The following is a 115,343-nucleotide window of genomic DNA, read 5'->3' as shown; positions in this document are numbered from 1 at the left end:
CTAATTACCGCACCAAATTTTGGAGATAAACCTAAGAAAATTGCAAAGACACCTGCGATCACAAAAACAATGGTTGAGTACACACGAGTGACTGCCATCACACCAATGTTTTCACCATAAGTAGTCATCCCTGGAGCGCCGACACTACCAGATAATGTTGTCGCCAAACCATCTGCAACAAATGCTTTACCTAATTGTGGAGTCAGGTTTTCACCAGTCATCGCGCCAACAGCTTTAATATGTCCTAGATTTTCTGCTACTAAGATAAGCGCAACTGGCGCAATAATTAGCATAGCATTCGTGTCAAAAGTAGGATGCGAAAAGCTTGGAATCCCAAACCATGCGGCTTGTGAGATCTGGCTAAAATCGATTGGTTTACCTAAACCTAGCCCATTGGTGGTGATGGCATAAATCACATAAGCCAAGATCAAACCAATCAACAGAAGCAAGCGTTGCAACAGGCCACGAGTAAAGACTGCAATACTACCCATACAAAGTACGGTAATTAAGGCCATCCACATTTCAAATGGTTGGCCTGCAACACCTTTAATCGTAACAGGTGCAAGGTTCAGACCAATAATCATCACAATGGCACCAGTCACCACAGGCGGCATGAGTTTTTCAATCCAGCGTGTACCAGTAAGCATCACGATAAAACCGATGATGGCATAAAAAACACCACATGCTACGATTCCACCTAAAGCCATAGATAGATTTGGATTGGCACCTGAACCTGTAATATGCCCAGTTGCAGCTGCAACCACCCCAATAAAGGCAAAACTTGATCCTAAGTAACTTGGAACACGACCACCTGTAATTAAAAAGAACAGGATGGTACAGATACCAGACATTAAAATGGCAAGGTTAGGATTAAAGCCCATGAGTAATGGTGCTAAAACAGTTGCTCCAAACATGGCAAATGCATGTTGAATACCCAAAACAGCACTTTGAACTGGTGGGAGATATTCATTGGTAGAGACTGGCCGATGGTCAATATCACCTTGGTAAGGCTGCCATTTTGGAAACCAATTGGACATAAAATAAGCTCATTATTCTTTAATTGCTGCCATGATACTCTTTCTTGGGAGTGCATTTAATCTCTACAGAGAAGTATATGAGTGAAAAGTAATTATTTTTTAACGATTGGTATAATTTTAAAAAACTAAATGTGCGTATTTAGTTATTTTTTTCTCATAAAAATTAATTTTATGATTTTTAAAAAATATTCAAAAAAATAGAAAATCGGAGAAAATTTAAGAAAAATAAAGAACTTTGCAAGTAAAAAGCAGCACATCGAGATGCACTGCTTTATGAAACAATTGGTAAAATCAGCTTAACCTGTATTACGTAAACCAGCAGCGATACCTGCAATACTCACCATAAGTGCATGGTCAACAGGGGTGTGTTCTGCCTGACGCTCAGCAAGATAATCACGACGACGCTTCATGAGTTCAGCCTGTAAAAGATGCAAAGGAAGTAAGTATGGTTTACGAACCTGCATAGATTGATCAAGAACATCATTATTACTCAGAAGCTTTGATTCATCTTTTAAGGTTAATAAAGTTTGTACAGCATCTTTTAGGCGTTGGCGTAATTGGTTGCCGAGCACTTTTAAATCTTCATCTTCAGTCAGATGAGACTCGTAATAGAGTGCAATATTGGCATCGGCTTTAGACAATACCATTTCCAGCATATCAATCAGCGTCTGGAAATAAGGCCATTGCTGAAGCATTTCATCAAGAGTTGCTTTTTGCTGATCGGCAATCACTTCATTAATGGCAGCACCTGTACCTAGCCATGCAGGCAACATCAAACGAATTTGTGTCCAAGCAAATACCCATGGAATCGCACGTAAAGACTCGATGCCGCCACTAACTTTACGTTTTGCAGGACGCGAGCCTAATGGCAACATTTGTAATTCAAGTTCAGGAGTGACGGTACGTAAATATTTCACAAAGTGAGGGTTTTCACGCACTGTTTGGCGATAAACCTTAACAGAATGATCTGTCATACGGTTCATGAGTTCACGCCATTCGGCTTTAGGCTCTGGTGGTGGTAATAATGTCGCTTCAAGCGTTGCCGCGGTATAGATTTCAAGGTTTTGCATGGCAATACCTTCTAGACCGAATTTGAAACGGATCATTTCACCTTGTTCTGTGACACGAATTGCACCAGAGATTGAACCCGGCGGCTGTGAGAATAGAGCTTGTTGGGTTGGTGCGCCACCACGGCTAATTGAACCGCCACGACCATGGAATAGTGTCAACTGTACGCCGTGTGTTTGAGCAATTGCAGTCAGCTCTTCTTGAGCACGATATTGCGCCCAGTTGGCAGACATGAAGCCAGCATCTTTTGCAGAGTCGGAGTAGCCGATCATGACTTCGTGTTTACCCTGAATGTGCTGTTTATACCAATGCATATTGAACAGCGTATTCATGGTAGTTGCAGCGCCATCTAAGTCTTTTAAAGTCTCAAATAGAGGAACTACACGTAAAGGATGCTGAATACCTGCTTCTTTTTGCAATAACAGTACAGCTAAAACATCACTTGGATATTCAGCCATCGAAATAATATATGCCCCTAAAGACTCAGGTGGTTGGTCTGCCAAAGTACGCATGGTTGCAAATACTTCTTGAACATCTGGATGACCAATCAAACTGCCTTCAGGTTCATTAATATATTTCGGTAAAAGCGGGCGTTTACTTTGTAATTCTTGAATGAGGAAGTTTTGGCGCGCTTGTTCAGTCCATGACTCAAAATTACCTAAACCTAAATATTCGGTAATTGCTGAAATCGCTTGGCGATGACGGCCTGATTCTTGGCGAATGTCGAGTTTAAGTAATTCAATACCAAAACAGTTCACACGGTAGATAAAGTCGAGCAGTTGACCATTCGCAATTTCAGGTAGGTTACTGTCGATTAAAGAGCGATAGCACAGCAATAATGGTTGTAAAAGCTCATCTTTACTTTTAATAACATTGCTGTCGTCTGCTTCTAAGCCTTGTAAACGCTGAGCTAACCAGTGTCGAGTCGCTTTTAAACGCTCTCGTGTAGCACGTAAATATTCACGATAAGGTTCTGCATGTTGGCTACCAATTGCCTGAATCATTTCTTCGGAACAAGTCTGGATTGAAAGTTCCCAACGTAAGTTTTCGATATCTCTTAAATAGAGGTCGGCAGCCTGCCAGCGTGATAACCACAGTACTTCTTGGGTAATTTGATGGGTAACATTTGGGTTGCCATCACGATCTCCACCCATCCAAGATGCGAAACGTACTGGTGCAATATTAAGTGGTAAATTGAGTTGGCAGTTTTCTTGAACTAATTCATTTAACTCGCGAATGAATTTAGGTACAGCATTCCAAAGTGTTTGCTCAATTGTGGCAAATCCCCATTTTGCTTCATCGACTGGAGTCGGACGGTGTTGTCTGATTTCATCTGTTTGCCAAGCCGAACTAATTTGTTGCTTTAAATTCGCAAGTGCATTTTGGCGTTCGCGTGGGGTAAGTTTTTGCTGATCAAGCTGTGAGAGGCAAGCGTTAATATCATCATATTTTTGAATGAGGGTACGACGACTCACTTCAGTTGGGTGCGCCGTAAGTACTAACTCAATTTTAAGATCGCAAATTTGCTGGAATAGTTTTTCTGTTGAAATACTTTTATCTTTAAATTTTTGAAATAAGTGAACCAGCGGATTCGGAGAGTTTGCATCCGAATCAAACTCTGCCTGTCTGCGGCTACGGACCACATGATATTGCTCGGCAATATTGGCAAAATTGAGGAAGTGAGAAAAAGCGCGGGTGAGAGGAAGTAACTCTTCATCGGGCAGTTCTAAAAATAATTGTTCTAGTTGCTTTTCGGCTTCAGCTTGACCATCACGTGCACCTTTGGCAAGAGCACGGATTTGCTCGATCTGATTAAACAGTTCTTGTCCTGCATGTTGTTTTAGGGTTTCACCTAACAAATTACCAAGTAAGCGGACATCCTCACGCAGTGGCGCATCGATTTGCTGAACCATGCTATTTTCTCCTGTTCTTATTCTTATCGAATATAGCGCGATTAACAAACATTCCAAGCTTTGAGCGTAAGAAAATGTGAATTTTTGCTTAAAAAATAACATTTAATTCGCTTGTAGTGTCTTAAAAGCTGGCATGCACTTAGCGCAACTTTTGACAATCGGACTTTGGTTTAATTCCGATATTTGAGCAAGAATAAATTAATTGCGTCGCGAATAATTTGCTCTAGCTCCTGTGCATTTGGGGCAGCAGTAATGCCCAGTAAAACCTTGTGATGGCGTACACCAAGCAATAAGGTCAAAAGCAGTTCTGTTTGATAGATCGGATCATCGGCTTGAATGAAACCTAATTGAGCAGCTTTTTGAAAAAACTCAGCTAATTGATTCTCCATTCGTGTATGTGAAGCTTCAAAAAACTGTAGGGCGAGTGGGTTCTGTTCGGCTGCAAGCTCCAACAATACATGATCAAGCTTTAATGCTTCAGGTGAATAAATAATTTGTAAGGCACGTGAACATACAATAAAGAGTGTTTGATAGAAGTCTGCCGATGTATCTAAGTCAAATTGTTTAGTGCACAGTGTCTCTTCACAAGTTTCCGTAATCGCGCAGATAAACAGGTTCACTTTATCTTGAAAGTGGTTATAAACCGTGAGTTTAGTAACGCCTGCTTCCTGTGCAATCTGGTTCATGCTAGTACCGTGATAACCGGATTTTAAAAAAATAGCTTTCGCAGCTTGTAGGATACGAGCACGCTTTTCCAGATCTTTGGGGCGACCACTTTGATTAACTGTTTGCACAAAACCCTCTAATAAAAGTTCAGAAAAATAAATATTTATAAGTTTTTTTTAATTAATGTACTCATAGGTATATTAATTAAAAAACAAACAAACTATGATGCAAGCATATTGTGCCTTAAAAAATCAGTTTGAATAAGAGCGATAAGATATGAATCTGTTAAAACCTCTCATCATGAGTATGGTGATTGTTTGTACGGTCACATTAATGGGATGCAGTAAAGAAGCACCCAAAACAGAAGAAATACCCTATGTGATGGTGGCGCAGCCATTAACCACACTCAATGAACAAAAAAGCTATGCAGGGGATGTGCAGGCTAGACAACAAACGGCTTTGGCATTTCGGGTTGGTGGACAAGTTACGGCGCGCTATGTGGATGTAGGCGACCGAGTTAAAGTTGGACAAGTATTAGCAAAACTCGATGTGGCAGATGCTCAGTTACAATTAAATGCTGCTAAAGCCCAACTGGATAATGCACAGGCTTCGGCAAAAACAGCAGCAGATGAACTTAAACGTTTTCAACAATTACTCCCGATTAATGCAGTGAGCCGTTCGCAATTCGATACGGTAAAAAATCAATATGACGCGGCACAAGCGGCGCTACAGCAAGCTCGTTCTAACTATGAGGTTTCTGCTAACCAAACTGGTTATAACCAACTCGTTTCTAACAAAAACGGGGTGATTACTGCGCGAAATATAGAAATTGGACAAGTGGTTGCAGCAGGACAAGCTGCTTATCAACTGGCAATTGATGGAGAGCGTGAAGTTGTTATTGGTGTTCCTGAACAAGCGGTTAGCGAGATTAAAGTTGGTCAAGGCGCTTGGATCACCTTGTGGTCTAAACCGAATGAAAGATTTGCTGGATATGTACGCGAAGTTTCTCCTGCGGCTGATCAGTCTCGTACCTTTACAGTGAAAGTTGCACTCAAAGAAGGGCAGTCTGTTATCCAACTTGGACAAAGTGCACGCGTATTTTTTACCTCAACTCAAACCAACGTGATGAGTGTGCCACTTTCGAGCGTTTCAGCAACAGATAATCAGCCTTATGTCTGGGTTGTTAATGCGAATCAAACTTTACGTAAAGTACCCGTAACGGTTGGTGCATATGGCAGAGACAGTGTACCCGTGCTATCTGGTTTAACACCAAATGATTGGGTGGTGATTGGTGGTGTGCATTTGCTACGCGATAAGCAGAAGATTCACCCGATTGACCGTGAAAACCGTGCGGTGAAAATTCAGGGAGCAATCCAGCCATGAAATTCAATCTCTCGGAATGGGCATTAAATAATAAAGGTATCGTCCTTTATTTTATGCTGTTACTTGGCATTATCGGCGCGATCTCTTATTCAAAACTCTCACAAAGTGAAGACCCACCATTTACTTTTAAAGTCATGGTCGTACAAACCTATTGGCCGGGAGCAACAGCGAAAGAAGTTTCAACGCTGGTGACTGACCGTATCGAAAAGGAACTCATGACAACAGGGCAGTATGACAAGATTATGGCTTACTCCCGCCCAGGTGAGTCGATGGTTACGTTTGTTGCCAAGGACTCTCTGACATCGGCACAGATCCCTGACGTTTGGTATAACGTCCGTAAGAAGGTGAATGATATTCGCCATGAACTGCCAAACGGTGTACAAGGCCCATTTTTTAACGATGAATTTGGGGACACTTTCGGTAATATTTATGTACTGACAGGCAAAGACTTTGACTATGCACTTTTGAAAGAATATGCAGATCGTTTGCAATTACAGCTTCAACGAGTCAAGGATGTCAGTAAGGTCGAATTGATTGGTCTACAAGACCAAAAAATATGGGTTGAGATTTCTAACACTAAAGCGGTGCAGCTCGGAATTCCAGTTACAGCGATTCAAGAAGCCTTACAAAAGCAAAATAGTATGGCAAGTGCTGGCTTTTTTGAAACGGGTACAGACCGTATTCAAATTAGAGTAAGTGGTCATCTACAAAACATTGATGAAATTAAAAAAACACCTTTATTGGTCGGTGATAAAACCATCCAGCTTGGTGACGTTGCTGATGTTTATCGTGGTTTTAGTCAGCCTGCTCAACCACGTATGCGTTTCATGGGTGAAAATGGTATTGGCATTGCCGTTTCGATGCGTAAAGGCGGTGACATTATTGCCCTTGGTAAAAATCTAGAAACAGAATTTGCCCAACTGCAAAAGACCTTGCCACTCGGCATGAAATTGCAAAAAGTTTCTGACCAACCTGTAGCAGTACAACGCAGTATTCATGAGTTTGTGAAGGTACTCGCTGAAGCAGTCATTATTGTCTTGTTAGTGAGTTTTTTCTCTTTAGGCTTCCGTACGGGTTTGGTGGTCGCTTTTTCTATTCCATTAGTTTTAGCAATGACCTTTGCCGGTATGAGTTTATTCGATGTCGGACTGCATAAGATTTCACTTGGTGCTTTGATCTTGGCGTTAGGTCTGTTAGTCGATGACGCCATTATCGCCGTCGAGATGATGGCCATTAAGATGGAGCAGGGCTATAGCCGGATTAAAGCCGCCGGATTTGCGTGGAAAACTACCGCATTTCCGATGCTCACGGGAACATTGATTACCGCGGCAGGTTTTTTACCGATTGCTACGGCTCAGTCTAGTACAGGTGAATACACACGCTCTATCTTTCAGGTTGTGACCATTGCTTTATTGGTGTCTTGGATCGCGGCAGTTTTATTCGTACCTTATTTAGGTGAAAAGCTATTACCAGACTTTACCAAGTTAGGACATCAGGCCCCTTGGTATGTCCGTTTGTGGGCAAGATTAACGAAAAAACCGCAACCGCAAACTGTGGCAATTTCACAGGACCATCATTACGATCCTTATCAATCTAGTTTCTATTTACGTTTTAGAAAGATGGTCGAGTTTTGTGTGACCTATCGTAAAACCGTGATTGCAACGACGGTGGGGATTTTTGTGCTCTCTGTGCTGATGTTTAAGATGGTACCTCAGCAGTTTTTCCCGCCTTCAAACCGTGCCGAGATTTTAGTCGATTTAAAGCTTGAAGAAGGTGCTTCTTTAACAGCAACAGAACAAGCTGTGAAAAAGGTTGAAAAATTCTTGTCGAAACAAAAAGGTATTGATAACTATGTGGCCTATGTAGGGACAGGTTCACCACGTTTTTATTTACCTTTAGACCAGCAATTACCGCAAGCCAGCTTTGCTCAGTTTGTTGTACTCGCATCATCACTTGATGATCGTGATGACATTCGTCGTTCGTTAGAAACACAAATTAAGCAGTTACTCCCACAAGTCCGTACTCGTGTGTCATTACTTGAAAATGGCCCACCTGTTGGTTATCCATTGCAATATCGTGTGTCAGGTGAAGATTTAAATCTGGTACGTAAAGAAGCGCAGCAAGTCGCTAAAGTAATGAGTGAAAACCCGAATACCACCAATGTGCATTTAGATTGGGGCGAGCCAAGTAAGATCATTTCCATTCAAATTGATCAAGACCGTGCTCGACAAATGGGTGTCTCTAGTCTGGATTTAGCGAACTTCATTAATGCATCAATTACTGGTAGTGCGATTGAGCAATATCGTGAAAAACGTGAACTCATTGAAATTCGCTTACGCGGGGACCAAGCAGAGCGCGTTGAAGTGGCTTCACTGGCAAGCTTAGCTGTGCCAACGAACAATGGAACCACTGTACCTTTAGCTCAAATCGCGAAAATTGAGTATAAGTTTGAAGATGGTTTGATCTGGCATCGTAACCGCTTACCGACGATTACTGTTCGCGCAGATATTCGTACCAATTTACAGCCTGCTACCGTTGTGGGTGAGTTAGCTGAATCAATGGATAAGTTACGTGCTGAATTGCCAAGTGGCTATCTCATTGAAGTGGGTGGAACCGTAGAAGAGTCTGCACGTGGGCAAGATTCTGTGAATGCGGGTATGCCACTCTTCTTGGCAGTGGTCATGACATTACTGATGATTCAGCTCAAAAGCTTGTCTCGCTCGACCATCGTGTTGTTAACAGCTCCACTGGGTTTAATTGGTGTTGTTTTATTCTTACTGTTATTTAACAAACCATTTGGCTTTGTGGCCATGTTAGGCACAATTGCGCTCTCTGGCATGATCATGCGTAACTCGCTTATTTTGATTGATCAAATTGAGCAGGACCGACAAGCGGGACATCCAACTTGGGAAGCAATTATTGAAGCGACAGTGCGTCGATTCCGTCCAATTATTTTGACTGCTTTAGCCGCTGTTCTGGCCATGATTCCACTTTCGCGAAGTATTTTCTTTGGTCCGATGGCTGTTGCGATCATGGGCGGATTGATTGTTGCCACCTTACTGACATTATTTTTCCTACCTGCACTCTACGCAGCGTGGTTTAAGGTGAAAAAAACCGCATAAAATACATAAATTTTTTGTGAATAAAGGTGCGAAATATTGAAAACTCCAATATAGTAGCACCTGTCTTTACACAAAAAATACAGGATTATTTTGCTGCATAAAAAATAGGCAAAATGCAGTGAATTGAGGTGAAATACAGATGGGGCAAGACCATATCGAACAGCATCGCCGTTATATAGTAATTTCTTATGCGTTCATGTTTCTTGCATTGTTTACGGTTATTTTTGCGGCCTTTGCTTATTTGGTCGCTCGTAAAGTGGCAGTTGTAGATAATGCAGAAGTTTGGATTCATGCGCATGCGCTATGGATTATGCGCAATGCGATTCTATTTCTATTTATGGCAATTTTTGCTGTTGTCTGGTTTATTCCGCTCTTCTTCTTTGCATGGGATAGTAATCTTTGGGTCACAGCCTCTACGGTTGCTGGCGTAGTTTTTAGCGCTATTGCGTGGTTATTTCTATTAAATGCATGGTTAAAAGGCTTGTCTAAATATTTAAAAAATAAGGCAGTTTTTTAATATATCTATTTTTTAAACATTTCCCCCTTGTAAATTCGGCTAAAGCCCCCCATTTAGTCGGCAATAGAGTATTGATAAAATTCCGTGAGGAGCACCGCCAAAAATGGCTAAACGTGATTATTATGAGGTTTTAGGCGTTTCAAAAACCGCAAGTGATGATGAGATCAAAAAAGCCTACCGTAAATTGGCGATGAAATATCATCCTGATAGAAACCCTGACAATGCCGAAGCTGAAGAGAAATTTAAAGAAGCTGCTGAAGCTTATGAAGTTTTATCGGACAGCGAAAAGCGTAGCATGTACGATCGCATGGGACATAATGCGTTCGAAGGTGGCTTTGGCGGGGGCGGTGGTGGCTTCGGCGGATTTAGTGCAGAAGATATTTTTAGCCAGTTCGGTGATATCTTCGGTGGCGCATTCGGTGGTGGTGGACGTCAACAGCGTCAACGTCGCGGATCAGATTTACGCTATGTAATGGAACTTACCCTTGAAGAAGCTGTAAAAGGGGTGAAAAAAACTATTACTTTTACTGCTCCTGCACCATGTGATGTGTGTGATGGTAAAGGTTCAAAAAATCCAAAAGATGTTGAAACCTGTAAAACTTGTCATGGTTCAGGACAAGTTCGTATGCAGCAAGGTTTCTTCTCTGTACAACAAACATGTGGTACGTGTCGTGGTCAAGGTAAAATTATTAAAAACCCTTGTCAGGCATGTCATGGTTCAGGTGTTGCCGATCGCCAGCAAACGTTGGAAGTTACAATTCCAGCGGGTGTAGATAATGGTGACCGCGTTCGTTTGAGTGGTAAAGGCGAAGCAATTCGTGATGGCCAATCAGGTGACTTATACGTTGAAGTCGTTGTTCGTGAACACGAAATTTTCCAACGTGATGGTGCCGATCTTTATATGGACGTACCAGTAAGCATTGCTGATGCTGCACTTGGTAAAGAAATTGAAATTCCAACTTTGGAAGGTCGCGTTAGCCTGAAAATTCCTGAGGGAACTCAAACAGGTAAATTATTCCGTTTACGTGGCAAAGGCGTTCTTCCAGTACGTAGCAGCATGGTGGGTGATTTACTCTGCCGTATTGTGGTAGAAACACCAGTCAACTTAAATTCTCGCCAACGTGAATTACTTAAAGAGTTGCAAGCTTCTTTTGATGGCGAAGACAGTGCTTCCTCACCAAAGAAAAAATCATTCTTTGATCGTTTGTTCGATTAATGCTTGATTAGACAAGAAATTAAAAAGAAGGCGGATATTTATAAAATATCCGCCTTTTTATTGCGCTGATGTATCTTATTATTTTTATTCTGCTTAAAAGAAAATTACGTCTGCTTACTTTGTAGGGAGAGCAACATCAATATCATTAACACTTACAGTCGGTTCGCTAGAAGCAAGAGTAGGAGCATTTTCGATCACTGGTGCGGCTACTGCTTCTGCCTGTACAGCTACTTTTGGTGCCTCTGCTGCTGTTTCGCCAATAATTGGGTCAATATCTTCAACTTTAACCTCAGCATTGGCATCGCTTGTTTGAGCTGTAGGCGTTGCTGTTTGAGTATTTACGTTTGTTGTAATACGCGCTTTAGATAAGCTTTCTAATGTGTCTCCTGGCTGGATTGCAGGCTCTGCAAATGCCACTGAACTCATAATCCCCATCATTACTGTAAAGCCAATAATTCTCGAATGCATGCTGAACTCCTTATAGTCATCTTTTTCTCATTCGTGGCTCCGTAGTCTGCCGATCAATTCTTTAACTTTTGTGAAAACAGATTAAATTTCGTCCCAACTCAAAAAATAATTTTTACTTTTTAAGATGAGCAAAGAGTTTTGATATAGTAGGTAAATTACGTAAAACCGAAGATTGGGAAGATTATGTCAGCAGCACCACGCATTGGTATTTTAGGTGCAGGCGGTCGTATGGGCCGTACGCTTATTCAAGCAGTTCAACAGGCAGGCTATCAATTAGCTGCTGCGGTAGAGCGTCCGGAAAGTAGTTTGGTGGGCACGGATGCAGGTGAGCTTGCTGGTATTGGTTCAGTGGGTGTGAAGGTTTCAGGAAACTTGGCAGAAGTTCTTAAAGACTGCGATGTAATCATTGATTTTACTGCACCAGTTGCAACTGCTCAGCATTTAAAGCTTTGTCGTGAAGCTGGGGTTGCCATGGTTATTGGTACAACAGGTATGTCAGATGAGCAAAAAGCTGAGTTAGACGAAGTTGCTACGCATACCCCAGTGGTTTACGCTGCGAACTATTCAGTGGGCGTAAATGTATCAATCAAGTTACTTGAGCTTGCAGCAAAAGTATTTGGCGATACAGTAGATATTGAAGTGATTGAAGCTCACCACCGTCATAAAGTAGATGCGCCGTCAGGTACAGCATTAATGATGGGCGAAGCAATTGCAGATACTTTAGGTCGTAACTTAAAAGAAGTTGCTGTGTATGGCCGTGAAGGGCATACAGGCCCACGTGACCGTCAAATGATTGGCTTTGAAACCATTCGTGGTGGTGACATCGTTGGCGAACACACTGTCATGTTTATTGGTGAAGGTGAGCGTGTTGAAGTGACTCATAAAGCGACTAACCGTATGAACTTTGCTGCTGGTGCAGTACGAGCTGCTGCATGGGTTGTGGGCCGTGAAGCGCGTAAATATGACATGAAAGATGTTTTAGGATTGAACGACGTACAGGTATAAAACCCTGTACGTATTCCATGTGTAGCGAGAAAAACAAGATAGAGCAGAACATGAATAAAAAACAAATTGCCTTGACCACTCTTCTTTGCTTAAGCAGCCTCTGGACGGGGGCTGCTTCTACAGAAAAAGCTAAACTCAGCTTAGACCGCAATAATATTAAAGTCTGGACCTATCAAAAAACTGATAATCCAGTCTTTCAATATAAGGCTGAAACGACATTTGATGTGCCACTTGAACGCGCTGTCGCTGTGATTTTAGATGTAAATCGTGCTGACCAGTGGGTGCCTTATATGGGCAAAGTTGAAATGTTGTCTCAAGATGAGAAAAAAGGTGAGTTCACACTTTACATGGTGTTGGATTTTCCGTTTCCTTTGAAAGATCGCGATGTGGTTGTAAAAGGAAAAATGAGCAAGGCTGCAAATGGCGTTGTAACAATTAAAAATACTGCAATTAGTGGAAATTATCCGATACAACCTGATGTAGTGCGCTTAACACGCTATGAAGGGGATTGGACATTCCAGAAACTTGCAAATAATAAGGTGAAAGTAACGACCAGTGGTTATGCTGATCCTGCTGGTGCAATTCCGTTGAGCTTTGTAAATATGTTTGTTCAACAGCAACCTTACCAGATGCTGCTCAAAATGAAGCGGGAAGTAACCAGTCCGATTTATGAACACCCTAAATTACCAGATATTTTAAAATAAATAGCTTAAAAAAAAAGCGCCTGAGATCAGGCGCTTTTTTATTAATCTGAACACTGCTGTAAAGCTTGTGCAGGGCTGCTTTCGCGTTTGATTTGAAATAAAACCAATAACAAACCTAACCCAGCCAACAATGCGCCAGCAAAAGATACTGCGCTATAACCCCAACCTAGATCGAGTACTAACGCGCCTGCTGCTGCACCTACTGCATTACCTAAGTTAAACGCACCAATATTCACTGAAGAGGCAAGTCCTGGTGCTTCATGAGCGACTGACATTACACGCATTTGCAAAGGTGGTACTAAAGCAAAGGTTGCTGCACCCCAGGTCACTAATGCAATGGCTGCTCCAATCTGGCTTTGCGCAAGAATTGGGAAAGTCACCATCATCACAATCAACAGAACCAAGAAACCAATCAGAGTTTTGTTGATAGACAAATCTGCAAAACGTCCACCCAAATGGTTACCAATTGAGAAACCTACACCAATCAGCACCAACATGAACGTAATGAAAGTCGGTGAAGCATGGGTAAACTCAGTCAAACTTGGCGCAATATAGGTGTAGAGTGTAAACATTGCACCTGCACCGAGTACGGTGGTGAGTAGCGCAAGGACCACAGGAGTACGCGTTAATACCTTTAATTCAGCTTTCACATTTGGTTTTTGGGCAACCATACCTTGTGGGAGCGCTTTCCATAAAGCGAGCATGGTAATCACACCAAGCAAAGAAATCGCAAGAAAAGACATACGCCAGCCAATGTTTTGCCCAACCCATGTTGCTAACGGTACACCACCAATATTGGCAATGGTTAAACCCATAAACATGGTTGCTACAGCACTGGCCTGTTTATGTGCGGGTACAATGCTTGCCGCTACAACAGAGCCAATCCCGAAGAAGGCACCGTGGTTCAGGCTTGTAATGAGACGAGCACCTAATAAGCTCATATAGCTTGGTGAAAACGCTGCGATTAGGTTACCGACCGTAAAGATCGCCATCAGCAAAATAAGCGCATTACGTCGTGCAAAACCACCAAACCACAAGGTCATGAAAGGCGCACCTAGCATGACGCCAAGTGCATAGCCCGTAATTAACATTCCGGCCGTTGGAATTGAAATTCCTAAATCATTAGCGATATTCGGCAACAGTCCCATTGGTGAGAATTCCGTGGTGCCAATGGCAAAGGCACCAATTGCCAATGCCAATAACGAGAACGCCGTATTTGATTGAGTGTTCATGAGTTTAGTCCCAAACAGGTGCCCATGGCTCTGGGCTAACTTCACGACTGTTGCGGTCGAGCTCAGCAATCATTTGCATTTCAGCTGAAGTTAACTCGATATCCTGTGCTTTTAAGTTGCTAATCAGGTTTTCACGTTTAGTCGAAGATGGAATGACTGCAAAACCACGTTGCAATGCCCACGCTAGTGCAATTTGCGCTGTCGTTGCTTTATGTACTGCTGCAATTTCAGCGAGAACAGGGTCTTGAAGCACTTTACCGTACGCAAGAGTCATGTATGAAGTGACATCAATGTTCTTCTCTTGTAAGAAATTTACAAGTTTATGGTTTTGAAGATAAGGGCTTAACTCAATCTGATTCGTTGCAATATGCTCTACACCAATTGTGTCAATTGCTTGTTGGGTAAGTGCAATATTGAAGTTTGAAATACCAATTTGTTTAGTTAAGCCCTGTTGTTTTGCTTCAAGTAAAAGCTGCATAACTTCCGGAATCGAAACGCCTAAATCTGGCGCTGGCCAATGGATCAATGTGAGGTCAACATGGTCAGTACGAAGCTTTTCTAAGCTTTCTTTTAAGCTTGGAATAAACTTATCTTGAGCAAAATTATCTACCCAGATTTTTGTGGTTAAAAATAAGTCCTGACGTGATACACCGCTTTCGGCAATGGCTTGACCAATCGCTGCTTCATTATCATAAATTTGAGCAGTATCAATGACACGGTAACCTATGTCTAAAGCAGTTTTAACAGAATCAATAACTGCTTGTTCTTTAAGACGGAAAGTACCTAGACCAAAACGTGGAATATTCATGTGTTCACCTAAATTTGAATAATCATTTAATATGAAATGCATTTTGCTTTTTTTATTGTTGCGAAAAAATAGATGAATAAGCAAAATATCTTTGATCATTAGTCAATAATGGAATAAGACATGAAATCAACAATTGAAGAGCTGGTCGCGTTTATCGCAATCGTTGATACGGGCTCTTTTGTTGCGGCGGCAGAACATTTAAAACAAACGCCTTCAGGAGTCAGTCGATCTTTAACACGCCTAGAAGCTAAGTTAGATGTGACTTTGTTAGAGCGAACTACACGTAAATTGAAACTCACTCAAGAAGGGCAACAGTTTCTGGTAAAGGCCCGTAAAATCTTAAATGAGCTAAATGCGGCTGAAGAAGAACTACAAAAATCTGATCAGGGGACTGCGGGACTTATTCGCATTGATTCAGCAACGCCGTTTGTCTTACACGTAATTGCGCCATTAATGCATAAGTTTCGTGAGTGCTATCCAAATATTGAAATTGAGCTCAATAGTAATGATCAGGTGATTGACCTGCTACAACATAAAACCGATGTGGCATTTCGATTCGGAGAACTTAATGATTCAAGTCTTCATGCCAAATTAGTATGTAAAAGTCGCTTATTTATCGTTGCAAGCCCTGAGTATTTAGCAATTAAGGGTACACCGACACAACCTGAACAGCTTGAACAACATGATTTGATTGGTTTTACCAGACCTGCATATATCAATAGTTGGCCGATTAAAGTTGGTGATGAATATTTTTTTGCACAATCAAAAATTAAAGCATCAAGTGGCGAGACGGTACGTCAGTTGACGATTAGAGGACATGGTATTGCACGACTATCTGAATTTGAAATTTGGAAAGACATTGAAGAAGGGCGATTGATAGCCTTATTTGAAGACCAAATTGAACATCAATACCAAAGCATCCATGCTGTGTATTATCAACAAGAGCATCTACCAAAACGAATTCGTTTATTTATTGAGTTTTTGGCAGAACAGTTAAAAGACGGTTTTAAAAACGCTCTCTAAAAGTAGTGTAACTGTCAGTTGGAAAATGAACTTCTAAAAGTGGGGTCGTTTGTCCTTGTGATGAATGTTGAGACAGAAAATAACTTTTTTGATGTTCTCGGCAGCTAAAATACAAAGTCGAATAAACCGAGTTCACCATGACAACTTCATTTGAGCTATTACGCTTATATTGATAATGAGAAATCGTACTGGTCTTTTCATCAGTGCGTTGCTCCATTTTATAGTCTTGTTGATTTGTCATTTTTAAATAACCTTCTATGAGACTTTGGCAAACAGTATGTCTGTACTGCTCATCTTTTGGTTGTTGTTGGCAACCAGCTAAAACAATAATAAATAACAATATAGCTTTTAATTTCATGACTTTGCTACTTTCTGAGTTGATTTCTATAGCCTAAAGGTGTTCTATAAACCAGTACAGATACAGAAATTTTTAAAAAAGCAGCACAGAATGACTTTCCAATATCAGGTTCTTGCCAATCAATTAGCACATCGTATTTATCAAGATGAGCTTAAACCTCACCAGAAACTTATTTCTTTACGAGATTTTGCTCGTCAGCACAGCATTAGTTTAAGTACAGCAAAAAGTTGTTATGAGTTACTTGAGGCGAGGGGGCTTATTTATGTAAAGCCGAAGTCAGGTTATTTTGTGGTAGCTCGTGCACAATCTGGCCCCATTCCTGAAAGTCCAGATTTCTTGTCTTTACCTCGACAAGTTTCAAATCTGGAATTGCATAATCAAATTCAGGAAGCTGCCTTACAAAGCCATCTTGTACCATTAGGCTCTATTCAGTTAACGCCTCATTTTATTCCTGTGGAAGGTTTACGTCGTTCTATTCAACGGGCTTTAAAAAATTGTCAGCCTCAAGACTTTCTTTATTGTAATAAACAAGGGCATGAGCAATTAAGAAAAGCGCTATCTGATCATTGGCGTGAAGATGGGATTTTTATCGCAGTAGAAGATATTTTTATTACCAATGGCTGCATGCCTGCTTTGTCTTTGGTGATTCAACATCTAACAGAAGTAGGCGATAGTATTTTAATTCCGACGCCTACTTTTAATGGACAACTACAGCTTATAGCCAGTTTAAAACGACAGATTATTGAAATTCCAGCGCATCATCGTGGTATCGATCTTGAGCGCTTAGAATCATTTATGAAGCAAGGTTTGGCTAAAGTTTGCTTAATGACAGCCAATTATCAGAACCCATTGGGATACTGTTTAAGTAATTCAGAAAAACAAAAGATTGCCGAATTAGCAGCAAAGTATCAGTGCTTTATTATTGAAGATGATATTTATGGAGAGTGTGGTTACAGCGGTGAGCGACCATTACCTATTCGCTATTGGGACCGTGAAGGCTATGTAATTTGGTGTGGGTCGGTTTCTAAGTCTTTGTCGAGTGCGTATCGCGTAGGATGGTTCTGTTTAAGCGCGAAGCTACAGCATTTAAGGCTTGAGCTGGTAGCCAGTAATATTGGGGTTAATACACCGCTACAACTAGGCCTAGCTGATTTTATTTATAGTCGTGGTTATCGAGAGCATTTAGAGCAGTTAAGACCGAATTTGATGCGGCAAGTCCAGGAGTATCGTAGTTGTATTTTAAATGCCTTTGAAGGTATACCAATTGCATTGAGCCAACCAGAAGGGGGTTATGCCTTATGGATGCAGTTACCTAAAACTGTAGATAGTTTGGCGCTCTATTACACTGCAAAATCTCACGGAATTACCGTAGTTCCCGGGCATGTTTTTGGTGAGGATGAACGCTATCGGCATTTTATTCGTTTAAATGCAGGTCATGAGCTAACAGCAGATGTCCGCCAAGCCATTAAAGATTTGGCGGACTGGTCACGGCAACAGATTAAAACAGTGAGTTAGTCTTACTCTGCAAAGTCTGCCTTAAGCACAATGCGGTAGCGTGCCTGACCCGAGTGTAGACGTTCAATTGCTTCATTGAGCTGTGACATTGGAAATAGCTCAATTTGAGGCGCAATTTTTTTACGTGCAGCAAACTTTAAAAGCTGACGTAGTGCAGCAGGTGAACCCGTAGGTGAACCAGTCACTGACTTAGCACCACCAATAAGAGAGCCAACAGAAACAGGAACAGGCTCAAGCGTAAGGCCTAAGAAATGTAAGGTTCCGTTTGGTGCCAGTGTTGCAATAAAAGCAGGCCAATTTAGAGTTACATTCACGGTACTCAGCAATAAATCGAATTTCCCTTTTTGAGCTTTTACTGCCTCTGTATCGCGACTATTCACTACATGGTCAGCTCCCATTGCTTTGAGTTCTTCCGTTTTATCTGGGTTAGAACTAAAAGCAGTGATTTCACAGCCCCAAGCTTTAAGTAGCTTAATGGCTATATGACCTAAACCACCAATACCAATTACACCGACATGATGCGTTGCCTGTATTTTGTGTTTGAGTAGTGGATCAAAAACGGTAATTCCGCCACAAAGTAAAGGACCTGCACTTTCAGCATCTAAATCTTCGGGGAGGGGAATGGCCCATTGCCAACCTGCACGGACTTTATCAGCAAAGCCACCAGCATGCCCCACGATTGTTGCAACATTTCCACCTGTACACAGTACTTGCTGACCACCAATACATTCATCACAGGCTTGGCAACTTTCAGCTGTCCAACCAATGCCGACACGTTGCCCAATTTGTAGACCTTTTGCTTCTGAACCCAAAGCAACAATTCGTCCAATAATTTCATGACCTGCAACCACAGGGTACACGGTCGAACGCCATTCATTGTTTAAAACAGAAATATCAGAATGACATAAACCACAATATTCAACTTTTACCTCAACCTGATGCGGTTGTAATTCACCTGCGTCAAATTGATAGGGAACCAGTTTTTCACCTGCCTGCATTGCAGCATAAGCTTGAATCGTATTATTGCTCATCGGAAACTCCTTAAGCGGCTTTGAACCGTTCTGGTGGGTTATGAAGCTTTAAATTGACAATCGTTTTCATGATCATCGACCATGCCTACTGCCTGCATAAAAGCATAGCAGGTGGTTGGGCCAACAAATTTGAAACCATTCTTTTTAAGAGTTTTGGAAAGTTTTACGCTCAGTTCGGTTTGAGCAGGGGCCTTACGATAATCTACAACATCATTGTTTTGTGGAGCTGCATCTACAAACTGCCAAAGCCATTTAGGAACATCACCGACTTGTACTTTGAGCGCTTGCCAAGCAATAGCATTATCACGAATAGCTTTGAGTTTGCCTAAGTGGCGAATTAAGCCTGCATCGGATAATTTTAATTCTAAAAAATCATCTGTGAATGAAGCAATTTCTACAATCGGATGATTAAAAAAGTGCTGACGGTAGCTTTCTCTTTTTTTCAGTACAGTAATCCAAGATAAACCAGCTTGCTGACCTTCAAGGCAAAGCATTTCAAATAAACGTGCTTCGTCATGTTCCGGTTTGCCCCATTCTTCATCATGGTAGGCAATATAGAGTGGATCGTCGGAACACCATCCGCAACGTTGAGTTTTCATGATAATGCTCCTTATATTTATCTTAGAATTTTAAAGTTTAAACAGCACCCATTCATTTGGGCGAGTATCCCAATAATACAGTTCAGCTTGATTTAAGTCTTCAAACTTTAGCCAAAAGTCTTTACCAACTTTATCTGAAAAACCGGTACTGATTAGCAGGGCATCATCGCTGATTTCCATGATCCAGCCTTGATAGCTATTGCCATTTAAAACGATCTTTTGCTGGTTACCAGACTCGGCAAACTCTACTAAGCGATTGATCAGCGCTTCCGACATAAAATGTTCCTAGCGTAAATATGAATAAGGATTAACAGCACCACGCCCTTTACCATCTAGATAAAGACCATAATGAAGATGAGGTGAAGTATAACGTGCATTGCCCGTATTGCCGACATACCCAATGAGGTCGCCTTTTTTGACATAGTCACCCACATTTAAGCCACGTTTGTGACCATCAAGATGAGCATAATAATGCCATGTTCCTGCTGGGCCTAAAATCCAGATGACTTTGCCACCTAAGTTGTTATTACGAAGATCTGCAACGAGTCCTTCGGTTGCACTGTACACTTTGGTTCCACGTGGAGCCAAAATATCAATTCCTTCGTGACTACGGCCCTGACTCCGAGCAGCTCCCCATGTGTCTTTTAATTCATCCCGGTCAACACCTTTTACAGGTACAGGTAGTCGACTTGGAAGCTGCATACTTTTGAGTTTGATGACTTCAGCAGGTGGAAGTGGGGCAGGTTTTTTAGGTGCATTGGCACAGGCCGCCAATAGAATAATCAGAAAACCAAGTGAGAAATGAGAAACAAAACGTCGCACAAAATACTCCCTGTCACAGCCATATCAAAATTATTTTACTCACTATGTCATGAACGGCTTGTCGAGATCAATTTTTTCATAGCAGTTGGGACACCTTTAGCAACAGCCTGTTCCGGACTCAACCATTGGCCTTCAAGTTCAATACCCAGATGTTCTTTTTGATCAGGTTCCACGTGGAACACATGAGCATTAAGTAACCATGTGAAGTGAGTGAAGCTATGACTGATCTGAAAAGTTTGTGCTTGAGGCTGTAGTTTAAATTGTTGGCTTAAGCTCAGTCGTTCATGTTCATTTTCTAAAATAGGTAAACAGAATAAACCGCCCCATAGACCATGAGCTTGACGTTGTTGCCAGAACCATTCACCTTCGCACTGAATAATAAGAACATCTGCTGTTTTAACAGGTGGTGTTTTTTTCGGTTTTTTAAAAGGTAATTCTTGCTCTAACCCTTGCTGATAAGCCTGACAATGAGCTTGCATTGGACAATATAAACATAGCGGTTTTTTAGGAGTACAGATGGTTGCGCCGAGATCCATAATCGCTTGAGTGTAGTCATGATTGCGATGTGTAGGGCAAAGCTCTTCAGCGAGTTTCCACATTTCACGTTCGTGTTGTGGTTTGCTTAAGTCATCTTCAATGGCAAAGAAGCGAGCTAAAACGCGTTTCACGTTGCCATCCATGATGACGCCATACTGACGTAAACCTAAAGACATGAGCGCGCCTGCGGTAGAGCGACCAATGCCAGGTAACGCAATCCATTCTTCTAGCGTTTCAGGAAATTTACCTTGCTGCGTGACAAGACCAGCCGCTTTATGCAAATTGCGTGCACGAGCGTAGTAACCGAGGCCAGCCCAAAAAGGTGCTACTTCATCCCAAGTTGCATGACCTAAAGCTTCTACAGTTGGGAAGCGCTCCATAAAGCGGTCAAAATATTGCAGAACTGTTTTCACCTGAGTCTGTTGTAGCATAATTTCAGAAACCCAAACTTTGTACGGATCATCGGCAACTTGCCAAGGCAAATCGTGACGACCATGTTGATCGAACCAGTTTAAGAGGGCATCAGAAAAAGAAAATTCAGGCATGAACAGCTATAGAAGAGAAGTAAGGGCTAAATTATAGCTGAAATTTAGATGAAATTTTGTTTAAAGCAAACGAAGAAAATGGACATATAAAAACAGGGACTACATCAAAAATGTAGTCCCTGTTCTATGGGTAAAAAGAATTAATCCTTTTGTACACCCCAAAGTTGATCTAGTTTCAACGGCTGGTTTTTATAGTAAGGAATGACATGAATGTGGAAATGATCTGAAGTTTTTCCAAAAACTTCACCATCATTAAAGCCAATATGAAAGCCATCTGGTTGATGACGAAGCTGTGTCTCATGACGGGCAATTTCAAGAAGTGTAAGCAAGCCTTGATGTTCTTTAGACGTAATGTCAAAAAAAGAACTAACATGGCGCAGTGGTGTTACTACACAGTGGCCTTTAGATAACGGATTAGAATCAGGCAAAATTACGGCAAATTCATTCTTATCAATGATGTCATATTCATCAAATTCGCAATACGGACATTTCTTGTCAGTCATTGTTGTATCCTCTCATGTTATTCCATTAAACCCCGAGTGCGGGAAATAAGACTAGGCTTTGCTCTAGCTCAACGGGAGTATAGTTATTGAAGTATGGTTTAAAAAATACAGTAAAAATATTGCAAAGTCATAAACATTTAAGGGAGCAAATGCAAAAAAATCATTTGCTCCAAATTTGCTTCTTTTATTTTAGAGTACGATCTAATAAAGCGTACATTTTAGCAAGGCCTTGTTTTTCCGCTTCGCTATTGTAGCCAAGGTCCACACCGTTCGCTTTAGCTCTTTCATCGGCAAGCGGGTTACTAAAGCCATGTTTAGCACCTTCTAAAACCACTACTTCATGTTTAACCTCAGCAGCTTGCATCTCTTTTTCAAAATTAGCAACATCTTCTAAGGTGACCATACTGTCTAATTCACCATGTAGAACTAAAACTTCACCTTGAATGTCACCTTTTTGAGCAGGAGCTTTAGGCGTTAATGTGCCATGGAAAGTTGCAGTTGCTTTTAGTGGAGCACCTGAACGCGCAAAATCTAATACGACTTTACCACCATAGCAGTAACCGACAGCGGCAATTTTTTCACTGTTTACTTCCGGCTGAGCAGCTAAAGTTTGAAGCCCAGCATTGGCACGATCAGTCACCGTGTCTAACTCTTCAAATGTCTGCATCATCCATTCATAGGCTTGAGCTGCGGTGGTTGTAACTTTTTTATCACCATACATATCAATTGCAAGCGCAGCATAGCCGTGTTCAGCAAGTTCACGTGCGCGTTGCTCTGTATATTCGTTACGTCCCCACCACTCAGGAGCAACAATCACACCCGCAACAGGTGTTTCGCTATCTGGAGCCGCAAAGTAACCAATTAAATGGCTACCATCTGGTGCAGTATATTGAATTTCACGGGTTTTAATTGCAGTACTCATGACATTAATCCTGAAATTTAAATCGATTTAAATACGCTTGATTAAAGCATAAAAATTAAGAACTAAAATAAATAACTATGTAAAAATCTACATCAAAAGAAAAAGATACAAAGTTATAAGCAATAAAAAAAGAAGGAAACCAGTTCCTTCTTTTTATGTGATCATGATTAAATTAAGTTCGGCCTCGAGAAATGAACCCAATTACAGCTAGAATTACAGCTACAACTAATAAAATCACGGCAAAGTCTTTAGATAGCCCTGCAACACCACCAAACCCTAATAGACTGGCAATGAGTGCAATTACTGCAAAAATTATCGCCCAACGGAACATAATGCTGTCCTCCTTATTTTTCATTGTCATTTAACTATATAGCGTGTTTTTTACTCGGAATGTGTCGTTTATGTGGTTGAAATGTATATTAAACAATCATTTTGTGATGTCATAAATACAGCTTCTTTTTTAGTACAGACCACTTCAATGCTATACTGATACATCGTTTTATCTCATCAGCTGTTAAAAGATTATGTCTACCGAGACCTCACTTCGACCACTCTTTTGGAAAAACTATCCGTTAGAGCAACTGACTCAGGCTGAGTGGGAAGCTTTATGTGATGGCTGTGGTTTATGCTGTCTGGTAAAACTAGAAGATGAAGATACACATGAGGTGGCTTATACCAAGGTGGCCTGTAAGTTACTTGATTGTGGTACAGGGCGTTGCACGGACTATCCGAATCGTCAGCAGCAAGTACCTGACTGCCTGCAATTAACAGTAGAGTCTTTAAAAACAATCCACTGGTTGCCATCAAGCTGTGCCTATAAGCGCTTGAATGAAGGAAAGAATTTACCTTCTTGGCATTATTTAAATACGGGTTCGAGACAAAGCGTGGTTAAAGCGAAAAAGTCAGTTGCAGGACGTTGTATTTCTGAAGTTGATGTCCATGAAGATGATCTTGAAGATTATATTGTGCGTTGGGTGCGCTAATTTAGTCTTAAAAGAGGATGTTTGATTACAGCGTATAATAAAGTAACACTTTTATCATAATTTTTTTGCTCATCTCCGTAATATAACAATAAAAACAAAAGGAGATAAAAATGATGAGACGATTAGCAGCCCCCTTATTATGTAGTAGCTTTTTTTTGTTAATGGCCTGTGGGTCTAATAATACCAATTCAAAAAATCCTGAACAAAATACGACTGCAAAAGCAGATCGGTCTGTTGCTATCAAACAAACTTATCAGGTTGAAGCAGTCTCACATTTTAATGAGCCTTGGGCTGTGACCAGTCTGCCTGATCAGCGTTTATTAGTGACTGAACGGCAAGGTAAATTAAAAATTTTTAACCCAAAAAATAAACAAATGTTGGATGTACAAGGTGTTCCCGCGGTGAACTATGGGGGGCAAGGTGGTTTAGGAGATGTCATTTTACACCCTGACTTTGCCAAGAATCATTGGGTTTATCTTAGCTATGCTACAAAAGGACAAGGCGGATCTGGCGCAGTGATTTCACGTGCGAAATTAGATTTATCTAATCCTAACCAGCCAAAACTCACCGATATAAAGCAGATTTGGCAGCAAGTACCTAAAGTCTCGGGACAAGGCCATTATGGACATCGCATGCTTTTTGGTACAGATGGTAAGCTGTGGGTCAGTTCAGGTGAGCGACAAAAGTTTGATCCTGCCCAAAACATGAAAAGTAACTTAGGTAAAATCTTGCATTTAAATGAGGATGGCACCGCGGCTGTAGGTAACCCTTTTTATAAGCAAGGCGGGGTTACTGCTGAAATATGGTCACTGGGACACCGTAACCCGTTAGGTATGGCTTTTGACCGCCAAGGACAGCTGTGGGTGGTTGAGATGGGGCCTAAAGGTGGTGATGAGCTTAATATTATTACCAAAGGTGAAAATTATGGTTATCCAATCGTTTCAAATGGAGACCATTATTCGGGCCAACCTATTCCAGATCATCACACTCGGCCAGAGTTTAAAGCACCCGAAATTGACTGGACTCCTGTTATCTCTCCATCGAGTATGATCATTTATCGTGGTCAGCAATTTCCTGCATGGCAAAATAAAGCCTTAATTGGCGGGTTATCTTCCGAAGCGATTATTGTGGTGGATTTAGAGCATAAGCCCGTGAAAGAAGTGCAAAGATTGGATATGAAAAAACGTATTCGTGGGTTGCATGAAGCACAAGATGGTTCGATTTGGGTGATTGAAGATGGCTCAAATGCGCGTTTACTCAAGCTGAGTAAGAAACCCTCTTAATGCTAAGCAAGAGCCTGTAAATAAAGAACGTGTCTCATAGATTCAAATTGTAGATTTCTGTGAGACACAATAGACTATAGTGAAAAGACGATAAAGCCATTTGAGATGTCAGACACCCATATTCCACTTCCCGAACGCCTGCGCCCAAGAGACTTGTCTGAAATTATTGGGCAAGATCATTTATTAGGTGAACATGCGCCCTTACGTCAAATGATTGATCAGGGACATTTGCCTTCTATTATTTTTTGGGGACCACCAGGCGTTGGTAAAACAACGATTGCTTTACTTTTGGCGCAGGCAATAGACCGTCCATTTGTGAGCTTGTCTGCGCTGAATACGGGCGTAAAAGAATTACGTGAAGTGATTGCAGAAAGTGGTGATTTACTGACACCTGTTGTTTTTATTGATGAAATTCATCGTTTTAATAAATCACAGCAAGATGCTTTATTAGGTGCAGTTGAAAAAGGCAAAATTACTTTAATTGGTGCGACCACTGAAAACCCGTCTTTTGAAGTGAATAGCGCGCTTTTATCACGCTGTCAGGTCTATACTTTAAATAGTTTAGACAGTGAGGCAATTCAGACACTACTCAACAATGCACTTCAAAGCGATAGATTCTTAAAAGAACGTTACATTCATATAGAAGAATATGATGCGCTGATTCAGTTCGCAGCAGGTGATGCTCGCAAAGCGCTTAATTTACTGGACTTGATTGCAAGCACCTTTGAACCAGAAATTGAAAACACGATTACCAATGCGGTAGTGGTGAAAGTCGCTCAGCAAAATATTGCGCGTTATGACAAATCTGGCGAGCAGCATTACGACCTCGTTTCTGCCTTTATTAAATCAATTCGCGGCAGTGATCCAGATGCAACGCTATATTGGATGGCTCGTATGCTTAAAGGCGGAGAAGATCCAGTTTTTATTGCAAGACGTATGCTGATTGCGGCCTCAGAAGATATCGGAAATTCCAACCCCAATGCGCTATTGCTTGCAGGTGAGTGTTTCCGCTCTGTACAAGCGGTAGGTATGCCTGAGGCCCGAATTATTCTAGGTCAAACAGCAGTTTACCTAGCAACAAGTGCAAAAAGTAATAGTACTTATTTAGCGATTAACAAGGCTCTTGAACTTGCTGAAAAAACGGCAAATTTACCTGTGCCTTTACATTTGAGAAATGCGCCAACCAAGCTGATGAAACAGCAAGGCTATGGTATTAATTATCTCTATCCTCATGACTACCCAGAGCACTTTGTGCTGCAAGACTATCTGCCGCCTGAGTTGAAGGGAACCAAACTCTATGAGTCTGCAAGAAATAAGCGTGAGGTTGAAGGTGAGCGTTTGCAGCAACGCAGATGGCAGCAGGAACAATAGTTCCTGCTTTATGCTATTCCAGCTCTTTAGTGACCTGACCATAAATCAGTAGCGTGAACACACCTGTACCGCCAATAATATTGCCGATAGTGGTTGGGATGAGGAAAGTAAACAGATACTTGCCAATAGAAGCTTCTCCTTGCCAGACCAGATAGGACATTTCTGTAGAACCAACCACTACATGGGTAAAGTCACCCAGTCCTATCAAATACGTCATAAAAAAGATGAGCAGAAACTTATTACTGACTGAAGGCAACATCCAGACCAATGCAGCAATTAACAGCCCTGACATAATGCCTTTGAGCAGATTCTGGGTTGCAGAAAAGGAGCCCACATGATGTGCAAGTTCATCTAGTGCTTTATCAATATCTGGCGTAAACAGGTGAGTAGTTAGGAAAAATAAACTCGCCAAAGCTGTTCCAATGATGTTGCAGAGAATCACAATGCCCCATAAGCGGCCCACTGCTCGTAATTTATCGAAAGTAAAGGGATTAAATAAAGGCACAACTGTGGTGATAGTATTCTCAGTAAAGAGTTGCATGTGACTCAAAATAGCGATCAAGAACCCAATGGTATAACCCACATTAGTGATTAAATCGGTCCAGACTGCATCAGCTGGGAGATAAGCAGCAATAATCGCTTTAAATACAAATGAAAAACTGATGACTAAACCTGCGGCAATCCCTGAAAAGATCAGTGCAGTTGTTGGACGATCAAGCTCTTCGGCACCATCACGGCGGATAATTTCATAAACCAGACGGGGTGACAGTTTCTCATGTTCTTCGACTGCCATTTTTTCACGCCAGCTTAAAGTTTTCTCGACTTTTTTTTCCTCTATTTCATGGTCCATCAGGTTTACTCCTCACTGAATAAATATCTTATATTTATTGTTTTATTTATTGTTAAGTCAGTGTTCAGGATAAATCTAGTCTATTCATAACAGCTTTATGTGTCTTTTTATAAATCGAATGCACAATGGTCAGATCATCAATCACAAAATCAAAGAAAAGTATAAGCTCTTAAAGTACGGATGAGTGCCATATAGTCACCTTGAGAAGCTTTAGCAATAACAGATTCAACCTCTGCCTGACTCCAGCCTTGTTTTAAGGCAGAAGTGCTAAAGTTGTTTAATAAGACCAGAGGATTTTCACCAAAATGGATTGGATGATTCATTAATCTCTTTTCAAGCTTAGATAATTCCATAGGTTCACCCGAGTTTTTAAATTTAATTATTGTGAAGTGCTTTGTGTTTTTTTAGATTTTAGTGTTTTAAATTAAGCTTATGCAAGTGTTAATTTATTGAAATAGACAAATCTGTCTACATTGTTTGGGGCGCATGACGCTGAATATAAAAAAACCGGGCTTTAGCCCGGTTTTTTTATGAAGTTTTACTGATTAGATGTCAGATAAATCTACGCCTAAACGAGCAGCAACTTCTTCATAAGCTTCAACAACACCGCCTAAACCTTGACGGAAACGGTCTTTGTCGAGTTTCTTCTTAGAGTCTTTATCCCATAAACGGCAGCCGTCTGGAGAGAACTCATCACCAAGCACGATGCGGTCATGGAAAACACCGAATTCAAGCTTGAAGTCCACCAAAATCATGTTGCCTTCAGCAAATAATGCTTTTAATACATCGTTTACTTTATAAGTTAAAACTTTCATTTGTTCTAACTGTTCAGCAGTCGCCCAACCTAAAGCAATCGCTTGAGATTCGTTAACCATTGGGTCGCCTAGACCGTCATCTTTATAGAACAATTCAAATGTAGGAGGAGTTAACTCTTTACCTTCTTCTACACCTAAGCGACGGCATAGAGAACCAGCTGCGTAGTTACGAATTACACATTCAACTGGAATCATTTGAAGTTTTTTAACAAGCACTTCAGTTGGAGAAAGCAATTTTTCAAAATGCGTTTCAATACCTGCAGCAGCAAGTTTTTCCATGATGAAGGCGTTAAAACGGTTGTTCACCTTGCCTTTACGATCTAGTTGTTCGATTTTTTCGCCGTTGAACGCAGAGGCATCATCACGAAAGACTAAAATCAGATGGTCGGCATTGTCTGTTTCATATACAGATTTTGCTTTACCAGTATAGAGCAAGGTTTGTTTTAACATGAGGGAACCTTTTTAAAAAAAATGCCTAGTAAACGACTAGGCTGGCCAATTTTGGTAAATCTGGTTTAGCACTTCAGCAGCCACATCTGGGCTTGCAAAAGTGTTATCTACATTAAATAGAGCAAGAGTATGACTAGAACCTACACCAGTAAGTTTAAGCACATAAGTATTGTCATTTACTTTAATCGTCGCTTGATTACTGCCTTGAGCGATGATGTTGAAATTTAAAGTACTTAAAGTTGCTTTGGTGTATTGCCAGATCTCGGCTGTATTTCCATCAACTTTTAACAACGGGTTTTTATTACCGTCAGTCACAAGCTGAGGACGTCCAAGCGCAGTCGTCGTTTGAGCAGAGGCATCTGCTGTAGCATTACCTTGCGTTTGTTCAGGGCGTGGCAGTGCATAGCGGTTGCCACGCTTGTTTTCAAACTTCGGTGCGTTATCGATAGCGCGCTGTTCTACAGTTGGTGCAGGATACAAAGGTGTCGCTGGTCGTACAGTTGCATCGGCAGGATATTCAAGCGGGGCAAGTTGCTTGGCATTTTTATAATCTAAAGAATGATTATTAATTGCGAAGCGACCACAACCAGCTAAACTTAAGGCTGAAACTGCAAGGACTAAACCAAGACGTAATTGCATCATAAATTGCTCTTATTAAATAATTCCCGCATCTTTTAGGGCATTGCGGAGAGGTTCGCGATATTGCTCAGCGAGAGGAGTGAGTGGTAAACGAATACCAGTATCAATCAGTCCCATCTCATGTAGTGCCCATTTCACAGGAATTGGGTTTGATTCGCAAAATAGAATATTGTGTAAATTTGCAATCTTATTGTTAAGCGTCTTCGCTTGTTGTTCATCTTTGGCAATCGCAACAGCACATACTTCACTCATTGCTTTAGGGGCAACATTTGCAGTAACCGAGATGTTGCCGTCAGCGCCAAGAAGCATAAGTTCCCATGCTGTCTCATCATCACCTGAGTACACAGCCATCTTGCCGTTTAACGCCTCAATTAAAGCTTTACCACGAGGTACGTCACCTGTTGCATCTTTAATGCCAACAATATTCGAGATCTCTGCTAAACGTACAGCTGTGTCATTTGAAAGATCTACGCCAGTACGACCAGGTACGTTATAGAGAATAAGCGGTAATTCAACAGCTTCAGCAATCGCTTTATAGTGTTGGTAAAGGCCTTCTTGGGTTGGCTTGTTATAATATGGTGTTACAAGTAAAGCTGCATCTGCGCCAAGCTCTTTTGCAGCTTTAGTTAATTCGATTGCTTCACGGGTTGAGTTTGCACCAGTACCGGCAATAATTGGAATACGTTTATTGGCTACACGAATAATTTCTTTAATAACCTGTGTGTGCTCTTCCATGCTCAATGTTGAGGCTTCGCCGGTTGTACCGACGGCTACAATACTGTTTGTACCTTGTTCTATGTGCCACTCAACCAGCTTCTCAAGACCCTTCCAATCTACACCGCCGTCTTTCAACATGGGTGTGACGATTGCGACGATTGAGCCTTGAATGGTCTGTGCTTGCTGAGTCATTTTTAAAAATATCCTATTTATCCATCCGAATCTGAGGTAAGAAAAACAAAATGTGGGATGGTTGCAGTATTTTGATTGTCCAGTTCTAACAATAACAGATTGTTGAATGACAATTATGCAAATTATGACTGATCAGACGCATAAGAACAATACGCCTAACGGATAATCGCGATGTAAACTTGAGGAAAAGATAGGATGTTTTCATTATTGCGCGCTAAGAATACCCAGTAAACATAAAAATACGGCTTGATTCGACTGAGCCTTACTTAATATGGGCTTTTTTTGTGGCAAGATAGAATGCAATTTCCCAGTTGGGATTGAAGATGACATGAAAATGAATAAACAACCACAAAATGCGGTTTTAATCGTAGTTGATGTACAAAATGGTTTTACACCGGGTGGAAATTTAGCAGTTGCCGACGCCGATACAATTATTCCAACCATTAACCAACTTGCTGGTTGTTTTGAAAATGTCGTCCTGACTCAGGACTGGCACCCGGATAATCATATCTCTTTTGCAGCCAATCATTTTGGCAAGCAGCCATTTGAAACAATTGAACTCGACTATGGACTACAGGTGCTTTGGCCTAAGCATTGTGTACAAGGTACTCAAGATGCCGAGTTTCATCCTGATTTAAATATTCCGACAGCTCAACTGATTATTCGAAAAGGCTTTCATGCTCATATTGATAGCTACTCGGCTTTTATAGAAGCTGATCACTCTACAACGACGGGTTTAACGGGTTATCTAAAAGAGCGCGGTATTGATACGGTTTATGTGGTCGGAATTGCTACGGACTTTTGTGTAGCATGGACTGCTTTAGATGCAGTTAAGCAAGGTTTTAAAACTTTAGTGGTTGAAGATGCTTGTAAAGGGATTGATCTGAATGGTTCGTTAGAACAAGCGTGGCAAAACATGCAGCAGCAAGGTGTTGTCCGTATTCAGTCGACTGATCTGTTGAGTGAGCGCTAAGTATATTGCTCTGGTTTTTAACTTTCATATTTTAATTTTTAGGGATAGAAAGTATGGCTGCATTCCTACGCTTTACCCAATTTATTCAAAAGACTTTTGCCCTATGGGTGATTGTTTTTGCAGCGCTAGCGCTATGGCAGCCTGAATTTTTTGTCTGGCTCAAAGCGTACATTCCATGGATTTTGGGCATTATTATGCTTGGTATGGGAATGACCATGACCGTCGATGACTTTAAAGGGGTATTACAAAGCCCTAAAGCGGTATTGATTGGGGTGGTTGCGCAGTTTGTGGTGATGCCGGGCTTAGCATATGTTCTATGTAAATTATTTAATTTACCGCCTGAAATTGCGGTTGGGGTCATTTTGGTGGGTTGTTGCCCAGGGGGAACGGCTTCAAATGTGATTACCTATATGGCCAAAGGCAATGTGGCGTTATCGGTAGCCTGCACATCGGTATCAACACTTTTAGCACCTGTATTAACCCCAGCGATTTTTTATCTGCTTGCCAGCCAATGGCTAAAGATTGATGCAGCTTCAATGTTTATTTCGATTTCGCAGGTGGTGCTACTGCCTATTGTGCTTGGTTTGATTTTAAGAACATGGCTTAAACGTCAGGTCGAATCTTATATTCAAGTGATGCCTTTAGTTTCGGTCATTGCAATTGTAGCGATTGTGGCCGCGATTATTGGTGGAAGCAAAGCAGCAATTTTACAGTCGGGCTTGCTCATTTTAGCCGTAGTGATCTTACATAACGGGCTTGGCTATTTATTAGGTTTTACCGCGGCACGTTTCTTTAAACTACCTTATGCGGACAGTAAGGCCATTGCTATTGAGGTGGGGATGCAAAACTCAGGCTTAGGTGTTGCACTTGCAGCAGTCCATTTTGCTGCTTCTCCAATTACAGCAGTACCAAGCGCGATTTTCAGTCTTTGGCATAATATTTCTGGGCCTGCACTTGCGACTTATTGGGCAAGTAAACACAAACAAGAATAACTGTATAAACAACATTCATTAGGAAAGAAGGCCAAACGAATAGTTTGGCCTTTTTATTTAAAGCATATTTTAGGGGAGCTAAAGCTAGAACTGGTATGTCTTTTGCTTTGAATTGATGCACTAAAAATAACGTGAATATGAGTATAAATCGTAAAGAAAAATAAGGCATTTTCTAGATGAACCAGATTTTTAAATTATTTATTCCCATGCTCTCAAGCAATTTAATTCTAGTTTTAAGTGGATTGATTGATATTGCTTATGTAGGGCATTTTAGTAACGATCATGTAGCAGCATTATCGGTGACCTTATCTTTATATACAGTGGTTTATGTCATTGGTATGGGAATTCTGCAAGGTGTGATGCTCAAGCTTTCAGAAGCTTATGGTTGCCATGACATACCACGCATTCGTCAAATTTTTATCAAGGCATTTGGCTGATGTTATGTTCGGCATTGCTGAGTATTGGCTTGCTTTACTTGTTCCGTGATTTACCAAAATTGTTTGGAGCATCTGAACATGTCATTTCAATTACTAAAAACTGTATTTGGGCTTTGGTATTTATTTTACCTGCCCATTTACTGATGCGCTTATTTACAGCTTTGTCTCAGGTCACTGAAAATGCGCATAAGGTTTTACTATCAGATAGCATTTTCTTCATTCTTAAAATTATTTTGTCCTATCTTTTAATTTATGGTGTTGCTTTATTTTCAATTCCGCCACTCGGTGCGATAGGGGCTTTGTTAGCCACTCTCATTGTGCGGTGGTTTATGTTGGCTGTTTATTACCTGTTTTTCTTAGAGAAAAGCTACATCTTTATTGAACATCCAGAACGTTCGGTTGAAGACAGCCGACAAAGTCTGCGTATGATTTTAAAAATAGGCATACCCACTGCGATCATGGCGTTGATGGATGTTGTTGCATTTTGTTCGGTTGCTATTCTGATTTTACCTTTCGGGAGTGTGGTGTCTGCAGCCCATCAAATTGTCGCGAGTACTGGCGGCTTCATGTTTATTTTTCCTTCCTCAATTGCCTCGGCTTATAGCATTTTAGTGTCACGATCTATGGGCAGCAGGAACATGGAAGAAGCAAACAAAATTGCCAGACAAAGTATATGGGTGATTATGGCAGTAACCGGCAGCCTATCTCTGGGTTTATGGTTGGAGCGGGACTTAATTGTTACGTTCTATTCAGATGATTTGGCCGTGCAGATTTTAGCTGCATCACTGCTGTTGATTGTGTGTATGTCTCACTTTCTAGATGGCTTAATGACGTTATTGACCTCTTTGCTGCGTTGTTGGGATGTGTCGATTTTACCGATGCTAATTTTCTTGGTCGTGGTGTTATGTTTCGGATTAGGCGGTGGTTGGTGGATGGCCTATAACGGACTGTATTGGCAGGATATCTCAATTTCTGCGATGGGAATTTATGGTTTCTGGTGGATGGCTGCCATAAGTTATTTAGTGGCTTGTTTATTGAGTGCCATCTGTTTCAATTTTAGAAAACAATTAAGAGGTTTTTGATTAGGCAGATCAACACACTCTTAAAGAGGATGTTCTACTAACCAATTTTCAATCTCATTTTCAGAAATTACTTCAAAGCCGTGGCGCTGCAAAAGCGCCGTGGTGATTCCAACTCCCGTAATTTTCTCACCTTGAAAAGTACCGTTATAAATTTTTTGGCTACCACAAGATGGGCTATTCTCTTTTAAAACCACACAAGTCGCTTTTATTTGCTGCGCAACTTCTAGGGTGCGGTAAGCACCTTTTAAATATAACTCTGTCACATCTAAACCAGATGAATCAGTAATTCTTGCTTTGCCATCAAGCACATCTTGACCTGTTCCGCCCACAATTTCTGCGGGTAAACGGGGAGTGGTAAAACCGCCTAATAGCTCTGGGCATAATGCTTGGGCTTTTTTATTGGTTAATAGCTGCATTAGTCGGGTATTTGGACAGGATTTACCATCATATCGAACAGGTTCACCAATTAAACATGCACTGACTAAAAGCATAGTTTTCCAAACTCAAAGCAAGAGAGATTTTTGAAGATAAAGAATCATAAACAGAATATCGAATATGACAATTGATTTTAAAAACAGGCAAATTAAAAGATTACTAAAATTATGCAATTCATAATTAAGTTATGTATTGCATAATTTAATTGTTTTTAGTAGCATCTAATTCAAGGTAAATGGCCATTGGAGATCCAACAAGGATGTTGGTCTCCATAAATCTATAAATGATTTTTAGGAAAAGACGATTTTTAAAGGTTTATTGAAAAATCTCAATCGTACTTTTAGATAACAAAGGACAGTGTGTATGGAAAACAAACACCACATGGAACGGAAATTAATCATTAAAAGCTCTACGCTCATCATATCTTCGTTTTAATGACTCGTTTTTTTCTCATAGGATGCGTTGGGTTAAGCCAATTTGGCGGTTCAAATACTCACCCAATAGCAACGTATTCTATAGAGAAAGGAGCTGAGTTCATCAGCAATAGAGATAAACGGAACAGGTAATCACCAGAGGGAAACTAGATGGATATTTTAGAGAACCCATTAGAATTATGCGGTTTTGCATTTATTGAGTTTGTTTCAAAAGAAAATGAATTAGATCCAGTTTTTGAAACAATCGGCTTTTCAAAAGTAGCCAAGCATAAATCGAAAGAAGCGTACTTATGGCGTCAAGGAAATATCAATATTATCCTGAATTATCAGCCAGAATCTTATGCTTCATTTTTCTTTAATGAACATGGTCCATCTGCTTGTGCGATGGGTTTTAAAACACGTGATGCAGCAAAAGCTTTCCAAAAAGCAGTAGAGCTTGGTGCTGAACCAATGTATTCAAAAGTTGGGCCAATGGAGCTCAACATCCCGGCAATTAAAGGTATTGGTGGTATGCCAATCTTTTTAGTTGACCGTGATATTTATGAAAATGACTTTGTTTTCTTTGATGATGCCGAGAAACGTCCAGTAGGGGCAGGCTTAAACGAGATTGACCACTTAACTCATAATGTCTACAAAGGCCGTATGGAGTATTGGGCAAACTTCTATGAAAAAATCTTTAACTTCCAAGAAATTCGCTACTTTGATATTAAAGGTGAATATACAGGTTTAACGTCTAAAGCATTAACAGCACCAGACGGTAAGATCCGTATTCCGTTAAACGAAGATTCAGACAAAGGAAACGGCCAAATTGCAGAGTTCCTATCTGATTTTAATGGCGAAGGTATTCAGCATATCGCGTTTATTTGTGATGACTTAATCTCGACTTGGGATAAGTTAAAAGGCCTTGGTCTGAAATTTATGACACCGCCGCCAAATACGTATTATGAGATGCTAGAAGATCGTTTACCTGAGCATGGTGAACCGACTGATGAATTAAAACAGCGCGGTATTTTGCTTGATGGTAATACTAAAGACGGTCAGAAAAAGCTTTTATTGCAAATTTTCTCTGAAAATATGATTGGTCCAGTTTTCTTTGAATTTATTCAACGTAAAGATGATGATGGCTTTGGTGAAGGTAACTTCAAGGCGTTATTTGAGTCGATTGAACGTGACCAGATTCGCCGTGGTGTTTTAGAAACTAAATAAATAAGCTGAGCTTTATTCCTGATCTTAAAAAACCAAGAGTTTGATCTCTTGGTTTTTTTATGGCTATTGATTAGCGGCTTTTAATATATTGATTGATGAGGTTCACTTCATTTTTTAAGATTTCAATCATTTTACTGTGAGGGTCGACTGGTAAAAACATTTCGCTATCCAGTGCGACAATACAAAACTCAATGCTTTGGTTTGAGTTAAACACAGGTAAACCCACCGCATTAATTCCTGTCAGTAAATCACCTTTCGCTGCCGACATTTGTTGCTGGCGAATGGTGTCTTTAAGCTCTGTAAATGCTTGCCAGTTTTGCGGTGCGATGTGCAGACCAAGTTCTTGATGCTTTTGCCATTCCACTTCCATTAAGGGACGAACAAAATGTTCTGGAAGATAAGAGGCAAATAGACGTCCCGCAGCAGAATTGACTAAAGGCATAATCGAGCCGACTTTAGTCACAATTGAAATAGGGTGGTTTGATTCAATCGATTGAACCACGACAGGGCCCTTTGGTGACCATTTACTAATTTGTATACCGCAACCAATTTTGTTTTGTAGGTCATAAATTAAATGCTGTACCAGCTGTAGTGTGTCGCTATGCTGGACACAGTTGAGACCTAAGCGCCATGCCTGATCACCTAGGGCATATTGCCCATCATCAAGTTGTTTTGCATATTCCATGCGAATAAGGCTGACCAGATAGCGGTGAACCTTGGCAGGATGCATTTCGAGCTTGCTCGATAGATCTTTGAGAATAATAGGTTGATTGTGTTCCAAAAGGGCGTTTAGTACAGATAAACCGACTTCAAGTGATTGAACCCCCCCAGATACTTTTTCTTCAATCATTTAAATACCCTTAATAAATTTACTTCAGCTGTTAAACAGTGACGATCAAAACATAAATTGAAATTGGCGCGTTTTACATCATGCCTGAGCCTAGTGAAAAATAGAAATCACCTTTTTCTATTAGCGAAATTGACATGTTTAATAACCAACAATTTTTTAAAATCACTATGCTCTTATTTATAGCGCAATTTTCTAGAAATTTAGCGGTTTTAAATAATATAAATCGGCATTGATATAGAACTGCTGTTAAAACAATTCTAATCAATGCCGATTTTTAGTGCGCTCTTTAAAAATTAGGTTCCTAACTCTTCTTCATGCAAGAAATGAGTATGGTGCGGAGCACGTTTGGTTTTGCTCCATTCCTCTAGCATTTCAGTTTTCATTTCTTCTGTAATTTTTGCAATTTTTTCTTCAGCATGAGCATCGTTATAAGTCAGTTCTAAACGATGGCCATTTGGATCGAAGAAGTAAATTGAGTGGAAAATACCATGGTTGGTTACGCCTAAAACTTTCACACCATTTTCTTCTAGATGTTGCTTGGCAGCCATCAACGCATTTAAGTCTTCAACTTCAAAAGCAATATGCTGTACCCATTGCGGAGTATTTTCATCTCGACCCATTTCTGGTTGAGTTGGCAATTCAAAAAATGCCAAAACGTTGCCTTGACCAGCATCTAAGAATAAATGCATATATGGGTCAAAGGCTTTAGTTGACGGCACATGGTCTTCAGCAAAAGCTAAAATAAAGTCCATATTGAGCATTTTTTTATACCACTCAACAGTTTCTTTCGCATCCTTACAACGATATGCAACGTGATGTATTTTTTTAATGGCAAATGTCATATTAAAACTCCTTTTTACTATTCCCAATCTGGTTGTTGTTCTGGCGCCGCGTTATAAAAGGCTGGGATAGACAAACAATGGTGATAAATCGATTCAATTTTTGGAAACGCAGATAAATCAATCTTGAAGCGTTTCGCGTTGTAGACTTGTGGAATCAGGCAGCAATCAGCAATTGTTGCTTGTTGTCCAAAGCAAAATTGTCCATTTGAATCTTGAAGTTGCTGCTCGAGATTTTGAAAGCCTTCAATAATCCAGTGCTGATACCAATAATTTTTCTGCTCATCTGAAACATTTAAGTCATTTTTTAAATATTTCAGTACGCGTAAGTTGTTTAACGGGTGAATATCACAAGCGATTGCTTGGGCAAAAGCGCGAACTTTTGCTCTCTCTTGCACATCACTTGGAAGTAGTTTGGTTTCTGGATATTGCTCATCTAGATATTCCAAAATACTTAACGATTGAGACAAGGTTAAATCGCCGTCAATTAAAGTCGGAACTAGAGCACTACGGTTTAACTTTAAATAGTCTTCGCTTTGCTGTTCGTTTTTTACCAGATGAACTGGAACAGTCTCATAAGCTAAATCTTTAATGTTTAGACCAATCCGTACTCTGTAGGCTGCAGAGCTACGAAAGTAACTATACAGCTTCATAGTCAGGCTCCGAAGTTTCTGCAAAATCGAAATTTAATGCAGGAAGGACTGTATTTCGAACTTCACCGAAGCCAATGCGAATACCATTTTTCTCACAGTGACCTTTCATAATGAGTGTATCGCCGTCTTGCAAGAAACCACGAGTTTCACCATTGGCAAGTGTTAAAGGCTTGGTGGTGTTCCATGTAAGCTCAAGCAAGCTACCATACGAATCTGGTGTAGAACCTGAAATGGTACCTGAACCCATTAAATCACCAACCTGAACGTTACAGCCGCCAATGGTGTGGTGAGTGAGCTGCTGAGCCATAGACCAGTACATATATTTGAAATTAGTTTGGCAAATCACGTCAGCTTGTGCCGATTTCGGGCTTTGAATTTCAACACTCAAATTAATGTCATAACTATTCGCGATATTTTCTTGTAAATACGTTAAAGGTTTAGGCTCTTGTTTTGGGCCTTCCACTTTAAATGGCTCAAGTGCTTCAAGTGTGACTACCCAAGGTGAGATGGCACTAGCAAATGATTTTGAATTGAAAGGGCCTAAAGGCACATATTCCCATTGCTGGATATCGCGTGCTGACCAGTCATTGAGTAATACCATTCCAAAAATATGGTCCCACGCATTTTCAATTGAAATTGGCTGGCCAAGTTGAGTCGGCTTACCAATAACAAATGCTGTTTCAAGTTCAAAGTCGAGTTTACGCGTAGCTGAGAAAACTGGACGCTCTTCATTTGGAAGTTTAATTTGTCCAGATGGACGCACGACTTGAGTGCCACTGACTACTACAGAGCTGGCACGGCCGTTATAACCCACAGGCAATTCAGTCCAGTTTGGCAGTAAAGCATTTTTAGGGTCGCGGAACATACAGCCTACATTGGTGGCATGTTCTTTAGAAGAATAAAAGTCGGTATAACCAGAGACTTGAAGTGGTAAATGCAAAGTAATACTGTCTTGCTTAACCAAAACTTCTTGGCGCAATGCTTCATTTTCTTGAAGCGTTAAATTTTCAACCGAGAGAAGAGACTGTAGTGTCTTACGAGCTTTTGACCAGTTGGCTTTACCAGACTCAATAAATTTATTCAGTGTAGGCTGGTTAAAATATGTGTCTTGTTCTGAAAGTTTTAAAAGACCGTGCTTTTCAAGAGCAGCGAGATCAATCACCCAATCACCAATAGCTACACCAACTTGACGCTCACTTTCGTTAGCTCTGCTAAAAACACCGTAAGGCAAATTATGAATAGTGAAATCTGATTGAGGTGAAACTTCAATAAAAGAGTTTAGTTTTTGTTCCATTTTCGCTTCCTTGTCTTTATCTCGGGTCTTATACAAATAAAAGTTCGGTCTAGGACTGAGCTACTCAATAAGTTTTAACCTTTGCTTAGATCATCTTTTGTCTTATGAGTTTGATATAGACCGAGCACAACCAATTGCTTCATGTCTCTATAATACTGAATTCATCAAATTACGCAATACATAATTTAATTACACATTTCATAATAATTGTCATTTCTTGTATTTTCTGTTTTCATTCGCGGTCATGAGAAAAGTCACGCAATTATTTTTTCATGAATCTCTATGAAAGTTTGATCAATTTATGATATACGTAATTTATTGGAAAAAAATTACGTGACACGGATGAGAATAATCATATGTCAGCACAAGAGCAAGGAAACCTGAAACATGGTTTGAGTAATCGGCACATCCAGCTTATTGCATTGGGTGGGGCGATTGGCACAGGGCTTTTTCTTGGTATATCACAATCGATTAAATTAGCAGGTCCATCGGTCATCCTCGGTTATGCCATTGCAGGATTTATTGCTTTTTTAATGATGCGTCAGCTTGGTGAAATGGTGGTAGAAGAGCCAGTTAGTGGATCTTTTAGTCATTTTGCCTACAAATATTGGGGACCATTTGCAGGGTTCATGTCAGGATGGAACTATTGGGTACTCAATGTACTCGTCTGTATGGCAGAACTAAGCGCAATTGGTCTTTACATTCAATATTGGTGGCCGCAAATCCCGACGTGGGCATCTGCTTTAGCCTTCTTTGTCTTAATTAATGGCATTAATCTGCTACACGTTAAGTTTTTTGGCGAAATGGAATTTTGGTTTTCTATTGTCAAAATCTTAGCGATTCTTGCAATGATTGGCTTTGGTTCATATCTACTTGCAACAGGCACAGCAGGTCCACAGGCAAGCATTTCAAACCTCTGGGCAATTGGCGGTTTCTTCCCGTTTGGTGTTGAAGGCTTAGTGATGGCAATGGCGGTCATTATTTTTGCTTTTGGTGGTATTGAGCTTTTCGGTATTACTGCAGCTGAAGCACGTGACCCTGATAAAACTTTACCTAAAGCTGTGAATCAAATTATTTATCGTATTTTGATTTTCTATATTGCGACGCTTTTTGTTTTATTCTCGCTGTTCCCATGGAACCAAATGGCACAAGGCGGAAGTCCGTTTGTAATGGTCTTTGCTTCTTTAGATAGCCAAGGCATTGCAACGTTATTAAACTTTGTGATTTTGACTGCTGCTGTTTCAGTTTATAACGGGACAAGTTATTGCAGTAGCCGTATGTTGTTAGGCCTTGCGCAACAAGGAAATGCACCAAAAGTATTTGCACGTATTAATAAACGCGGTATTCCAACCAATGCAGTGATCCTTTCTGCGGCAGTCACTATTTTATGTGTACTGTTAAATTATATTTTCCCTGAAAAAGCATTTGGTTTACTCATGATGCTGGTGGTTGCAGCGATTGTAATTAACTGGGTTGTAATTTCATGGACGCATTTAAAATTCCGCAAATATATGCAGCGCCAAGGGCAAACAACGAAGTTCCCAAGCTTTATGTATCCGTTTAGCAACTATCTATGCATACTGTTTATGCTGGGTATTTTGGTCGTGATGTCTTTAACACCAGATATGCGTGTTGCGGTCATGATGATTCCTGGCTGGATCTTGTGTTTGATGGTGGCTTACCAATTTAAACGCCGAAAATTAAAAGCTGAGCAGTCTGTACCTGCCTTAAAAGCAGATATTTAATAAATTATTGAGTTGTATCTAAAAAGGACGTCTGACAGGCGTCCTTTTTTTATTTTTAAAATTTAGCAACAGAAATTAAAGGATTTTATTGCTGTTATAATATAACATTTCATTAATTTAATGATGAGCAATTTTCCCATTTTTGGTGAAGATAGAGCATATTTATGAAGCGTTATTTCGGTTTAATTTTATTATCTCTCACAGCATGTAGCACTCAAACACCCAAGCCAACAACTCCTTTGCACACCCGGACCTCTTTACCTCAACCTACAAAAACAGTAGTCAAAATAAAGCCTCAACCCGAGGCGTATGTTGCGTGGTTAGCTTCAGCAGACCATCGACAGGCTGTACAAGCTTACAAGCAATTTCTTAAGCAAAAAGGGCTTGCCAATTTAGTTCCAGACCATGAATTATTAAGCTCAGCTCGCGATTGGCAAAAATGTGGAGTTGAGCCTTACGCGGTGCCACCACGGGAGATTTGGTCCAATATTGTTCCGACGCTTAGCATTTTAAAAGCGTTAGTTGATGATGGCGTAATTAATGATTTTGAAGTGACTTCGGTCTACCGAGCGTTGTCTCTAAACCGCTGTGCAGGTGGTGCTGATGCTTCTCGACATGTCTTTAATGCAGCGCTTGATTTTCGAATTGGCCCAGAACAGCCTACCGATTTAGACCAATTCAATATTCAGCAAACTAAAACCAAACTTTGTCAGTTTTGGGCCACAAAAGGCCAAGCGCTTAATATGGGACTAGGTGTTTATGCTTCAGGACAAATTCATATTGATAGCCAAGGATTCCGTGCATGGGGGCCTGACCATCACTATAAAACCTCAATTTGTCAGGGACTATAAAAGCAATTTTTTCAACGACTAAGTAAATTGATTTAAACAAAAGCGGAATAAAAACTTGATCAATAGTTATGTTATAACATAACATTATTGTGGTTTAGAAATAGATTACGCCTGTGATCTGGCCATATCTAAATGGCCAGCCATGATCAGTTTAAATATTATTCGAAGAGATCAAGCCATGCGCACTGCAATCGCCAACTCATTTGCCAAGCTTCCCGTCACTGTTTTATCAGGCTTTTTAGGTGCAGGAAAAACCACATTACTCAACCATATTTTAAATAATCGTGAAGGCCGCCGTATTGCCGTGATTGTCAATGATATGTCTGAGGTGAATATTGATGCTGCATTAGTACGCGAAGGTGGGGCAGAGCTTTCAAGAACGGATGAAAAGCTGGTGGAAATGAGTAATGGCTGTATCTGTTGTACGTTACGCGAAGATTTATTAGTTGAGGTGAGACGTTTAGCCGACGAAGGACGCTTTGACCAATTGGTGATTGAGTCAACTGGCATTTCAGAACCGTTACCTGTAGCAGAAACGTTTACCTTTGAAGATGAAGATGGAAACTCACTCAATGAATTCGCTCGACTCGACACCATGGTCACGGTAGTCGATGCTTTTAATTTTCTTAAAGATTACAGTTCAGTTGACTCACTGCAACAACGTGGTGAGTCGTTAGGTGAGCAAGATGAAAGAACTGTAGTCGATCTTCTCATTGATCAAATCGAGTTTTGTGATGTGATTGTGCTGAATAAAATTGATCTGATTGATCGGGCTCAGCAAGACCAACTTATCGCAATTTTAAAAACATTAAACCCGCGTGCCCGAATTGAAATTGCTCAATTTGGAAAGATCACTTTAGATAAAATTTTAAATACGCAATTATTCGATTTTGATGAAGCCTCACAAGCACCGGGCTGGTTAAAAGAGTTACGTGGCGAGCATACGCCAGAGACTGAAGAGTATGGAATCAGCAGCTTTGTTTACCGCGCTCGCCGACCTTTCCATCCAGAGCGTTTTTATGATTTGGTTCAGGCTGAATGGCCGGGAGTCGTGCGTTCTAAAGGCTTTTTCTGGTTGGCTGCCGAACCGACATTGGCTTATTCATGGTCACAAGCAGGTGCAATGGCTCGACACGGCTTGGCAGGTTATTGGTGGGCCGCCGTTGCAGAAGAAGACTGGCCGAGTGACCTAGCCAGCATTGAAGAAATTAAGAAAAATTGGGATGCACGCACAGGAGATGCACGTCAGGAACTGGTTTTAATTGGTATGCAAATGGATGAGCAAGTCTTAATACAACGCTTAGATAGCTGCTTATTAAGCGATGAAGAAATGGCTTTAGGTCCGCAAGTTTGGCAGAACTGGTCGAACCCTTTTAAGCAAGATGATGAAACCATGTTGATTGCTTAATAAAACAAAGCCCCTATTTAAAAGGGGCTTTATTTTATGATTTATCTTTAATGAAAATCTTTCGAATATAGCTGTTAAGCGGTGTCGAATAATATTTTTCAATCGCAGCGCTAATGATGAAAGTCAGAACCAAATAGCCAATTAAAAGCATAATTTTGATGCTAGCGTCGGTTTGAGCAGGAATAAACGCAACTTTCATAAGGCCCAATACAACCAGATGAAACAAATAAGTTTCGTAACTTCTTTGCCCCAACCAGACCATCACTTTGGTAAATAGGTTATGCGCTTGCGTTTCGGAAGGATGCTGAAAACACAAAATAAGTAAGCCTGTGGCAAGAGCGAATAAACTGATACCCCATGTACTGACTTCTTTAATTGGTGCATATAAATATAGAGCGGTCATACTCAAAATAATCAACCATGAAAGAGGTTTTTTATAGGGCCAATTTGGCTGATATTTATGAGAAAAAATTGCAGTTAAACAGCCTGCCGCTATACCATCAAAACTTGAAAAATAGTGATATAAATAAGCGCCGCTTTCTTCTCCAAAATGGAGAGACCTAAAATAAGGCCCATATAAAATCACGCCAATTAGTACAGCAATAAAGACCTTATTACTACGTGTAAGTAGACACAATAATGGAAAAACAAAGTAAAAAACTTCTTCTACAGATAGCGACCACAACACGCCCAAAGCGTAGTTTACCCAACCAAATTTAATAATCAGGATATTCATCCAGAAGGTTAAGGCTGCAAATATGGTTAAAGGATAAGAGACCTCAATGCCATTCGGTGCTTGGTTCATAAAGGGTTTTAAGTCAAACGAACCAAGTACACTTACACCTAAAATGAGTAATATCAGACACGGTAAAATACGTGCTGCCCGTCGGATATAAAAATGCTTGAGGTTAATTGCAGAGAATTTTTTGTCTCGTTTTAAAGTGTGATGGGTAATTAAAAAACCCGAAATCACAAAAAACATGGTAACGCCATAATTTCCATTTCTTGCGATGACTGTGCTAAATGCTTCACCTAAGAAGTCAAAACCTAACCATGTATCTTTGAGTTTATAGGGAATATTAAAATGATGTAAAAGAACCAAAAGGATAGAGATTCCTCGAAGAATATCTATTTTATAATTACGCATTCGATGTGCTTCCAGTTTTATTAATATACTGTGTGGCAGAAGAATACTATCGATCAGTTATTTTAAATAAAAGTTTTAAGCAGCGTTTCGTAAATTAGAAAAGACGATATTTTTTACATCCTTGAATTGAGCATAGACTTAGCTGACACAACTATTAAATAAATATTGATAAAATCCTAATATATTTGAATTTCTCTAAATAAAACTTTAAATTAGCTCTTACCGAACTATGTTTATTTTTTAAACTTTTTAAAATCTATTTAATTCATAAATTAACATGTTGTATGTGGTTGTATATACATAGCATGTCAACTAAAATACTTTTTTGCCTGCCGCCTTTTTGAGTATTTGTTATGCCCAGAACATCAAAACAAGAACATGCTGAGCTTTCGATTGAAGCTGATAGTCCAGTTCCTCTATACCAACGTGTAAAACAGCTGATTTCACAAAAGATTTATGAAGGCTCGTGGGCTGTAAATAAAAAAATTCCTTCGGAAAGTGAACTAGTTAATCAACTTGGCTGTAGCCGTATGACGGTAAACCGTGCGCTACGTGAGTTAACAACAGAAGGCTTACTCGTTCGAATTCAGGGCGTTGGTTCTTTCGTAGCTGAAGGGCAAGGCCGAACTGCACTTTTTCAAATTAATAATATTGCCGATGAGATTATTGCACGAAACCATAAGCACCACGCTGAAGTTCTAGTCCTAGAACAAGTTTATGCAAATGCAGAGCAAAGCGTGTTAATGCAGACTCGCGAAGGGCAAAGATTATTTCACTCGATTATTGTGCATTATGAAAATGATGTACCTGTTCAGGTCGAAGATCGTTTAGTTGATGCAGCACTGATTCCAGATTATTTAGAACAAGATTTTAAAACCATTACCCCGAATGCTTATCTCATGGCAAAAGCACCTGTGTCAGAAGGTGAGCACATTGTCGAGGCCGTTTTAGCATCTCCTCAAGAGTGTAAGTGGTTGAAGATTACTAAAGCTGAACCGTGTTTACTCATCCGTCGCCGTACATGGTCAAATAAACAACTTATTTCAAGTGCACGTTTGATCTATCCGGGTAGCCGCTACTATCTCGAAGGGAAATTTAACCCATGATTGAATTGATCAGGGCCGATCAATATACAAAAATGCTTTGGAAAAATGGTGCAGGTTTTACTTTAGAAATTGCCAGAAGCCAAGGTGAAGGAGACTTTGAGTGGCGTATTTCGATGGCAGATGTGACCACTTCTGGACCATTTTCGCTATTTCCCAATAAGCAGCGCATTATTAGCGTACTCGATGGACAGGGTATGGTATTGCATGTCGATGATCTTCCTGCCAAAACGCTGAACCAAGGTGATATTTTTGCTTTCCATGGCGAGAGCCAGGTCCAAAGTGAACTGGTCGACGGTGCAATTCGAGATTTAAATTTAATTTATGATCCTGCAAAGTTTCATGCTCGTTTTCAGTGGTTGAATGATGCAGCGGAGCAGGCATTTATCAGTTCGGCAGACCTGATTTTCATTTTTAATCAGGGTAGTGAAACGGAAGTGAACGTTGATGATCATTCCGTTCAGCTTGCTGCTCAAGAAACACTAAAAATTGAGAAAAACGCTGGCGTGACATCGATTAGTTTTCCCAAAAAACAACTCAAAAGCTGCTATGTAATGGAGCTAATTCAACGATAAAACAATATAATTTACTACTTAAAAAGCACGTGTCGATTTAAAAGATATGTGCTTTTTTTATGCCTGATATAAAAATAAATTAATTTAATTCATAAGCTTATTCAATTTTATTAAAAAAATATCAGTCACCCTCTTCACGCCGAAAAATATTTGTGTAGTATATAGATGTATATACAAGTTAATACATTACTATACAAATGCAGAAACAAGTGATGTTCTGCTGATGTAAGCTCAAAGGAAGGAGTCCGCCTGTGACAACAATGACAACAAAATTTCGTGATGTAGAAATTCGTGCGCCACGCGGCACTGAATTGACGGCTAAAAGTTGGTTAACTGAAGCTCCATTACGTATGTTGATGAATAACCTTGATCCGGACGTTGCAGAAAACCCGAAAGAGTTGGTTGTATACGGTGGTATTGGCCGTGCAGCACGAAACTGGGAATGTTTCGACAAAATTGTAGATACTTTAAAAAATCTTGAAACTGATGAAACGTTATTAGTTCAATCAGGTAAGCCAGTAGGTGTATTTAAAACTCATAAAGATGCACCACGCGTTTTAATTGCAAACTCAAACCTTGTACCGCACTGGGCAAACTGGGAACACTTCAACGAGTTAGACGCAAAAGCACTTGCAATGTACGGTCAAATGACAGCAGGTTCATGGATCTACATTGGTAGCCAAGGTATTGTACAAGGTACTTATGAAACTTTCGTTGAAGCAGGCCGTCAACACTACAACGGTGATTTAAAAGGCCGTTGGGTGCTTACCGCAGGTTTAGGTGGTATGGGTGGCGCTCAGCCTTTAGCTGCAACACTTGCAGGTGCGTGTTCTTTAAACATCGAATGCCAACAAGCAAGTATCGATTTCCGTTTACGTACGCGTTATGTAGATGAACAAGCGGCTGATTTAGATGACGCTTTAGCACGTATTGACCGCTATACAAAAGAAGGTAAAGCAATTTCAATTGCGCTTCATGGTAACGCTGCTGAAATTTTACCTGAGCTTGTACGCCGTGGTGTACGTCCAGATATGGTGACTGACCAAACAAGTGCACATGATCCACTTAATGGCTACTTACCAGTAGGCTGGACTTGGGATGAATACCGTGCACGTGCGAAAACTGAACCCGAAGCTGTTGTAAAAGCTGCAAAACAGTCGATGGCGAAGCACGTACAAGCGATGCTTGATTTCCAAAAAATGGGTGTTCCAACATTTGACTATGGTAATAACATCCGTCAAATGGCGAAAGAAGAAGGTGTAGCAAACGCTTTTGATTTCCCAGGCTTCGTACCTGCATACATCCGTCCATTGTTCTGCCGTGGTATTGGTCCATTCCGTTGGGCAGCACTTTCTGGTGACCCAGAAGACATTTATAAAACAGATGCCAAAGTTAAAGAGTTAATTCCTGATGATGAACATTTACATCACTGGTTAGACATGGCACGTGAACGTATTAGCTTCCAAGGCTTACCAGCGCGTATTTGCTGGGTAGGTTTAGGCTTACGTGCAAAACTTGGTTTGGCATTTAACGAAATGGTTCGTAGCGGTGAATTGTCTGCACCAGTTGTGATTGGGCGTGACCATTTAGACTCAGGTTCAGTTGCGAGTCCAAACCGTGAAACTGAAGCAATGCAAGACGGATCAGATGCAGTATCAGACTGGCCTTTATTAAACGCTTTGCTTAATACAGCAGGCGGCGCAACTTGGGTGTCTTTACATCACGGTGGTGGTGTAGGTATGGGCTTCTCTCAACACTCAGGCGTTGTGATTGTGTGTGATGGTACAGATGAAGCTGCTGCACGTATTGCTCGAGTACTGACCAATGACCCTGCAACAGGTGTTATGCGTCATGCCGATGCCGGTTATGAAATTGCGATTAACTGTGCGAAAGAGCAAGGCCTACACTTGCCAATGATCACGCAATAAAAATACACGGAAGAACTGGCGGTGCTTTTTGCAATTGTGAAAAGCACCGTCTCAGCAGAATATAGTGCAAAAAATTAGGAAGCCAACATGGAATTATTAATCCAACCGGGAAAATTAACCTTAGCCGATTTACGTCAAGCGTACCTCAACCCGATCAAAGTTAAATTAGATGAAAGTGCTTCATCTGCAATCAATGCAAGCGTGGCTTGCGTTGAGAAAATTGTAAATGAAGGACGTACAGCTTACGGCATTAATACAGGCTTTGGCTTACTTGCTTCAACTAAAATTGCTCCTGAAGATTTAGAAAAGTTACAACGTTCATTGGTTCTTTCACATGCGGCAGGTGTAGGTGAAGCACTTGATGATGCAATGGTTCGTTTAATTATTCTATTGAAAGCAAATAGCTTGGCGCGTGGTTTCTCTGGTATTCGTCGTAAAGTGATTGATGCTTTGTTGGCTTTAATTAATGCCGAAGTTTATCCACACATTCCACTGAAAGGTTCAGTAGGGGCTTCAGGTGACTTGGCACCACTTGCACACATGTCTTTAGTGTTACTTGGTGAAGGTAAAGCGCGTTATAAAGGTGAATGGTTACCAGCAGTTGAAGCTTTAAAAGTTGCAGGCTTAGAACCGATTTCTTTAGCAGCTAAAGAAGGTTTAGCTCTTTTAAATGGTACACAGGTTTCAACTGCTTATGCTTTACGCGGCTTATTTGAAGCGGAAGATTTATTTGCAGCTGCAACTGTTTGTGGTGGCTTAAGCGTTGAAGCAATGCTGGGTTCACGTGCACCATTCGATGCTCGTATTCACGAAGTACGTGGTCAACGTGGCCAAATTGATGTGGCTGCGGCTTATCGTGACCTATTAACAGACTCAAGTGAAATTGCACATTCACACGAAGACTGTAGCAAAGTTCAAGACCCATACTCTTTACGTTGCCAACCACAGGTGATGGGTGCATGTTTAACTCAAATCCGTCAGGCTGCTGAAGTATTAGAAATTGAAGCAAATGCTGTATCTGATAACCCGCTTGTGTTTGCTGAACAAGGTGACGTGATTTCTGGTGGTAACTTCCATGCAGAACCTGTAGCAATGGCGGCCGATAATCTAGCTTTGGCAATTGCAGAAATTGGTTCACTGTCTGAACGTCGTATTTCAATGATGATGGACCGTCATATGTCACAGCTTCCACCATTCTTGGTGGCAAATGGCGGTGTTAACTCAGGCTTTATGATTGCTCAAGTTACCGCTGCTGCTCTTGCAAGTGACAACAAAGCGCTTGCACATCCGGCAAGTGTGGATAGCTTACCGACTTCTGCCAACCAAGAAGACCATGTATCAATGGCTCCGAATGCGGGCAAACGTCTTTGGTATATGGCTGACAACGTCCGTGGCATTCTAGCTGTTGAATGGTTAGGCGCTTGTCAGGGTCTAGACTTCCGTGAAGGCCTAAAAAGCTCGCCTAAACTTGAACAAGCTCGTAAAATCTTGCGCGCTCAAGTGCCTTACTACAGTGAAGACCGTTTCTTTGCTCCTGATATTGAGCAAGCAAGTGAATTACTCTCAAGCGGCTGCTTAAACGAGTTAATTATTCCAAAACTACTCCCTAGTTTATCTGAAGTGTGATTGAAAAAACGGTCACATGGAGTGGCCGAATCTAACTAAATATCCTCAAGGATTGGAGATTATAATGTCACAAAACTCCACACTACAGCGGGGTTTAAACACCCGCCACATTCGTTTCTTGGCATTGGGCTCAGCAATTGGAACTGGGCTTTTCTATGGTTCGGCAACTGCAATTAAAATGGCAGGGCCTTCAGTATTACTGGCGTATATCGTTGCAGGGATTGCAATTTATATCGTTATGCGCGCATTGGGTGAAATGGCTGTCCAAAACCCTGTCTCTGGTTCATTTAGCCACTATGCATCACAGTACATTGGTCCATTGGCTGGCTTTACGACAGGCTGGACTTATGTTTTTGAGATGATCATTGTGGCGTTGGCTGATGTCACTGCTTTTGGTATTTACATGGGGTTCTGGTATCCCGATGTACCACGGTGGATCTGGATTTTATCCCTGATTATGTTCTTGGGTGCAATTAACCTCATTCACGTTAAAGTCTTTGGCGAACTCGAGTTTTGGCTTTCTATTGTCAAGGTGAGCGCTATTGTTGCCATGATTTTAGGTGGAATCGGTTTAATGTTCTACGGCTTCCATGCTGACCATAGCAGTGTGGTACCGGGTATTCAAAACTTATGGATTTATGATGGCTTTATGCCGCATGGGATTGCCGGCTTAGTTGCATGCTTATCTGTGGTTGTATTTGCTTTCGGTGGTATCGAAATTATTGGTATTACAGCAGGTGAATCACAAGATCCGAAAACCACCTTACCTAAAGCAATTAATGCAGTTCCAGTACGTATTTTACTTTTCTATGTGTTGACCATTTTTGTACTGATGTCGATTTTCCCATGGAATCAAATTGGTAGCCAAGGTAGTCCATTTGTACAGATTTTTGAAAACTTAGGCATTCAATCAGCAGCTACAATTCTAAATATTGTGGTCATTACTGCTGCTGTTTCAGCGATTAATAGTGATGTATTTGGTGCTGGTCGTATGCTTTATGGCATGGCAAACCGTGGTCAAGCGCCTCGAGTTTTCCAGAAATTATCACGTAATGGTGTGCCATGGATGACTGTAGTGGTTATGGCTGGCGTGCTATTAATTGGTGTAGTGCTGAACTACCTGATTCCTGAAAATGTATTCATGATCATTGCCTCAATTGCAACTTTCGCAACCGTTTGGGTGTGGCTCATGATCTTGCTTTCGCAAGTCGCGATGCGCCGTAAGTTGTCTACTGCTGAAATTAAGGCATTGGATTTCCCCGTTATTGGTTGGCCGTATGCTCCTGCGTTTGCAATTGGTTTTATGGTATTCATTTTAGTCATGATGGGTTATTTCCCAGATTCACGCCCTGCAATTTATGTGGGAATCACATGGCTTGTTCTGTTAATGATCGCTTATCGTATTTGGGTCAAACCTCAGCAAAATTCGGGAAAGCAAAATAATTCAATTCCGCAAAATATCGAGATAGAAAGCTAACAAGTCAACTGCCCAATAGCTTTACTGTTGGGCAGTTTTGAGGAAAGGCGAATGAAAAAACTTTGGCAAAATTGCCACATTGCGACCATGCAAAATGGGCAATATTCCTATATTGAAGATGCAGCAATCGTCACAGAAGGGCATCTGATTCACTGGATTGGAAAACAACAACAACTTCCTGCCGACACTTATTCCGAAACAGTTAACTTAAATGGCGCTTGGGTAACCCCAGGGTTGATCGACTGTCATACGCATAGTGTTTTTGGTGGCAACCGTAGTGTTGAGTTTGAAAAACGCTTGCAAGGCGTAAGTTACGCTGAAATTGCAGCAAGCGGTGGCGGCATTGCCAGTACAGTTCGTGCAACACGTGAAGCAAGCGAAGAACAATTACTAAGCTCAGCACTTAAACGTATTCGCTGTATGCAACAAGACGGTGTAACCACTATCGAGATTAAGTCTGGTTACGGACTCAATTACGAAAATGAACGCAAGATGCTGCGTGTGATCCGTCAAATTGGTGAAGCTTTACCAATGACGGTAAAAAGCACTTGCTTGGCTGCACATGCGTTACCGCCAGAGTACAAAGACCAAAGCGATGCTTATATCGAGCATATCTGTACAGAGATGTTGCCTAAACTACATGCTGAAGGTTTAGTCGATGCAGTAGATGCATTCTGCGAGCATTTGGCATTTTCACCAGCTCAGGTTGAACGTGTTTTTAAAACGGCACAATCATTAGGTTTGCCCGTTAAGCTTCATGCTGAGCAGCTCTCATCGCTAGGTGGCTCAAGTTTGGCAGCACGTTATCATGCTTTGTCGGCTGACCATTTAGAGTACATGACCGAAGATGATGTTAAAGCCATGGCAGAGTCGGGCACGGTTGCAGTGTTATTACCGGGTGCCTTTTATTTATTACGTGAAACACAATACCCACCGATTGAAAGTCTTATTAAACATGGTGTGCGTATTGCGCTATCGAGTGATTTAAACCCGGGTACATCTCCAGCACTTTCTTTACGTTTAATGCTCAACATGGGCAGCACACTTTTCCGCTTAACGCCTGAGCAAGCATTGGCGGGTGTCACCATTCATGCTGCACAAGCGCTCGGTTTAGAGCAAACACACGGCAGTTTAGAGCAAGGTAAAGTCGCTGACTTTGTGGCTTGGGATATTGAGCATCCATCTGAAATTGTTTACTGGCTGGGCGGAGATTTGCCTAAGCGAGTCGTTCAGCATGGACAAGAAGTTATTTTTTAGACGGTGGCACATGAATCACACATTTAAATGGCAAGGCCGACATGATGGCGAGGGTGAAGCACACCAACGTATTCACCATATTATGAATAAAACCCAACATGCTGAATTTGCGTTGATTGGTTTTAGCTCGGATGAAGGCGTGAAACGTAACAAAGGCCGAGTTGGCGCTGCCGAAGCACCAGATGCAATCCGTACTCAACTGGCTAACTTACCGATTCATCACTCAGTTAGTATTGTCGATTTGGGTACAGTGACCTGCGAATATGACAATTTAGAGCAAGCCCAAACTGAGTTGGCGGAGCAAGTCGCAACTAGCCTACAAAATGGTTTAAAACCGATTGTACTTGGTGGTGGACATGAGGTTGCATTTGGCAGCTTTAGCGGTCTATTCCAATATGTACAAACCCACGCACCAGATAAAAAAATAGGCATTATTAATTTTGATGCCCATTTTGATTTGCGTGAAGCAGAGCATGCAACTTCTGGAACACCTTTTTTACAAGCAGCGCGCCTTTCAGAACAGCATCAAAAACAATTTAATTATTTATGTATTGGGGTGGCTAACCATGCCAATACTAAAGTTTTGTTTGATACAGCTGATGTGCTGAATTGTTCATATTTACGCGATCATGAGGTTAATATTTTTAACCTAAACAACGTGCTCGCGGCGGTTGATGCTTTTATTGAAAAAGTAGACTGTTTGTACGTTACGATTGATTTAGATGTCTTCGCGGCTGCGGTTGCACCCGGAGTCAGTGCGCCAGCTGTGAAAGGAATTGATTTAGCCACTTTTGAAGCAATTTTTAAGCATATTCAAGGGACTGGGAAAATCAAACTTTTAGATATTGCCGAGTGCAATCCAAAATTTGATTTAGACAATAGAACTGCAAAGTTGGCTGCCTATATTGTTTATCAATATTTGTTTTCTTGAGAAACAATTTTTAATGTAGAAATTCAAAAGTGCACTGAGATCGTTCATGTGCACTTTTTTTTAAGTTCTTGGTCTATTAAAGTCAGATGTGGAATATAGATAGCAACTATAAATAATATAATTAAAAAGAAAATTAATTTATAAAATCATTTAGTTAAAAAAATACTCGATTTTTACACCATTTTATATGCTGCTTGGCACGTAATTTGTTTTGTCTTTATTTTAACCTTTGTTAAATATTTCTGGATAATTAAATGAAAAACAGAACCTTACAATTGGCTTGTATCAGTGTTTTATTTTGGATGTCTCATTCTTCTAATGCTACACCCCCCGAAATAAATACAAATACCATCGAAAAATCACAATCTAAACAAAAGAGTGATATCTCTGTTCGGGTGAAAGCTTTAAACCAACTTTTACAGGAACAGTGGGAATATACTTTGAAAAATAGTCCTGAAACTGCAACCGTTTTAGGAGATTTACGCTACAACGATCGATGGACTGAGCTTTCAAAAAATCAGATCGAGAAAGATAAAAAAAGTACGCAAAATTTTTTAAAACGTTTTGAAGCAATTGATAGCACAGGGTTTTCAGCAACTGATCAATTAAATAAAGATTTAATGATTTATCAGTTGAAAGAAACACTTAAAAATTATGATTTGAAATTGTATGAGATGCCTTTTAATCAAATGTGGGGGCTACATTTACAATTTCCGGGATTTATTAGTTCGATTCCCTTTGATAATGCTAAGCAATATCAAGACTATATTTCTCGTTTAAAACAAATTCCTCTTATTCTTGATCAAGGTATTCAGTTAGCGAAACAAGGACAAAAAGATGGTTTGATGCCACCCAAATATTTAATTGAAAAGGTGGCAAAGCAGATTAATAGCATTGCAACTCCCGCAGGGAAAGACAGTGTGTTTGCTTCTCCATTAAAGCAATTTCCAAAAAATATTTCGAAAGCAGAACAAGAGCGTTTAAGCCGTGAAGTGCTACAAGCCATAGATCAGAATGTTCGGCCTGCTTATCAAAAACTTGGAACATTTATTCAGAAAGATTACTTACCCCATGGCCGACAACATGAGGGTATATGGAGCTTGCCAAGCGGTGACGAGCTCTATCGCTTTTATGTAGAAAACAATACGACAACCTCTGAAAGCCCTGAAAATATTCATCAGCTTGGGTTAAAAGAAGTTGCTCGTATAGAAGCGGAAATGCTGAAAATTGCTAAAGCACAAGGTTTCAATGACTTAAAAAGTTTCCAACAATCATTAAAAACAAATCCCGCTGTTTTCCCAAAATCTCGTGAAGAAATTTTAGAGATTTATCGGGGATATATTGCCCAAATGCAACCAGAGTTGCCGAAGCTATTTGGTTTATTACCCAAAAATAAAGTCGAAGTTTTGCCTGTAGAGCAATATCGAGAAAAAGAAGCGGCAGGTGCGGAGTATCACCAAGGCACGCCTGATGGTTCACGTCCCGGACAGGTGTATGTAAATACTGGTGACTTCTCTGAACGTTCCAAAATATCAATGGAAGCGACTGCTTACCATGAAGCAATTCCCGGCCACCATATGCAGATTGATATTGCCCAAAACTTGCCAAATTTACCGATGTTCCGAAAGCAACCCAACCACACCGCCTACATTGAAGGATGGGCACTTTACGCAGAGCAACTGGGTAAAGATGTTGGTTTCTATAAAGACCCGCTTTCAGACTATGGAAGACTATCGAGTGAGTTGTTCCGTGCTTGCCGTTTAGTGGTCGATACTGGAGTACATTATAAAAAATGGAACCGCCAGCAAATGATTGATTTTATGCGAGAACATTCTGCTTTAGATGAACCTGATATTCAGGCAGAGACTGATCGATATATTGCTATTCCTGCTCAAGCATTGGCATATAAGATGGGACAACTGAAAATTTTAGAGCTACGAGAGCTCGCCAAACAGGAGCTTGGAGACCGTTTTGATATCAAAGCGTTCCATGATATGGTTTTAAATGCAGGAACATTGCCTTTAAATATTCTGGATGCACGTATTAAAAATTGGATTAAGGAACAAAAAGCGGCAGCTTAAAACAAAAATCGAAATTTAGGTCAGGTCCTCGTTGGGCCTGATTTAAAAACTGCTAGAAAACAGAATATAATTATAAAAAATATATTTTATTTCAGAACTTTAAAATGGAAAAATCTTTAAAAGAATACCAAGCTATTATTTTTGATATGGACGGTACTTTAGTCGACTCCTTTAGCTTTTTTTTAGGTGCTTTAAATCAGCTTGCCAAGAAGTATAAATTTAAATCTGTAGAGCTACATGAAGTAGAGCAGTACAAACATCTTTCACCAAAAGAAATTATGAAAGAGATGAATGTTTCCAGATGGAAACTACCTTGGATTGCCAAAGATTTCATTCGTTTAATGAAAGAAAGAGATCAAGACGTTTACATGTTTGAGGGCATGCGGGACCACTTAATTGAACTGCATAAGCGGGGATATACGCTCGCAATTATCACTTCAAACTCTAAAGAAAACTGTCAAAATATTCTTGGTACAGAACTATGTGAGCTTTTTAGCCATATTGATGGCGGCTCGTCTATATTTGGCAAAGCTAAACGAATTAAGCGTGTTCTCAGCATTTTGGATGTAGGTAAAAACCAAGCAATTTATGTCGGCGACCAAACGACTGATGGCGAAGCTGCACATAAAGCAGGTATTGATTTTGCTGCGGTAGGTTGGGGTTATACATCGGCTGAAAAATTAAAAACCATTCAGCCCAAAGTCGTGCTCAACGACTTGGCAACCATGAAAGAATTTTTCTAAATATATGAAATGCAGGACAAACCATGAATAACAATAACAACCCGATTGGAATGATTGATTCTGGTTTAGGTGGGTTGTCTCTCTTTAAGCATATTCGGCAGGCCCTTCCGAATGAAGACATTATCTATTTCGCTGACTCGAAATATGTCCCGTATGGAGACAAAGAAAGCGACTGGATTGTTTCACGAACCACGCATTTAATTTCAAACCTAGTTGCTCAGGGTAAATGCAAAGCGATCGTGATTGCTTGTAACACCATGACGGCTGTAGCGATTGAAACGATTAGAGCACAAATTAATGTGCCACTTATTGCGATAGAACCAGCCGTAAAACCTGCTGTAGCAATCACACAAAGTAAGCATATTGCTGTGTTGGCAACTGCAACGACGATTAAGGGAAAAAATCTCAAGAATTTAATCGAAACTTACGCACAAAATATCAAAGTGTCTTTAGTACCTTGTATTGGTTTGGCCGAAAAAATCGAAACGGGCAAAGCGCATACCGCGGAAGTTAAGGATTATTTAAAAAATATTTTGGCGCCGTTAGTCGAGCAAAAAGTCGATACGATTATTTTAGGATGTACGCACTATCCGTTTGTCTCAGATACGATTCAGGAAATTGTAGGACATGATATTCAAATTATTGAGCCTTCGGAAGCTGTAACTGCGCAATTAATGCGTCAACTCAATCAATATGATTTAAGTTCTGAAAGTCCAAATGAGGGAAATCATATTATTTGGACTAGTTCAGACCCGTTGGAAGTTGCGGACGTGACTTTTTCTTTGTTAGGTAAACATTTACCTGTAGAAACTACTGATTTTTAAAGCCAAGAAAAACGCCTAGCCCCATAAAAATGAGTCCACCCATCACTGACATAGATTTTTGGGGCTTCTTCGATTTAGTTAATTTTTGACTGATGTAATTGGCTAAAAACACACAAACCACATCAGCAGAAACAAAGATCAGATTCACAATCAGCCCTAAAATGATGAACTGAGACCAAACTGGAAAATCCAATGAGGTATTAATAAATTGAGGTAAAAAAGCGATATAAAAAATAGCGGTTTTAGGGTTTAAAACTTCGACCAGAATGCTCTGCCTCAAAGGTAACTGACCATTTTCAACATTTTGCTGAAGAGTCGGGGACGAGGTCGATCTAATTAATTTAATGCCTAACCAAACTAAATACAAAGCACCTAAAATTTTAATAATATCATAGAGTTTTGGAATGATTTGAAAGATGGTCGTTAAGCCTAAAGACGCCGCTATGATATGAAAACAACCTCCTACGAAAATTCCAAATGCAGCCATCAAACCAGATTTTCTACCACGAGAAAGCGTCTGTGCAGCGGTATACAGCATTGCTGGACCCGGAATATAAGCAAAAATAATTGTAGTAATTAAAAATGTAATGAAAAGCTCTAAAGAAATCATGTTTACCTATCTTATTGTTACTATTTTTGAGTGAATTTTAAACAATTTAAAGTATATGAAATTTATAAGTATTTCAATTTTATAATCAGATTTATGGCTATAAAAACTCAAAATAACTTGATCTAACTTTTAGAGTCACTGTCAAAAAATCTCAATTACAAAACTCTAAGCTCAGAGTACCTAGATTAAGATATTTTTTATACTTAACTTTTCTCATCGTATATATTTATACAAACTGTTAAATTAAAATTAACGATTAATCTATTTTATTAACTAAATATATATAACCAAATTTTATATTTTAAATTTAATTAAAAGCTGTAAATATAATAAAGAAAATAATATTATTTAAATATGAATAAAATTATTATATTTAAACTTTTTTATTAAAATAAATTGACGTTCTTTATTATACCGATTATTATCTCGTTGCTGGCCTACATTGCCAGACGGTTTTGACAGACCGTAAGTCCCCATAGCGGATTATAGTTCTACTATAAGTCGTTAGACCCTTGCGTCCCCTTTCTTTGCGGTAGGACGGAAGGGGGACGCCCCGTGCGTGCTGGTCTCTATGGGCACCAGTCTGTCAACCCTCTTTCGTTCTGCCACCCTAATCAATTGACGGTGATTTGGTGGTAGGACTCCATTTTTAAGGAGTTGGCCATGCCACAATTTAAACTCATTTTCTCTCTCATTTAACTATTTTATTTATTTAAAATTTGGATTTTCTATGTCCTGATTTTTTTAAATATATAAATTATTTTTATTTTATAATCTTAATTATTTTGTTTTCCTATTCTTGTGGGAGGATTAATTATTATTTAAAAAATTATTTTAATATTTAAACGAATAATATTTTTATTTTATTTAAAGATGTAAATAATCATGAGAATAATATGAAACTTCATAAATTTATATTGTTTTTAAACCTTGTGGTCGGTGCTTACAGTATTACAAATGATGAAGCGAATGCTCAGCAGGAATTTAAAAGAATTTGTTTGTCAGATGAACACATGCAAGCCAGTTGTAATTGTGTTTGCCAACAGCTTGAACAGGTGTAATCACCTCAAACCGTACAACGTTTAAAACACACCAGTTTGCAAAGTCCTGTTCTCCCACAGGACTTTGCCCCTAACTTGTTCAGCAGCATTCAACGCTGCGATAAAAATAAAATGGGCTAAGTTCGCTTAGCTCCTTTATCTCTGTGTCGCAATGATCTCTCAAACTTTAAATCAGCGCAAAAGTAAAAGTCCGTTGTGACATAGGGTCCTAGGAGAGTTCTCTACTATCAAACTAGATTCTCTTTCACGTAAAATCATCTGTGTAGGGATATGAACGCAATAAAAAAAGCCCGATAGGCAATTAATTAATGTATAACATGCTTAATAAGTGATCAAAATTTATTTGCCTAATGGGAATTAGATATTACTACTTAAAATTAGAATTAATTAAATTATATTAAAGACTTATTTATTGTTTGAAAATTTATTGAAAGCAAGTATGATTCCTTTTATGTGATAGATATGCACAATTAATATTTTTTTATAGTTATGCTAAAGAAATTATCAATTTTTATTTAACATGCTTATTTTATAAAATCCTTGACCCTTTCAATATTTAATTTATGAATGACTTACTGAAAAATATTCTTGAAATTCTAGAGGTGAAAGGGCCTTTAAGGGCTAAAAAAATTGCCTTAATTTTAGATCCTACCCGAAAAAAGATAACGCATACTCAAGTTAGTGCTGTGTTACATCAAGAATTAAAGTTAAATTTAGTTGGCCTAAGTCAAAATAAAGATTTTTTTTGGGAATACGAAAAAAAGGCTACCACTCTAATTACTTTTGCTAGTAAATCGAACTGGTTGAATGCTTCAGATATTGAAAATGCCTTAAGGGAACATCCAAAATTACTCAGCGTAATAAGTCATATTACATTTGATTTTTCAAATAAATCTCTATTGTTAGATTGCATACTTAAAATCTTGAGTCTTACGAATCAATTAATTAAAGTTGGCTCAAATGTAACTTTAAAATTTGACAAAAATTCAGATAGTATAAGTTATTTAAGCCGTTGTGGATTTTTTGATAAAATTCATAAAGATGTAACGGTTTTGCCTTGTCGACCCGAAGTTTCATTAGCAAAAATATATAATGGAAATTCAGATAATTTGTGTGAAATTATATCTATTACGGAAGAAGAAGATGACTCTTATTTACTTAGATTAGCTGAGTTGATAGAAGCGAAATTGTCTGAAGAAGACAAAAAAATTCTATTAAGCAAACTTAGAACCTTTATAGGTGAATTAGTTGGAAATATTAGGGATCATGGATTATCGGGAATAGATGGCTTTATTGCTCTTCAAATTTATAATTCTGGAAAGATCATTATTGCAATATCTGATAGTGGTGCAGGATTAATCAATACATTGAGAAATGAAGCTTTAGTTCATTATCAAGATAATCCAGATTTAATAGTTTTGAAAGAACAAACTTTAGAAAATGACATTGAGCTTTTATCATATGTTTTTAATAAAGGAAAAGTTTCAAGAACTGGCCTAAACAGGAGAGGTTTAGGTTTATCAAGAACAAATGAAGTACTTAGAAAGATATCAGGTACAGGCGTTTCTAATATATCTTTAACAATTAGGCAACAAACAAGTGAATTTAATTTTCCATTTGGTATTGAAGGTATAGAAACATTAGGCTGTAGAACAAAAGAAGATCTTATGCAATTAGAAGGAACTCATTATGTTCTTACTATTAAACTTGACAAATAGAAGTAAACTGATTAAAAGAACGACATGAACCAGAATATCAATGTTATGAAAATTTTTGATTTTTGCAAATCTAATGTGCCCCACGGCAATAAATTAGGTAAAGAAACATTTAACGAACTGAGATCCTATGTTGACAAATATAGGGATCAAACTTTCTTTGAAATTTCATTTCAAGATATTGAGTTTGCAGATTCCTCTTTTGCTAGAGAAAGTATTGTTCTTCTAGCTCAAGTTTATCGTGGTAAAAAAGGTTTTATTCTTAAAGACCTTTATGATGAAGATGTAATTGATAACATTGATTATGCAGCTGTCGCTCTAGATCAACCCTTAGCCATAAGGCTTGAAGATGGAATTAGGCTGTTGGGTCCTACTTTAACAAAATCTAATTTGGAAATTTACGAATTATTAAAAATTAAGAAAAAATTAACAACTTCGCAATTAGCATCTCTAATGGATCTATCTGTACAAAATGCGAGTAGCAAGTTAAAAAAGTTAGTTGATGATGGATATATTTTGCGTTTTGAAGAAACCGCTGAAACTGGTGGAATCGAATTCATTTATCAAATTATTGGATAAAGTAAAAAAATTCTGCTTAAAAGTATTTACTTAAGCAGAATTTAAGTGTACCTTAATTTCAGGAAGTTTTTTTACAATCTGGTTAATAAAAATAAATTAATCAGATTAAGCAGAAGTGAGGTTACATATGCAACAGTTTTCTTATTCTCTCAGCGATTTAAGTTTTAAAAATGGAACAATAGATGACAGTTCACCTATTGGTTCTCAACTTTTAAGATCCATTGGCTACTCTCAAAAAGATGATGTTCTCTTATATCAAGTGCTCAAGCAACAAGGTATGGAAGAAATTAGCCTTGAAGAAAATATTGATTTTGAAAAAGGTGATAAATTTTTCATTGTTGAGGGAGATCGAAGTCTTAAATTTAAAGTTAATGGTTTTAACTATGAGTGGCCAGAAAGCCAAATTACGTTAAAGCATCTACATTTACTTACAGGTATTACAGATAAGCCATTCTTCTTATCTAGACAGACGGAAGAAGACTTATTAATCACGGATAGTATTGTTGTAAATTTGAATGCATCTGGTATTGAAGATATTTATACCAAAGTGGTTAAACAGTATTTTGAATTAAATGTTAATGGAACAATAATCAAAGTTGATAAAGCCCAAATTGTTGTCTCAGAGGCATTAGCTTTAGCTGGTATTCAAGATGGGCATAATTATCAAATGTTTTTGAAAATTCAAGGTGAGCCAAAAGTAGAGGTGCAATCTAACTCTATCCTTGATTTGTCCAAGCCCGGTATTGAAAAATTACGCCTGATTCCACGAGAAGTTAATAATGGTGATGTTTCTCTAGGACAGTTTGAAGTATTGCCGAAAGATGATGAGTATTTGAGACAGGTTTTTGGAGATTTCAGAACCATTATTGATCAAGGACGTAGATGGTTAGTTGTTGAAAATTATGAACTCCCTGATGGTTATAACCATAAACAAGTTACATTGGCGCTTGAGATACCTAGTTTATATCCTCAAGCGGAGATCGATATGTTTTATACATATCCACGTATCCATTTAGCTAATGGAGTGACACCGGCTTGTACAGATGTAGACCAAATTATTGAAGGTAAAAGTTACCAAAGATGGTCAAGACATCGTAGTCATGTATCGCAGTGGAATCCTGTAATTGATAGTGTTGTTACACATTTTTCATTGATTGAGGAGTCTTTATTGCGTGAGGTGCAACAATGATCTCGAAATCACATTTTAGAATCCTTGATAAAGATTTAGATGCTCTAAAACAGCATCTATTTCCTGGAGATGGACTAGAGGCTAGTGCAATAGTGCTTGCAGTATGCAATTTCATAAATGATCAAGTTATTTTCATGGTTCAAGATATCATTCTTGTACCTTATGATGAATGTAAGCGAGAAATTGATTATTTAACTTGGCCTGGAAAGTATATTGAAGATGCGATAGAAAAAGGGGAAATAAACAACTTTAGTATATTTCTCATGCATTCACATCCTTCAGGGGTGAATTGGTTTTCAAAAGCAGATGATGCTAGTGATCTAAAAGTGTTTCCATGTATTTTTGCTGCTTATCATCAATTACATGGTTCAATTATCATGACACCTGAGGGTGAGTTGGTTGGTCGTTATTATCAATCAAACCTATCTAAACAATATATTGATAAGTTTCTGATAGTTGGTAATGATATTGAATTGATATGCTCCTCTTCATCAAAAAAAGCATTGCCTTTTTCTTCCGAAATGACGCACATTCTAAAAAAATTTAAAATTGGTATTATTGGTGTCTCTGGGACTGGCTCTATTATAGCGGAGAGTTTAGCTAGATTAGGAGTTGGACATCTTGTTCTGATCGATGATGATGTTATCGAGCATAAGAATTTAAATAGAATTCTGAATTCAACGATACAAGATGCGGAGAATGGGAGAGCAAAGGTTGAAGTTATAGCGAATGCAATTCGAAGCTATCGATCAGATATAGAATTAACTTCATTAAATTGTAAGATCGGTACATATGAGGCTATTTTAGAGGCTGCAACTTGTGACGTATTGTTCTGTTGTGTTGATACTGTTTCTGCAAGGATGTATGTTGATTTAATTAATGAGTTCTTTCTTTTACCTGTTTTTGATATTGGAGTAACAATTCCAACAGGTTTAAAAGATGGACGAACCTTTATTACAGAAGTTTGTGCACGTTTAGATTATATTCAGCCACATAAAAGCTCATTAAAGGATCGAAAAGTTTATACTTCTGCTTCTTTAAATACAGAATATCTAAAAGATAGCTCTCCTGAGACTTATGAGCAGCAACTTCAAGCTGGCTATATAAAGGGAGTACATGAAGAAGCTCCATCGGTGATTTCACTTAACATGCTGGCATCCGCTTTTTGTATAAATGAGTTTATTGCCCGAACTTTTCCATTTCGCCAAGAGAGTAATGATAATTATGCAAGGGCAATTGTTTGCTTAGGGGCAAATGAAACTGAATATTTTAAAGAAGATGATTTTGAACCAATCTCTAAGGTAAATACTGGTCATGGAGTGACTAATCCTTTGCTAGGTATACCTAATCTTGGAGAGGGGAAATGAAAAGATTTTTCTTAAAATACTTTAATTTATTATTGGATAAAATTCTTTATAGATCATTTGTTTTAATAGAGGGGGATTCTCTGCCTAAACTAATGCCAATAAGAGCAATTGTAGTAGCTGCTGAAGATGATGAGTTCTGGTGTGTAGGATTAAAATGCCCTTGTGGCTGTGGTTATACAATTGAGTTGCCTGTAATTAAAGAGGCAAAGCCTAGATGGGATATCAAGATCAATTCGCAGAATAAAATTAGTCTATATCCCTCAGTATTTCTAAAAAAAGGCTGTAAATCCCATTTTTGGATTAAAGATGGAAAAATTATTTGGTGTTAATTAATTCGATGATAAATATCCAAGAGGTTAGGTGATTTCAATTATCAAAGTTAATCTACGGGCCCAGTGGTTTAATACAGATTTTTGAGATTACTTGGTGTTTACTATCCATCCTAGGGCAGTTTAATTTGCTATTTTTATAGCAAATATTTTTAAAAATTCCTTTCGGCCATCTTAAACACTGAGTGACTACAGGTTCTTGGAATTTAGCTCGATTAGTAGTATTCCACTGATTTCTATCTTTAAGCGATAACATACGAGTTGAAAACGGTTTTTTATTGTCAGATATGTCCACCTCTAAGATTACAATATTTTGATTCTTAAGCTGGAAACTAACTTCAGCTACACATCGAGGATTGCCATAAGTTTTCCATTTTGTATTTGTTTTATATGAATCCTTTGAACCATGCAATAAAAAAGCCCGATATGCAGTTATACATATCGGGCTTAATCAATCAGTTATTAAAGCAGGTGATGCCTTAATAATGATCTTTTTTGAATTACTCTACAGTTACTGACTTCGCCAAGTTACGTGGCTGGTCAACGTCTGTTCCACGTAAAACAGCAACGTGATAAGACAATAACTGAACTGGTACGCTATAAACAATTGGAGCTAGCCATTCGTTTACTGCTGGAATATGCACAACGTGTTGACGGTCTTTTTCATTGATTCCGCTATTTTCATCAGCGAAAACGAATAATTCACCACCACGTGCCTGAACTTCTTCCATATTTGATTTGAGCTTATCAAGCATTTCATCATTTGGAGCAAGAATCACGATTGGCATTTCATTATCAACAAGTGCCAATGGACCGTGTTTTAACTCACCAGCTGCATAGCCTTCTGCATGAATATATGAAATTTCTTTTAGCTTTAATGCGCCTTCCAATGCGATTGGATAATTCGTACCACGGCCTAAGAATAAGCAGTGATTTTTTTCAACGAATAATTCAGACAAACGCAAAATTTCTGGATCATGTTTAAGCGTATCAAGAATAACTTTCGGGCTGTGCCATAACTCACGTGTAATTTCTTCAAGAAGAGCAGGGCTAATACGTTGTTTAACTTGACCAATTTTCAAGATTAACAACATAAGTGCAGCGAGCTGAGTCGTGAACGCTTTAGTTGATGCAACACCAATCTCAGGACCAGCAAGCGTCAATAAGTGATGATCGGTTTCACGAACCATTGAAGACGTAGCAACGTTACAGATAGTCAAAGTCTGAATATCGATATTGTTTGCTTTCGCACGCTTTTGAGTTTCACGTAGTGCAGCTAAAGTATCAGCAGTTTCACCTGACTGTGAAATACAAATATAAAGTGTATTTTCAACAATTACAGGGGTGCGATAGCGGAATTCACTTGCGATTTCAACTTGGCAAGGCACGCCAATCAGTTGCTCAAACCAATATTTCGCAATCATTCCTGAGTGGTAACTTGTACCACACGCAATGATTTGTACGCTTTGAATTTTGTTGAAATCTGCATCGGCATTTTTCAAGAAATCATCACGTAAGCTATTGCCATCAAGCGCTTGAGAAATTGTTTGCTTGATTGCTTCTGGTTGCTCATAAATTTCTTTGAGCATGTAGTGTTTGTATTCACCTTTTGATGCACTGCTTACGGTTGCATCAAGCTCTCTTACTGGACGTTCAACGCGTTCGCCATTTGCAAATACTTCAATTGAAGTACGAGTAAGACGTGCAATATCGCCTTCTTCTAGGTACATAAAGCGGTTAGTTACAGGCAAAAGTGCAAGTTGGTCTGAACTGATAAAGTTTTCACCAATACCTACACCAATCACGAGTGGTGAGCCTTCACGTACAGTGATGAGTTCATCTGGATAATCGCTGTGGATAATACCTAGCGCGTAAGCACCTTTAAGCTGAGGTACAACAGTTTCAACAGCATCTAAAAGGCTATCTGTGCTTTTTAGAGCTTCAGCAACTAAGTGTGCAACAACTTCAGTATCTGTTTGAGAAGTAAAAACATAACCTAAAGCTTGAAGGTCGTCTTTTAATTCTTGGTAGTTTTCAATGATACCGTTATGTACAACAGCAACCTTACCAGACATATGCGGGTGAGCATTATTTTCAGTTGGTTTACCGTGTGTTGCCCAACGGGTATGTGCGATCCCGATAGCCCCTGTAAGCTGGTGTTCAGCAACTGCATCGGCAAGATTGATAACTTTACCTACACGACGCTCACGTAAAATTTGTTGGTTATTCAGTAAAGCAACACCCGCAGAATCATAACCGCGGTATTCAAGACGTTTTAAACCTTCAATTAAAATCTCGGTTACACAACGTTCTGCAACGCCTCCGACGATACCACACATACTTCAATCCTCTTATTTTTTAACCTTTTGGGGACGTTGATAATTTGCTTTTGAAATTTGTTGCGCACGTTCAAAGGAGAGACTTTGTTCGGCTACATCTTTCGTAATCACAGAACCCGCACCAACTGTTGCGCCATTCCCAATGGTCACCGGAGCAACCAGCGAGCTATTAGAACCGATAAAAACGGCATCGCCAATAGTGGTTTTGTGTTTATTTGCACCGTCGTAATTACAAGTAATCGTACCTGCCCCAATATTCGATTCAGCACCGATTTCTGCATCACCTAAATAGGTGAAATGGTTAGCTTTACTACCCAATCCAATTGTTGTGTTCTTAACTTCAACAAAGTTGCCGATATGTACTTCATTTGCCAATTTAGCGCCTGGGCGTAAGCGTGCAAATGGTCCAATTTGAGCATTTTCGCCTACAACTGCGCCATCAAAAACGCTATAGGCTTGAACTTTAGTGCCTGCTGCAATTTTGGTGTTCTTTAAAATACATCCAGCGCCAATTTCTACAAAATCGCCCAGTTCACAGTCACCTTCAATAATCACATTGACGTCAATACGAACGTCATGTCCAACTTTCACAGAACCGCGTAAGTCAAAGCGTGCAGGGTCTGCAAAAGTTACGCCTTGTTGCATAAGCTCTTTTGCTTGCTGTTGCTGGAACTCACGTTCAAGTGCAGCAAGTTGTAAGCGGTCATTGACGCCTTCAACTTCAAAAGCGAGTTCTGGTTGAATAGATGCGATTTCTAGGCCATCTGCAACAGCCATTGCTACGATGTCAGTTAGATAATATTCGCCTTGCGCATTTTCATTTGAAAGTTTAGGCAACCACTCATGAAGTTTTGCGTTGCTAACACAGTAAATGCCTGTGTTGATTTCTTGAATCTGACGCTGAGCTTCTGTTGCATCTTTATGCTCAACAATCGCTTGAATCTTACCTTCTTGACGAACGATACGACCATAACCTGTTGGGTTATCGACATGTAAAGTAATCATGCCAATGCCCGTTTTACTTGAAACGTCAACAAGTTGCTCTAGCGTTGTTTGACGTACTAAAGGTACATCACCATAAAGAATTAATGAAATACCGTCTTTAGGAAGTACGGGTAAGGTCATTTGTACTGCATGACCTGTACCTAGTTGTTCTGCTTGTTCAACCCATTGAATCTTTTCTTGTGCAAAAGTTTGTTTGACGTGGTTACCACCATGTCCATAAATCGTAATAATATTTTCTGCGTGTATTTTTTTTGCTGTTTGAATGACATGTCCTAAAAGTGGGCGACCCGCTAAAGGTTGTAATACTTTAGGAAGCTGAGAACGCATACGCGTTCCTTTGCCTGCAGCAAGAATAATGACGGTAGTTGACATGAATAACTCTAATGATTTAACTCAAATGGATAATAATTAGTGTACAAAGAGCAGCCCATACACCGGCAATAATATCGTCAAGCATAATACCAAAACCACCATGCACTTGACGATCAATAACGCGTATAGGCCAAGGTTTCCAAACATCGAAAATCCGAAATAATATAAATCCCCCAATCACCCACATCCAATTCATTTGTTGTAAATAAAGCAAGGGAAGAAAGGTAATAGATTGACCTGCAAACTCGTCCCACACAATTCGACCATCATCGTGTACATCAATAACTTTTGCAGTTTGACCACAAATATAAATTCCCACCAAGGACATGATGAGAATGGCGATCAAGCTTAAGTTAAAGCCAAGTGATAACCAGATTGGAATGAAGAGTAGGGCAAAGGCAGAGCCAAAAGTACCGGGAGCTTTAGGTGCGAGACCAGATCCGAAACCAACTCCACAGAAAACGATGCAGCGGTTGAACCAAGACATGCCCTTAAAATGAATCGGTGGCTTATGCAAAGTGTTGGTATCCATGAATTTGCAATGGGTAATCTGAACCCAAGTGCTCAAAAGTTAGTTGTGTTTGCTCAACGATCTCTCCGATCATTGTAATCTTAATGTCTAGTTGTTTTTGCAAAAGTTTTTCATAATTTTGCGGTGTTATTGTAAAACATAACTCGTAATCATCACCACCGGCCAAAGCATATTGCCAGCGCTGCTGTTCTGGTAGTGCTTGTAGTGTTGAATCAATCGGTAACTTTTCTAAAAGTAATCGGGCACCGACCTTTGAAGCTTTTAAAATGTGACCTAAATCTTGGGCTAATCCATCAGAAATATCAATCATACTAGATGCTAATCCCTTCAGCTGTTGTCCAAGCTGACAACGTGGTGTCGGATAGTCTAGTCTTTTTTGTAATGGATGACCTAGGTGCTGTAAACCATATGCGGCGTCACCCACTTGACCGCTCACACAAACATAGTCACCGACTTTGGCACCTGAACGTAACACGGCTTGTCCGGTTTCAATCCAGCCCATGGCTGTGACGGTAATGGTGAGATGAGGGCCTTGGGTCGTGTCTCCACCAATCAGAGCAACCCCAAATTGATTACAGCAGTCATAAATTCCCTGACTGAATCCTTCAAGCCATTCATGATCAATTGTAGGTAGGCTGAGCGCCAGTAAAATACTATGCGGTTTTGCCCCCATTGCTGCAATATCTGAAAGATTGACAGCTACGCTTTTCCAGCCAATTGCATGGGCAGAAGTATCAAGAGGGAAGTGACGTCCAGCAACGAGTGTATCTGCACAGATCACCAATTGTTGGTTTACGGGAGGGGTAATTAAGGCTGAGTCATCTCCAATACCCAAGGTGACATCTGTGTAAGATTGTCTGTTAAAGTACTGGTCAATAATAGAAAACTCAGCCATATCAACTTCAAACCTATTAGTTTGCTTGTTGTTTTTCAGCACTACGTAGTGTTGAACTTAAACGATCTAGAACGCCATTAATATATTTATGGCTATCTGCTCCACCAAAGTGTTTAGCGAGTTCAATAGCTTCATCTAGAACTACTCGGTAAGGTACTTCTAAATGATCACGTAACTCGTAAGCACCCAAGCGTAATGTTGCTAGCTCTACACCATCAAGTGCACTAAGTTCACGGTCAAGAACCGGAATAAGTAATGCATCAAGATCTTCGTGCTGTGCAATCACTTGTGTTAACAGTTCGTGATAGTAGTTTAAGTCTACCTTGTGCATTGCATTTTCAGCACGGGTACGTGCTTCGATTTCATGTACAGGGTTGTGACTCATTTGCCACTCATAAATACCTTGTACAGCAAAACGACGTGCTTTACGTTTTGCTGCATAAGCGGCTTGCAGTGTTTGAGACATGCTTTAAATTGCCTTTAATAAATTAACCATTTCAATAGCAGTCAATGCAGCTTCGCTACCTTTGTTTCCTGCTTTTGTACCTGAACGTTCGATGGCTTGCTCGATGCTATCAGTAGTTAATACACCATTGATGACAGGCAAGCTGCTTTCTAACGCCACTACACCTAAACCTTTTGCACATTCACCTGCAACGAAGTCAAAGTGTGGTGTGCTACCACGAATAACTGCGCCAAGTGCGATAATGGCATCAAACTGGTTTGATGTAGCTAATTTTTTAGCAACAATCGGGAGTTCCCATGCGCCAGGAGCATGAATAACAGTAATGTTATCTTCATTTACACCGTGACGTTTTAATGTGTCGATTGCACCATCCAATAAGTGTTCAACAACAAAGCTGTTGAAACGACCCACTAAAATCGCATAACGACCTTCGCTTGCGAGATGTAATAAACCTTCAATACGGCGAATTGCCATAGCAACCTCGATTATTTCGTTGTGATTTGATCAGCAGTGACATATTCCACTACTTCTAAATTAAAGCCAGATAAGGCATTGAAACGTAATGGTGAGCTAAGAAGCTTCATTTTTTCAACACCTAAATCACGCAAAATTTGAGCACCGACACCAATAGTTTGATATTGATGTGAAAGTGCTGCATTGGATTTCACCGGTTTTGGCTTATTTAAATCATCCAACGCTGGTCCCAAGTCTTGCAAATGATCTTGTCCGATCCAGACTAAAACACCGCGATCACTCGCTGCAATCGTCTGTAGTGCACGGTCTAAGTTCCACGCAGGTTCACCATCAGCTTTATTTAGCTTAAGCAAATCGCGAATTGGACTAAAACCATGCACACGTACTGTTGTAACACCTTCTTTTGGCTCGCCTTTAACTAAAGCCAAATGAATGTCCGGGTTACCAATCTCACGATAACGATAAAGTTCAAATGAACCATATTCTGTTTGAATGGTTTTTTGATCTAGACGCTCAACCGTTTGCTCATTGGTCATACGGTAGTGAATCAAGTCCGCAATTGTACCAATTTTTAAGCCATGCTTCTCGGCAAAAATTTCTAAATCTGCACGGCGTGCCATTGTGCCATCTTCATTGATGATTTCACAAATGACAGACGCTGGTTCAAGGCCTGCTAAACGTGCTAAATCACAACCTGCTTCGGTATGGCCTGCACGATGTAAAACACCGCCTGGTTGAGCCATTAACGGGAAAATATGGCCCGGCTGTACGATATCAGTTGGTTTTGCATGCGCTGCGACAGCAGCTTGAATAGTATGTGCACGCTCTGCTGCTGAAATACCCGTGGTAATCCCTTCAGCGGCTTCAATTGATAAGGTAAAGTTTGTACTGTGCTGAGCACCGTTTTGGTCAACCATCAACGGAAGGTTTAACTGTTTACAGCGCTCACGGCTTAGCGTTAGGCAAACTAGACCACGTGCATGGGTAATCATGAAGTTAATATCTTCAGGACGAACATGCGTTGCTGCAATGACAAGATCACCTTCATTTTCGCGATCTTCGTCATCCATCAAAATAACCATTTTGCCTGCACGAATATCGGCGACAAGATCTTCAACACGACTCAGCGGCATTCGCTTTCACCTTTTTTTGTCGTAAGACAATTTCTATTTAATAAATTTCGCATAGTTTACGCTGTTTAGAGAATTTTGCCTATGATTCTGATTTATCCAAATTTGTGACCTCTAAGAATAGATCGAGATTTATTTATACAAATAAATCATAAGAAAATGGAGTATTTTTAAATAAAAGCTATGAATTTAAATAAAAAAAACCTAGCCAAAAGGCTAGGTTCTGATGCGCGTAGTTACTTTTTATGAAGCTGCACTACTTGGACTATCATTTTGTGGAATTGATTTTTTCCCCATTAAAATTTCAGTCCGGATATTTTGGGCAAGTTCAGCACATTCTGCATTCATACCATTGATCATAAATGCATGACGTGTCATCACATTGCTTGGGTTTGGCATAGCAACAAGTTGGTAGCTGTCTTGAATTGCTTTGAGCTGTTCATTTTCGAGATATAAAGCAGACTCTTTAGCGTGAAGATGTTGTGCTAAACGTTGAGCAGCTTCTTTTGCATCGATTTGCATAGCTTCTACAGCATTACACGTTGCACTACGAGTTTGTAGCGCAAAGCGTTTATCTTCACGGTAACGTTTATATAAAACATCTGAAAGTAGTTGGAATACGGTTCCAATCATAAGCAGACATCCTACGGCATGCGTATGAGAAGTTGAAATCGCAAGTGTCGCGCCTTCGGCATTAAACTCATCTACTACTTCAATATCTGTGAGCTTCAATTGATAATGCTTAACGCATAACTCAATACTCTTGTTTAAAAAGAGCTGGCAGAGTTTGAAATAAGGAACAGATACCGATTGGTTAACACTGCTTAATAACTGTTTAGGGTCATAAAACTGAATATTGAGTGCCAACGTATGTTGGTCAGCTGAATCTGAAGTTTTCTCGGCTTGTTGGCGAGCTGCTGGTTTCGCTTTCGCTTGTTGCTGCGCTTGTGCAACCAAAGTTACCGTATTTTGTTTTTCTAGAGCCAATGCTTGAGTTAACTGCTGAATTTCATGCTTCAAGCGGTTTTCTTCATTAATACGTGCCAAATATTCGCTACGGGTTGGACGAGCAATCGCACGATAGGCAAGCCACAATAAAACATGCAAAAACAGAGAAGCTAAAATTGCAAGCCATTGAGTACGAAGAATTTCTCCAATACTTGGCTGAATTAATGTAACTTCGATAGATCCCACTTTCTTTTCATTTTGAAGGGCATCACGAGCAAAAATTTCGCCTTGGCGGGTTTTTGAAATTCCGCTCGTTGCTAGAACCTGTTTGTTCGCATCAAGAATGCGAATAGACGCAACACTTGGATTAGTCGCATAGCGATTGGCAATCAGTGCTAAAGACACCGTATTAGCAGGTTCAAGCTCAGATAAGCTGTCTGCAACGAGCTGACTGGTCATGAGCTGACCTTGACTCGCACGGTTTTCATTAAGCTGGTGTGTCGTTGCAATGACCAATAAAAAGGTATGCAATGCAAAACTAACGATCAGTAGGCTAGCAAATAGCCCTTGTCTAGGCGCAATCAAGTTAAACTTCCAAGGCAATTATATTGAAATTCGATTATGATTCTTACAATAGTTGTCACTCAGACTAGAGTCAATTCATGCGAGAAATCATTCTTATATCCTTTTTAGGACCGGACCAACCAAACCAGTTTACCCGATTAATGCAAGTACTATCCGTACATTCATTGCAAATACTGGATGTAGGTCAGGCTGTTATTCATAATCAACTTACATTAGGCATTGTGGTCGCTTCTGATAATGAAACTGCGACCGCATTGGCAATGAAAGAGATTCTGATTTTAGCACATGATATTGGCTTAACAGTGCGCTTTAAACCAATCACGGGCGCAGAATACGATCAATGGGTAAGTGAAGGTGGTCGGACTCGTTATATCGTCACGGCTTTAGCCCCAGAACTCACTGCGGCACACTTACAAGCAGTTACAAAAATTGTGTCTAGCCAAGGCTTTAACATCGAAACAGTAACGCGTTTATCAGGTCGTGTAGACTTTGAAAAGGATAGCGCATTCCCACGTCGTGCCTGTGTACAGTTTGGTCTAAGTAGTGGCCCAACTTTAGATGCACAAGCCATGCGTGCTGCATGTTTACTTCTTTCAAGCGAATTAAATATCGATGTTGCTGTTCAAGAAGACAACGCTTATCGCCGTAACCGCCGTCTGGTGTGTTTCGATATGGACTCAACATTAATTGAACAAGAAGTGATTGATGAGTTGGCGATTGAAGCAGGGGTAGGCGCACAAGTTGCTGAAATTACTGAAAGAGCGATGCAAGGTGAGCTTGATTTCCAGCAAAGCTTCCGTGCACGTGTTGCATTATTAAAAGGGCTTGATGCTGCTGTTTTACCTAAAATTGCAGAGCGTTTAACCATTACCGAAGGTGCAGAGCGTCTTATCTCGACCTTAAAGGCACTTGGCTATAAAACGGCAATTTTATCTGGTGGATTCCAGTATTTTGCTGAATATTTACAAGGCAAACTCGGTATTGATGAAGTTCACGCTAACATTTTAGATGTGCAAGACGGTTTCGTAACAGGCGAAGTAAAAGGTGCGATTGTAGATGGCGCCCGTAAAGCTGAGTTATTACGCGAACTTGCAAATAAGATGGGGATTTCTCTAGAGCAAGCGATGGCAGTAGGCGATGGGGCAAATGACTTACCAATGCTTGCGATTGCAGGCTTAGGCGTTGCTTATCGTGCAAAACCATTAGTACGCCAAAACGCAAATCAAGCGATTTCAAGTGTTGGTTTAGATGGTGTGCTTTATTTACTCGGTATGCATGATAAAGATTTAAATCGTGCTTAACCTATATGGATAAGCTTTAAGCGCTACTTCAGAGTAGCGCTTTTTTTATGCAGAATAGTCATAAAAACAAGCAAGTTATGACAAAATTTTGCACAGAAAAAAGGCAATAAAAAAATCTGAAAAAAACTTATTTTGGTCCTTAAAAACAGCATATTTTTTTGTAATGACACGCCAGAATTGATGCCATATAGGGAATCGAACTTTTTGAATTTTACAAAAATGTAATGACAAAAGAATGTTGCGACAAAGTATGTCGCATTAAGAAAAAACGGGTCTTTTTTTCTAAAAAAAAACATCCATAATGCATCGTAAGCTTCAACACAAATCATGAATTAAAGTTGTTTTTGGAATGAGGTCGGGTATTAAAGACCGAATGTTTTTAGACGTTTTCATTAAGACGGAGGTTTCTATGGTAACAGCGAATTTTGCCGCTATCGCCGGATTCAGCTTAATTGCTGTCGCGCTTGTTGCTGTTTTCTTTTCTCCTTACCGTCGTTGGCTTGGTTTTATGCTTGCAGGGATGTTCTTTTGGGGGCTATTGGAAGTGGTCCGTTTTGGAGTTCAAGTCACTTTTGAAATGCCAGTCACATATAGTTATTTAACTGCATTAAGTCTAGCGATGGTAATGGTTACATTTATTTTGTTACGTGAGGATAAACAAGCACAAAAGGCATTGGCAAATCGCCAATATATAGAACACACGCCAGTATATGAAGATGATCAGCAGCAATGTTCTAGCCGATAATTAAATTGTTATCTAACGGTAAAAAGGTATGCACAGCATGCCTTTTTCATTTACGAAACGTGATTTTTATTATACAAAGCATTTATTAAAAAATAGCCAGTTATGCTACGATAGATGGGTCTGTTGACGTTTCATCTAGATTGCGTTGCCAGCTAAAAAATATCAATTGATGCATAAAACACAGGCAATGGTATGTCGTTGCTAAGTTTTGCTCTAAAGTTTTCATAAAAATACAATAGGCGTGAATGTTCATGAAACTTTCTTCCATACCTGTAGTCAAGTTACCTCTCGTTGATGTCAGTACAGACCCATTAGATTTGTTGGTAGCAGGTTTAGTGCTGCGTATGAAGCAGTTGGCGCGTACTAGCCCTAAGTTTATTGAACTGATTCATGACCGCGCATTCCGTATTCAGATCGGTACAGATTTAGGTGTTGCACGTCAGATCATTATTAATAATGGTCAGATTGATACCGTTGCAGGCGCACCTGAAAAAGCTGATTTTATTTTGCAATTTGCAGACAGTGAGCAAGGTGTAAAAACTTTGATCAAAGGTGACCCAACAGCATTTATGACGGGTATGCAAGACGGTAGCATTAAAATGGAAGGTGACTTCAGCCTATTGGTGTGGTTCAACCAAGTTGCTAAGCTCATTCCGCCTAAGTTACCAAAACCAGTAAAAGATAAAGTACGTCAGGCACGTGCTTTTATTAAAGAGAAAACTGGACGTTAATATCCAGATATAAAAAAACTCCCAAAATGGGAGTTTTTTTATATCTATGCTTCGACTTCTAGATTGAATGTCACCGGACCATCATTAATCAAATGAACTTTCATATCAGCTGCAAAAATTCCAGTTTGAACGTTTTTAAATTGAGAATGTGTATATTCAACCAATTGTTCATATAACGCTTTTGCGTCGCTAGGTGGCATGGCTGGACCAAAGTCTGGGCGTAAACCTTTTTGTGTTTGTGCCATCAAGGTAAATTGTGACACAAGCAAGATTCCACCATTTGCTTGAGATACATTCCAGCCCATTTTGCCTTGTTCATCATCAAAAATTCGATATTTCAAAATTTTATCAATAAGCTTTTGGCCAATAGCCAAAGTATCATCTCTGCCAATGCCTAAAAACACCAGTAGGCCGTGTTGGATTTCGCCTGTAGTTTCACCGTCTACAACCACTTTGGCTTCAAGAACTCGTTGTATTAAAGCGCGCATAGTTAAAGCAAATTTCTATAATTAATTGAATTAACGTAGTTTAGCAGAATTTAAATTAAATGATTTTTAAAAGGAAATTTCATGGAACTGCAACAATGGTATAAAACCTCGTAATTCATCCGTAAAAATATGCTTTAATGCTAAGAAGCAAGCGAATAATCATTGACTATGTCTCCAATTATCCATTCTTTACTAGATACAGACTTGTACAAATTTACGATGCTACAAGTGGTTCTGCATAAATTCCCGCAAACACATAGTGTCTATCATTTTCGTTGCAGAAACTTAGAAGATACAGTCTACCCATTAGTGGATATTTTGGATGACTTAAACGAGCAACTCGACCATTTATGTAATCTCAAATATAAAGAAGACGAGCTACAATATTTACGAAAATTACGATTTATTAAAAGCGACTTTGTCGATTACTTAGAGTTATTCCAACTCAAACGTCGTTTTATTCAGGCTAGCATTGACGCAGAAGGTCGATTAGATATTCATATTGAAGGACCGATGGTTCAGGCGATGATGTTCGAGATTTTTGTTCTAGCCATTGTAAACGAGTTGTATTTTAGCCGTATCAAAACAGATCAAGTTTGGGCCGAAGGCGAACGCCGATTACAAGCAAAACTCGATTTGATTCAGCAATATGAAAAATCTCAACAGCCAAATGATCCACCGTTTTTAGTTTCTGATTTTGGTACACGTCGTCGTTATAGCTTTGCTTGGCAAAAACATGTCGTAGCGGCATTTCATAAAACTGTACCAAATGTGTTCCGGGGTACAAGTAATGTGTTGCTGGCTAAAGAGCTTAACATTACACCGATCGGGACCATGGCACATGAATTCCTACAAGCATTTCAGGCACTTGATGTACGTTTGCGTGATTTCCAAAAAGCTGCTTTAGAAACGTGGGTGCAAGAGTACCGTGGAGATTTAGGAATTGCCCTAACCGATGTGGTAGGGATGGACGCTTTCTTACGTGATTTTGACCTGTATTTTGCCAAACTATTTGATGGTTTACGTCATGACAGTGGCGACCCGTATGAATGGGGTGATAAGGCTTATGCGCACTATCGTAAATTAAAAATTGATACCAAAACCAAAATGCTGACATTTAGTGATGGCCTTAATTTGCCAAAGGCATGGGAATTACATCAATACTTTAAAGATCGTTTTCAGGTGAGTTTTGGTATTGGAACTAATTTAACCAACGACATGGGGCAAAAGCCACTGAATATTGTGTTGAAACTGGTTGAATGTAATGGTCAGTCAGTTGCGAAGATCTCTGATAGTCCGGGTAAAACCATGACTGACAACGATACTTTCTTGGCCTATTTACGTCAGGTTTTTGAAATCGAAGAACTTGAAGAAGTGGTTTAAGTAAAAAGTAGTCTCGCTATTTTTATTTTTAAAAGTGAGAATGCTGATATCTGATTTTCTGCTAAAGCGTAGCAGAAAATCAGAGTTTGTTAGATATATGCTTATGCTAAGATTGAAAATAAGCTGGTATAAAAAGAAACCATGACGATGACATTCCCTGATTTTAAACTCGATTTATTAATAGAAGCAGAAGAATTAGTGCCTTATTTAGGCAATGAATATATTCGCATTATAGATTTGAGCCGTGCATCGGTTTATGAACAACTCCATATTCCACATGCCATTCATTTACAGCCTAAATGGTTAGTGGCTCAACAAGAAGAAGCCACTGGTATTTTGCCAGATGAAGCGGGTTTGCAAGCACTTATTGAAAAATTGAATATTTCACCTAATCATCATGTTGTAGTTTATGACGATGAAGGTGGTGCATGGGCTGGGCGTTTAATCTGGAATTTGCATTGCCTAGGATTTACCCGTACCAGTTTAATTAACGGCGGTATCCATGCATGGTTAGGTGCAGGCTTACCAACTACAGCAGAAGTTGAAAAAATTTCTCCTGTTACAGACTTAATTCAAATTGATTTATCACATGCCGCTCAGTTCCGTGTGAACTATGAAGAGCTACGCAAACAAGTTGAGCAAGAAAGTGTGCAACTGTGGGATTGCCGGACGAGTGATGAATATAGTGGTGTCCGTTTAGCAGCGCGACGCGGCGGTCACATTCCAAATGCCCTCCATTTTGAATGGAGTACTGCACTTAATCGTCAAAATCATCTAAAATTGCATCCGCTTGAACGCACGCGGCAGCGCCTTGAACAACTTGGGTTCGATTTACAACAACCTGTAGTTGTGTACTGCCAGTCACATCACCGTTCCGGTTTGGCCTATATTCTGGCTAGACTCTTGGGCTGGGAAGCAAAAGCCTATGATGGTGCGTGGAGTGAATGGGGCAATCGCCTCGATAGTCCTATTATTACTGGAGAATCACCGTCGTGAGTTTCACATCTCGATTAAAAAAAGAATTATTTATTAAGGCACAAAACCTTGTACCACAGCATCAATTGAGCCGTGTGGTAGGTAAAGTTGCTGCGAGTGAAAATCCAGTTGTGAAAAACGCTGTTATTCATGCGTTTAAAGCTAAATATGGGATTGACTTATCGATTGCTGAACAAGGCAATGCACTGAAATATAAATCTTTTAATGACTTTTTTACCCGTGCATTAAAAGAAGGTGTACGTCTGATTGATGAAAATGCAGATAGCATCGTGTCCCCAGCAGATGGCGCAATTTCCCAAATTGGTAAGATCACTGCGGGTGAAGTATTTCAAGCAAAAGGTCAAAGTTTCTCTGTAGAGAAACTCATTGGCGATCCACAACTTGCTCAACCATTCCAAGACGGTGAGTTCGCGACAGTTTATTTATCACCGCGTGATTACCATCGTGTTCATATGCCATTTGCAGGGACATTAACAGAAACATTATATGTGCCAGGCGAGCTATTTTCGGTAAATCAGGTCACTGCTGAAAATGTACCTGGATTATTTGCTCGTAATGAACGCATGGTGTGTTTGTTCGATACTGAACTTGGCCGTATGGCTGTTGTTCTAGTAGGTGCGATGATTGTTGCTGGTATTGAAACTGTGGCAACAGGCAAGGTAAAACCTTCAGGCCGTATCGAATTACAACATCATCAGTTAAAGCTAGAGAAAGGTGCTGAGCTTGGACGTTTTTATTTAGGTTCTACAGCCGTTATTTTATTTGAAAAAGATAAGATCGAATGGGAACAACGTTTTAAAGCTGAGTCTGTAGTTGTAATGGGCGAGCGCATGGGACATGCCGTTTAGTCCGTTATATTGCTTCCTAAAAACAAGTAAACCCTGACTTTAATTATTCAGGGTTTTTTTTGATTTAAATTATATAAAAGTAAAATATATAATTATGTTTGGATTTATATTATATGGAAATATAATTATTATTAAGTGATCTAAATGAGTACGTTATATAAGCTAGTCTATAAATATGTATCTGAAAAGAGCAAAAATATTAATATGATTGAAAATTAATAAATAAAAATAGAATGAAATATTTAAGTTAGACTTAAGTCGAGGTTTTAATTTTATTTGAAGATAAGTTATTAAATCTAAAAAATTATTTAGTTTTTTTATAAGCATGAAGCGCTTTTTAGATATTACACAACTTTAGCCTTGGCACAATGCTTGCTAACTATTCAGGACCTTACTGTAATTTTCATATTTTTTTTAGGTTCTGAAATCATGTTAAAAGTTAAATGTCTGACAGCTTCAGTTTTATCTGTACTTTGTATTTCACTCACTCATGCCAATGATTTTAAAGTTTTAAATCAAATTTCAAAACAGCCTACTCAACTTCAAACTGGGGAATATAAAGGTAATTATTATGTTCCATCTACTTTAAATACCATTACATGGGGCTATTTACCAAATCGAGATGCTAAACCCGTGCTTACTGTTCCGTCGGGTAGTGTCGTAACATTTGATACGGTTTCTCATGAAGGTTTGCTTGAAGACCAAGGGCGTAATGCTGAAAAGTTCTTTAAATCGAAGGGTGTCAAATCTAATGAAATCTTGGAAGATGCAAAAACAATTACGCAGTCAAATTTAAAGCATGATTTTCATAAAGATGGGCCGCATATTGTGACAGGCCCTGTTGCAATTGAAGGTGCACAGCCCGGTGATATTCTGAAAGTTGAAGTACTTAAAGTTGAGCCACGTGTTCCTTACGGTGTGATTTCAAATCGACATGGTAAAGGTGCTTTAGTAGGGGAGTTTCCTAAAAAAGCAAAGCAAGAAAATGCATCGGCTGAGCATCCTGAACGTTATGGAAATGTATCGATTTTCACCCCAATCGAAAAAAATGCTAAAGGTGAGTACGAAGGTGTATTAAAAACAGAATCTGGTAAATCAATACGTTTTCCGCTCTATCCTTTTATGGGAATTATGGGGGTAGCAGCCAATACGTCTGAGCCTGTTCACTCTGTACCACCTGCAATGTATGGCGGAAATATTGATATTAATGAACTAGGTACAGGTTCAACTGCGTATTATCCTGTTCAGGTTAAAGGTGCATTATTCTATACGGGTGATAGTCATTTCGCGCAAGGCGATGGGGAAGTGGCATTAACGGCACTAGAAGCTTCAGCCCGCGCCACACTGAAATTTACCTTACTCAAAGCAGGTAAGGACAAAATACCGGGCAAAGAGCTAAAACAACCTTTAGCTGAAAATGCTGAGTTTTGGATTACACCAGGACTTGATGAAGATCTTGATGAAGCGATGAAGAAATCTACACGTGAAGCCATTCGTTTCTTAAACCAAGAATACGGTATTGATGAAGCGACAGCGTATGCTTATTTAAGTGCCGCGACTGATTTTGAAGTTTCACAAGTGGTAGATAAAACCAAAGGGATCCATGCAAAAATCAGAAAAGCTGATTTTAAAGAGTTTGAGAGTAAATAATTGAGATGACCTAAGCTTGGTATTTAAAATATTAAATACCAAGTTAATTTTATTTTAACTATTTATAAGTTTTATATATTTTATAATTAAGTATAATAAATCTCACATATATTGATTAGTATAAAATCTAATGCAATCACTTCCTAATGTTCTACTATATCTGGCTGCACTATTAACATTCTGTGCCGCATTACTTCATTTTGTTTGTGTGTTCTGGGGAGCAAATGGTTTTCGGTTTTTAGGGGCTGGTAAAAGTATTGTCCAGATGGTTGAAAGAGGACACTGGTATCCTAATTTTACAGCTATAACTGTGGGATTAATTCTAACAGTATGTGCTACATATGCCTTCTTTGCAGCAAAGGGAATACAGATATTACCTTTTACCAAAATTATTTTGTCGCTTGTTGCAGCGGTTTTTCTTATCCGTGGTTTTGCTTTTCCATGGTTAAAGTCAAAATTTGTTGGTAATAGTGATTTATTTTGGTACGTCAGCTCAGCCTTTTGTTTAATACTCGGCGCTTTATATGCCGCAGGCGTATATTTAATTTGAAACGAATATATTCTAGGTGAACTAGAGTGAATAATTTTAAAAAATAAAAGGGAGCTTGGCTCCCTTTTTAATTATTTAGTCCAACCATATTTTTTGAAAATAGTATTGCCTTGTTGTGAAGATAGAAAATCTACAAAACGTTTAGCCTCGTCATCTTTTAAACTATGTTTAGTCAAGGCTACACCTGTGTCGCGATAGACAACTAGCTCTGGTTCGATAGGGATAATTTGTCCAACGTCCGGGTTACTGATTCCCCAAATATTAAAGACTAACCAAGCATCATAGCTGCTATTTTCTTCCCATTTTTTCTTGGCAATACCTGTGTTGGCTGCATAGGTGGCAATATTTTTTCGAAAAGCTTTTGTTAATTGAATATTTCCGGTTCTGCCAGCGATATCTTCCCACATACCGACTTGACCCGCACCATGGGTAACTAAAACTTTAACGCCAGATTTAGCAAGGTCTTTAAATCCTTTAATATTTTTAGGATTTCCTTTGCGTACTAAAATGGTTGCAGGGCGTAAATATAAAGGTTCTACCGAGTCTTTTATAATTTGCTCAGAAAAAGCATTTTCAAAATCAGACATCATGGCTTCGGAACCACTATAAATAACATCTGCATCTAGTTTCGCCTTTTCAGACCATTGAGCAGTAGGTCCAGAAGTCACATGAACTGCTATTCCTGTCTTATTGGTGAATTGTTTGGCGGCTTCTTTCATAGCGGGTGCTGGGCCACCCGGACCATATACTTGTACATCTGCAAAACTATGGATAGATAGAGAACCGAGAATAAGGTAAATCAGGTAGGGTATAAATTTTTGTTTTGGCATTTTAATAGCTATCGTAATTAAGAAAATATCAGCATATATTTTTTATTATTAAAATTGGATTAATTTTTGCAACGATATTTATAATACATATTCTTTAAAATATATTTAATGAGATTTTAAGAGACTATATAAATGTAAATTATTTTGAGTTGAATATAAATATAGAAGATTCTATGGTAATTTATATTTTATAAATTAATTATTTAAATAGATGTAATGTAAATAATAGAGGAGTAATCCCTTGATTAGAAAAAGTAATTCTTTTTTAAAAATTTTATTTAGCAGTATTTGTTTGGCATCTGGTTCTGCTATGGCTGCTCCAATTACAGATTTGGGTAAGCAAATTGTGAGCGAAAAACCGGGTTCAATATTGTCGCTAGAACAGCAAGCTGTGACGGATTTGTTTCCTCATGCAGATCAGCGCTTATTAGTAAATTATCGTAGTCGAGGTATTCAGGGCGAACCTATTGTTGCATCGGCTTTTATTTTATTACCAAAAGGAACGCCACCAAAAAATGGCTGGCCGATACTTGCTTGGGCGCATGGTACGACTGGGGTTGCTGATACTTGTGCACCTTCGGGTGATTATGCCGGTGGACCAGTTCATTCATATCAGGAAGTTGCTTCCAAAGCTTTAGATGGTTGGCTTGCACGTGGCTATGCAGTTGTTGCACCTGATTATCAAGGTTTAGGTACATTAGGCGCACATCCCTATATGAATGCAAAGAGCCAGCTGCATACAGTGGTTGATGCAGTGCGTGCATTACATATGCTCAAGCCAAAAGACTTCAATAAACAGTGGTTGGTAATGGGGCATAGTCAAGGCGGGGCTGCGGCAATTGCAGTGTCTGCTTATGGTCAAAAAGATGCTCCCGAACTAGATTTAAAAGGGGCGATCGCTCTTGCGCCAGGCGGCTATCAGTATGAAGGCATTGCAGAATATGTGCAGAGTAATCCAAACCCAGAACCAAGTGTGGCAGCATTTTTCCCAATTGTGTTATTGGGAGCACAAGCAGCAGAACCAAGCATTGTTCCTGAAAACTTAGTCAGTGCAGAAATGAACACGGTGCTAACTCAAGCGCGTAGTCGCTGTTTATCTGAACTTCAATCTGATTTGAAAAAATCTCCCTCTAGCATATTTCGCCCTAATGCAGACTTAAAACCTCTTTTGGCTTATCTAAAACAACAGTCGATTGAAAATATGGTGCCTACCGTACCATTAATGATTGTTCAAGGCTCTAAAGATCATTTAGTCGACCCTAGAGGGACATCTGCTTATTACCAACAGCTATGTAAATTAAAAAAACCAACTATTTATCAAACGATTGATGGTGGAGATCACCGTGATGCACTGCGTCAAAGTAATACTTTTGCCACTCACTTTTTAAATGTCATAGAGAAAAATCAGACAAAATCGTATTGCTCGAATTCTAAGTAAATTGGTTTAAATGCTACAAAAAAGCCGACTTTTCATGAGTCGGCTTTTTAAATGTAGGAGGGGCAAATTTAGGTCATGTTATAGAGTCTTTCTTTTGGAAAAACTGCGGTAAATGTTGATCCTTCGTTTTCTTTAGACTGTACATCTAAATAAGCGCCGTGTTGCATCAGCACATGTTTTACAATCGCCAAGCCTAAACCTGTACCACCTGTTTGACGACTACGGTCGCTATCCACACGATAAAAGCGTTCGGTCAGTCGTGGCAAATGTTTAGGATTAATTCCAATGCCCGTGTCTTGCACGCTAAAGTAAGCATGTTCACCATCATCATGCCAACCAATCGTAATGGTTCCACCTTTTGGCGTGTACTTGATGGCATTGGTAATTAAGTTACTAAACGCGCTGGCAATTTCCATGTCGGAACCAATCAGGTCGCAGTGGCTATCAATATGTAAATTGAGCGTGTGTCCATAATCGGCATTGTAGGCCTGAGCATCATCAAAAAGTTGATTCATTAAACTCGGCATTTCAATAATCTGGTTTTTTGCAATTTTCTTGTTATTTTCTAAATTCGATAACAGCAGTAAATCATTAACCAACGCATTCATACGCTTGGTTTGTGATTGCATCTGGTCAAATGCACGTTTCCAGCGTGGGCTAATATCTTCCTGATCTGTAAAGGTTTCAATATAACCACTGAGTACGGTTAATGGCGTACGAAGTTCATGAGAAATATTATCGACGAAGTCTTTACGCATTTGCTCAAGGTTGTGCATACGAGTCACATCGTAAGCCACCAATAAACGACTTTCTCCACCAAATCTTGTGAGTTTAACCTGCACATAACGGTCATCATCAAAATTTGAGTGAAGCTTAATTCCATCAGGTGCCTGATCAATATTGTTAAAATATTCAATAAAAGTAGGCTGACGTAAAATGGTTAATAAGTTACGACCACGATCGAGAGGGCTGATTCCTAACAAACGTTCCGCAGCTGGGTTCCACCATTCGATTTGATGTTGATCGTCAATCAGAACAACGGCTTCAGCAAGAGCAACTAATGAAGACTGAGCCCGGTCAATTAAACCGACCATTTCCGCCTGAACAATTCGTTCCTGACGCTGGGCACGGTAAACATTAAATAACAATGCCCCCCAAATCCCGTTAAGGTTTGGAGGAACGTCATAAGGTTTATTCGCAATCCAGTCATTGACCAGATATAAAGAACGCAACTGGAGTGTAAAAAACACCACGAAGGCGATAAAAATACAGCTCCAGAAATACCCAATACCGAAACCGACTAAACCGGCAATAATTAGAAAAAATAATAAAAGCCGTAAATCTTGTTTGGCAAACGTCCATAAACTACTGTAGCGAGAAAGCTTTTGTTCACGTACCTGTTCAGGGACGGGGTAGGGTTCATACATAAATCTTGGTTAACCTGCGGCTAAATCTGCACGTGTAGAGAAACGGTAGCCAGTTCCACGTACAGTCTGAACAAATCGGTCAACACCAAAAGGTTCTAACACTTTACGCAAACGACGGATATGCACATCGATAGTGCGGTCTTCAATATATACATTACCGCCCCATACCTGATCGAGCAACTGGGCACGCGTATATGCACGTTCTGGATGGGTCATAAAAAATGCAAGTAAGCGATATTCAGTTGGGCCCATATCTAAAATGCTGTTGCCAAAGCTAACACGTTGGCTTACAGGATCAAGAATTAAACCATTGGCATCAATTGTTTTTTCACCACTTAATGCATTCGCGCGGCGCAGAACTGCCTTAATACGTGAAACCAGTTCACGTGTTGAGAAAGGCTTCGTCATGTAATCATCTGCACCCGCATCAAGACCTTGTACTTTATGGTCTTCTTCTCCGCGAGCGGTCAGCATAATCACTGGAATTTCTGCTAGGTTCTCATCGCGTTTTAAGCGGCGACATAAATCGACACCACTTACGCCTCCAGGTAACATCCAATCAAGCAAGATAAGCGCCGGACGTTGGTCGACGATAATTTGATGAGCTTGTTTGGCATCTTCTGCCTGTAGACACTGAAAGCCTGCCATGTCCAAAGAAGTATGGATCATTTCACGAATAGGAAGCTCATCATCGACAATTAAAATATAGTCATCTTTCACAACGCAATATCCTATAGATTTAACGGTGAACCGTTTTGTAGTTATGACAGGCTTATTACAAAGATTAATTATGACAATTTCATTGCAGAAAAGTCTATAAAAATGAATTTAGCAATAATTTGTGACAAAACTAAGGCAAAGGTATGACCAAATTATGACATCTCAGCCTCAAAATTTCTAAAATCATTCAATAGGTTATCACCTTAATTGCTTCGCTATTTTTTCACATTTTTAGCTGTCAAAAAACTTTAATATTATTTTGAAACTTGCGCTAATAAAGATAAGAAAACGACACGGCATGCAGTTAAAACCTGCTCAAGAGACTGCTCAAACCCTCCCATCACCCATCGAATCGCAATTTGAGTCACATATCCATTCAAACCAGTTGCAATTAAAGAGAGTTCATTTTCGTGGTGCTGAATTTGGGGCATGGTCAGCATAACGAAGGCTTGAATCATGCGATCAAATTGCGCAAGTGTTTCTTGAATGGTGGCTTGATTATGTAATTCTTGTACCAAGACTGCGTCGACATAGACAATACGAGCTAATCTCGGGTCATCTTTTAATGTCGTCAGCAGTGCTCTTAAACCAGCATCGACCATTTTTTCTGGATCGGGTGCAGCTTTAATCACTGCTTGCATCAGATTTTGCTGTAATTCTTCAATCATTTTTAAAAAGATGGTTTGAAATAAATCTTCACTCTTTTTAAATGATTCATAAAAATAACGTTCGGTGAGTTTTGCCTCTTGGCAGACATCTTTTACAGTCACTGAAAAAAAACCAAGGGTTCCATAGGTTGCAATACCTGCTTCAATCAGCTTTTCACGGCGTGCCTCTTTACGTTCAGATAGAGATAACCCTTTGAACTGACGTTCTTTACTCACACTTTTTGTTTTCTTTTTACTGGTTGAGTCGTTAGTCGCCATAAATAAATTGTTTCCTAAAGAATGGTTTCCTAATTTATAGGTTTTGGCCAAATATGCTCACTATGATAAAGCCCTCAGCAGAATTGTGCCATTCTATCTGAAATTACAGTGTACTATATTGACAATGTGTATTGTCAAAATTATATTGAAGGTGTCTAAAGTGCACATGCAATGAACCGGTTGTGCAAAACGAAAAACAAAGGATGGACAATGAAAAATTTTAAAAACAAAGTCGCTGCAATTACGGGCGCGGGTTCTGGCATTGGGCAACAGTTAGCAATTCTTTTGGCAAAACAGGGCTGCCATCTTTCGTTGAGTGATATTAATGAAAAAGGATTACAACAAACTGTCGAGCTTTTAAAGCCGTACAGCAATATTACTGTTACTACCAAAAAGCTTGATGTGTCTGACCGTGAAGCGGTAAAGCAGTGGGCGCAAGAAACAGTACAAGATCACGGCTCTGTTAACCTGATTTTTAACAATGCTGGTGTTGCGTTAGGTTCGACTGTCGAAGGCGCGACCTACGAAGATTTAGAGTGGATTGTTGGGATTAACTTCTGGGGTGTCGTATACGGTACTAAAGAATTTTTACCGTTCATTAAGCAAACTCAAGATGGGCACATTATTAACATCTCGAGCTTATTTGGTCTGACTGCTCAACCGACTCAATCTGGTTATAACGCAACTAAATTTGCTGTGCGTGGCTTTACCGAATCATTACGCCAAGAGTTGGATATTGAAAAAAGTGGTGTGAGTTCTTTGTGCGTACATCCGGGGGGAATTTGCACCAATATTGCTAAAGCTGCAAAAATGAGTGATAGCTTGAGTACTTTAGGTATGGACCCAGCTAAATCGATTCAAAACTTTGATAAGTTCCTACGTACTCCACCAGAAGAAGCGGCTCGTCAAATCTTGGATGCTGTTTTGAAAAATAAACGCCGTTTATTGATTGGTAGTGATGCAAAATTTCTTGATGCATTGCAGCGTTTGTTCCCAACAGGATATCAACGCGCTTCAACCGTTGTGACCAAATGGATGAAATAAGATTTAAATTAAAAAAAGCCATCAAATGATGGCTTTTTTTATGTGGCTTGGATGGTTCTAAATAAGAACTTTGATCGTCTTTTTCTTCCAGATAAATTGATAATACAAGCCTTGAATAATACATAAACTCACAAATGCCAAGGCATAGGCAACCCAAATGCCTTTAAGTCCCCACATTGAGCTAAACCAGTAAGCGCATGGAATTTCAATAAATAAAATGGCAGAGATGTTAATCAGCATTGGAACAGTCACGGTACCGCTCGCACGCATGATAGATGCAAAAATGGCACCTGCACCAAAGAATAAAATCGCCCAAAGTACAATAAATAAAAGCTGTTGACCTAACACCACCACAGTTGGGTCGGTAATAAACAAAGCCATTAAATATTTTGAAAATAGATAACCAAGTGCAATTAAGGCACCTGTAAATAAAAAGTTCATTCCCAGAGCCGTACGGGTTACTCGCGCTAATAGATCTGATTTACCCGCACCAATCGCTTGCGCTGCAAAAATTGAGGCTGCGATGGAGATCGAAATCGCTGGAAACTGAATATAGTTGAGCACCTGATTCACTGCACCATACGCTGCTGTAGCATGTGAACCATAATGGTTAACCAACCCAACAATAACTAAACCCGCCATTGAGGTTGTAATCATTTGAATACCCGTTGGGACGCCTAAGCGTAAAATGATTTTGCTCAGTTCTGGATTATGACGGATATGTTGCAGAAGTTGACGATTCGGGCGAAGTGAATGATTTTTCTTATTTAGATAAATCGCGAGAAAAATTAATATTGCGATATAACTAATAATTGATGCTATAGCAGGAGCAATAATCCCTAGGGCAGGAAAGCCAAAATAACCTTTGAGAAGAATTGGTGTAATAATTACACCGATGACACTGGTTAAAGCGAGGGCCAGTAAAGGGGTCGTACTGTCTCCCACACCACGTAAAATTGAGGTATAGATAATATAAACGAACAGAAGTGGACTACCCGCCAACATCCATTGTACATAAGGCAAAGCAAGATGCATTACCTTGGGATCTGTACCTAAAAGCTCCAAAATATCATGGGCGAAAAACACACCAAGAATCGCGGTAATAATTCCACCAATGATGGTCATAAACAGGGTAGAACCAACTACACTTTGGACTTTTTCTATATTTTGCGCACCCCATGCTTGCCCTACTAAAACAGTAGTACCCGTTGAAATCCCGATAATAAAAGCGAGTAGCAAAAATAAGATAGGGAAATATACAGAAACTGCCGCAATTGCATCTACTCCCATCATTTGACCAACAAAGATGGTATTAATAGTTCCCGACAAGTTCTGCAAAATATTGGTTGCAATCAAGGGTAGCAAGAAAACAAAAAATGTTTTCCATAGATTTTGCTGTTGAATTAAGGACTGTCTTGGTGGCATGTGTTCTCCATCGCCCATCTCTTTGATGAGCGGGGCGGATATTCAACTTAGCATAGTTGGAGCGAATGACTTGTAGTATTTTTACAGTGCTAAGTGGCTAAATTTATTAACATTGATTCAAAATTTCTCCTGCTTTTTGCAGAGTCTCATCATTTTTAGCAAAGCAGAATCGAATCAAGCGTAAAGACTCAGGCGCTTGCTGGTAGAAAACCGAAACTGGAATTGCCACAATCTTGTGTTGCTCGGCAAGAAACTGGCACATTTCTACATTGTTTAAGTCAGGTCTAATTTGACTGTAATCAAGGTTTTGGAAATAAGTACCTTGAGAAGGTTTTAGTAAAAAACGACTATTGTGAATTGCCTGATTAAATCGATCTCTTTTCGTTTGGTAAAACTGAGAAAGCTCTTGAATATGTTCTGGATGTTGCTCCATATATTGCGCTAGCGCAATCTGACAAGGAGTCGTGCCACAGAAATTCGCATATTGATAAATCTGGCGGAATAAACGCATTAGCTCAGGTGAAGCGACGCAGTAACCCGTTTTCCATCCCGTCACATGAAAGGTTTTTCCAAAAGAACCAATCACAAAACTACGCTCTCTGAGCTCTGGAAAATGCAATGCGCTAAAGTGTTGTTGACCATCAAAAACTAAGTGTTCATAGACCTCATCGGATAAAATCAAAATATTTTTATCTTGAATCAGTTCAATGAGTTCTAACCAGTCTTGTTTTGCCCAGATCGTACCTGTTGGATTATGGGGCGTATTCACCACAATCATACGGGTTTTGTCATTAATCAAATCTTTAACTTGTTGCCAGTTCACCTTAAAGTCAGGTGCTTGCAAGGCAATATGAACCGCTTTGCCGCCTGCTAACTCGACAGAAGGGCCATAGCTATCATAACTTGGGTCAAAAATAATGACTTCATCACCTGCATTGATGCAGGCTTGTATGGCACAAAAAATTGCAATGGTTGCGCCGGGAGTAATCGTGATTTGAGTAACAGGATCAAGTTGAATTTGATCACGCTGCTGAAATTGTAAAGCGAGTTGCTCGCGTAAACCGAGAATACCATCGCCAGGCGGGTACTGATTATGTCCAGCTAAAGTCGCCTGAGATAAAGCTTCCAGTAAGGCTTGTGGCGCCGGAAAATCTGGAAAGCCTTGTGATAGGTTGAGAGCACCTAAACGATGTGCCATTGCCGTCATGGTACTAAAAATAGTCACGCCTTGAGTGGCCAATTTTGACTGTAGCTGAAGCATATTGTTCTCTTATTAAAAATATTTAAAGTTATAAAATTGACTCAATCACTGCCCGAATTACACCGAGTGTCAAACCAATAAATGCACCCACTACAACACCATTTACTCGGATCATATGCAAGTCGCCACCGACTTCATTTTCAATTTTCCCGATCATTTCACGTGAATCCCATTCATGAATGCGTTCACTCACATAGCGTATGATTTTATGGCTATATTGATCCGTAAAATTCATGGCAAGTCCTGTCATTTCTTTGTTGAGAACTTCACGTACTTTTACATTTTGAACAAGGTTTTCACCGAGCTGCTGAATCGCAGCTCGCAGGTTCATTGCAATGCCAGAGTCTTCTTTCATTAAATCTTCTTTAATGGCATCACACAAAATGGTGACAGCACCACTAATAAAATTTAGAACTTGAGGACTATCAAGGAGCGCATCTTTACCGCTGTTAAGGCGTTGACTGGCAACACTATCGGGTTTCGCTAGCTCTAGCATGAGTGTGTGTGCAATCGTTTCAATTTCTTGTCGCCATGGGTGTTCATGGTCGGCCAGCATCGATTCTACTTTTTCAACGAGTGAGTCGATTGTACGTTGTTGAACATCAATTCCAATCCAGCTTGCACCTCTTGCAAGTGACCAGACGCCCAGTGCTTTAAACATTTTTCGGGTTAATTCACGGGTTTTATCTGGGTTTTGTACCACCCACTCATGGGCAATATCTAGACCACGTTGTAAAACATCTTGGTGGAAATCATTTTCCAAGACTGCACGTAGCATTTCACTGGCGAGTTTGTTGACTTGGGTATTACGTACCCATTGCACGCTGTTGTTTTGTACGAAATTAGCAATTTGCTCTTGGCTCACAAATTCAAAAATTTTCGGTACAGTTTGCTGAATGAGCTGCACCACTTGCGTATTGTTTTGCGGACTTGCCAACCATTGACCAATTGCGAGGCTTAAGTCAGTTTTTTCTAAGCTTCTTTCGACCACTTGAGGCGAAAGAAAATTTTCCTGTACAAAACGGCCCATTGACTCTGCAATGCGTGCCTTGTTACGCGGAATAATCTCGGTATGGTCCCGTAAAAACTTAGGAATCGGTAACTTACCAAAAGGGTTCCGAAACAGAACTGTAATCGCGTACCAATCGGCTAGACCACCAACTACGCCTGCTTCGGCCCCTAGCATCAAAATATGAATAAAACCTGTGTATTCTGGCAGAAAACGGTCGGCTACCATCAGTGCAATCCACAGCACAACGACGATGATCAGCGCTAGGGTAGCAAAATATTTACTACGTTTAAGACTGGGCACGTGGTGAACTTCTTCTGCCATGCTCATAAATTTATCCTATTCATTTTTGTTTTACTGGAGGCTCGGGTGGTGGCAACAGCGCTCCTGTCGGACTCAATCCATATTTTTGTCCGATTGATTTCAAGATCAAGGTTGCATCAAAAGCGTCTTGAGGAGCTTGCTTTTGATCCCGATAACATTCAATAGTATACGACACTTGAACAGGGTCGATATTGACCACTTGTGGGAAATCATAGAACGGATCATGCCAGAAACCCGGATAGCGACGACCATAGCCATAAGGATAAAAGCTTGGAGCAGATGGATAAACCACAGCCTGACGTGGTGGTTTCTGACTTTGGTTACTTGGGTCATTCAGTACTTTAAAAAAGCGGAAACCTTTTTGTACGGTCGTTTGCGCTGATTTTACCAAAGTGATTTCTTCAGCTGCACCGTAACTCATATTCGGATCGGCTTGAAAACTAATACGAAACGTTTGTGCATTTAAAGGGTATGCGGAAAACTGACCAAGTTGATCAAAGGTTTTTGGTTTACTTGGAGTCGTTGCACAAGCAGTTAAGGTTAAGGCAGTGCCTAATGCTAAACAAAGAGAGAGATATTTCATGGTGAACTCCCAGCTGAGCATTAAAACAAAGATGACTCAGCATTAAAAAATAGAAAAGTCTTAAAAACTACTGTTCGGTTCTAATAAAAATTCGGTTTCCTCTGGTGTTGAGACACGTCCAAGGATGGCATTGCGATGAGGATAGCGTCCAAAGCGATCAATAATGACTTTATGCTTTTTCTCAAAGCTTAAGTTAATTTCATTGCCAAGACGTTGAAATAGTTTCAAGGCAAACTCATGAATCAATTTTGATTCACTATGCATAAACGGCATATATAAAAAAGAGCGTTGCTCTGGATTAAGCTGTGCATCGAGTTGCAAACTAATTGCTTCTTGTGCCAAAGCTAATGCCAAGCTGTCATAGGCAAAAGATTGGGGCTGATCACGATAGATATTGCGAGAAAACTGGTCTAGTACAATAATCTCTGCCAAACGACCTTCTGCTGTTTTTCGCCAAGACCAGAGTTCTGCTTGAGTTGCCTGTCGATGAACATCAGAAAAATTTTCACGGATTTTTTTGTCAAAATCATCACTTTTTGCAAACCAAAGTGAACGGTGTTCAGGAGAAAACCAGAAGTTTAAAATGTCTTGTTCGTTCATGATATTGACAACTCTTTAGCAATTATTCTTCAATAAAATCACAATTCTTTCGTGTCTTAAATAACAAGATTGTGATAAAAATTGCCAAACTGGAATGATGTGATTATATAAGTAACCGTATCATCTCACGATTTTGTATATAGTGATCTTTAATAAGCGAGCAAATGCATGAGTCAACCCACTACACCATCTCAATCAGTTATTCCTGCTTGGGTGGATTCGTCGCTACTACAAGGCATGTTACGTGGAATAGAGCGTGAAAGCCTACGTATGCAAAGTAATGGGTTCTTATCACAAGAGTTACATCCGAAAGCATTAGGTTCAGCTTTAACACATCCAAAAATTACGACTGATTATTCAGAAGCGTTGATGGAGTTTATTACCTCACCTAAGCCAACAATTGAAGAAGCTCTGCATGAGCTCACCGATATTCATGCGGTTGTACATCGTCATTTAGAAAATGGTGAAAAACTCTGGCCACTGTCTATGCCATGTATGTTAGACGACAATGAAGAACGCATTCGTCTAGCGCAATATGGCACTTCTAATATTGGCCGTTTTAAAACACTATATCGCCGTGGGTTAGGAATTCGATATGGTCGTCGTATGCAGACCATTTCAGGGGTGCATTACAACTTATCTTTCCCAGATACCCTTTTTGCTGAGCTACAAGCTCATGAAACTGACGAACAATTAAAATCATTAAGTTTGCAGGATTACCGTAGCCATCGTTATTTTGGCCTTATTCGTAATTTTATTCGTTTAACACCATTGGTCATGTTCTTGGTGGGCGCAAGCCCAACAGTCTGTCGTTGTTTCTTGACCGGACACAAACATCATTTGTTGCCTTTAATCAAAGGTTCATACTATTTACCGTATGCTACAGCACTCCGTATGGGGCGATTGGGCTATCAAAACTCAGCACAAAAAAGCTTAGGTATTCATTACAACAATTTGTCTGGCTATCTGGATGGTTTACAAAAAGCCGTTCATTCTCCTTACCCACCATTTAGCCGTTTAGGGTTAAATGATGCATCTGGTGAGCCATTGCAAATTAATGATCATGTTTTGCAGATTGAGAATGAATATTACAGTCTAGTACGTCCAAAACAGGTGCCTCAAGCAGGTGAAACACCGTCTCAAGCTTTAAAAAATCGAGGCGTGGGCTATGTTGAGTTACGTGCTGTAGATGTAAATCCATACTCGGCAATTGGCGTTGATGAAACGACAGCAGGCTTTCTTGAAGTGTTAGCACTTTATTGTCTGTTAAGTGATAGCCCAGACTTGTTATGTCCTGAACAAGACTTGGTTGAGAAAAATCAGACAGAGGTGGTCAACCGAGGTCGAGCGCCAAACGCAACCATTACAGATTTAACAGGGTCATATCACATCGAAGATTGGGCACGTTTATATATTGCAAAAATGCAAGATTGTGCACAGCTACTCGATCAGACCTATGCAACGGACTTGTATGGTTCAGCTTTGGCGGTTATGCAAGCACGAATTGATGAAGTTGATGAAACTTTATCTGCCCATGTCATTGACGATACGTTAAAGCATGGTGGAACTTGGAGTTTTGGTAGCCACATGGCTCAGTTACATGCTGAAAGTTATGAACAGCACGAGCTTAGTGTGGAAGCTTTGAAACATTTTGAACAGTTGGCTGCGCAATCTTTACAGCAGCAAGAAAAACTTGAGCAAGATACCAAGGTCAGTTTTGATCAATATCTTGAACAATATCGATAATAAAACGAGGTTTTACATGCGATTAAGTTACCGTTTGGTGAGTGGACTACTTGTTTTAGCAAGTATTGTCGGCATGTCTTTTGCGTTGTATCTGGAACATGTAAAAGGTTTAGAGCCATGTCCGCTCTGTATTTTTCAACGTGTTGGCTTAATGGCGATGGGCCTTGTAGCACTCATAGCCTTTTTGCATAACCCAGTTTCCAATGCGGTTAAACGTTTTTATGCATTTTTAGCAGGCATCGCAATTTTATGGTCAGTAGGTGTGGCAGGACGTCATGTCTGGTTGCAACATTTACCACCAGATCAAGTACCAAGCTGTGGCCCAGGTTTAAATTATTTAATTGATGCCTTACCAATGAAAACGGTTTTACAAGAAGTATTGTCGGGTTCAGGTGAATGTGCAGCAATTGATTGGACCTTTTTAGGTCAATCTTTACCAGTTTGGTCATTGGTCTATTTCCTCTTACTATTACTGGTCTGTTTATGGCAGTTATTCCGTTTTTATCCAGTATTTAAGACAACCAAAAAAAGAGCTTAAAGCTCTTTAAAAAAGCCCAACACTATGTTGGGCTTTTTATTGCTTGGGAATAGGTCAAAATATAAAAAAACGAATTAAAAAAAAGCATAATCATGTAGACAGATAGTTCTGTTTTTTATAAAGTGCAGCCGTTTATATATCCTTATGATTATAAAAAAATGCTTTTTAATATCTTTAATGTTTTGGAAAAAATAGGGTTAAGTGCGCAGAAACGTGCCATCCATGTGCAATTTTCTAATGAACTACTCAATAGCCAAGTTTTTTTACAGCGTATAGAAGGCCAACATCAGCTAAATGGGGGATTGGAAGCTGAGTTGATCTGCCTTTCAACGAGTGCCCAAATTGCATTAAAGCAGTTTATAGGTGTGCAAGTTGCTGTTGATCAGGTTACTGATTCTGGACAATTATTCCGAACTACAGGAATTGTAACAGAAGCGAGTTATGGCCAGAGTGACGGTGCTTTAACGCTTTATAAACTCACCTTAAAAGACGCGACAAACTTATGGCACAAGCGCCGTAATAGTCGTGTTTTTATGAATAAAAGCATTATTGAAGTCACGGAAGTTTTATTTAAAGAATGGCAAGAAAAAAGTCAGCTATTTGCGACAAGTTTAAGTCTTGATCTTAGTGGATTAAGTCAGAGTTATGATATTCGCCCATTTATCATGCAGCACAATGAATCTGATTATGACTTTCTTACACGCTTGTGGCGAAGTGAGGGTGTTAGTTGGCTCATTGATGAATCAGAGCTTTTTGTCCCTCATTTTACTGCACCAATACAGGCTCAAAAACTAAGACTCATTGATGATAATAGCCAGTACCAAGCTTTAGAACGACGCAGTATTCGCTATCACAGAAGTAGTGCGACAGAATATCAAGATAGCATTACAGGTTTTGTTGCGGTGCGGTCTTTACAGCCGACTGCTGTACATGTGCAGCGTTGGCAACCTGATGCTCTAGCACATGAAGAAGGTGTAGGTTCAGTTATCACTACACACTTACATTCAGAGCAATTTGATTCAGCGAGTTTGAGTCTTGAACAAGCATGGCATGTTAGTCCTGCTTGGATGCAAGATTTGAAAGGGGAAGATCAGGCCACTGCTTCAAGTAGTAATCAGCTAGAAAAATTAAATCAGCACTTCACTGACATGTACGCGAGTCGGGCCAAATATTTTAAGGCTTATAGTAGCGTCCGTGATAGTCAAGTCGGCTATTGGTTTAATTTACAGGAGCATCCTGAAATTGATCAGCATGAAGGAGCAGATCAAGAGTTCTTAATCATTGCTAAAAATTTCTATAACCAAAATAACTTACCAAAAGATTTACATCAGCAAGTTAGCCAGTTGTTAACCCAAAGTCGTTGGGATAAACGTGGTTATGATGATATTGAGCGCCAAGGTAATGAGCTGACCCTAATACGCCGTCAAATTAAAACGGCACCTGAATATAATCCAGAACAGCATCGCCCAATTGCTTACCCGCAAAGAGCCAAAGTCGTGGGGCCAGAGGGAGAGACTATTCATGTTGATGAATGGGGGCGCATTAAGGTGCGTTTTCTATTCACCCGTAGTGATGATCATGGGCATGATGGTGGCGCGGGTAGCAATGACAATGATACCGACTCAGCTTGGGTGGATGTACTGACTCCTTGGGCAGGCGAAGGTTATGGAGCACGCTTCTTACCACGTATTGGTGAAGTGGTGGTCATTGACTTCTTTGATGGCAATATTGACCGTCCATTTGTGACTGGACGCATTCATGAAGCACAGCGCTCACCAACCAAGTTCGATGTGAAAGGGCAGCTTCCTGATACTAAAAAACTAAGCGGAATTCGCAGTCAGGAAATCAGTGGTAGTGGCTTTAACCAATTACGCTTTGATGACACAACGGGGCAAATTAGTACCCAATTACAAAGTAGCCATGCAGCAACACAGCTGAATTTGGGTAATTTAAGCCATCCAAAAGAACAAGCGACGAGCCAAGGCCGTGGAGAAGGCTTTGAGCTTAGAACAGATGCTTGGGGAGCTGTGCGTGCAGGTAAAGGGATGCTCATTAGTACCTATGCACAAGAGCAGGCGATTGCAGACCATCTAGAGGCCGCACAAGCACAATCTTTACTTTCACAAGGCTATGAAAGCATGAAAATGCTCAGTGAAGTTGCAGCAAAGCAACAGACTGATGCTTTGAACGTGATTAATCGCCTACCCAAATTCATCCAGTCACTTGAGCTAAAAACTACAGGACAGGCATTAGATAGTACGGTGAATCTATTTAAAGAAGGGATTAATAACGATCCTATTCACGCTTTAAAAGACTGTGGCGGCTTTATTCAAGATATTGGTGCGTTAGGGGGAAATGCAAAAGGCGTTGTAGACGAATTTAATTCTTTTTTTAGCGATGCCAAAGATGCGGTAGAAAACTTAAAAGCATTTATTGAAAATGTTGAAGAGCATGGTGCTGACATCGTTAAAGGAAAACTTGCCAGTATTAAAGACCGCATTCATAAAAATCCATTTGAAAGTATTCAAGAGGTTGGAAAAGTCTTAGCGAATATCGAGACTAAAGACTTTGACATGATGAGTGTATGTGGAACGTTTAGTAAAGGCAGTAAATTGGAAGTATCACCTTCTAAAGCATTAAGTTCTTTGCAAGGCTTTATGGAAGGTTATACCCAAGGTTTAGAAAGTAGTTCCGATATTAAACAGCAAGAACAAGGCAAAATTTTTAGACAAGCCTTGATGTTATTAGCATCGCCAAATGGCATTGCCTTGACGACACCTGAAAATATTATTCTGCAAGCTTCGCAAGATATTGCTGAAAGTGCCAGCGGTTCAATTAATTTAAGTGCACAGAAAAATATCATTGGGCATGCGCAAGACAAAATAAGTTTGTTTGCCGCGCAAAAGGGTTTGCGTGCTTATGCAGCAAAAGGAAAGCTCGAACTACAAGCACAAGACGATGCCATTGAAGCAATTGCTAAAAAGGTCATTAAGCTCATTTCTACGGAAGAAAAAATCGAGCTTACCAGTCCAAAAGAAATTGTTTTAACCGCGGGTGGATCTCAGCTCAAAATTAATGCGGATGGTGTATTTTCAACAACAGGCGGTAAGTTTGAAAGTAAAGCTGGGCAGCACTTGTTTACGAGTGGAGCAACAGTAAATGCTGAGTTGCCGAAAATGCCGGCAACTGGGATGTATAGTATGAGATTTGATTTAAGTCAAATATTTGATACTAAAATATTAAAAAATATGAAATATAAGTTAATTAATCATTCTAAGAAAATTGAAGCTGTATATGAGTTTGAGCAAGAAAGTAGCGCGAGAGTTTACAGCGATTCTGTTGATAATGTAGAACTCGCTTTAGTCCCAGGAGCTTATTTAACAGAAATTAAAGAGCTGATGCTTGGACAGGAAGCTGAATCACTAGATGGTGAGGAGATTGATGGCTGTGGATGTGGAATTGATCATGAGCATACATATAATGATTAGGAGATTGACTGATGTTTAATAAACAAAATATTGTTTGCCTCTTTTTGGTTTTATTTTCACTGAAAAGTTATGCAAAAGAAGATTTTAATCTTATTTCCCAATGTACGGACGAATATGAGACAAGTTGTAATGTGGTTCTAACAGCAAATGGTAAAAAAAATATTTTATTACACGATATAAAATCACCAAGTATTGAAAAAGTTAATGAAGACATCTTTCATGTAGTAAGTTCATGTGGTTCACCTTGTGTAGGACATTACTTTATTGGAAAACATGAGGAAGACTATACTGAGGAGTTGATTAGTTTTGATATTAAGTCTAAATGTATTATAGAAAGTGATAGTCGTAAAAAGAAAATATATGCAAAAAAGATGTTCACTAATAATAAAAGAATTTTAATAGACTTAAGTGAAAAGAAATTCAATATTCTTCCATCAAAATTTAATTATTACAGTGATTTTAGTGAGATGTCTCATTTTGATAATACTGGAGAGCTCAATTTAATTGCAAATGATTATGGTAAAATTCTATTTAAAAAGAAAATCCAAAATCCTTGTGGAAGTAACAGTAAATGAGTTATTCAGAAGAATTTATAAAGTTTGTTGGGACTGTGGCAGGAGAAGCTGGAGGATGCAGTCCAACCACTTGGAAAGTTGTGGCGCACTGTATAAAAAATAGGATTGGTTTTGCAGAGTGGCTTAATGCAAGAAATGTTAGTGATATTTTAAAAAAGAATTTCGATGCTATTACTGATAAAAATCCACCTTTTAAAAAAGCTGTGACAGAAATGTATTCAGGGAATATATCTGATCATACCCAAGATATTATTGAAGCAATATCACCAATTTATCAAGGACTGGAAGAGGATATAACAAATGGAGTTGTATTATATTTTAGCCCTAAAGCTCAAGCAGCTTTACATAAGAAAAATCCAGAAAAATATACTTCACTAGTTCCAGATTTTGCTAAAAGTTCCTTGACTGAAGAAGTAAAAATAAAAGGAACAGAAAATGATGATATGCGTTGGTATAGATATAAAGGTACATCGCGTTTCTATGTTCAATTTGTTGATAGAAGTGCTAATGTACTTGCTAAGTCTAGTGTAAGTATTGGGTACAAGAAAACAAAAGTAGTACCAGCGTTAAGTAATTTAGTTACTGATAATCAAGGTAAAATTAGATCATTTCTTGTGAAAGATGGTTGGGGAGCAAGATTTACTATTGATGGTGTTCAAGCGGTTGATAATAATAATAAAGAAATTTTATTAATTGCTGATGGGAAAAATCATTCTTCGGTTATAGTTGTTGCAAGTGGTCGTAGTGGAATAAAATCTCAAACTGACATACATAACCAACAGACATCACCTAGTCAAAAGCAAGAATCTGTAAAAAAAGACACCAAAGCTGAAGTAAATAATGAAAAAAAAGCAGAAGAGGGTGAGAATAATACTAAACAAAAAAACGTTAATTTTAGTATTAAGATCATAGATAGTGAAAATAAGGTAATACCAAATTTTTCCTATTTTTTAAAATATAAAAATGCTGAAAAGAAGCATAGTGTAGGTACTAATGGTATTGAAAATAATTTAGTAGCGTTAAGTGGTGAGGAGATTACAGTTTTAATTAGTGGGCTGGACTCAAAACAAGAAATTATTCGTTTTACAGCACAAGAGGGGATGGGTGAAAAGATTATAAAGGTTAATTTACATACTTTTAATATCCTGTTCAGACATAGAGATACGAAAAAACCTATAACGAATTTGAATTTAATTCAAAAATATAGAAATCAGATAAAGCAAAAAAAGACTGATGGTAATGGAAAGATAACTGTTAGTGCAATGCCAGGATTCGAACTGAATTATAAATTAAGAGATGAACGGAATTTATTAACTATCAAAGTTGATAAAAATAAATCGCTTCGTGTTATCGATGTTGATTCCTCAGCAATAGAGCAAGCATCAAAAAATATAAAGACAGGGACTAAAGTTGTAGAAATATCTCAATCTAAACAACCAATTCCTTCAGCTAAACATAAGCGACTAGTTGATAAGCCAGTTGAAACTGATGACTCTACCCCTAAGAGAGATGAAAAAGTAAAAACCAGTACAGAAGGCCATCCTAAAACTATTGTTATAGATAATAGTGATATAGAGTTTAAAATTTTAACTTATGACAAAATAACTAAGCAATTAGTTAGTAATTGTGAATATATAATTGAGTATAAAGGAAATAAAAACTCTCATATAAGCGGTGTTAGCGGTCTAGGTACAAAAATACATAAGGGCCAAGCCGGACAAACAATAAAAATATTTGAAAATACTAACCTATTGACTCAAGTAACATTACAAAAAGATATGAAACCTATATCTATTAATGTTACTAAGTCGGATTCATCTCAACTAAAAGTTAGCGGAGTGGATTGGTGTAGCTTGTTCTTACAAAGTAATAGTTTAAGTGATTTAGCTGAGCCTTTCAAAACCAACGCTTCAAAATTTATTAATGGCATGAAAAATGCCGGTATCAGTGTCGTAATTAATACAACTTGGCGTCCATCTGAAAGAAGTTATTTAATGTATTATTCTACAGCGATAGCAAGAGGAGAAATTGCTGTAGATAAAGTACCTCCATTTCCGGGAGTAAATATTGATTGGACACATAAAGGAAATAAAACTGAAGCAATAAAATCAGCAAAAGCAATGTATAAAAAATATGGTATAGGCAAGAATCCAGTAGGTAAACCAGGCTCTTCAAACCATAATAGAAAAAAAGCAGTAGATATGAGAATATCTAATTATATTGGAAAAGTTGTGACTATTGATGGTGAAAGTATAAAAATTACAAGTTGGGCAACATTAACTCAACTAGGCAAAAAATATGGTGTAATTTGGTATGGTAGTAAAGATGCACCTCATTGGTCAGAGACAGGTAGGTAAAAAGTGATTTACAAAACATTAATTGGTATGTGTTTATTGGGATTGGGCTTAAGTGCTTGTGATAATAAACATTTAAGTGAGACTACTCATGTTAAACCTACTGAACAACATAAAGTCGAGATGCCACAAAAAAAATTACCTTCAGTAGAGAAATTACAGGTTAGTAAAGATATAAAAAAAATGTTAGACAATAAGATTTATTTATTATTAGATTCTGATGAAGGTTGTATAGTAAGTGAAAAACCTCTTAATAAAGATATCGTAATTATCTATAAAGAGGAAGAAAAATTTAAATATGATGTTGTGAACCCACTATTGAAAAAAGATAGTAGTGATTGTGTTTCAGAATTAGCTTTTGTTACAGATGAGCCTAATTATTTTTATAATATTAAAAAAAGAAGCAAGGATTTAGTTCGAGGCTATGGCTTTGAATTAAATAAGGATCAGATTTTATATAAAAATAATAAAATTAGAGGAGTTGATTTGATAGGGGATGGAATTCCTAATATTATAACTGAATGTTTTTCAAGTGAAGGTGCACATTTTAATATTTTTGGAGGGCAAAATAATGAAGAAAAGTTGTTACATCGTTATACTTACCTAGATATGAACTTACAAGCATCGTGCACTGAAAATGAAAAAATATATAGTAAAGGTTTGTTAGATTTAAGAAATAAGTATAGAGAAAATTAATGAAAGTATCTGATAATATTCTCTATAAATAGAAATTTAAATAAAGATAGCATAGACACTTTTATTACTAAAAGTGTCTATGCTATCTTTATTTAGTCTTTAGAAATCTATATAAACAATATTCATATCATAAGCTTAAAACCGATTTAATATTTTTAAATTTTTGATTTTAATATTTTTAATTTTGTTGTTATCCTCGTTAATTAAATAGGGCAGTTTAGCACTAATCAAAATAGGTAAGTCATTTTCAATATCATCACTGTATGTTGCAAACCAAGGTTGTTTGATATCAAGCTTATTCAATCTTCTTACTTTTTCTTCAGACCTGCAATGTATCCCACTTATCCATCCTCCCAGTTTGTTTTGTAGAGGAGTACCAATAATTCGTACATCTAGATTGATAGAATCGAGTAAAACATTCGCTAACTTTTCTGGTGCAGCCGTAGCAATAAACACAATTCTTCTATTGGCTAAATGATCTTTAACTTCGTTTATACCTTGCTCAAACCAATATAATGAATTGAAAGAATTGTTTTTGATATTCTTAGAGAAATTCTTAAAGCTGTATTCTAATTTTTCTTCGTTCAAGCCATACGTTGCAATCCATAAATACAATGAAGCACCGTTAGATTTATATTTCTTAAATTTCATAATAGGCAAAGCGATGGGCATAACAATAAGTGCAGCGATAAATCTAAAAATATTGGATTTTAATTTATCTGTTAGCCATGCCTTTGTAGAGTCACCCGATAGTAATGTCCCATCCAAGTCAAAAACAACAATTTCTTTCATATATTTCTCTATATTTGGTAATAGTGATAAGAATTAATTTTCAAAAAATTATTTTTAAGGGTTGATTTATAAAATAATAAAATATTTTATTATCATATGGTTATAATAGTTTAACTTAATTGTTTATAAATTAATTAAATGAAAAAATTTTGTTTATTATTGCTGGCTTTTTCGGTTAACACATTTGCAAATATAGATAATTGGAATGGTACTTATCATTATTATAGTTCAGAAGAACTACCAGGTGGAAATGTTGCGACGATAGAATTTATTTTAACACTAACACCCAAAAAGTGTGAGTATTCTATTGCTGGCTTTCAGGTTGATAAATCTTATATATGCAAAGTGAAAGAGAAAAATAACGAGCTATATTTCTTTAAAGTTCAAAGTGGTGAAAAGTTAGGAAAAGTGATCTTTAAGAAAGGAAAATACTATCTTTATTCTGATGAAGTTTTAGATAGTAAAGACAACTTATTTTTTAAAGATAAACAATAGTTATAGAGCTCTTTTTAAAATATTTTAGATTCTATAAAAAACCCAACATAAGTTGGGCTTTTTTTTTACGTCTCTACAATTCCTTCTAAATCTTCGAGCTTATAGTTCGGCATATCAATAATATGAGTTTGAATACCCTCTTGAACGTAATCATTAGCATGAGGATATAACCAGCGAGTGATCTGTTCGGCAACACTCGAGTGATACTGAATTTCAAAATGATTTAAACCATAAAACACGGCTTTATGTGAGTCTGGAACCTTAAGCTGAAAACGTGGGTTAGGGTGTTCGCCTAGCGCGCTTTTTACACTCACTAAGTAGTCGCCAATTACGGTCAACGCTTTATTGCGCACCTTTTCAAATTCTAAGGTCCCTGCTACTAAAAAGGTGTTGATATGGGAAGGTAGTGGAGCAGGGGCGCGGTTATCATCCATCATACCAATACGGGCATCCATATGTTCCCAATCATCATCACGAACGCTGCCGTGGCGTAGATCTAAAATACCATTACTCCGAATATTAACCAGTTGACCGAGTAAGCCGACAAAAGGGAAAGCCCCAAGTTTATCTTGTATGGTAAAGCCAAAGCGCTCTAAAACTGCCCCATGATGTGGAGAGCCAATACAGACTAGATTCTCGACCATATGGATCCATTGATACATATTTTGTTTGCCATAAAACAAGGCACTACGGGAAACCAGTCCGCCCATACTATGGCCAATTATATCGATGCTGGTAATTCTTGGATTACGTTGGACCAAGTCTTCTAATAAGTTTGAAAAACTGCGTCCATTGGCTGAAATGCGTCGACCTGTGTTGTAATTTAAATACAACATGGTGTTATGGTCACGCTGCGCTAACAGGCGCTCACCAATGCCGCCATAGTGTGCATTTGACCAAGTCAGATGGTTCATACACAAACCATGAGCCAAAATCACAATACGGCCTGCAAGTTCGCCTTGTTGTATTGCACCATAGTGATCGTATAGCACCATGGGTAAGGCGAGGGGGCTATGCTGTTTAAGTAGATAATCCCCAAAAATCCCATTCAAAATGCCGACTAAAAAATGTAGGCTTGGGGTCAGTGGTTTTTCGTGAAGTGTAGGATATTTTTCAATAATATGACGTAAGCTTGGCGCTAAAAAACAACTCCCATATTTTTGTAAAGCGCCATAAGAAAACTGATATGCCTTTTGCACAAATGGTCGTTTTTGAAAGTTTTTAGCATTTTGTGTGCTCACACCAAAAGCATTTTTTAATACTTCAATATTAATAACTTGAATTAATTCATGTACACCATTTAAGCTGGTACTGAACAGTTGAGCTAAACCTTCTAATACGTCTGCCTGACTAGGTGGCGTACGATCCCATTTACAATAAGTTTCATGTAGTGGTGTTAAGCTCGGCATATCTTTTCCCCATATACGTTATAACCGACGTTTTAAGCTGTACTTTTTATCAACGGCAGCTAACGTTTCCATCTTAGTAGTTTAAATAACACATGTTTTTAAAATACTGATGAATGGTTAGTTGAGTGGTTTTTCTTGTCTGACAATAGTGTTTTTATATACAAACTGAGAACAAAAATGTGAGTTTATTCTCAATTTAGAGGGAAAATATATGAATATTATCTACCTCCATGGCTTTAATAGTAGCTCTCTTTCAATTAAAGGGCTGAGCCTTAAGCAGTATTGTAGCGAATTGGGCATAAATGTGCATTTGCCAGATTTAAACAGATCTCCTGATCTAGTGGTTGAGCAAGTTTCAGCGCTTATTGAATCGTTACAAGACGTGGCTTTAGTTGGTAGTAGCCTTGGCGGGTTTTTTGCGACATATTTTGTCGCAAAATATAATGTTCCAGCTGTACTGATTAACCCTGCTATGCAACCATGGAAACTGTTTGATGAGTTATTTCAAGTTGAAAGTATGCCCTATGTGGTGAATGATCAATGGTCAATTGACCATGTTCAGTTACGGCAGTTACAACAACTGGAACTGAAACAACCTGAAAATGCCGACAAAATACTCGTCTTATTGCAACAAGGCGACGAAATTTTGGATTATCGTCAAGCACAACGCTATTATAGTGCTGCAACGCCATCCTCATTGATTTTGACGGATGCTCATGGCAATCATGCTATGGAAGATTTTGAAGAAAAATTACCGTTAGTGATCGAATTCTTTGCGCACACCATCAAATAAGGAAAACGTACAACGTGACACAATATACGGCTCAATCGCTTGAAGTTCTTTCTGGTTTAGACCCTGTTCGTCGTCGTCCAGGGATGTATACCGATACGACTCGACCTAACCATTTAGCCCAAGAAGTTATTGATAATGCTGTTGATGAAGCATTAGCTGGTCATGCCGACAAAATATGTGTCACGGTTTATAAAGATGGTTCGTTGTCGGTTGAAGATAATGGCCGTGGTATGCCAGTCGATATTCACCCTGAATATGGTCAAAGTGGTATCGAAATCATTCTGACCAAGCTCCACGCAGGCGGTAAATTCAGTACCGATAACTATCAGTTTTCAGGTGGTTTACATGGTGTGGGGATTTCGGTTGTAAACGCTTTATCTACACGTGTTGAGGTCGAAGTTCAACGTCAGGGTAACCTATACCAAATGGCCTTTGAGCAGGGTGAACCAGTAGCACCTTTAGCTGTTATCGAAGGGAAAGCTCCAAAGCGCGCGACGGGTACAACTGTACATTTTTGGCCAGAAGCTAAATATTTTGATAGTCCAAAATTTGCGTTAAAAGCACTGAAACACAATTTAAAAGCCAAAGCTGTTTTAGCTGCTGGTTTAAAAATTACTTATATCGATCAAATTAACGATGAAAAAATCGAATGGCAATTTGAAAATGGCCTCGTCGATTATTTGATGGATGAATTGCAAGACCGCGAAATTTTGCCAAACCCTGCATTTGTGAGCAGCGGTCAGGCAGACCGAGCGGCATGTGAATTTGCGATTTGTTGGAATGTGGAAGGTGGTGAACAGGTTCAAGAAAGTTACGTCAACTTAATTCCGACTGCACAAGGCGGTACTCATGTGAACGGTTTGCGCTCTGGGGTTACCGAAGCATTGCGCGAGTTCTGTGAATTGCGTAATTTGCTACCACGAAACCTTAAACTTTCGGCAGAAGATGTTTGGGATGGCGTGAACTATATATTGTCGCTCAAGTTCCAAGAACCGCAGTTTTCAGGTCAAACCAAAGAGCGTCTTTCGAGTCGTGAAGCATCAAATATTGTTTTAAATATTGCTAAAGATGCTTTCGCGCTCTGGCTCAACCAACATGCTGAAATTGCTATGCAGTTGGCAGAAATGGCAATTTCTAAAGCAGGTCGCCGTTTAAAAGCAGCAAAGAAAGTCGAGCGTAAAAAAATTGTTTCCGGCCCTGCATTGCCGGGTAAGTTGGCAGATTGTGTTGGTCAAACACGTGAAGACAGTGAGTTATTTATTGTCGAGGGCGACTCTGCTGGCGGTAGTGCCAAGCAAGCGCGCGATAAAAACTTTCAGGCGATCATGCCGATTCGTGGAAAAATCTTAAATACGTGGGAAGTTTCTTCAGATGAAGTATTGGCTTCTCAAGAGGTCCACGACATTGCCATTGCGATTGGTGTAGATCCGGGCAGTGATGATTTATCTGAACTCCGTTACGGTAAAATCTGTATTTTGGCCGATGCTGACTCGGACGGTTTACACATTGCGACTTTGCTTTGTGCTTTATTCGTTAAACACTTCCCAGCATTGGTTGAAGAAGGACATTTGTATGTGGCAATGCCACCATTGTTCCGTATCGACATTGGTAAAGATGTTCATTACGCGCTTGATGATGATGAACTTGAAACTATTTTGAAAAATATTAAAGGTAATCGTAATCCGCAAATTACCCGATTCAAAGGATTGGGTGAGATGAACGCGATTCAACTACGTGAAACCACGATGGATCCTAATACACGCCGTTTGGTTCAATTAGATCTTGATGATGCCCATTTTACGGCGGGTTTACTCGACAAGTTACTTGCGAAAAAACGTTCGGCAGATCGTAAGCAGTGGCTTGAGCAGAAGGGTAACTTAGCTGATATCACTGTCTAAAAAGGCGTAAAAAATCCCCGCTCAATTGGCGGGGATTTTTTATGTAAATCTAAATTGTTGGAAATCACCACAACGATTTCTAATATTAAATTAAAATAGACAGATCTGTATATTTTAATTTAGGTCGTAATTTTTATAGCCTGTGGAAATTGAAAAACATCGCAATTCGCTCCACCTCCAATTCGATCCACCACTGCAAAATCACTTGGTGCCTCAAAAGTAAGCAAAGGATGATGCCATGTGCCTGCCCGATAATTGATACTTTGCTTGCCATCCGAAACAAAAGCACATAGTTTTGAAATATCAGGAGTATTTTCGTCTAAAGCAGGCGCCACAACAATTAAAAATTTTTGTTGCTGTAATGGAATAAATGCTTGAGAGCCTTTCGGATGGCGCTCTAGCATTGAAATCTCCAGAGGTAACACACTGGCCTTAATATTTCGGAATATACTAATTCCTGCCTTTGCTTCCCCTTCAATTTCAGTTTCAACAAGCGCATGGTAGCGCTCGGTGTGTGCATCATTAATATGAAAAAAATCATGCCCGTCACAACAGATGACCTCTCCGAAGGGCTGGAAGTTTTCAATAGTTAAAGGCTGAATTTGAACATTCTTCATGATCATGAGTTGGCAATTTTTCCCCATAAACGAACACGACTAATACCACCGTCTGGAATCATGTTAATACGAATATGAGAGATTTTTTCATGCTGTAAAATCTCATTCACGTATTCATGAATATGGTCCATTTGCATCGGTTGGGCTTCTAGTAAGTAAGACCAGAACATACTTTGAGGAATTAATTGTGCATCGGTTGCGTTTTCAAGGTAAACCGCCTGAATAGATACTTGGGCAGGGAAGTTCCCTTTAAAATGAGCCGTATCAATTTCAAGCTTTTCAATTTTTCCGCTTTTGCCCAACGCAAGAATACACCAGTCATAACCCGGTGCACGGCGGCGTTTGGTTTCCCATCCATCGCCCATGTTGACTCCACGGCCTGGGTTAATCAAATTACGAGGATGGCCAAAATGAGCATCACTATAAGCAACTACGCGGCCACCATTTTCGAGAGCCAATAAATCGAGAGTTTGTTCGCTGTCAGTTACCTGAATATGAACATTACCATAGACACGTAAACGGGCAATACCGCCATCTGGGAAAATATTAAGGCGTATATGAGTGAAAAGTGCATCATTATTGACCATAAAAATATGATGCTGGCTCGGGCCTAGTTCAGTATTTCCTAAAACATTCTCCCATTTTGCCCCTGTCAGGTCCCCATTTGGTGCATAACATGCTTCTAATGATGCAGATGCAGGATAATTTCCTGTAAAAAAGCTGGTATCAATATCAAGAGCAGTGATTTTTCCACTTACGCCTAACTTCACGATACACCAATCATAACCTGCGTGACGTTTACGGCGCGTCTCCCATCCATCCATCCATTTGCCGTTGTCATCAAATTTATCTTCAACAAAAATAGGTGCATCAAATTGCAGCATACGCTTTGCTTCTGCAAAGAAATCATCTGAACACTCAATGACTTGTGCACCAATTCGGGCATCTGCCAAATTGGTCTTAGTATTCAAAATCTCAGGAAGTTCAAAAGCTGGAGCGTGCAATGTTGCCATAATGGAGTATCCGTATTTCTTGTTAAAAACATGATTTTTCATTTAAAACTGCGCTAACACGGAGCGTGCCAAGTCGAGTTTTACACGTAAATATATAAGCATGGTGCATGCCAGTTTTGTGGAAAAGCTAAATAAATTTTGAACGATGGCATGTTTTTAGCATAAGCACCCTATAGGTGAATATCTATAGGAGAGTGTTATGAATGTGGTGATTATTGGTGCAGGAATGGGAGGTCTAACCACAGGCATTGCATTAAAGAAATTTGGTCACCAAGTTCGCATTTTTGAGCAAACTGAAAAAATTCTTCCTGTCGGCGCGGCAATTTCGCTGTGGTCGAATGGTGTGAAATGTCTGAACTATCTGGGATTAACTGACAAAATCGCCAAACTTGGTGGACAAATGGATGATTTGGCCTATGTGGATGGTTTAACTGGAGATGTGATGACACAATTCAGTTTACTACCATTAATTGAAGAAGTAGGCCAACGACCTTATCCAGTTGCACGTGCCGATTTACAAAATATGCTGATGGATGAGTTTGGACGAGACCAAATTTATCTAGGCAAAAAAATGGTGAGCCTTGAAGACAAGACCGATTCTGTCGAGGTGCATTTTGCAGATGGTAGTTCAACGCAGGCTGACTTATTGATTGGGGCGGATGGTACTCACTCACTAACCCGTACCTATGTGTTAGGTCAGCAAGTACAGCGCCGTTATGCGGGTTATGTGAACTGGAATGGCTTGGTTGAGATCTCTGAAGATTTGGCTCCGGCCCAGCAATGGACGACTTATGTGGGCGAAGGCAAGCGAGCTTCTTTAATGCCAGTTGCAGATGGAAAGTTCTATTTCTTTTTAGATGTGCCTTTACCAGCAGGATTAGATAATAATCGAGATGAATATAAAAAACTTTTAAAACAATATTTTGTTGATTGGTGCCAACCCGTACAGCAGCTTATTGAACGCTTAGACCCGCAAAAGACCAATCGGGTAGAAATACATGATATTGAACCGTTCACTCAATTTTATAAAGGTTGCGTGGTGATTTTGGGTGATGCTGCACACAGCACGACACCTGATATTGGGCAAGGCGGTTGCCAAGCCATGGAAGACGCGATTTATTTAGCGCGTTCTCTGCAAATTAACACTTTAGGGCTAGAAGATGCTTTGCGACGTTATCAAAACAAGCGTAATGAACGTGCTAATGAATTGGTACTTCGTGCACGCAAACGTTGTGATGTGACACATATGAAAGATGAAGCTGTTACACAAGCATGGTATGAAGAATTACGCCGTGAACAAGGTGGACATATTATGCAGGGAATTATTAGCAATATTGTGGGTAATCCACTTGATTAAAACAAAAACAGCAAGGAATTTTCCTTGCTGTTTATCTTCTAAATTTGGATTTTAGAAGTGGTATTTAACCAATGCACTAACGTTATTTTCGTCGGCACCTTTAATACCAAATTTATTATTCCACACTGAGTGCTCGATACCTAGGTATAGGCGTGTATCAGGAGAAATGTGTTTACCCACATTCCATTTCCACTGAGTTGTCCAGTTTAACTCACTCGCATGGTCGCCTTCAGCAGTTGACCAGTCAAGAAAACCATCTACCAAGAAATCTTCAGATGCGAGTTTAAATGGAATACCATAAACGAATGTCATTTGATAATCGTCGTCAGTGTTCTCATTGTTTGCACGGTAGAAGTTTAAATTTGCATATTGGAAATATGGGATATCTAAATCAACTGCAAAACCATAAAGGAAGTTGTCGAAGTTGTTGCCGTCTTCACTGTTACCTTCCCAAGTAGTACTAATGAGTACATCTTTGATTGGGCCATACGACAGTTTTTTACTAGACACTTCGCCTAAACTTAGACGTGGTGATAACTCAAAGTAAGTACTCTTGTGGTCATTTTCACCACGCATGCGGTCCATAAAGAAAAACACATCAGCGTATTTAACTTTTGCTGCATATTCCAAAGTAATCGTGGTTTCTTTGTCATCTACAACTTCATAGTTTTCACCATAAAGTCCAGTCACACTAAAATCTTGCCAGATTGGTTTCGCCTGAACCATGGCAGTTGCAGATAACAAGGCACAAGTCGCCGCAAGTTGCTTTAATTGCATTTAAATGATCTCCCCCCAAATAAAGCACGCTAAGGATACAGGGTCTTAAGCAAAAATGAAGCCAAATTTGATCAACGGTTAAAAAAAAGCCCACCGAAGTGGGGCGCTAAAAACTAAATCTTTAATGAGTATTTCTTGTGTTTATTGTTTGGCTTAAATGTGGGGTGCGCGAGCTACGAAATGAAGGTAAATGATTAAATAATAAATTCAACAAGATAGCAAAGAGACAAGTTGAACTAATGCCCGAATGGAACAAAGTTTGTACCCAAACTGGGAAATGAGCATAAAACTCATGGTTAATAATTGGGATCATCCCAGCTGATAAAGCGGTTGCGACAATAATTAAATTTTTCTGATCGTTATAATCTATTTTTGCCAAAGTGCGAATTCCACTCGCTGCAACTGATCCAAACAAGACCAAACCTGCACCACCAAGTACGGGCATTGGAATCGCTGCAATCAAACGACCCATAATAGGTAGTAGTCCTAAAATAATTAGAATTACACCGCCTGCTGCGACTACAAAGCGGCTTTTGATGCCTGTAATCGCAACCAGTCCAACATTTTGGGCAAAAGCACTTTGCATGAAAGAACCAAAAATAGGCGCAAAAGCACTTGAGAACATATCTGCACGAACACCATTGGCGATACGTTTTGAATCGACTTCAGTTCCTACAATGTCTCCGACAGCAATAATATCGGCTGTGGTTTCAGTCATAATGACTAAGGTCACAATCAACATCGATAAGATAGCGCTGAGCTCGAAAGTCGGTAAACCAAATGCAAATAAGTGCGGAAATTGGAGCCATGCACCTGAACTCACCTGACTAAAATCACCAAAACCCATGAAGTAGGCGAGGGTAGTACCAACCACAATAGCCAACAAAATTGATAAACGTCGAATGCTTGCTTGCGGCAGCATATTTAGAACAATCACAATGCCTAAGGTCAGCAGTGCCAAAGAGATATTTTCTACGCTACCCCAGTCGGGCGCTTTGTTGTTGCCACCCATCATCCAGCGAATCGCAACGGGTAACAAAGATAGACCAATAATCGTGATGACGCATCCCGTCACAACAGGTGGGAAAAACCGAATAATTTTTGAAAAGTATGGTGCAAGGCATAGTCCAATTAGAGAGGCGGCAATGACCGCACCGTAGACAGCAGGTAAACCACCGCCTGTAGTGATAATCGCGACCATGGTGGCCACACCCGCAAAAGATACACCCTGAACTAAAGGTAACTTTGCCCCTAGATATTTAGTTCCGATGGTTTGGATCAGAGTTGCCAATCCACCTACAAATAGGGCTGCTGCAATGAGCATTCCGATTTGTGCTGAGCTTAAGCCAGCTGCCGTTCCAATAATCAAGGGCGGGGCTACAATGCCACCATACATGGTAAGCACATGCTGTAAGCCGTAAGCAAAACTTTTGGAAATTCCTAAATATTCATGCTCTGGAGAAATCGCATTTTTTTGCTGATGATTCATATTTTTCTCCTATTTATAATTGAGTTAGCTACCGCGATAAGTGGAGTAAGCAAATGGGCTAATCAGTAATGGAATGTGATAATGCTGATTGATGTCTTCTATAAAAAATTGGATACAAACACGTGGGAAAAAAGTTTTGACTTGCTGCGATGAAAAATAAGGGGCAATTTCAAATTCAAGTTGATAAGCACCTTCTGCAAAGTCTGTTATTCCAAAATCACTCACTCGACCATCTTGATTGGTGGTGGCTGTCGCTATCAGCTCATGGGTTGCTGCATGAAACAACTTCACTTCTACGTCTGCAGCTGGTTTACCTAAATTCGTATCTAAAATATGAGTGCTGATCATGCTTGTATTTCCTGAGATAGACGTAATAGAGCAATCGCTGCAAGTTGCTCATGTACAATAGTTTTTTCGATAGCTAAGTCGTTTTGTAGTCGTTCATGTAGCTTTTTTAAAATTTCATCGCTACTGAGGCCTGCCGCTTTAATTAAAAAAATAAAGCCAAACTTTTGTTCATAATCCATGTTGCCTTGTAGCAGAGCCTGTTGTGTTAGTTCATCTAAAGAAATGCCAGCTTGTTCTTTAGATGAAAAATCTTGCTCTTTTGCATTGAGTTGTTTTTTAGCTTGGCGTTCACCAATTTTTGGATGGGTTGCTAAAGCCGCTAGTATCTCTTGCCATGACCACATTTGACTTAACTGTTCTGCATATTCCAAAAGTGATGCTTTTGTTGAATAGGGACGATTTGAGATGATTTTTTCGGCCCATGCTTGAATGTGGACACAGTTTTTTAACAAAGTCTTGAGTTGTTCTGGTGGGGCTTGATTAAACTCGGCTAAAAACACTGTTATTCCTAAACTCGTTGTCTTGATATAGAGTTTTAGCAATAACAGTGCCAATAGCGAGTTTTGGTTCGCTTAAGAATTTTGAAAATTAAAAATCAATTATTTAGTTATGTGATTTTTATACCAATGTTCAGCAATTTCCTGACGACGACATATCCAGACCCGATCGTGCATTTGAATATAGTCGAGAAATTTCTGTAGTGCTTTAAAACGGCCCGGACGCCCTAAAATGCGGCAATGCATTCCAATCGACATCATTTTTGGTGCAGTTTTTCCCTCTGCATACAACACATCAAAACTATCTTTCAAATATTGAAAAAACTGTTCTGAACTATTAAATCCGCCTGGTGAACAGAACTTCATGTCGTTACATTCTAAAGTGTAAGGAATAATCAGATGAGGACGTGATGCGCCATCAGCATTGGTAAGCGTTGTCCAAAAAGGCAGGTCATCACCATAATAATCTGAGTCATATTGTATTTGTGGAAACTCTGCGAGTAACTGACGTGTATTGGGGCTGTCACGTCCGGTGTACCAACCTATCACTTTATTTTCAAACAGGTTTTCTAAGACAGTTAAAGCCTGCTCCATATGCTGTTTTTCGACTTCAATATCGGTATCTTGATAGTGAAGCCAGCGGTAACCATGAGAAACCACATCATAATCAGCTTGCTTAATCGCTTCTACAATATAAGGGTTGCGAGCAAGTGCCATTGCAACCCCAAAAATGGTCATTGGAAGTTTGCGCTTTTGGAATTCACTATGAATGCGCCAAAAACCAGCACGTGAACCATATTCGTACATAGAGTCCATCGACATATGTTTAGCTGGGTAACTTGCAGCGCCAATAATCTCTGATAAAAACTGTTCGGAGCCCTCATCGCCATGCTCTATATGTTTTTCGCCACCTTCTTCATAATTAAGCACAAATTGCACAGCAACCTTGGCATTATTAGGCCATTTAACTTGTGGTGGTTGTCCGTGATATCCGATTAAATCACGTGAATAAGGAGACTTCTGGATTTGCTCAATAAGCTCTGCTCCAGATAGATAAGATTTGGACACGATTGCTCTCCTTTTGTTCAATTTTTCATAAAAATTTAAAAAATCAGCTTGCATATTTTTATAGATGGACTGATATTGAAGGTATGAAGATCTTCAAAATAAATTAAAAGCAGTACGTTTAAGTCAGGAGATAACAAACCATTACACCATCAAAATGTACAATTGAAGTCAGTTCATGCATGCTTAAAACATGCCAACATAAAAAAGTTTTGCATAGAAAAGATCCACAGTAAGAAAGAGAGGATGGTATTTATGAATATTGAAATCCGCACAGATAAAAACATCCATAACAGCGAACGTTTAATTACTTATGTACGTGCAGAACTTACTCAA

Annotated in this window: 109 protein-coding genes and 2 pseudogenes (2 of these 111 cut by a window edge); 55 read left to right on the top strand and 56 right to left on the bottom strand. The window is 39.3% G+C overall.

Features of this window, described 5'->3' with window-relative positions:
* The 3 genes from B806_RS0108620 to B806_RS0108610 form a co-directional block, all read right to left on the bottom strand.
* Nucleotides 1-1,037, bottom strand: partial view of a solute carrier family 23 protein gene (locus B806_RS0108620; RefSeq protein WP_002119102.1) — the 5' portion only. 259 nt of this gene lie to the left of the window's left edge; 1,037 of the gene's 1,296 nt are visible here — the first part of the coding sequence; it begins with the start codon at nucleotides 1,035-1,037; its stop codon lies off the left edge, out of view.
* A 296-nt stretch (nucleotides 1,038-1,333) separates the two neighbouring features.
* On the bottom strand, nucleotides 1,334-4,018 hold the full coding sequence (gene ppc, locus B806_RS0108615) for a phosphoenolpyruvate carboxylase (protein WP_017402871.1): 2,685 nt from the start codon (nucleotides 4,016-4,018) through the stop codon (nucleotides 1,334-1,336).
* Between the two features lie 170 nt (nucleotides 4,019-4,188).
* Nucleotides 4,189-4,812, bottom strand: a complete 624-nt coding sequence (locus tag B806_RS0108610; RefSeq protein WP_002119184.1) for a TetR/AcrR family transcriptional regulator — start codon at nucleotides 4,810-4,812, stop codon at nucleotides 4,189-4,191.
* A 148-nt stretch (nucleotides 4,813-4,960) separates the two neighbouring features.
* Here B806_RS0108610 and B806_RS0108605 point away from each other — a divergent pair, with 148 nt between their 5' ends.
* The 4 genes from B806_RS0108605 (at nucleotide 4,961) to dnaJ (ending at nucleotide 10,922) form a co-directional block, all read left to right on the top strand.
* Nucleotides 4,961-6,067 (top strand): efflux RND transporter periplasmic adaptor subunit, encoded by a 1,107-nt coding sequence (locus B806_RS0108605; RefSeq protein ID WP_017386203.1) that lies wholly within the window; start codon nucleotides 4,961-4,963, stop codon nucleotides 6,065-6,067.
* The gene (locus tag B806_RS0108600; RefSeq protein ID WP_005078784.1) at nucleotides 6,064-9,189 is read left to right on the top strand and encodes an efflux RND transporter permease subunit; all 3,126 of its coding nucleotides are present in this window, start codon (nucleotides 6,064-6,066) and stop codon (nucleotides 9,187-9,189) included. Before B806_RS0108605 ends, B806_RS0108600 begins: the two co-directional genes overlap by 4 nt.
* A 139-nt stretch (nucleotides 9,190-9,328) precedes the next feature.
* Nucleotides 9,329-9,706, top strand: a complete 378-nt coding sequence (locus B806_RS0108595; protein ID WP_002119294.1) for a membrane protein — start codon at nucleotides 9,329-9,331, stop codon at nucleotides 9,704-9,706.
* A gap of 103 nt (nucleotides 9,707-9,809) precedes the next feature.
* Nucleotides 9,810-10,922 (top strand): molecular chaperone DnaJ, encoded by a 1,113-nt coding sequence (gene dnaJ / locus B806_RS0108590; RefSeq protein WP_017402870.1) that lies wholly within the window; start codon nucleotides 9,810-9,812, stop codon nucleotides 10,920-10,922.
* A gap of 114 nt (nucleotides 10,923-11,036) precedes the next feature.
* Here the strand turns inward: dnaJ and B806_RS0108585 are convergent, their stop codons facing one another.
* On the bottom strand, nucleotides 11,037-11,390 hold the full coding sequence (locus B806_RS0108585) for a hypothetical protein (RefSeq protein ID WP_002119225.1): 354 nt from the start codon (nucleotides 11,388-11,390) through the stop codon (nucleotides 11,037-11,039).
* 183 nt (nucleotides 11,391-11,573) lie between these two features.
* On the opposite strand from B806_RS0108585, the gene dapB reads away from it, so the two are divergent.
* Together dapB and B806_RS0108575 are read left to right on the top strand one after the other, a co-directional pair.
* Nucleotides 11,574-12,395 carry a 4-hydroxy-tetrahydrodipicolinate reductase gene (gene dapB / locus B806_RS0108580; protein WP_017386202.1) on the top strand — a complete coding sequence of 274 codons (822 nt, stop codon included), beginning with the start codon at nucleotides 11,574-11,576 and terminating at the stop codon, nucleotides 12,393-12,395.
* A 50-nt stretch (nucleotides 12,396-12,445) separates the two neighbouring features.
* Nucleotides 12,446-13,099 (top strand): START domain-containing protein, encoded by a 654-nt coding sequence (locus B806_RS0108575; protein WP_002119284.1) that lies wholly within the window; start codon nucleotides 12,446-12,448, stop codon nucleotides 13,097-13,099.
* A 41-nt stretch (nucleotides 13,100-13,140) separates the two neighbouring features.
* On the opposite strand, the gene B806_RS0108570 is transcribed toward B806_RS0108575, so the two are convergent.
* Both B806_RS0108570 and dkgB read right to left on the bottom strand, forming a co-directional pair.
* A complete protein-coding gene (locus B806_RS0108570; RefSeq protein WP_002119209.1) occupies nucleotides 13,141-14,331 on the bottom strand; it encodes an MFS transporter in 1,191 nt (396 codons plus the stop codon).
* Nucleotides 14,332-14,335: 4 nt separating this feature from the next.
* Nucleotides 14,336-15,139, bottom strand: coding sequence for a 2,5-didehydrogluconate reductase DkgB (gene dkgB, locus B806_RS0108565; protein WP_025465984.1), 804 nt, complete (start codon nucleotides 15,137-15,139; stop codon nucleotides 14,336-14,338).
* Between the two features lie 120 nt (nucleotides 15,140-15,259).
* Here dkgB and B806_RS0108560 point away from each other — a divergent pair, with 120 nt between their 5' ends.
* Nucleotides 15,260-16,162: a LysR family transcriptional regulator gene (locus B806_RS0108560; RefSeq protein WP_017386200.1), complete on the top strand. Its 903-nt coding sequence runs from the start codon at nucleotides 15,260-15,262 to the stop codon at nucleotides 16,160-16,162.
* Here B806_RS0108560 and B806_RS0108555 read toward each other — a convergent pair.
* Complete coding sequence (locus B806_RS0108555) at nucleotides 16,146-16,520, bottom strand: hypothetical protein (protein ID WP_017386199.1); 375 nt, start codon at nucleotides 16,518-16,520, stop codon at nucleotides 16,146-16,148. The two genes, B806_RS0108560 and B806_RS0108555, sit on opposite strands and share 17 nt — an antisense overlap.
* A 90-nt stretch (nucleotides 16,521-16,610) precedes the next feature.
* On the opposite strand from B806_RS0108555, the gene B806_RS0108550 reads away from it, so the two are divergent.
* Nucleotides 16,611-18,035 (top strand): PLP-dependent aminotransferase family protein, encoded by a 1,425-nt coding sequence (locus B806_RS0108550; RefSeq protein ID WP_017402869.1) that lies wholly within the window; start codon nucleotides 16,611-16,613, stop codon nucleotides 18,033-18,035.
* Between the two features lie 2 nt (nucleotides 18,036-18,037).
* On the opposite strand, the gene B806_RS0108545 is transcribed toward B806_RS0108550, so the two are convergent.
* The 8 genes from B806_RS0108545 to B806_RS0108510 form a co-directional block, all read right to left on the bottom strand.
* Nucleotides 18,038-19,066: an NAD(P)-dependent alcohol dehydrogenase gene (locus B806_RS0108545; protein WP_017386197.1), complete on the bottom strand. Its 1,029-nt coding sequence runs from the start codon at nucleotides 19,064-19,066 to the stop codon at nucleotides 18,038-18,040.
* 38 nt (nucleotides 19,067-19,104) lie between these two features.
* Nucleotides 19,105-19,665 (bottom strand): DNA-3-methyladenine glycosylase I, encoded by a 561-nt coding sequence (locus tag B806_RS0108540; RefSeq protein ID WP_017386196.1) that lies wholly within the window; start codon nucleotides 19,663-19,665, stop codon nucleotides 19,105-19,107.
* 30 nt (nucleotides 19,666-19,695) lie between these two features.
* The gene (locus B806_RS0108535) at nucleotides 19,696-19,941 is read right to left on the bottom strand and encodes a hypothetical protein (RefSeq protein ID WP_017386195.1); all 246 of its coding nucleotides are present in this window, start codon (nucleotides 19,939-19,941) and stop codon (nucleotides 19,696-19,698) included.
* A 9-nt stretch (nucleotides 19,942-19,950) separates the two neighbouring features.
* Entirely contained in the window at nucleotides 19,951-20,487 is a 537-nt protein-coding gene (locus tag B806_RS0108530; protein WP_017402868.1) for a M23 family metallopeptidase, read from the bottom strand.
* A 47-nt stretch (nucleotides 20,488-20,534) separates the two neighbouring features.
* On the bottom strand, nucleotides 20,535-21,569 hold the full coding sequence (gene mutY / locus B806_RS0108525; RefSeq protein WP_017386193.1) for an A/G-specific adenine glycosylase: 1,035 nt from the start codon (nucleotides 21,567-21,569) through the stop codon (nucleotides 20,535-20,537).
* A 140-nt stretch (nucleotides 21,570-21,709) separates the two neighbouring features.
* Nucleotides 21,710-22,072: an HIT family protein gene (locus B806_RS0108520; protein WP_002119132.1), complete on the bottom strand. Its 363-nt coding sequence runs from the start codon at nucleotides 22,070-22,072 to the stop codon at nucleotides 21,710-21,712.
* A gap of 184 nt (nucleotides 22,073-22,256) precedes the next feature.
* Nucleotides 22,257-22,994: a dienelactone hydrolase family protein gene (locus B806_RS0108515; RefSeq protein ID WP_017386192.1), complete on the bottom strand. Its 738-nt coding sequence runs from the start codon at nucleotides 22,992-22,994 to the stop codon at nucleotides 22,257-22,259.
* Between the two features lie 172 nt (nucleotides 22,995-23,166).
* Nucleotides 23,167-23,325 carry a DUF1328 domain-containing protein gene (locus tag B806_RS0108510; RefSeq protein WP_002053759.1) on the bottom strand — a complete coding sequence of 53 codons (159 nt, stop codon included), beginning with the start codon at nucleotides 23,323-23,325 and terminating at the stop codon, nucleotides 23,167-23,169.
* 193 nt (nucleotides 23,326-23,518) lie between these two features.
* Between B806_RS0108510 and B806_RS0108505 the strand changes: the two genes are divergently transcribed.
* The 3 genes from B806_RS0108505 to B806_RS0108495 all read left to right on the top strand — a co-directional run bounded on the left by B806_RS0108505 (nucleotide 23,519) and on the right by B806_RS0108495 (nucleotide 26,631).
* Nucleotides 23,519-23,977 (top strand): YcgN family cysteine cluster protein, encoded by a 459-nt coding sequence (locus B806_RS0108505; protein ID WP_002119281.1) that lies wholly within the window; start codon nucleotides 23,519-23,521, stop codon nucleotides 23,975-23,977.
* A 110-nt stretch (nucleotides 23,978-24,087) separates the two neighbouring features.
* On the top strand, nucleotides 24,088-25,260 hold the full coding sequence (locus tag B806_RS0108500; RefSeq protein ID WP_017402867.1) for a PQQ-dependent sugar dehydrogenase: 1,173 nt from the start codon (nucleotides 24,088-24,090) through the stop codon (nucleotides 25,258-25,260).
* A 105-nt stretch (nucleotides 25,261-25,365) separates the two neighbouring features.
* A complete protein-coding gene (locus B806_RS0108495; RefSeq protein ID WP_017402866.1) occupies nucleotides 25,366-26,631 on the top strand; it encodes a replication-associated recombination protein A in 1,266 nt (421 codons plus the stop codon).
* A 13-nt stretch (nucleotides 26,632-26,644) separates the two neighbouring features.
* Here B806_RS0108495 and B806_RS0108490 read toward each other — a convergent pair whose 3' ends face one another.
* The 5 genes from B806_RS0108490 to dapA form a co-directional block, all read right to left on the bottom strand.
* A complete protein-coding gene (locus tag B806_RS0108490) occupies nucleotides 26,645-27,481 on the bottom strand; it encodes a formate/nitrite transporter family protein (RefSeq protein WP_017402865.1) in 837 nt (278 codons plus the stop codon).
* 149 nt (nucleotides 27,482-27,630) lie between these two features.
* Nucleotides 27,631-27,834, bottom strand: a complete 204-nt coding sequence (locus tag B806_RS0108485; protein ID WP_005804340.1) for a hypothetical protein — start codon at nucleotides 27,832-27,834, stop codon at nucleotides 27,631-27,633.
* A gap of 192 nt (nucleotides 27,835-28,026) precedes the next feature.
* Nucleotides 28,027-28,746 carry a phosphoribosylaminoimidazolesuccinocarboxamide synthase gene (gene purC, locus B806_RS0108480; protein ID WP_002119240.1) on the bottom strand — a complete coding sequence of 240 codons (720 nt, stop codon included), beginning with the start codon at nucleotides 28,744-28,746 and terminating at the stop codon, nucleotides 28,027-28,029.
* 36 nt (nucleotides 28,747-28,782) lie between these two features.
* A complete protein-coding gene (locus B806_RS0108475) occupies nucleotides 28,783-29,385 on the bottom strand; it encodes a lipoprotein-34 precursor (NlpB) (RefSeq protein ID WP_079381043.1) in 603 nt (200 codons plus the stop codon).
* Nucleotides 29,386-29,400: 15 nt separating this feature from the next.
* On the bottom strand, nucleotides 29,401-30,294 hold the full coding sequence (dapA, locus tag B806_RS0108470; protein WP_017402863.1) for a 4-hydroxy-tetrahydrodipicolinate synthase: 894 nt from the start codon (nucleotides 30,292-30,294) through the stop codon (nucleotides 29,401-29,403).
* Nucleotides 30,295-30,622: 328 nt separating this feature from the next.
* Here dapA and pncA point away from each other — a divergent pair, with 328 nt between their 5' ends.
* From pncA to B806_RS0108455, 3 genes and pseudogenes are all read left to right on the top strand, one after another.
* Complete coding sequence (pncA, locus tag B806_RS0108465; RefSeq protein ID WP_017402862.1) at nucleotides 30,623-31,267, top strand: bifunctional nicotinamidase/pyrazinamidase; 645 nt, start codon at nucleotides 30,623-30,625, stop codon at nucleotides 31,265-31,267.
* Between the two features lie 53 nt (nucleotides 31,268-31,320).
* On the top strand, nucleotides 31,321-32,259 hold the full coding sequence (locus B806_RS0108460; protein ID WP_017402861.1) for a bile acid:sodium symporter family protein: 939 nt from the start codon (nucleotides 31,321-31,323) through the stop codon (nucleotides 32,257-32,259).
* A 176-nt stretch (nucleotides 32,260-32,435) separates the two neighbouring features.
* A pseudogene (locus tag B806_RS0108455) lies at nucleotides 32,436-33,778 on the top strand (MATE family efflux transporter).
* Nucleotides 33,779-33,798: 20 nt separating this feature from the next.
* On the opposite strand, the gene B806_RS0108450 reads toward B806_RS0108455, so the two are convergent.
* Complete coding sequence (locus tag B806_RS0108450; RefSeq protein WP_017386184.1) at nucleotides 33,799-34,269, bottom strand: DUF523 domain-containing protein; 471 nt, start codon at nucleotides 34,267-34,269, stop codon at nucleotides 33,799-33,801.
* Nucleotides 34,270-34,797: 528 nt separating this feature from the next.
* Between B806_RS0108450 and hppD the strand changes: the two genes are divergently transcribed.
* Nucleotides 34,798-35,853, top strand: coding sequence for a 4-hydroxyphenylpyruvate dioxygenase (gene hppD, locus B806_RS0108445; protein WP_002119157.1), 1,056 nt, complete (start codon nucleotides 34,798-34,800; stop codon nucleotides 35,851-35,853).
* Between the two features lie 70 nt (nucleotides 35,854-35,923).
* On the opposite strand, the gene B806_RS0108440 is transcribed toward hppD, so the two are convergent.
* The 4 genes from B806_RS0108440 to fahA form a co-directional block, all read right to left on the bottom strand.
* On the bottom strand, nucleotides 35,924-36,703 hold the full coding sequence (locus tag B806_RS0108440; protein ID WP_017386183.1) for a helix-turn-helix domain-containing protein: 780 nt from the start codon (nucleotides 36,701-36,703) through the stop codon (nucleotides 35,924-35,926).
* 293 nt (nucleotides 36,704-36,996) lie between these two features.
* Nucleotides 36,997-37,545: a VOC family protein gene (locus B806_RS0108435; RefSeq protein ID WP_002119119.1), complete on the bottom strand. Its 549-nt coding sequence runs from the start codon at nucleotides 37,543-37,545 to the stop codon at nucleotides 36,997-36,999.
* Between the two features lie 17 nt (nucleotides 37,546-37,562).
* The gene (gene maiA, locus B806_RS0108430) at nucleotides 37,563-38,195 is read right to left on the bottom strand and encodes a maleylacetoacetate isomerase (RefSeq protein WP_017402860.1); all 633 of its coding nucleotides are present in this window, start codon (nucleotides 38,193-38,195) and stop codon (nucleotides 37,563-37,565) included.
* A complete protein-coding gene (gene fahA / locus B806_RS0108425) occupies nucleotides 38,182-39,489 on the bottom strand; it encodes a fumarylacetoacetase (RefSeq protein WP_017386182.1) in 1,308 nt (435 codons plus the stop codon). The genes maiA and fahA overlap by 14 nt, the downstream gene beginning before the upstream one ends.
* 356 nt (nucleotides 39,490-39,845) lie before the next feature.
* On the opposite strand from fahA, the gene B806_RS0108420 reads away from it, so the two are divergent.
* The 3 genes from B806_RS0108420 (at nucleotide 39,846) to zigA (ending at nucleotide 43,493) form a co-directional block, all read left to right on the top strand.
* The gene (locus B806_RS0108420; RefSeq protein WP_017386181.1) at nucleotides 39,846-41,234 is read left to right on the top strand and encodes an amino acid permease; all 1,389 of its coding nucleotides are present in this window, start codon (nucleotides 39,846-39,848) and stop codon (nucleotides 41,232-41,234) included.
* 164 nt (nucleotides 41,235-41,398) lie between these two features.
* Entirely contained in the window at nucleotides 41,399-42,085 is a 687-nt protein-coding gene (locus B806_RS0108415; RefSeq protein WP_017386180.1) for a D-Ala-D-Ala carboxypeptidase family metallohydrolase, read from the top strand.
* A gap of 142 nt (nucleotides 42,086-42,227) precedes the next feature.
* The gene (zigA, locus tag B806_RS0108410) at nucleotides 42,228-43,493 is read left to right on the top strand and encodes a zinc metallochaperone GTPase ZigA (RefSeq protein WP_025465983.1); all 1,266 of its coding nucleotides are present in this window, start codon (nucleotides 42,228-42,230) and stop codon (nucleotides 43,491-43,493) included.
* Nucleotides 43,494-43,527: 34 nt separating this feature from the next.
* Here zigA and B806_RS0108405 read toward each other — a convergent pair whose 3' ends face one another.
* The gene (locus B806_RS0108405) at nucleotides 43,528-44,640 is read right to left on the bottom strand and encodes an acyltransferase (RefSeq protein ID WP_017386178.1); all 1,113 of its coding nucleotides are present in this window, start codon (nucleotides 44,638-44,640) and stop codon (nucleotides 43,528-43,530) included.
* 353 nt (nucleotides 44,641-44,993) lie between these two features.
* On the opposite strand from B806_RS0108405, the gene hutC reads away from it, so the two are divergent.
* From hutC to murI, 10 genes are all read left to right on the top strand, one after another.
* On the top strand, nucleotides 44,994-45,746 hold the full coding sequence (hutC, locus tag B806_RS0108400) for a histidine utilization repressor (protein ID WP_014207981.1): 753 nt from the start codon (nucleotides 44,994-44,996) through the stop codon (nucleotides 45,744-45,746).
* Nucleotides 45,743-46,318, top strand: a complete 576-nt coding sequence (locus tag B806_RS0108395; protein ID WP_017386177.1) for a HutD family protein — start codon at nucleotides 45,743-45,745, stop codon at nucleotides 46,316-46,318. Before hutC ends, B806_RS0108395 begins: the two co-directional genes overlap by 4 nt.
* A gap of 260 nt (nucleotides 46,319-46,578) precedes the next feature.
* Complete coding sequence (hutU, locus tag B806_RS0108390) at nucleotides 46,579-48,246, top strand: urocanate hydratase (RefSeq protein WP_078210161.1); 1,668 nt, start codon at nucleotides 46,579-46,581, stop codon at nucleotides 48,244-48,246.
* A gap of 87 nt (nucleotides 48,247-48,333) precedes the next feature.
* Nucleotides 48,334-49,872 carry a histidine ammonia-lyase gene (gene hutH, locus B806_RS0108385; RefSeq protein ID WP_000421598.1) on the top strand — a complete coding sequence of 513 codons (1,539 nt, stop codon included), beginning with the start codon at nucleotides 48,334-48,336 and terminating at the stop codon, nucleotides 49,870-49,872.
* A 64-nt stretch (nucleotides 49,873-49,936) separates the two neighbouring features.
* Nucleotides 49,937-51,349 carry an amino acid permease gene (locus B806_RS0108380; RefSeq protein ID WP_005804358.1) on the top strand — a complete coding sequence of 471 codons (1,413 nt, stop codon included), beginning with the start codon at nucleotides 49,937-49,939 and terminating at the stop codon, nucleotides 51,347-51,349.
* A 51-nt stretch (nucleotides 51,350-51,400) separates the two neighbouring features.
* The gene (gene hutI, locus B806_RS0108375; protein ID WP_017386176.1) at nucleotides 51,401-52,606 is read left to right on the top strand and encodes an imidazolonepropionase; all 1,206 of its coding nucleotides are present in this window, start codon (nucleotides 51,401-51,403) and stop codon (nucleotides 52,604-52,606) included.
* 10 nt (nucleotides 52,607-52,616) lie between these two features.
* Nucleotides 52,617-53,537, top strand: a complete 921-nt coding sequence (gene hutG, locus B806_RS0108370; protein ID WP_017386175.1) for a formimidoylglutamase — start codon at nucleotides 52,617-52,619, stop codon at nucleotides 53,535-53,537.
* A 254-nt stretch (nucleotides 53,538-53,791) separates the two neighbouring features.
* Entirely contained in the window at nucleotides 53,792-55,618 is a 1,827-nt protein-coding gene (locus B806_RS0108365) for a DUF885 domain-containing protein (protein WP_017386174.1), read from the top strand.
* 104 nt (nucleotides 55,619-55,722) lie between these two features.
* Entirely contained in the window at nucleotides 55,723-56,361 is a 639-nt protein-coding gene (locus tag B806_RS0108360; protein WP_017386173.1) for an HAD family hydrolase, read from the top strand.
* Nucleotides 56,362-56,384: 23 nt separating this feature from the next.
* Nucleotides 56,385-57,185, top strand: a complete 801-nt coding sequence (murI, locus tag B806_RS0108355) for a glutamate racemase (RefSeq protein WP_017386172.1) — start codon at nucleotides 56,385-56,387, stop codon at nucleotides 57,183-57,185.
* Here the strand turns inward: murI and B806_RS0108350 are convergent.
* A complete protein-coding gene (locus tag B806_RS0108350) occupies nucleotides 57,172-57,795 on the bottom strand; it encodes a LysE family translocator (protein ID WP_017386171.1) in 624 nt (207 codons plus the stop codon). The two genes, murI and B806_RS0108350, sit on opposite strands and share 14 nt — an antisense overlap.
* Nucleotides 57,796-58,691: 896 nt before the next feature.
* Between B806_RS0108350 and B806_RS0108345 the strand changes: the two are divergent.
* From B806_RS0108345 to B806_RS0108320, 6 genes and pseudogenes are all read left to right on the top strand, one after another.
* A pseudogene (locus B806_RS0108345) lies at nucleotides 58,692-58,986 on the top strand (hypothetical protein).
* Nucleotides 58,987-59,419: 433 nt separating this feature from the next.
* Nucleotides 59,420-60,574 carry a hypothetical protein gene (locus B806_RS0108340; RefSeq protein WP_017386170.1) on the top strand — a complete coding sequence of 385 codons (1,155 nt, stop codon included), beginning with the start codon at nucleotides 59,420-59,422 and terminating at the stop codon, nucleotides 60,572-60,574.
* Nucleotides 60,575-60,598: 24 nt separating this feature from the next.
* Entirely contained in the window at nucleotides 60,599-61,150 is a 552-nt protein-coding gene (locus tag B806_RS0108335) for a helix-turn-helix domain-containing protein (RefSeq protein ID WP_017386169.1), read from the top strand.
* Between the two features lie 127 nt (nucleotides 61,151-61,277).
* On the top strand, nucleotides 61,278-62,339 hold the full coding sequence (locus B806_RS0108330; RefSeq protein WP_017386168.1) for an E2/UBC family protein: 1,062 nt from the start codon (nucleotides 61,278-61,280) through the stop codon (nucleotides 62,337-62,339).
* Nucleotides 62,336-63,706: a ThiF family adenylyltransferase gene (locus B806_RS0108325; RefSeq protein ID WP_017386167.1), complete on the top strand. Its 1,371-nt coding sequence runs from the start codon at nucleotides 62,336-62,338 to the stop codon at nucleotides 63,704-63,706. Before B806_RS0108330 ends, B806_RS0108325 begins: the two co-directional genes overlap by 4 nt.
* Nucleotides 63,703-64,035 carry a DUF6527 family protein gene (locus tag B806_RS0108320; RefSeq protein WP_017386166.1) on the top strand — a complete coding sequence of 111 codons (333 nt, stop codon included), beginning with the start codon at nucleotides 63,703-63,705 and terminating at the stop codon, nucleotides 64,033-64,035. Before B806_RS0108325 ends, B806_RS0108320 begins: the two co-directional genes overlap by 4 nt.
* 55 nt (nucleotides 64,036-64,090) lie before the next feature.
* Here B806_RS0108320 and B806_RS19890 read toward each other — a convergent pair whose 3' ends face one another.
* The 9 genes from B806_RS19890 to B806_RS0108275 all read right to left on the bottom strand — a co-directional run bounded on the left by B806_RS19890 (nucleotide 64,091) and on the right by B806_RS0108275 (nucleotide 72,799).
* Nucleotides 64,091-64,447, bottom strand: a complete 357-nt coding sequence (locus B806_RS19890) for a Tn7-like element transposition protein TnsE (protein ID WP_017386165.1) — start codon at nucleotides 64,445-64,447, stop codon at nucleotides 64,091-64,093.
* An 88-nt stretch (nucleotides 64,448-64,535) separates the two neighbouring features.
* Nucleotides 64,536-66,374 (bottom strand): glutamine--fructose-6-phosphate transaminase (isomerizing), encoded by a 1,839-nt coding sequence (glmS, locus tag B806_RS0108310; RefSeq protein WP_017386164.1) that lies wholly within the window; start codon nucleotides 66,372-66,374, stop codon nucleotides 64,536-64,538.
* A gap of 12 nt (nucleotides 66,375-66,386) precedes the next feature.
* Nucleotides 66,387-67,751, bottom strand: a complete 1,365-nt coding sequence (gene glmU, locus B806_RS0108305) for a bifunctional UDP-N-acetylglucosamine diphosphorylase/glucosamine-1-phosphate N-acetyltransferase GlmU (RefSeq protein WP_017402859.1) — start codon at nucleotides 67,749-67,751, stop codon at nucleotides 66,387-66,389.
* 16 nt (nucleotides 67,752-67,767) lie between these two features.
* Nucleotides 67,768-68,283: a phosphatidylglycerophosphatase A gene (locus B806_RS0108300; RefSeq protein ID WP_017386162.1), complete on the bottom strand. Its 516-nt coding sequence runs from the start codon at nucleotides 68,281-68,283 to the stop codon at nucleotides 67,768-67,770.
* On the bottom strand, nucleotides 68,261-69,178 hold the full coding sequence (gene thiL, locus B806_RS0108295) for a thiamine-phosphate kinase (protein WP_017386161.1): 918 nt from the start codon (nucleotides 69,176-69,178) through the stop codon (nucleotides 68,261-68,263). Before thiL ends, B806_RS0108300 begins: the two co-directional genes overlap by 23 nt.
* 16 nt (nucleotides 69,179-69,194) lie before the next feature.
* Nucleotides 69,195-69,644 carry a transcription antitermination factor NusB gene (gene nusB, locus B806_RS0108290; RefSeq protein ID WP_002119137.1) on the bottom strand — a complete coding sequence of 150 codons (450 nt, stop codon included), beginning with the start codon at nucleotides 69,642-69,644 and terminating at the stop codon, nucleotides 69,195-69,197.
* Between the two features lie 3 nt (nucleotides 69,645-69,647).
* Nucleotides 69,648-70,118 carry a 6,7-dimethyl-8-ribityllumazine synthase gene (ribE, locus tag B806_RS0108285; protein ID WP_002119264.1) on the bottom strand — a complete coding sequence of 157 codons (471 nt, stop codon included), beginning with the start codon at nucleotides 70,116-70,118 and terminating at the stop codon, nucleotides 69,648-69,650.
* A gap of 11 nt (nucleotides 70,119-70,129) precedes the next feature.
* Nucleotides 70,130-71,251, bottom strand: coding sequence for a bifunctional 3,4-dihydroxy-2-butanone-4-phosphate synthase/GTP cyclohydrolase II (gene ribBA / locus B806_RS0108280; RefSeq protein WP_002119278.1), 1,122 nt, complete (start codon nucleotides 71,249-71,251; stop codon nucleotides 70,130-70,132).
* A 240-nt stretch (nucleotides 71,252-71,491) separates the two neighbouring features.
* Complete coding sequence (locus tag B806_RS0108275) at nucleotides 71,492-72,799, bottom strand: hypothetical protein (RefSeq protein ID WP_079381108.1); 1,308 nt, start codon at nucleotides 72,797-72,799, stop codon at nucleotides 71,492-71,494.
* A 59-nt stretch (nucleotides 72,800-72,858) separates the two neighbouring features.
* On the opposite strand from B806_RS0108275, the gene serB reads away from it, so the two are divergent.
* The gene (gene serB, locus B806_RS0108270) at nucleotides 72,859-74,082 is read left to right on the top strand and encodes a phosphoserine phosphatase SerB (protein ID WP_005804373.1); all 1,224 of its coding nucleotides are present in this window, start codon (nucleotides 72,859-72,861) and stop codon (nucleotides 74,080-74,082) included.
* 23 nt (nucleotides 74,083-74,105) lie between these two features.
* Here serB and B806_RS20215 read toward each other — a convergent pair whose 3' ends face one another.
* Nucleotides 74,106-74,378: a hypothetical protein gene (locus tag B806_RS20215; protein WP_025465982.1), complete on the bottom strand. Its 273-nt coding sequence runs from the start codon at nucleotides 74,376-74,378 to the stop codon at nucleotides 74,106-74,108.
* A 113-nt stretch (nucleotides 74,379-74,491) separates the two neighbouring features.
* Here B806_RS20215 and aciT point away from each other — a divergent pair, with 113 nt between their 5' ends.
* Nucleotides 74,492-74,827: a ciprofloxacin tolerance protein AciT gene (gene aciT / locus B806_RS0108260; RefSeq protein ID WP_002119105.1), complete on the top strand. Its 336-nt coding sequence runs from the start codon at nucleotides 74,492-74,494 to the stop codon at nucleotides 74,825-74,827.
* 251 nt (nucleotides 74,828-75,078) lie between these two features.
* Nucleotides 75,079-75,558 (top strand): hypothetical protein, encoded by a 480-nt coding sequence (locus B806_RS0108255; RefSeq protein WP_002119134.1) that lies wholly within the window; start codon nucleotides 75,079-75,081, stop codon nucleotides 75,556-75,558.
* A 44-nt stretch (nucleotides 75,559-75,602) separates the two neighbouring features.
* On the opposite strand, the gene dtd is transcribed toward B806_RS0108255, so the two are convergent.
* Nucleotides 75,603-76,046: a D-aminoacyl-tRNA deacylase gene (dtd, locus tag B806_RS0108250; RefSeq protein WP_017402858.1), complete on the bottom strand. Its 444-nt coding sequence runs from the start codon at nucleotides 76,044-76,046 to the stop codon at nucleotides 75,603-75,605.
* Between the two features lie 168 nt (nucleotides 76,047-76,214).
* Here dtd and pncB point away from each other — a divergent pair, with 168 nt between their 5' ends.
* The 5 genes from pncB (at nucleotide 76,215) to B806_RS0108225 (ending at nucleotide 81,473) form a co-directional block, all read left to right on the top strand.
* Complete coding sequence (gene pncB / locus B806_RS0108245) at nucleotides 76,215-77,429, top strand: nicotinate phosphoribosyltransferase (protein WP_005078724.1); 1,215 nt, start codon at nucleotides 76,215-76,217, stop codon at nucleotides 77,427-77,429.
* Nucleotides 77,430-77,576: 147 nt separating this feature from the next.
* On the top strand, nucleotides 77,577-78,425 hold the full coding sequence (locus B806_RS0108240; RefSeq protein WP_017386157.1) for a rhodanese-like domain-containing protein: 849 nt from the start codon (nucleotides 77,577-77,579) through the stop codon (nucleotides 78,423-78,425).
* On the top strand, nucleotides 78,422-79,273 hold the full coding sequence (gene asd, locus B806_RS0108235; protein ID WP_017386156.1) for an archaetidylserine decarboxylase: 852 nt from the start codon (nucleotides 78,422-78,424) through the stop codon (nucleotides 79,271-79,273). The genes B806_RS0108240 and asd overlap by 4 nt, the downstream gene beginning before the upstream one ends.
* A gap of 429 nt (nucleotides 79,274-79,702) precedes the next feature.
* On the top strand, nucleotides 79,703-80,923 hold the full coding sequence (locus B806_RS0108230) for an acetamidase/formamidase family protein (RefSeq protein WP_017387601.1): 1,221 nt from the start codon (nucleotides 79,703-79,705) through the stop codon (nucleotides 80,921-80,923).
* A gap of 130 nt (nucleotides 80,924-81,053) precedes the next feature.
* Nucleotides 81,054-81,473 carry a hypothetical protein gene (locus tag B806_RS0108225; RefSeq protein ID WP_017387600.1) on the top strand — a complete coding sequence of 140 codons (420 nt, stop codon included), beginning with the start codon at nucleotides 81,054-81,056 and terminating at the stop codon, nucleotides 81,471-81,473.
* Between the two features lie 71 nt (nucleotides 81,474-81,544).
* On the opposite strand, the gene B806_RS0108220 is transcribed toward B806_RS0108225, so the two are convergent.
* Complete coding sequence (locus tag B806_RS0108220) at nucleotides 81,545-82,303, bottom strand: AcfC family putative adhesin (protein WP_017387599.1); 759 nt, start codon at nucleotides 82,301-82,303, stop codon at nucleotides 81,545-81,547.
* A gap of 241 nt (nucleotides 82,304-82,544) precedes the next feature.
* Here B806_RS0108220 and B806_RS0108215 point away from each other — a divergent pair, with 241 nt between their 5' ends.
* Entirely contained in the window at nucleotides 82,545-83,741 is a 1,197-nt protein-coding gene (locus B806_RS0108215; protein ID WP_017387598.1) for an alpha/beta fold hydrolase, read from the top strand.
* 68 nt (nucleotides 83,742-83,809) lie between these two features.
* Here the strand turns inward: B806_RS0108215 and phoR are convergent, their stop codons facing one another.
* The 3 genes from phoR to B806_RS0108200 form a co-directional block, all read right to left on the bottom strand.
* Nucleotides 83,810-85,168, bottom strand: a complete 1,359-nt coding sequence (gene phoR, locus B806_RS0108210; protein WP_002121907.1) for a phosphate regulon sensor histidine kinase PhoR — start codon at nucleotides 85,166-85,168, stop codon at nucleotides 83,810-83,812.
* A 9-nt stretch (nucleotides 85,169-85,177) separates the two neighbouring features.
* Complete coding sequence (phoB, locus tag B806_RS0108205) at nucleotides 85,178-85,888, bottom strand: phosphate regulon transcriptional regulator PhoB (protein ID WP_000650776.1); 711 nt, start codon at nucleotides 85,886-85,888, stop codon at nucleotides 85,178-85,180.
* A gap of 254 nt (nucleotides 85,889-86,142) precedes the next feature.
* Nucleotides 86,143-86,814 carry a TetR/AcrR family transcriptional regulator gene (locus B806_RS0108200; protein ID WP_017387597.1) on the bottom strand — a complete coding sequence of 224 codons (672 nt, stop codon included), beginning with the start codon at nucleotides 86,812-86,814 and terminating at the stop codon, nucleotides 86,143-86,145.
* Between the two features lie 210 nt (nucleotides 86,815-87,024).
* On the opposite strand from B806_RS0108200, the gene B806_RS0108195 reads away from it, so the two are divergent.
* On the top strand, nucleotides 87,025-87,858 hold the full coding sequence (locus tag B806_RS0108195) for an SDR family NAD(P)-dependent oxidoreductase (protein ID WP_017402857.1): 834 nt from the start codon (nucleotides 87,025-87,027) through the stop codon (nucleotides 87,856-87,858).
* Between the two features lie 57 nt (nucleotides 87,859-87,915).
* Here the strand turns inward: B806_RS0108195 and B806_RS0108190 are convergent, their stop codons facing one another.
* From B806_RS0108190 to B806_RS0108170, 5 genes are all read right to left on the bottom strand, one after another.
* Entirely contained in the window at nucleotides 87,916-89,283 is a 1,368-nt protein-coding gene (locus B806_RS0108190) for an MATE family efflux transporter (RefSeq protein WP_017387596.1), read from the bottom strand.
* A 106-nt stretch (nucleotides 89,284-89,389) separates the two neighbouring features.
* Nucleotides 89,390-90,544 carry a pyridoxal phosphate-dependent aminotransferase gene (locus tag B806_RS0108185; RefSeq protein ID WP_017387595.1) on the bottom strand — a complete coding sequence of 385 codons (1,155 nt, stop codon included), beginning with the start codon at nucleotides 90,542-90,544 and terminating at the stop codon, nucleotides 89,390-89,392.
* Between the two features lie 28 nt (nucleotides 90,545-90,572).
* Nucleotides 90,573-91,883, bottom strand: a complete 1,311-nt coding sequence (locus tag B806_RS0108180; RefSeq protein ID WP_017402856.1) for a DUF445 domain-containing protein — start codon at nucleotides 91,881-91,883, stop codon at nucleotides 90,573-90,575.
* 13 nt (nucleotides 91,884-91,896) lie between these two features.
* Entirely contained in the window at nucleotides 91,897-92,460 is a 564-nt protein-coding gene (locus B806_RS0108175) for a hypothetical protein (RefSeq protein WP_002122008.1), read from the bottom strand.
* A 60-nt stretch (nucleotides 92,461-92,520) separates the two neighbouring features.
* On the bottom strand, nucleotides 92,521-93,060 hold the full coding sequence (locus B806_RS0108170) for a DUF924 family protein (protein WP_017402855.1): 540 nt from the start codon (nucleotides 93,058-93,060) through the stop codon (nucleotides 92,521-92,523).
* Nucleotides 93,061-93,228: 168 nt separating this feature from the next.
* Here B806_RS0108170 and gshA point away from each other — a divergent pair, with 168 nt between their 5' ends.
* The 6 genes from gshA to B806_RS19365 all read left to right on the top strand — a co-directional run bounded on the left by gshA (nucleotide 93,229) and on the right by B806_RS19365 (nucleotide 102,457).
* The gene (gshA, locus tag B806_RS0108165) at nucleotides 93,229-94,806 is read left to right on the top strand and encodes a glutamate--cysteine ligase (RefSeq protein WP_017402854.1); all 1,578 of its coding nucleotides are present in this window, start codon (nucleotides 93,229-93,231) and stop codon (nucleotides 94,804-94,806) included.
* 16 nt (nucleotides 94,807-94,822) lie between these two features.
* The gene (locus tag B806_RS0108160) at nucleotides 94,823-95,344 is read left to right on the top strand and encodes a disulfide bond formation protein B (RefSeq protein WP_002121896.1); all 522 of its coding nucleotides are present in this window, start codon (nucleotides 94,823-94,825) and stop codon (nucleotides 95,342-95,344) included.
* A 158-nt stretch (nucleotides 95,345-95,502) separates the two neighbouring features.
* Nucleotides 95,503-98,832 (top strand): type VI secretion system Vgr family protein, encoded by a 3,330-nt coding sequence (locus tag B806_RS0108155; protein WP_017387591.1) that lies wholly within the window; start codon nucleotides 95,503-95,505, stop codon nucleotides 98,830-98,832.
* An 11-nt stretch (nucleotides 98,833-98,843) separates the two neighbouring features.
* A complete protein-coding gene (locus tag B806_RS0108150) occupies nucleotides 98,844-99,407 on the top strand; it encodes a hypothetical protein (RefSeq protein WP_000482373.1) in 564 nt (187 codons plus the stop codon).
* The gene (locus B806_RS0108145) at nucleotides 99,404-101,764 is read left to right on the top strand and encodes a hypothetical protein (RefSeq protein WP_017402853.1); all 2,361 of its coding nucleotides are present in this window, start codon (nucleotides 99,404-99,406) and stop codon (nucleotides 101,762-101,764) included. The genes B806_RS0108150 and B806_RS0108145 overlap by 4 nt, the downstream gene beginning before the upstream one ends.
* Nucleotides 101,765-101,767: 3 nt before the next feature.
* Complete coding sequence (locus tag B806_RS19365; protein WP_017387589.1) at nucleotides 101,768-102,457, top strand: hypothetical protein; 690 nt, start codon at nucleotides 101,768-101,770, stop codon at nucleotides 102,455-102,457.
* 135 nt (nucleotides 102,458-102,592) lie between these two features.
* Here B806_RS19365 and B806_RS0108130 read toward each other — a convergent pair whose 3' ends face one another.
* Complete coding sequence (locus tag B806_RS0108130) at nucleotides 102,593-103,249, bottom strand: haloacid dehalogenase-like hydrolase (RefSeq protein WP_017402852.1); 657 nt, start codon at nucleotides 103,247-103,249, stop codon at nucleotides 102,593-102,595.
* A 138-nt stretch (nucleotides 103,250-103,387) separates the two neighbouring features.
* On the opposite strand from B806_RS0108130, the gene B806_RS0108125 reads away from it, so the two are divergent.
* Nucleotides 103,388-103,744 (top strand): DUF5991 domain-containing protein, encoded by a 357-nt coding sequence (locus B806_RS0108125; RefSeq protein ID WP_017387587.1) that lies wholly within the window; start codon nucleotides 103,388-103,390, stop codon nucleotides 103,742-103,744.
* 65 nt (nucleotides 103,745-103,809) lie between these two features.
* On the opposite strand, the gene B806_RS0108120 is transcribed toward B806_RS0108125, so the two are convergent.
* Complete coding sequence (locus tag B806_RS0108120) at nucleotides 103,810-105,153, bottom strand: hypothetical protein (protein WP_017387586.1); 1,344 nt, start codon at nucleotides 105,151-105,153, stop codon at nucleotides 103,810-103,812.
* Nucleotides 105,154-105,364: 211 nt separating this feature from the next.
* Between B806_RS0108120 and B806_RS0108115 the strand changes: the two genes are divergently transcribed.
* Nucleotides 105,365-105,946 (top strand): YqiA/YcfP family alpha/beta fold hydrolase, encoded by a 582-nt coding sequence (locus B806_RS0108115; protein WP_017387585.1) that lies wholly within the window; start codon nucleotides 105,365-105,367, stop codon nucleotides 105,944-105,946.
* Between the two features lie 14 nt (nucleotides 105,947-105,960).
* On the top strand, nucleotides 105,961-107,844 hold the full coding sequence (gene parE, locus B806_RS0108110) for a DNA topoisomerase IV subunit B (RefSeq protein WP_017387584.1): 1,884 nt from the start codon (nucleotides 105,961-105,963) through the stop codon (nucleotides 107,842-107,844).
* A 119-nt stretch (nucleotides 107,845-107,963) separates the two neighbouring features.
* On the opposite strand, the gene B806_RS0108105 is transcribed toward parE, so the two are convergent.
* Complete coding sequence (locus B806_RS0108105) at nucleotides 107,964-108,467, bottom strand: ureidoglycolate lyase (protein WP_017387583.1); 504 nt, start codon at nucleotides 108,465-108,467, stop codon at nucleotides 107,964-107,966.
* Nucleotides 108,464-109,474, bottom strand: a complete 1,011-nt coding sequence (gene alc, locus B806_RS0108100) for an allantoicase (protein ID WP_017387582.1) — start codon at nucleotides 109,472-109,474, stop codon at nucleotides 108,464-108,466. The genes B806_RS0108105 and alc overlap by 4 nt, the downstream gene beginning before the upstream one ends.
* 199 nt (nucleotides 109,475-109,673) lie before the next feature.
* On the opposite strand from alc, the gene hpxO reads away from it, so the two are divergent.
* On the top strand, nucleotides 109,674-110,831 hold the full coding sequence (gene hpxO / locus B806_RS0108095; protein ID WP_017402851.1) for an FAD-dependent urate hydroxylase HpxO: 1,158 nt from the start codon (nucleotides 109,674-109,676) through the stop codon (nucleotides 110,829-110,831).
* A gap of 51 nt (nucleotides 110,832-110,882) precedes the next feature.
* On the opposite strand, the gene B806_RS0108090 is transcribed toward hpxO, so the two are convergent.
* From B806_RS0108090 to puuE, 5 genes are all read right to left on the bottom strand, one after another.
* Entirely contained in the window at nucleotides 110,883-111,608 is a 726-nt protein-coding gene (locus tag B806_RS0108090) for an outer membrane protein OmpK (protein ID WP_017387581.1), read from the bottom strand.
* A gap of 121 nt (nucleotides 111,609-111,729) precedes the next feature.
* Entirely contained in the window at nucleotides 111,730-113,097 is a 1,368-nt protein-coding gene (locus B806_RS0108085; RefSeq protein WP_017387580.1) for a nucleobase:cation symporter-2 family protein, read from the bottom strand.
* A 24-nt stretch (nucleotides 113,098-113,121) separates the two neighbouring features.
* Nucleotides 113,122-113,445, bottom strand: coding sequence for a hydroxyisourate hydrolase (gene uraH, locus B806_RS0108080; protein WP_005066767.1), 324 nt, complete (start codon nucleotides 113,443-113,445; stop codon nucleotides 113,122-113,124).
* Nucleotides 113,442-113,945: a 2-oxo-4-hydroxy-4-carboxy-5-ureidoimidazoline decarboxylase gene (uraD, locus tag B806_RS0108075; protein ID WP_014207943.1), complete on the bottom strand. Its 504-nt coding sequence runs from the start codon at nucleotides 113,943-113,945 to the stop codon at nucleotides 113,442-113,444. The genes uraH and uraD overlap by 4 nt, the downstream gene beginning before the upstream one ends.
* A gap of 99 nt (nucleotides 113,946-114,044) precedes the next feature.
* Nucleotides 114,045-115,010 carry an allantoinase PuuE gene (gene puuE, locus B806_RS0108070; protein ID WP_017387579.1) on the bottom strand — a complete coding sequence of 322 codons (966 nt, stop codon included), beginning with the start codon at nucleotides 115,008-115,010 and terminating at the stop codon, nucleotides 114,045-114,047.
* A 252-nt stretch (nucleotides 115,011-115,262) separates the two neighbouring features.
* Here puuE and B806_RS0108065 point away from each other — a divergent pair, with 252 nt between their 5' ends.
* A protein-coding gene (locus tag B806_RS0108065) for an HPF/RaiA family ribosome-associated protein (protein WP_001019316.1) crosses the window boundary here: on the top strand, nucleotides 115,263-115,343 show its 5' portion. 270 nt of this gene lie beyond the right edge of the window; only the first 81 of its 351 coding nucleotides appear in the window; its start codon is at nucleotides 115,263-115,265; its stop codon lies beyond the right edge, outside the window.

The sequence above is a fragment of the Acinetobacter sp. TG2027 genome (assembly GCF_000302435.1).
Lineage (GTDB): Bacteria > Pseudomonadota > Gammaproteobacteria > Pseudomonadales > Moraxellaceae > Acinetobacter > Acinetobacter pittii.
The sequence above is the reverse complement of the archived record's forward strand: the minus strand, read 5'-3'. Positions and strand labels throughout refer to the sequence as shown.

Excerpts from the sequence above, each read along its gene's own strand:
- B806_RS0108510 (WP_002053759.1), bottom strand. The coding sequence starts at position 23,325 with ATGTTCCGTTGGGCGATAATTTTTGCAGTAATTGCACTCATTGCCAGT.
- B806_RS0108595 (WP_002119294.1), top strand. The coding sequence starts at position 9,329 with ATGGGGCAAGACCATATCGAACAGCATCGCCGTTATATAGTAATTTCT.
- phoR (WP_002121907.1), bottom strand. The coding sequence starts at position 85,168 with ATGTATGAACCCTACCCCGTCCCTGAACAGGTACGTGAACAAAAGCTT.
- B806_RS0108120 (WP_017387586.1), bottom strand. The coding sequence starts at position 105,153 with ATGCCGAGCTTAACACCACTACATGAAACTTATTGTAAATGGGATCGT.
- B806_RS0108560 (WP_017386200.1), top strand. The coding sequence starts at position 15,260 with ATGAAATCAACAATTGAAGAGCTGGTCGCGTTTATCGCAATCGTTGAT.
- B806_RS0108180 (WP_017402856.1), bottom strand. The coding sequence starts at position 91,883 with ATGAGCATGGCAGAAGAAGTTCACCACGTGCCCAGTCTTAAACGTAGT.
- B806_RS0108535 (WP_017386195.1), bottom strand. The coding sequence starts at position 19,941 with ATGTCGGAAGCGCTGATCAATCGCTTAGTAGAGTTTGCCGAGTCTGGT.
- B806_RS0108520 (WP_002119132.1), bottom strand. The coding sequence starts at position 22,072 with ATGACTGACAAGAAATGTCCGTATTGCGAATTTGATGAATATGACATC.
- B806_RS0108160 (WP_002121896.1), top strand. The coding sequence starts at position 94,823 with ATGCGATTAAGTTACCGTTTGGTGAGTGGACTACTTGTTTTAGCAAGT.
- B806_RS0108340 (WP_017386170.1), top strand. The coding sequence starts at position 59,420 with ATGAATGACTTACTGAAAAATATTCTTGAAATTCTAGAGGTGAAAGGG.
- ppc (WP_017402871.1), bottom strand. The coding sequence starts at position 4,018 with ATGGTTCAGCAAATCGATGCGCCACTGCGTGAGGATGTCCGCTTACTT.
- dapB (WP_017386202.1), top strand. The coding sequence starts at position 11,574 with ATGTCAGCAGCACCACGCATTGGTATTTTAGGTGCAGGCGGTCGTATG.
- B806_RS0108350 (WP_017386171.1), bottom strand. The coding sequence starts at position 57,795 with ATGATTTCTTTAGAGCTTTTCATTACATTTTTAATTACTACAATTATT.
- hutU (WP_078210161.1), top strand. The coding sequence starts at position 46,579 with ATGACAACAAAATTTCGTGATGTAGAAATTCGTGCGCCACGCGGCACT.
- dtd (WP_017402858.1), bottom strand. The coding sequence starts at position 76,046 with ATGCGCGCTTTAATACAACGAGTTCTTGAAGCCAAAGTGGTTGTAGAC.
- murI (WP_017386172.1), top strand. The coding sequence starts at position 56,385 with ATGAATAACAATAACAACCCGATTGGAATGATTGATTCTGGTTTAGGT.
- alc (WP_017387582.1), bottom strand. The coding sequence starts at position 109,474 with ATGGCAACATTGCACGCTCCAGCTTTTGAACTTCCTGAGATTTTGAAT.
- B806_RS0108545 (WP_017386197.1), bottom strand. The coding sequence starts at position 19,066 with ATGAGCAATAATACGATTCAAGCTTATGCTGCAATGCAGGCAGGTGAA.
- ribE (WP_002119264.1), bottom strand. The coding sequence starts at position 70,118 with ATGGCAATTCGCCGTATTGAAGGTTTATTACATCTCGCAAGCGAAGGT.
- B806_RS20215 (WP_025465982.1), bottom strand. The coding sequence starts at position 74,378 with ATGTTTTTTTTTAGAAAAAAAGACCCGTTTTTTCTTAATGCGACATAC.
- B806_RS0108365 (WP_017386174.1), top strand. The coding sequence starts at position 53,792 with ATGAAAAACAGAACCTTACAATTGGCTTGTATCAGTGTTTTATTTTGG.
- B806_RS0108325 (WP_017386167.1), top strand. The coding sequence starts at position 62,336 with ATGATCTCGAAATCACATTTTAGAATCCTTGATAAAGATTTAGATGCT.
- hpxO (WP_017402851.1), top strand. The coding sequence starts at position 109,674 with ATGAATGTGGTGATTATTGGTGCAGGAATGGGAGGTCTAACCACAGGC.
- B806_RS0108105 (WP_017387583.1), bottom strand. The coding sequence starts at position 108,467 with ATGATCATGAAGAATGTTCAAATTCAGCCTTTAACTATTGAAAACTTC.
- B806_RS0108130 (WP_017402852.1), bottom strand. The coding sequence starts at position 103,249 with ATGAAAGAAATTGTTGTTTTTGACTTGGATGGGACATTACTATCGGGT.
- B806_RS0108460 (WP_017402861.1), top strand. The coding sequence starts at position 31,321 with ATGGCTGCATTCCTACGCTTTACCCAATTTATTCAAAAGACTTTTGCC.
- pncA (WP_017402862.1), top strand. The coding sequence starts at position 30,623 with ATGAAAATGAATAAACAACCACAAAATGCGGTTTTAATCGTAGTTGAT.
- B806_RS0108085 (WP_017387580.1), bottom strand. The coding sequence starts at position 113,097 with ATGAATCATCAGCAAAAAAATGCGATTTCTCCAGAGCATGAATATTTA.
- B806_RS0108150 (WP_000482373.1), top strand. The coding sequence starts at position 98,844 with ATGTTTAATAAACAAAATATTGTTTGCCTCTTTTTGGTTTTATTTTCA.
- B806_RS0108495 (WP_017402866.1), top strand. The coding sequence starts at position 25,366 with ATGTCAGACACCCATATTCCACTTCCCGAACGCCTGCGCCCAAGAGAC.
- B806_RS0108515 (WP_017386192.1), bottom strand. The coding sequence starts at position 22,994 with ATGAGTACTGCAATTAAAACCCGTGAAATTCAATATACTGCACCAGAT.
- B806_RS0108570 (WP_002119209.1), bottom strand. The coding sequence starts at position 14,331 with ATGAACACTCAATCAAATACGGCGTTCTCGTTATTGGCATTGGCAATT.
- B806_RS0108300 (WP_017386162.1), bottom strand. The coding sequence starts at position 68,283 with ATGGATACCAACACTTTGCATAAGCCACCGATTCATTTTAAGGGCATG.
- B806_RS0108405 (WP_017386178.1), bottom strand. The coding sequence starts at position 44,640 with ATGCGTAATTATAAAATAGATATTCTTCGAGGAATCTCTATCCTTTTG.
- hppD (WP_002119157.1), top strand. The coding sequence starts at position 34,798 with ATGGATATTTTAGAGAACCCATTAGAATTATGCGGTTTTGCATTTATT.
- B806_RS0108415 (WP_017386180.1), top strand. The coding sequence starts at position 41,399 with ATGAAGCGTTATTTCGGTTTAATTTTATTATCTCTCACAGCATGTAGC.
- glmU (WP_017402859.1), bottom strand. The coding sequence starts at position 67,751 with ATGTCAACTACCGTCATTATTCTTGCTGCAGGCAAAGGAACGCGTATG.
- ribBA (WP_002119278.1), bottom strand. The coding sequence starts at position 71,251 with ATGCCGCTGAGTCGTGTTGAAGATCTTGTCGCCGATATTCGTGCAGGC.
- B806_RS0108500 (WP_017402867.1), top strand. The coding sequence starts at position 24,088 with ATGATGAGACGATTAGCAGCCCCCTTATTATGTAGTAGCTTTTTTTTG.
- hutH (WP_000421598.1), top strand. The coding sequence starts at position 48,334 with ATGGAATTATTAATCCAACCGGGAAAATTAACCTTAGCCGATTTACGT.
- B806_RS0108585 (WP_002119225.1), bottom strand. The coding sequence starts at position 11,390 with ATGCATTCGAGAATTATTGGCTTTACAGTAATGATGGGGATTATGAGT.
- dapA (WP_017402863.1), bottom strand. The coding sequence starts at position 30,294 with ATGACTCAGCAAGCACAGACCATTCAAGGCTCAATCGTCGCAATCGTC.
- nusB (WP_002119137.1), bottom strand. The coding sequence starts at position 69,644 with ATGTCTCAAACACTGCAAGCCGCTTATGCAGCAAAACGTAAAGCACGT.
- hutC (WP_014207981.1), top strand. The coding sequence starts at position 44,994 with ATGCCCAGAACATCAAAACAAGAACATGCTGAGCTTTCGATTGAAGCT.
- serB (WP_005804373.1), top strand. The coding sequence starts at position 72,859 with ATGCGAGAAATCATTCTTATATCCTTTTTAGGACCGGACCAACCAAAC.
- pncB (WP_005078724.1), top strand. The coding sequence starts at position 76,215 with ATGTCTCCAATTATCCATTCTTTACTAGATACAGACTTGTACAAATTT.
- B806_RS0108230 (WP_017387601.1), top strand. The coding sequence starts at position 79,703 with ATGTTAAAAGTTAAATGTCTGACAGCTTCAGTTTTATCTGTACTTTGT.
- maiA (WP_017402860.1), bottom strand. The coding sequence starts at position 38,195 with ATGAAGCTGTATAGTTACTTTCGTAGCTCTGCAGCCTACAGAGTACGG.
- dkgB (WP_025465984.1), bottom strand. The coding sequence starts at position 15,139 with ATGAATATTCCACGTTTTGGTCTAGGTACTTTCCGTCTTAAAGAACAA.
- B806_RS0108255 (WP_002119134.1), top strand. The coding sequence starts at position 75,079 with ATGAAACTTTCTTCCATACCTGTAGTCAAGTTACCTCTCGTTGATGTC.
- hutG (WP_017386175.1), top strand. The coding sequence starts at position 52,617 with ATGAATCACACATTTAAATGGCAAGGCCGACATGATGGCGAGGGTGAA.
- B806_RS0108490 (WP_017402865.1), bottom strand. The coding sequence starts at position 27,481 with ATGGACCATGAAATAGAGGAAAAAAAAGTCGAGAAAACTTTAAGCTGG.
- B806_RS0108155 (WP_017387591.1), top strand. The coding sequence starts at position 95,503 with ATGCTTTTTAATATCTTTAATGTTTTGGAAAAAATAGGGTTAAGTGCG.
- B806_RS0108195 (WP_017402857.1), top strand. The coding sequence starts at position 87,025 with ATGAAAAATTTTAAAAACAAAGTCGCTGCAATTACGGGCGCGGGTTCT.
- hutI (WP_017386176.1), top strand. The coding sequence starts at position 51,401 with ATGAAAAAACTTTGGCAAAATTGCCACATTGCGACCATGCAAAATGGG.
- thiL (WP_017386161.1), bottom strand. The coding sequence starts at position 69,178 with ATGGCTGAGTTTTCTATTATTGACCAGTACTTTAACAGACAATCTTAC.
- mutY (WP_017386193.1), bottom strand. The coding sequence starts at position 21,569 with ATGCCTGAATTTTCTTTTTCTGATGCCCTCTTAAACTGGTTCGATCAA.
- B806_RS0108185 (WP_017387595.1), bottom strand. The coding sequence starts at position 90,544 with ATGCTTCAGCTACAGTCAAAATTGGCCACTCAAGGCGTGACTATTTTT.
- B806_RS0108125 (WP_017387587.1), top strand. The coding sequence starts at position 103,388 with ATGAAAAAATTTTGTTTATTATTGCTGGCTTTTTCGGTTAACACATTT.
- B806_RS0108090 (WP_017387581.1), bottom strand. The coding sequence starts at position 111,608 with ATGCAATTAAAGCAACTTGCGGCGACTTGTGCCTTGTTATCTGCAACT.
- fahA (WP_017386182.1), bottom strand. The coding sequence starts at position 39,489 with ATGGAACAAAAACTAAACTCTTTTATTGAAGTTTCACCTCAATCAGAT.
- B806_RS0108330 (WP_017386168.1), top strand. The coding sequence starts at position 61,278 with ATGCAACAGTTTTCTTATTCTCTCAGCGATTTAAGTTTTAAAAATGGA.
- B806_RS0108485 (WP_005804340.1), bottom strand. The coding sequence starts at position 27,834 with ATGGAATTATCTAAGCTTGAAAAGAGATTAATGAATCATCCAATCCAT.
- purC (WP_002119240.1), bottom strand. The coding sequence starts at position 28,746 with ATGTTAAAACAAACCTTGCTCTATACTGGTAAAGCAAAATCTGTATAT.
- gshA (WP_017402854.1), top strand. The coding sequence starts at position 93,229 with ATGAGTCAACCCACTACACCATCTCAATCAGTTATTCCTGCTTGGGTG.
- B806_RS0108475 (WP_079381043.1), bottom strand. The coding sequence starts at position 29,385 with ATGCAATTACGTCTTGGTTTAGTCCTTGCAGTTTCAGCCTTAAGTTTA.
- B806_RS0108550 (WP_017402869.1), top strand. The coding sequence starts at position 16,611 with ATGACTTTCCAATATCAGGTTCTTGCCAATCAATTAGCACATCGTATT.
- B806_RS0108600 (WP_005078784.1), top strand. The coding sequence starts at position 6,064 with ATGAAATTCAATCTCTCGGAATGGGCATTAAATAATAAAGGTATCGTC.
- aciT (WP_002119105.1), top strand. The coding sequence starts at position 74,492 with ATGGTAACAGCGAATTTTGCCGCTATCGCCGGATTCAGCTTAATTGCT.
- B806_RS0108440 (WP_017386183.1), bottom strand. The coding sequence starts at position 36,703 with ATGATTGAAGAAAAAGTATCTGGGGGGGTTCAATCACTTGAAGTCGGT.
- B806_RS0108540 (WP_017386196.1), bottom strand. The coding sequence starts at position 19,665 with ATGAAAACTCAACGTTGCGGATGGTGTTCCGACGATCCACTCTATATT.
- dnaJ (WP_017402870.1), top strand. The coding sequence starts at position 9,810 with ATGGCTAAACGTGATTATTATGAGGTTTTAGGCGTTTCAAAAACCGCA.
- glmS (WP_017386164.1), bottom strand. The coding sequence starts at position 66,374 with ATGTGTGGTATCGTCGGAGGCGTTGCAGAACGTTGTGTAACCGAGATT.
- B806_RS0108555 (WP_017386199.1), bottom strand. The coding sequence starts at position 16,520 with ATGAAATTAAAAGCTATATTGTTATTTATTATTGTTTTAGCTGGTTGC.
- B806_RS0108225 (WP_017387600.1), top strand. The coding sequence starts at position 81,054 with ATGCAATCACTTCCTAATGTTCTACTATATCTGGCTGCACTATTAACA.
- B806_RS0108435 (WP_002119119.1), bottom strand. The coding sequence starts at position 37,545 with ATGACATTTGCCATTAAAAAAATACATCACGTTGCATATCGTTGTAAG.
- B806_RS0108420 (WP_017386181.1), top strand. The coding sequence starts at position 39,846 with ATGTCAGCACAAGAGCAAGGAAACCTGAAACATGGTTTGAGTAATCGG.
- B806_RS0108145 (WP_017402853.1), top strand. The coding sequence starts at position 99,404 with ATGAGTTATTCAGAAGAATTTATAAAGTTTGTTGGGACTGTGGCAGGA.
- B806_RS0108505 (WP_002119281.1), top strand. The coding sequence starts at position 23,519 with ATGTCTACCGAGACCTCACTTCGACCACTCTTTTGGAAAAACTATCCG.
- B806_RS0108240 (WP_017386157.1), top strand. The coding sequence starts at position 77,577 with ATGACATTCCCTGATTTTAAACTCGATTTATTAATAGAAGCAGAAGAA.
- zigA (WP_025465983.1), top strand. The coding sequence starts at position 42,228 with ATGATCAGTTTAAATATTATTCGAAGAGATCAAGCCATGCGCACTGCA.
- B806_RS0108220 (WP_017387599.1), bottom strand. The coding sequence starts at position 82,303 with ATGCCAAAACAAAAATTTATACCCTACCTGATTTACCTTATTCTCGGT.
- B806_RS0108360 (WP_017386173.1), top strand. The coding sequence starts at position 55,723 with ATGGAAAAATCTTTAAAAGAATACCAAGCTATTATTTTTGATATGGAC.
- B806_RS0108605 (WP_017386203.1), top strand. The coding sequence starts at position 4,961 with ATGAATCTGTTAAAACCTCTCATCATGAGTATGGTGATTGTTTGTACG.
- B806_RS0108395 (WP_017386177.1), top strand. The coding sequence starts at position 45,743 with ATGATTGAATTGATCAGGGCCGATCAATATACAAAAATGCTTTGGAAA.
- B806_RS0108575 (WP_002119284.1), top strand. The coding sequence starts at position 12,446 with ATGAATAAAAAACAAATTGCCTTGACCACTCTTCTTTGCTTAAGCAGC.
- B806_RS0108170 (WP_017402855.1), bottom strand. The coding sequence starts at position 93,060 with ATGAACGAACAAGACATTTTAAACTTCTGGTTTTCTCCTGAACACCGT.
- B806_RS0108335 (WP_017386169.1), top strand. The coding sequence starts at position 60,599 with ATGAACCAGAATATCAATGTTATGAAAATTTTTGATTTTTGCAAATCT.
- B806_RS0108190 (WP_017387596.1), bottom strand. The coding sequence starts at position 89,283 with ATGCCACCAAGACAGTCCTTAATTCAACAGCAAAATCTATGGAAAACA.
- B806_RS0108175 (WP_002122008.1), bottom strand. The coding sequence starts at position 92,460 with ATGAAATATCTCTCTCTTTGTTTAGCATTAGGCACTGCCTTAACCTTA.
- B806_RS0108200 (WP_017387597.1), bottom strand. The coding sequence starts at position 86,814 with ATGGCGACTAACGACTCAACCAGTAAAAAGAAAACAAAAAGTGTGAGT.
- uraH (WP_005066767.1), bottom strand. The coding sequence starts at position 113,445 with ATGATCAGCACTCATATTTTAGATACGAATTTAGGTAAACCAGCTGCA.
- B806_RS0108450 (WP_017386184.1), bottom strand. The coding sequence starts at position 34,269 with ATGCTTTTAGTCAGTGCATGTTTAATTGGTGAACCTGTTCGATATGAT.
- B806_RS0108115 (WP_017387585.1), top strand. The coding sequence starts at position 105,365 with ATGAATATTATCTACCTCCATGGCTTTAATAGTAGCTCTCTTTCAATT.
- B806_RS0108380 (WP_005804358.1), top strand. The coding sequence starts at position 49,937 with ATGTCACAAAACTCCACACTACAGCGGGGTTTAAACACCCGCCACATT.
- B806_RS0108320 (WP_017386166.1), top strand. The coding sequence starts at position 63,703 with ATGAAAAGATTTTTCTTAAAATACTTTAATTTATTATTGGATAAAATT.